Annotated in this window: 91 protein-coding genes and 1 pseudogene (2 of these 92 cut by a window edge); 51 read left to right on the top strand and 41 right to left on the bottom strand. The window is 65.3% G+C overall.

The features are described from left to right. From H7A86_RS00215 to H7A86_RS00230, 4 genes are all read right to left on the bottom strand, one after another. On the bottom strand, window positions 1–1,727 hold the 5' end (the start) of the coding sequence (locus tag H7A86_RS00215) for a glycoside hydrolase family 94 protein (RefSeq protein ID WP_119130030.1). Its footprint begins 6,931 nt before the window's first position; the window shows 1,727 of its 8,658 coding nt (coding positions 1–1,727); it begins with the start codon at window positions 1,725–1,727; its stop codon lies beyond the left edge, outside the window. A gap of 133 nt (window positions 1,728–1,860) precedes the next feature. Further along, on the bottom strand, window positions 1,861–2,691 hold the full coding sequence (locus tag H7A86_RS00220; protein ID WP_119130031.1) for a S1 family peptidase: 831 nt from the start codon (window positions 2,689–2,691) through the stop codon (window positions 1,861–1,863). Between the two features lie 481 nt (window positions 2,692–3,172). Continuing rightward, window positions 3,173–4,543 (bottom strand): ribonuclease H-like domain-containing protein, encoded by a 1,371-nt coding sequence (locus H7A86_RS00225; RefSeq protein ID WP_119130576.1) that lies wholly within the window; start codon window positions 4,541–4,543, stop codon window positions 3,173–3,175. Between the two features lie 341 nt (window positions 4,544–4,884). Then, the gene (locus H7A86_RS00230; RefSeq protein ID WP_180707976.1) at window positions 4,885–7,380 is read right to left on the bottom strand and encodes a DEAD/DEAH box helicase; all 2,496 of its coding nucleotides are present in this window, start codon (window positions 7,378–7,380) and stop codon (window positions 4,885–4,887) included. A 173-nt stretch (window positions 7,381–7,553) separates the two neighbouring features. Here H7A86_RS00230 and trhA point away from each other — a divergent pair, with 173 nt between their 5' ends. The 3 genes from trhA to H7A86_RS00245 all read left to right on the top strand — a co-directional run bounded on the left by trhA (window position 7,554) and on the right by H7A86_RS00245 (window position 8,828). After that, window positions 7,554–8,216 carry a PAQR family membrane homeostasis protein TrhA gene (gene trhA / locus H7A86_RS00235; protein WP_119130032.1) on the top strand — a complete coding sequence of 221 codons (663 nt, stop codon included), beginning with the start codon at window positions 7,554–7,556 and terminating at the stop codon, window positions 8,214–8,216. Window positions 8,217–8,283: 67 nt separating this feature from the next. After that, the gene (locus tag H7A86_RS00240) at window positions 8,284–8,541 is read left to right on the top strand and encodes a type II toxin-antitoxin system Phd/YefM family antitoxin (protein ID WP_104585948.1); all 258 of its coding nucleotides are present in this window, start codon (window positions 8,284–8,286) and stop codon (window positions 8,539–8,541) included. Further along, entirely contained in the window at window positions 8,529–8,828 is a 300-nt protein-coding gene (locus H7A86_RS00245) for a type II toxin-antitoxin system RelE/ParE family toxin (RefSeq protein WP_104585946.1), read from the top strand. The genes H7A86_RS00240 and H7A86_RS00245 overlap by 13 nt, the downstream gene beginning before the upstream one ends. A gap of 12 nt (window positions 8,829–8,840) precedes the next feature. Here the strand turns inward: H7A86_RS00245 and H7A86_RS00250 are convergent, their stop codons facing one another. Both H7A86_RS00250 and H7A86_RS00255 read right to left on the bottom strand, forming a co-directional pair. Continuing rightward, window positions 8,841–9,359: a hypothetical protein gene (locus H7A86_RS00250; protein ID WP_232099154.1), complete on the bottom strand. Its 519-nt coding sequence runs from the start codon at window positions 9,357–9,359 to the stop codon at window positions 8,841–8,843. A gap of 196 nt (window positions 9,360–9,555) precedes the next feature. Continuing rightward, window positions 9,556–10,638: an ATP-grasp fold amidoligase family protein gene (locus tag H7A86_RS00255; RefSeq protein WP_425509763.1), complete on the bottom strand. Its 1,083-nt coding sequence runs from the start codon at window positions 10,636–10,638 to the stop codon at window positions 9,556–9,558. Between the two features lie 355 nt (window positions 10,639–10,993). Between H7A86_RS00255 and H7A86_RS00260 the strand changes: the two genes are divergently transcribed. Then, window positions 10,994–11,638 (top strand): glutathione S-transferase family protein, encoded by a 645-nt coding sequence (locus tag H7A86_RS00260; protein ID WP_119130034.1) that lies wholly within the window; start codon window positions 10,994–10,996, stop codon window positions 11,636–11,638. 149 nt (window positions 11,639–11,787) lie between these two features. Continuing rightward, complete coding sequence (locus H7A86_RS00265; protein ID WP_119130035.1) at window positions 11,788–12,495, top strand: hypothetical protein; 708 nt, start codon at window positions 11,788–11,790, stop codon at window positions 12,493–12,495. 147 nt (window positions 12,496–12,642) lie between these two features. Here H7A86_RS00265 and H7A86_RS00270 read toward each other — a convergent pair whose 3' ends face one another. From H7A86_RS00270 to H7A86_RS00280, 3 genes are all read right to left on the bottom strand, one after another. Then, the gene (locus tag H7A86_RS00270) at window positions 12,643–14,724 is read right to left on the bottom strand and encodes a M13 family metallopeptidase (protein ID WP_119130036.1); all 2,082 of its coding nucleotides are present in this window, start codon (window positions 14,722–14,724) and stop codon (window positions 12,643–12,645) included. Between the two features lie 266 nt (window positions 14,725–14,990). Further along, window positions 14,991–17,072 (bottom strand): M13 family metallopeptidase, encoded by a 2,082-nt coding sequence (locus H7A86_RS00275; RefSeq protein WP_119130037.1) that lies wholly within the window; start codon window positions 17,070–17,072, stop codon window positions 14,991–14,993. Window positions 17,073–17,244: 172 nt separating this feature from the next. Further along, on the bottom strand, window positions 17,245–18,132 hold the full coding sequence (locus H7A86_RS00280; protein ID WP_119130038.1) for a LysR family transcriptional regulator: 888 nt from the start codon (window positions 18,130–18,132) through the stop codon (window positions 17,245–17,247). A 135-nt stretch (window positions 18,133–18,267) separates the two neighbouring features. On the opposite strand from H7A86_RS00280, the gene H7A86_RS00285 reads away from it, so the two are divergent. The 5 genes from H7A86_RS00285 to H7A86_RS00305 all read left to right on the top strand — a co-directional run bounded on the left by H7A86_RS00285 (window position 18,268) and on the right by H7A86_RS00305 (window position 23,159). Then, window positions 18,268–19,020, top strand: coding sequence for an SDR family oxidoreductase (locus H7A86_RS00285; RefSeq protein WP_039518017.1), 753 nt, complete (start codon window positions 18,268–18,270; stop codon window positions 19,018–19,020). A 181-nt stretch (window positions 19,021–19,201) separates the two neighbouring features. Beyond that, window positions 19,202–19,891, top strand: a complete 690-nt coding sequence (locus H7A86_RS00290) for a glutathione S-transferase family protein (RefSeq protein ID WP_119130039.1) — start codon at window positions 19,202–19,204, stop codon at window positions 19,889–19,891. 336 nt (window positions 19,892–20,227) lie between these two features. Then, the gene (locus H7A86_RS00295) at window positions 20,228–20,368 is read left to right on the top strand and encodes a hypothetical protein (RefSeq protein WP_166744737.1); all 141 of its coding nucleotides are present in this window, start codon (window positions 20,228–20,230) and stop codon (window positions 20,366–20,368) included. Between the two features lie 926 nt (window positions 20,369–21,294). Beyond that, window positions 21,295–22,425 (top strand): AAA family ATPase, encoded by a 1,131-nt coding sequence (locus H7A86_RS00300; protein WP_232099157.1) that lies wholly within the window; start codon window positions 21,295–21,297, stop codon window positions 22,423–22,425. After that, window positions 22,422–23,159, top strand: coding sequence for a DUF4435 domain-containing protein (locus tag H7A86_RS00305; protein WP_119130042.1), 738 nt, complete (start codon window positions 22,422–22,424; stop codon window positions 23,157–23,159). The genes H7A86_RS00300 and H7A86_RS00305 overlap by 4 nt, the downstream gene beginning before the upstream one ends. A gap of 241 nt (window positions 23,160–23,400) precedes the next feature. On the opposite strand, the gene H7A86_RS00310 is transcribed toward H7A86_RS00305, so the two are convergent. Beyond that, a complete protein-coding gene (locus tag H7A86_RS00310) occupies window positions 23,401–23,622 on the bottom strand; it encodes an XAC0095 family protein (protein WP_180707977.1) in 222 nt (73 codons plus the stop codon). A 611-nt stretch (window positions 23,623–24,233) separates the two neighbouring features. Between H7A86_RS00310 and H7A86_RS00315 the strand changes: the two genes are divergently transcribed. The 6 genes from H7A86_RS00315 to H7A86_RS00340 all read left to right on the top strand — a co-directional run bounded on the left by H7A86_RS00315 (window position 24,234) and on the right by H7A86_RS00340 (window position 30,431). Next, window positions 24,234–24,587: a SymE family type I addiction module toxin gene (locus H7A86_RS00315; RefSeq protein WP_119130581.1), complete on the top strand. Its 354-nt coding sequence runs from the start codon at window positions 24,234–24,236 to the stop codon at window positions 24,585–24,587. Between the two features lie 60 nt (window positions 24,588–24,647). Next, window positions 24,648–25,385, top strand: coding sequence for an RNA polymerase sigma factor (locus H7A86_RS00320; protein WP_232099158.1), 738 nt, complete (start codon window positions 24,648–24,650; stop codon window positions 25,383–25,385). Between the two features lie 148 nt (window positions 25,386–25,533). Continuing rightward, a complete protein-coding gene (locus tag H7A86_RS00325; RefSeq protein ID WP_119130045.1) occupies window positions 25,534–25,800 on the top strand; it encodes a hypothetical protein in 267 nt (88 codons plus the stop codon). An 89-nt stretch (window positions 25,801–25,889) separates the two neighbouring features. Further along, entirely contained in the window at window positions 25,890–26,360 is a 471-nt protein-coding gene (locus H7A86_RS00330; protein WP_147421283.1) for a hypothetical protein, read from the top strand. 952 nt (window positions 26,361–27,312) lie between these two features. Further along, complete coding sequence (locus H7A86_RS00335; RefSeq protein WP_119130047.1) at window positions 27,313–28,575, top strand: pectate lyase family protein; 1,263 nt, start codon at window positions 27,313–27,315, stop codon at window positions 28,573–28,575. A 578-nt stretch (window positions 28,576–29,153) separates the two neighbouring features. Beyond that, on the top strand, window positions 29,154–30,431 hold the full coding sequence (locus H7A86_RS00340; RefSeq protein ID WP_119130048.1) for a pectate lyase family protein: 1,278 nt from the start codon (window positions 29,154–29,156) through the stop codon (window positions 30,429–30,431). A 151-nt stretch (window positions 30,432–30,582) separates the two neighbouring features. Here the strand turns inward: H7A86_RS00340 and H7A86_RS00345 are convergent, their stop codons facing one another. Continuing rightward, the gene (locus H7A86_RS00345; protein WP_119130049.1) at window positions 30,583–30,990 is read right to left on the bottom strand and encodes a DoxX family protein; all 408 of its coding nucleotides are present in this window, start codon (window positions 30,988–30,990) and stop codon (window positions 30,583–30,585) included. Window positions 30,991–31,082: 92 nt separating this feature from the next. Between H7A86_RS00345 and H7A86_RS00350 the strand changes: the two genes are divergently transcribed. Continuing rightward, window positions 31,083–31,460 (top strand): winged helix-turn-helix transcriptional regulator, encoded by a 378-nt coding sequence (locus H7A86_RS00350; RefSeq protein ID WP_119130050.1) that lies wholly within the window; start codon window positions 31,083–31,085, stop codon window positions 31,458–31,460. A 309-nt stretch (window positions 31,461–31,769) separates the two neighbouring features. On the opposite strand, the gene H7A86_RS00355 is transcribed toward H7A86_RS00350, so the two are convergent. After that, window positions 31,770–31,949 carry a CsbD family protein gene (locus H7A86_RS00355; RefSeq protein ID WP_053046117.1) on the bottom strand — a complete coding sequence of 60 codons (180 nt, stop codon included), beginning with the start codon at window positions 31,947–31,949 and terminating at the stop codon, window positions 31,770–31,772. Between the two features lie 213 nt (window positions 31,950–32,162). Here H7A86_RS00355 and H7A86_RS00360 point away from each other — a divergent pair, with 213 nt between their 5' ends. Beyond that, entirely contained in the window at window positions 32,163–34,418 is a 2,256-nt protein-coding gene (locus H7A86_RS00360) for an ATP-binding protein (RefSeq protein WP_119130051.1), read from the top strand. Between the two features lie 70 nt (window positions 34,419–34,488). Here H7A86_RS00360 and H7A86_RS00365 read toward each other — a convergent pair whose 3' ends face one another. From H7A86_RS00365 to H7A86_RS00380, 4 genes and pseudogenes are all read right to left on the bottom strand, one after another. Further along, a complete protein-coding gene (locus H7A86_RS00365) occupies window positions 34,489–35,646 on the bottom strand; it encodes an HDOD domain-containing protein (protein WP_180707978.1) in 1,158 nt (385 codons plus the stop codon). A 366-nt stretch (window positions 35,647–36,012) separates the two neighbouring features. Further along, a complete protein-coding gene (locus H7A86_RS00370; RefSeq protein WP_104586106.1) occupies window positions 36,013–36,324 on the bottom strand; it encodes a protealysin inhibitor emfourin in 312 nt (103 codons plus the stop codon). Continuing rightward, window positions 36,321–37,390, bottom strand: a pseudogene (locus H7A86_RS00375) (M4 family metallopeptidase). The gene H7A86_RS00370 and the pseudogene H7A86_RS00375 overlap by 4 nt, the downstream one beginning before the upstream one ends. Before the next feature lie 110 nt (window positions 37,391–37,500). Further along, window positions 37,501–38,157 carry an SDR family oxidoreductase gene (locus tag H7A86_RS00380; RefSeq protein WP_119130052.1) on the bottom strand — a complete coding sequence of 219 codons (657 nt, stop codon included), beginning with the start codon at window positions 38,155–38,157 and terminating at the stop codon, window positions 37,501–37,503. 397 nt (window positions 38,158–38,554) lie between these two features. Between H7A86_RS00380 and H7A86_RS00385 the strand changes: the two genes are divergently transcribed. From H7A86_RS00385 to H7A86_RS00400, 4 genes are all read left to right on the top strand, one after another. Continuing rightward, a complete protein-coding gene (locus H7A86_RS00385; RefSeq protein ID WP_119130053.1) occupies window positions 38,555–39,010 on the top strand; it encodes an NUDIX hydrolase in 456 nt (151 codons plus the stop codon). A 371-nt stretch (window positions 39,011–39,381) separates the two neighbouring features. Next, a complete protein-coding gene (locus H7A86_RS00390; RefSeq protein ID WP_180707979.1) occupies window positions 39,382–40,458 on the top strand; it encodes an alpha/beta hydrolase in 1,077 nt (358 codons plus the stop codon). A gap of 102 nt (window positions 40,459–40,560) precedes the next feature. Next, window positions 40,561–40,959, top strand: coding sequence for a host attachment family protein (locus tag H7A86_RS00395; protein ID WP_104586097.1), 399 nt, complete (start codon window positions 40,561–40,563; stop codon window positions 40,957–40,959). 21 nt (window positions 40,960–40,980) lie between these two features. After that, on the top strand, window positions 40,981–41,304 hold the full coding sequence (locus tag H7A86_RS00400) for a thioredoxin family protein (RefSeq protein ID WP_119130054.1): 324 nt from the start codon (window positions 40,981–40,983) through the stop codon (window positions 41,302–41,304). An 85-nt stretch (window positions 41,305–41,389) separates the two neighbouring features. Here H7A86_RS00400 and H7A86_RS00405 read toward each other — a convergent pair whose 3' ends face one another. Then, window positions 41,390–41,590, bottom strand: coding sequence for a hypothetical protein (locus tag H7A86_RS00405; RefSeq protein WP_147421284.1), 201 nt, complete (start codon window positions 41,588–41,590; stop codon window positions 41,390–41,392). An 81-nt stretch (window positions 41,591–41,671) separates the two neighbouring features. Here H7A86_RS00405 and proP point away from each other — a divergent pair, with 81 nt between their 5' ends. After that, window positions 41,672–43,162, top strand: a complete 1,491-nt coding sequence (gene proP / locus H7A86_RS00410; RefSeq protein ID WP_119130055.1) for a glycine betaine/L-proline transporter ProP — start codon at window positions 41,672–41,674, stop codon at window positions 43,160–43,162. A 129-nt stretch (window positions 43,163–43,291) separates the two neighbouring features. On the opposite strand, the gene H7A86_RS00415 is transcribed toward proP, so the two are convergent. Continuing rightward, window positions 43,292–43,756 (bottom strand): SRPBCC family protein, encoded by a 465-nt coding sequence (locus H7A86_RS00415; RefSeq protein WP_119130586.1) that lies wholly within the window; start codon window positions 43,754–43,756, stop codon window positions 43,292–43,294. A 170-nt stretch (window positions 43,757–43,926) separates the two neighbouring features. On the opposite strand from H7A86_RS00415, the gene H7A86_RS00420 reads away from it, so the two are divergent. After that, entirely contained in the window at window positions 43,927–44,715 is a 789-nt protein-coding gene (locus H7A86_RS00420; protein ID WP_119130588.1) for an EcsC family protein, read from the top strand. A 95-nt stretch (window positions 44,716–44,810) separates the two neighbouring features. Here H7A86_RS00420 and H7A86_RS00425 read toward each other — a convergent pair whose 3' ends face one another. Next, a complete protein-coding gene (locus H7A86_RS00425; RefSeq protein ID WP_126941963.1) occupies window positions 44,811–45,167 on the bottom strand; it encodes a hypothetical protein in 357 nt (118 codons plus the stop codon). Between the two features lie 183 nt (window positions 45,168–45,350). On the opposite strand from H7A86_RS00425, the gene H7A86_RS00430 reads away from it, so the two are divergent. Next, entirely contained in the window at window positions 45,351–45,995 is a 645-nt protein-coding gene (locus H7A86_RS00430; protein WP_119130056.1) for a DUF938 domain-containing protein, read from the top strand. A 127-nt stretch (window positions 45,996–46,122) separates the two neighbouring features. On the opposite strand, the gene H7A86_RS00435 is transcribed toward H7A86_RS00430, so the two are convergent. The 11 genes from H7A86_RS00435 to H7A86_RS00485 all read right to left on the bottom strand — a co-directional run bounded on the left by H7A86_RS00435 (window position 46,123) and on the right by H7A86_RS00485 (window position 62,389). Further along, complete coding sequence (locus H7A86_RS00435) at window positions 46,123–47,883, bottom strand: carboxypeptidase regulatory-like domain-containing protein (RefSeq protein WP_119130057.1); 1,761 nt, start codon at window positions 47,881–47,883, stop codon at window positions 46,123–46,125. After that, complete coding sequence (locus tag H7A86_RS00440; protein ID WP_180707980.1) at window positions 47,880–50,156, bottom strand: hypothetical protein; 2,277 nt, start codon at window positions 50,154–50,156, stop codon at window positions 47,880–47,882. The genes H7A86_RS00435 and H7A86_RS00440 overlap by 4 nt, the downstream gene beginning before the upstream one ends. Then, window positions 50,153–51,340 carry a BatA domain-containing protein gene (locus H7A86_RS00445; protein WP_119130059.1) on the bottom strand — a complete coding sequence of 396 codons (1,188 nt, stop codon included), beginning with the start codon at window positions 51,338–51,340 and terminating at the stop codon, window positions 50,153–50,155. Before H7A86_RS00445 ends, H7A86_RS00440 begins: the two co-directional genes overlap by 4 nt. Before the next feature lie 43 nt (window positions 51,341–51,383). Continuing rightward, on the bottom strand, window positions 51,384–52,280 hold the full coding sequence (locus H7A86_RS00450) for a DUF58 domain-containing protein (protein WP_119130590.1): 897 nt from the start codon (window positions 52,278–52,280) through the stop codon (window positions 51,384–51,386). Between the two features lie 13 nt (window positions 52,281–52,293). Further along, entirely contained in the window at window positions 52,294–53,286 is a 993-nt protein-coding gene (locus H7A86_RS00455) for an AAA family ATPase (protein WP_119130060.1), read from the bottom strand. Window positions 53,287–53,537: 251 nt separating this feature from the next. After that, the gene (locus H7A86_RS00460) at window positions 53,538–54,350 is read right to left on the bottom strand and encodes a DUF4159 domain-containing protein (RefSeq protein ID WP_119130061.1); all 813 of its coding nucleotides are present in this window, start codon (window positions 54,348–54,350) and stop codon (window positions 53,538–53,540) included. Further along, a complete protein-coding gene (locus H7A86_RS00465) occupies window positions 54,347–55,681 on the bottom strand; it encodes a TldD/PmbA family protein (protein ID WP_119130062.1) in 1,335 nt (444 codons plus the stop codon). Before H7A86_RS00465 ends, H7A86_RS00460 begins: the two co-directional genes overlap by 4 nt. Window positions 55,682–55,695: 14 nt before the next feature. Continuing rightward, a complete protein-coding gene (locus H7A86_RS00470; protein ID WP_180707981.1) occupies window positions 55,696–57,330 on the bottom strand; it encodes a TldD/PmbA family protein in 1,635 nt (544 codons plus the stop codon). A gap of 1,164 nt (window positions 57,331–58,494) precedes the next feature. After that, window positions 58,495–60,123: a TldD/PmbA family protein gene (locus H7A86_RS00475; protein WP_180707982.1), complete on the bottom strand. Its 1,629-nt coding sequence runs from the start codon at window positions 60,121–60,123 to the stop codon at window positions 58,495–58,497. A gap of 195 nt (window positions 60,124–60,318) precedes the next feature. Then, the gene (locus H7A86_RS00480) at window positions 60,319–61,473 is read right to left on the bottom strand and encodes an epoxide hydrolase family protein (RefSeq protein WP_119130063.1); all 1,155 of its coding nucleotides are present in this window, start codon (window positions 61,471–61,473) and stop codon (window positions 60,319–60,321) included. A 1-nt stretch (window position 61,474) separates the two neighbouring features. Continuing rightward, the gene (locus H7A86_RS00485; protein WP_119130064.1) at window positions 61,475–62,389 is read right to left on the bottom strand and encodes an NmrA family NAD(P)-binding protein; all 915 of its coding nucleotides are present in this window, start codon (window positions 62,387–62,389) and stop codon (window positions 61,475–61,477) included. A gap of 177 nt (window positions 62,390–62,566) precedes the next feature. Here H7A86_RS00485 and H7A86_RS00490 point away from each other — a divergent pair, with 177 nt between their 5' ends. Beyond that, the gene (locus H7A86_RS00490; RefSeq protein ID WP_119130065.1) at window positions 62,567–63,208 is read left to right on the top strand and encodes a TetR/AcrR family transcriptional regulator; all 642 of its coding nucleotides are present in this window, start codon (window positions 62,567–62,569) and stop codon (window positions 63,206–63,208) included. Between the two features lie 149 nt (window positions 63,209–63,357). Here H7A86_RS00490 and H7A86_RS00495 read toward each other — a convergent pair whose 3' ends face one another. The 5 genes from H7A86_RS00495 to H7A86_RS00515 all read right to left on the bottom strand — a co-directional run bounded on the left by H7A86_RS00495 (window position 63,358) and on the right by H7A86_RS00515 (window position 67,488). Continuing rightward, the gene (locus H7A86_RS00495) at window positions 63,358–63,612 is read right to left on the bottom strand and encodes a DUF2164 domain-containing protein (protein ID WP_119127223.1); all 255 of its coding nucleotides are present in this window, start codon (window positions 63,610–63,612) and stop codon (window positions 63,358–63,360) included. A 119-nt stretch (window positions 63,613–63,731) separates the two neighbouring features. After that, the gene (locus tag H7A86_RS00500; protein ID WP_119130066.1) at window positions 63,732–64,118 is read right to left on the bottom strand and encodes a hypothetical protein; all 387 of its coding nucleotides are present in this window, start codon (window positions 64,116–64,118) and stop codon (window positions 63,732–63,734) included. A 79-nt stretch (window positions 64,119–64,197) separates the two neighbouring features. After that, window positions 64,198–64,665 (bottom strand): hypothetical protein, encoded by a 468-nt coding sequence (locus tag H7A86_RS00505; RefSeq protein WP_050570510.1) that lies wholly within the window; start codon window positions 64,663–64,665, stop codon window positions 64,198–64,200. 312 nt (window positions 64,666–64,977) lie between these two features. Beyond that, on the bottom strand, window positions 64,978–65,994 hold the full coding sequence (locus H7A86_RS00510) for a class 1 fructose-bisphosphatase (RefSeq protein WP_119130067.1): 1,017 nt from the start codon (window positions 65,992–65,994) through the stop codon (window positions 64,978–64,980). Between the two features lie 291 nt (window positions 65,995–66,285). Then, complete coding sequence (locus H7A86_RS00515) at window positions 66,286–67,488, bottom strand: amino acid aminotransferase (protein WP_119130068.1); 1,203 nt, start codon at window positions 67,486–67,488, stop codon at window positions 66,286–66,288. Between the two features lie 156 nt (window positions 67,489–67,644). Here H7A86_RS00515 and H7A86_RS00520 point away from each other — a divergent pair, with 156 nt between their 5' ends. From H7A86_RS00520 to H7A86_RS00535, 4 genes are all read left to right on the top strand, one after another. Next, window positions 67,645–69,783 carry a TonB-dependent receptor family protein gene (locus tag H7A86_RS00520; protein WP_180707983.1) on the top strand — a complete coding sequence of 713 codons (2,139 nt, stop codon included), beginning with the start codon at window positions 67,645–67,647 and terminating at the stop codon, window positions 69,781–69,783. A 300-nt stretch (window positions 69,784–70,083) separates the two neighbouring features. Further along, complete coding sequence (locus H7A86_RS00525) at window positions 70,084–70,383, top strand: hypothetical protein (protein WP_119130070.1); 300 nt, start codon at window positions 70,084–70,086, stop codon at window positions 70,381–70,383. Window positions 70,384–70,510: 127 nt separating this feature from the next. Next, entirely contained in the window at window positions 70,511–70,891 is a 381-nt protein-coding gene (locus H7A86_RS00530; RefSeq protein WP_115675556.1) for a cupin domain-containing protein, read from the top strand. A gap of 186 nt (window positions 70,892–71,077) precedes the next feature. After that, window positions 71,078–71,569, top strand: coding sequence for a hypothetical protein (locus H7A86_RS00535; protein WP_180707984.1), 492 nt, complete (start codon window positions 71,078–71,080; stop codon window positions 71,567–71,569). Window positions 71,570–71,926: 357 nt separating this feature from the next. Here H7A86_RS00535 and H7A86_RS00545 read toward each other — a convergent pair whose 3' ends face one another. Next, window positions 71,927–73,822, bottom strand: a complete 1,896-nt coding sequence (locus H7A86_RS00545) for a sigma-54-dependent Fis family transcriptional regulator (protein ID WP_119130071.1) — start codon at window positions 73,820–73,822, stop codon at window positions 71,927–71,929. 239 nt (window positions 73,823–74,061) lie between these two features. Between H7A86_RS00545 and adh the strand changes: the two genes are divergently transcribed. The 3 genes from adh (at window position 74,062) to H7A86_RS00560 (ending at window position 77,172) form a co-directional block, all read left to right on the top strand. Then, complete coding sequence (gene adh / locus H7A86_RS00550) at window positions 74,062–75,591, top strand: aldehyde dehydrogenase (RefSeq protein WP_119130072.1); 1,530 nt, start codon at window positions 74,062–74,064, stop codon at window positions 75,589–75,591. Window positions 75,592–75,726: 135 nt separating this feature from the next. Beyond that, window positions 75,727–76,755, top strand: a complete 1,029-nt coding sequence (gene adhP / locus H7A86_RS00555) for an alcohol dehydrogenase AdhP (protein WP_119130073.1) — start codon at window positions 75,727–75,729, stop codon at window positions 76,753–76,755. A gap of 21 nt (window positions 76,756–76,776) precedes the next feature. After that, window positions 76,777–77,172: a DUF779 domain-containing protein gene (locus H7A86_RS00560; protein ID WP_104584477.1), complete on the top strand. Its 396-nt coding sequence runs from the start codon at window positions 76,777–76,779 to the stop codon at window positions 77,170–77,172. A gap of 50 nt (window positions 77,173–77,222) precedes the next feature. On the opposite strand, the gene H7A86_RS00565 is transcribed toward H7A86_RS00560, so the two are convergent. Next, a complete protein-coding gene (locus H7A86_RS00565; protein WP_104584475.1) occupies window positions 77,223–77,402 on the bottom strand; it encodes a hypothetical protein in 180 nt (59 codons plus the stop codon). A gap of 154 nt (window positions 77,403–77,556) precedes the next feature. Here H7A86_RS00565 and ku point away from each other — a divergent pair, with 154 nt between their 5' ends. Next, window positions 77,557–78,516, top strand: a complete 960-nt coding sequence (gene ku / locus H7A86_RS00570) for a non-homologous end joining protein Ku (protein ID WP_104650497.1) — start codon at window positions 77,557–77,559, stop codon at window positions 78,514–78,516. A 9-nt stretch (window positions 78,517–78,525) separates the two neighbouring features. Next, window positions 78,526–81,282, top strand: a complete 2,757-nt coding sequence (ligD, locus tag H7A86_RS00575) for a DNA ligase D (RefSeq protein WP_119130074.1) — start codon at window positions 78,526–78,528, stop codon at window positions 81,280–81,282. 375 nt (window positions 81,283–81,657) lie between these two features. Here the strand turns inward: ligD and lldD are convergent, their stop codons facing one another. Continuing rightward, window positions 81,658–82,818 carry an FMN-dependent L-lactate dehydrogenase LldD gene (gene lldD / locus H7A86_RS00580; protein WP_119130075.1) on the bottom strand — a complete coding sequence of 387 codons (1,161 nt, stop codon included), beginning with the start codon at window positions 82,816–82,818 and terminating at the stop codon, window positions 81,658–81,660. Between the two features lie 244 nt (window positions 82,819–83,062). On the opposite strand from lldD, the gene H7A86_RS00585 reads away from it, so the two are divergent. From H7A86_RS00585 to H7A86_RS00595, 3 genes are all read left to right on the top strand, one after another. After that, complete coding sequence (locus H7A86_RS00585; protein WP_232099163.1) at window positions 83,063–84,166, top strand: sensor histidine kinase; 1,104 nt, start codon at window positions 83,063–83,065, stop codon at window positions 84,164–84,166. Then, entirely contained in the window at window positions 84,163–84,795 is a 633-nt protein-coding gene (locus tag H7A86_RS00590) for a response regulator transcription factor (RefSeq protein ID WP_104584465.1), read from the top strand. The genes H7A86_RS00585 and H7A86_RS00590 overlap by 4 nt, the downstream gene beginning before the upstream one ends. 301 nt (window positions 84,796–85,096) lie before the next feature. After that, window positions 85,097–85,546, top strand: a complete 450-nt coding sequence (locus H7A86_RS00595) for a hypothetical protein (RefSeq protein ID WP_232099165.1) — start codon at window positions 85,097–85,099, stop codon at window positions 85,544–85,546. Window positions 85,547–85,841: 295 nt separating this feature from the next. Here H7A86_RS00595 and H7A86_RS00600 read toward each other — a convergent pair whose 3' ends face one another. Then, entirely contained in the window at window positions 85,842–86,246 is a 405-nt protein-coding gene (locus tag H7A86_RS00600) for a hypothetical protein (RefSeq protein ID WP_104584463.1), read from the bottom strand. Then, window positions 86,243–89,593, bottom strand: a complete 3,351-nt coding sequence (locus H7A86_RS00605; protein WP_119130077.1) for an nSTAND1 domain-containing NTPase — start codon at window positions 89,591–89,593, stop codon at window positions 86,243–86,245. Before H7A86_RS00605 ends, H7A86_RS00600 begins: the two co-directional genes overlap by 4 nt. 410 nt (window positions 89,594–90,003) lie before the next feature. On the opposite strand from H7A86_RS00605, the gene fabV reads away from it, so the two are divergent. Further along, complete coding sequence (gene fabV, locus H7A86_RS00610; RefSeq protein WP_119130078.1) at window positions 90,004–91,212, top strand: enoyl-ACP reductase FabV; 1,209 nt, start codon at window positions 90,004–90,006, stop codon at window positions 91,210–91,212. A gap of 276 nt (window positions 91,213–91,488) precedes the next feature. Here fabV and H7A86_RS00615 read toward each other — a convergent pair whose 3' ends face one another. Beyond that, window positions 91,489–92,511 (bottom strand): sugar kinase, encoded by a 1,023-nt coding sequence (locus H7A86_RS00615; RefSeq protein ID WP_104584457.1) that lies wholly within the window; start codon window positions 92,509–92,511, stop codon window positions 91,489–91,491. Between the two features lie 285 nt (window positions 92,512–92,796). On the opposite strand from H7A86_RS00615, the gene H7A86_RS00620 reads away from it, so the two are divergent. The 12 genes from H7A86_RS00620 to H7A86_RS00675 form a co-directional block, all read left to right on the top strand. Continuing rightward, window positions 92,797–95,565, top strand: coding sequence for a TonB-dependent receptor (locus H7A86_RS00620; protein ID WP_115675567.1), 2,769 nt, complete (start codon window positions 92,797–92,799; stop codon window positions 95,563–95,565). 229 nt (window positions 95,566–95,794) lie between these two features. Further along, on the top strand, window positions 95,795–98,992 hold the full coding sequence (locus tag H7A86_RS00625; RefSeq protein WP_119130079.1) for a TonB-dependent receptor: 3,198 nt from the start codon (window positions 95,795–95,797) through the stop codon (window positions 98,990–98,992). A gap of 12 nt (window positions 98,993–99,004) precedes the next feature. Further along, window positions 99,005–99,982 (top strand): pectinesterase family protein, encoded by a 978-nt coding sequence (locus tag H7A86_RS00630; RefSeq protein ID WP_119130080.1) that lies wholly within the window; start codon window positions 99,005–99,007, stop codon window positions 99,980–99,982. Next, complete coding sequence (gene pelA, locus H7A86_RS00635) at window positions 99,982–101,025, top strand: pectate lyase (protein ID WP_119130081.1); 1,044 nt, start codon at window positions 99,982–99,984, stop codon at window positions 101,023–101,025. The genes H7A86_RS00630 and pelA overlap by 1 nt, the downstream gene beginning before the upstream one ends. Before the next feature lie 88 nt (window positions 101,026–101,113). Beyond that, window positions 101,114–105,055 carry a LamG-like jellyroll fold domain-containing protein gene (locus H7A86_RS00640; RefSeq protein WP_425509733.1) on the top strand — a complete coding sequence of 1,314 codons (3,942 nt, stop codon included), beginning with the start codon at window positions 101,114–101,116 and terminating at the stop codon, window positions 105,053–105,055. Between the two features lie 105 nt (window positions 105,056–105,160). Continuing rightward, window positions 105,161–105,889, top strand: a complete 729-nt coding sequence (locus tag H7A86_RS00645) for a hypothetical protein (RefSeq protein WP_147421285.1) — start codon at window positions 105,161–105,163, stop codon at window positions 105,887–105,889. 79 nt (window positions 105,890–105,968) lie between these two features. Next, window positions 105,969–106,655, top strand: coding sequence for a hypothetical protein (locus H7A86_RS00650; protein WP_147421286.1), 687 nt, complete (start codon window positions 105,969–105,971; stop codon window positions 106,653–106,655). A 72-nt stretch (window positions 106,656–106,727) separates the two neighbouring features. Then, window positions 106,728–107,594 carry a TIR domain-containing protein gene (locus H7A86_RS00655; RefSeq protein WP_119130082.1) on the top strand — a complete coding sequence of 289 codons (867 nt, stop codon included), beginning with the start codon at window positions 106,728–106,730 and terminating at the stop codon, window positions 107,592–107,594. Between the two features lie 1,009 nt (window positions 107,595–108,603). After that, entirely contained in the window at window positions 108,604–110,316 is a 1,713-nt protein-coding gene (locus tag H7A86_RS20780; protein ID WP_197944245.1) for an HNH endonuclease, read from the top strand. A gap of 375 nt (window positions 110,317–110,691) precedes the next feature. Continuing rightward, on the top strand, window positions 110,692–111,045 hold the full coding sequence (locus H7A86_RS00665) for a SymE family type I addiction module toxin (protein WP_119130083.1): 354 nt from the start codon (window positions 110,692–110,694) through the stop codon (window positions 111,043–111,045). A 54-nt stretch (window positions 111,046–111,099) separates the two neighbouring features. Next, entirely contained in the window at window positions 111,100–111,834 is a 735-nt protein-coding gene (locus tag H7A86_RS00670; RefSeq protein ID WP_232099168.1) for an RNA polymerase sigma factor, read from the top strand. A 126-nt stretch (window positions 111,835–111,960) separates the two neighbouring features. Continuing rightward, window positions 111,961–115,343, top strand: the 5' portion of a protein-coding gene (locus H7A86_RS00675) for an RHS repeat-associated core domain-containing protein (protein ID WP_232099170.1). 1,264 nt of this gene lie beyond the right edge of the window; 3,383 of the gene's 4,647 nt are visible here — the first part of the coding sequence; its start codon is at window positions 111,961–111,963; its stop codon lies beyond the right edge, outside the window.

The following is a 115,343-nucleotide window of genomic DNA, read 5'->3' on the forward strand; positions in this document are numbered from 1 at the left end:
CGATCGCCGTGCGCATCGGCATAGGCCGCGTTGAGCCGGTCGATGTGCTGCGCCGCATGCGCCACCAGCGCCATGTCTGTGGGCAGCACTGCCTGCCCCGCATCGAGGAAATCGGTGAGCAGCGCGAAGTACAGCTGCGCGTCGCGGTTGGCCAGGTAGTGCACCTCCAGCGCGCCGACCAGCTCGTCGATGGCCTCGTGGTTGGCCAGCATGCTCGGCATCACCACCAGCGTGCGGCAGTCGGGCGTAATGCCGGCGCGCAGGTCCATGCGTGGCAACGGACGCGGGCGCACCCACAGCGTTGCCACCCAGTTGACCAGCGCAATGCCCAGCTCGCTGGCGGCCAGCAGCGCGATGCCGGCGGTGATCCACCGCAGCATTGGCGGCGCTGCACTCACGCCCTGCAGCAGCACGCCGGTCCATAGCAACGCGACCGCTGCGATAGGCAACAGGTAGACCGGTAGCGCAACGCGACGCGCACGTGGGCGCAGTGGCGCCGGCGTGCCTGACGCGGCTGGGTCGCGCAGCGCGGCACGCAGCCGCGGCAATCCCGCATCCACCAGGTAATAGCCCACGTGGCTGGCCACCGGCGTGGCGGCATCGGCGTGCGCGGCCAGCTGCAGCACCGCCTCGGCCACGGCCGGCTCGTCGCGCTCCAGGCGCTGCGCCAGCTGTTCCACCACATGCCGGTAGCTATCGCGGGTATGGAAATCCATGCGTGCGTAGACGTCGGCCGGATCCTTGCGAAGGCTCTGCTCGACCACGCTCATGGCCTCGACGAAGTCGCGCCAATCCATCTCGTCCAGGAACCGCAGGCTACCGATGCTGTTGCTGATCGACACCTGCTCGGCTGCCTGGCGCTGGCTTTCGGCGTGCACCAGCGCTTCCACACTGTGGCCCTCGCTTGCCAGCCATTGCTCCACCCAGGCGCTGGCCATCGACAACACCGGCCCGCGGCCCTGGATGCCACGCGTCAGCTCGGCCACGAATGCACCGGTGGCCGGCGGCTGCGAGCGTGCCAGGTCGGCCACCACCACCACCACATCCTTGGGCTGGGTGGCGGCAGTGGTGTTGAGCAATGCCGCCCAATGCGCCGCCAGGCTGCTGTCGCGTCCATCGTGCATGATGTCGTCGGCAATGCGGCGCAGGTTGTCGATCAGCGCCAGCCGCAACATGATCGGAATCGCCCACAGCTCGCCGAGCTTGAGTGGCACCACCTGCTGGTAGGCGGCGATGAAACGGCTCAGCGTGATGACATCCACGCGCCCGTCGCCATGCGCCACCACCTGCAAGCCCAGCTCATACACGCGCGGCAGGCCCACCGAGGTGGGCGTGCGCAGACGCGGCAATTGCCGGCTGTAACCGGGCGGAAGATGCTGGCGCGCCAGGCGCATCTGTTCTTCGACCAGATAATAATTGTCCAGCAACCATTCGCCGGCCGGGTGCAATTGCACGCCATCGGCCGCCATCTCGCTCAATCGTGCAGCGGTGCTGCCAAGCGAGCGCTGGTTGGATTTTAGCTGCGCCAGCAGCAGCTCGCGCGTGGGCCCGGTATGCAGCACATGGGCTTGCGCCAGCGCCTGTCCCAGCGCTTGCATCTGTTCGTCGCCGAACAGGGCCGCGCCTTGCGGCGCTGGATCGACCGGAGACTGTTGCAATGTTGCGGCTGGCTGCGTGATCGACTGCCACCAGAGGGAGAACGCAGAAGCCTTCCGCTGTAGCGGCATCGAGACATGACCTGTGCAGCAGGTGCGCCGCTAGAGGTTGTGATCATGCGCGCTGGCCCGGTGGCGCATGTGAAGGCAGGCCGCTTCGTCGCTATGGTTTCTTCCTGGCACGCGCTAGGGGCAGCCGCGTTGGCTAGTTCCCCGCACAGAAGGCTCCATCTGCCGCGCACATCACGCCATCGATCCAGCTGACATATCGCGAGATGCGCACGTTGTAGACCATTTGCCCATAAAAGCCAGCCTCTAGCGCGTGTTCCGGAACTGCCGTGATCCACGATCCCAGCCCGATGAGCCGCCAAGTGCCCTGACCTTGCACAACGACGGGGCCGCCGCTGTCACCGCTTCCCAACACACCTTCGAGTGGCAGGCCTTGTGTGGGGGGATCGAATCGATACCAGAGATAGCGGTCGTTGGCGCCAGTAATGGCGTTGTACGCCCGCCTCAGCGCGCCACGATGTGGAGAGTTGGGAATCTGCCCTTCAATGCCATCGCCGGTTGCCCCCTTTCCTACAAACATGGCGACTTCCGTGACCTCATCGCTGTCTCGATAGAGAGCGACCGGTGCAACCTGCTCAACAGGCGCATCCAACGCGATCAACGCGATGTCATCCGAACCTGCCAGAAAGGCGTGAATCCTGGACGGATCGCCCGACTTCAACGCGTCTTGGCCCAATGCGTCGGGCATGTGTTTGTAGCCAGGATGGACGAATACCCGAGCAACTTTGTAGGCGTTCCCGTTGATGGCTACCTCCGCATCCATGCCTTCCATGGGAGCCGCGTGTGCGGCGGTGACGACCCACTTCGGCGCGATGAGCACGCCATGCCCTTCGCCTGGCATGTCCGCCAGCGCCGGAAACGCTGATTGATCGATGCGATATTCTGAGTCGTCAACATCGGCGCGGATGACAACCCCCTTCGCCGCGAACGAAAGGGTGAGCAAAGCGACAAACAGCCAGCGTTTCATGTATCCGCACTTCCCTGTAGGTCTTGATCTGAGGCCTATCTGCAACGCGTTTGCAAATCCCGCCACACGATAGCTGAGCAGGCTCGAGATAGGGCACGCGATCCGACGAAGTGGGCTGGGGGACGACGAAGTGCAGGAAACGATGCCTGAAGCCGATAGCAATAGCAGTCGTTAACTCCGCCGCACAGTCCAAGGAAGCCCGGCGCCTCATGCGCGAGGCGATCGCACAGGGGCTGGCCACGCAGATCGAGGGCTGATCACGGCAAGCCGCGGCGCGGCGCAGCATGTTTCCCGTCGCCAACGCGGCCGTCTTTTCCGATGGCATTGCCGCAGCAGTACCGGCTCCGGGCACACCGCGCGCTCGGCTGGGCGTCGCTCTCACGTGCGCACTGCAAGGCGGTCGGGAGCGCTCCATGGTGCATCCAGCATCGCAATCACCGGCCGATGCTGCGCTGATTGCGCGACCGATCGCGCATCGACCTCAGGGCGCGTCCATCAACGGAACCACCTCGCGGTCCTGTGCCTCCACCGCCACCAGGCGCTGCAGCAGCAGCGACAAGGTCACCACGTCCTGGTGGTTGTGCTCGGCCACGCGGCGCAGGTTGCGCGCGCTGCCGCCGCGCAGGTAGCTCAGCCATGCCGCCGGGGCTTCGGAGCCGGGCAGGTCGTCCTCGCGCACCACGCGCAGCAGTTGCCGTTCGATGGTGGCCAGCTTGCAGTTCTCCCAGGTGCCGCGATACCGCCGGCGTGTGGGGAACAGCAGGTCCACATGGTCCAGCGCGGAGATCGGGTCGCCGCGGCGCGCCAGCCGGTAGCGCGTCTTCAACAACGGCGCGTCGTAGCAGCGCCCGTTGTAGCTGGACAGCACCGTCTGCGGCGACAGCCAGCTGCGGAACAGGTCCAGCATCGCGCTTTCGGCCGCCATCGTGGACATCATCAGCTGGCGCACGCGCAGCCCGCTGCCCTGCGCAGCGTCGATGTGCCAATCGGCCACGCCGATCATGAAGGCGCGCGTGCCGGTGCCGCCGGCCAGGCCGGTGGTCTCGGTGTCGAAGAACAGCAGGTCCATCGGGTCCACCGCGTCCTCGCGCTTGGCGAAGGCCAGCGACAGCGCCTGGTGCGGAATCGCCTGCGGCAGGAAGGCTTCGATCAGGTGCAGGCCGGGCGCGATCTCGTTGCCGGGCAGCTGCCGGTCGGTGGAGGCCGCACGCAGCGGTGCGTGCGTCGAGACCGCGCGCTCGCGCAGGCCGATCATCCGGCGCAGGCCGGCGATATCGGTACGTCGCTGCGGTGCCGGCAGTGATGTGGGTGCAGCCGGTGTCGCGCGCACAGCCGGCACGCGCGCGGCCGCATCGGCCGCCGCGCCTGCCGGCTTGTGGCGCACCTCGTGCTCCACCCAGGCAAACGCCGAGGTATCGCGCGCAGGCGGCGCCGCAAGCGGCGCCTGCAGGGCGCGGCGTGTCATCGCCGCTGCGGCGGGCTGGGGACGGGGCGCACGGACAGCCTCTGCGCTGCCGGGCTGCGCGCTTGGCGTAATCGCATCGCGCGGCAGGGCGCGTGACGCAGCCGCAGCCGCACCCGGTGCAGGCTGACGTTGTGCACGCGTGGGCATCACCGCATCGTCCCTGCGCGGTGCAGGCGTCAGCCCGCCGACCTGACGGCGTAGCAGGCGCAAACGTTCTGCGCTCACGCCAGGGTCGCTGCCAGGCACCGGTGCTGCCGGCGCACGCGTCGGTGCCGTTGCAGACATTTCACTTGCGGCACGCGTGCGCGCATCGCCCACAACAACTGCTTTACCAGATGTTCGTCCGACCACTGCGGAATGCATCTGTTGTGCAGGCGAAAGCATCATGCATTCGGTCGCGAACGCTGAGGTTTCATCGTCCACGCCGGTCTGCGCGATCGCCGGCGCATCGCAGGGCGAAGATGCACCACGACGCACCTCACGTGCGGCAATGTCGCTAGTAGGAGCAGGATCCACGACTGCGCGTGCCATCGCTGCATGCGGCGCAACAGGCGCGCCTGCATTGGAATGCAGTTGGGGCACTCCACCAAGAATTCCGGCATCCGCATCAACCACAGGCGCTGCCTGCGCGCCATGCGCTGCATCGCCGTCTGCAACCGCCACCGGCGCACGCACATCGGCATGCCCGGCCTGGCGCCGCAACAGCCGCAGCCGGTCCGCACTCACACTCATGCAAGCACGTCCAGCGCCAGGTCCTCATCCACCTGGGTGGCATGCCGCAACGGCGCATCGGCATCGAACAACAGCGCCAGCACGGTCAACGCCAGCGACTTGGGCGACTCGCCCTTGCCTTCCTCGTGCGCGGCGAGCACCGGGCCCACGCAGGCCGGGCAGCCGGCACTGCAATCGCACCGCCGCACCAGCTCGTCGGCGCGCTGCAGCAGCTCGGCCTGGCGCAGCCACAGCGGCTCGCTCAGGCCCACCCCGCCAGGAAAGTTGTCGTACAGGTAGACGGTGGGCACGAACGCCTGCTGCAACTCCACCGCGCCTTCTTCACCCTCGTCCACGCCACGCAGCTGCCCGCGCCCGGTCTGGTCGGCCAACGCAAACCACGCGCCGTCGCCATTGCCCACGGCCTTCTGCAGGTCGCGCGCATCGGCCATCACCGCCACCGTGGCCACCACGTGCAGTGCGTAGGCCGCACCCAGGAAACCATCCAGCGCGTCCTGCTTGGACGCAAACGCCTTGCCCAGGGTGGCCTGCGGCAGCTGCCACCACACCGCGGTGGTGTGCAGTTCCTGGTCGGGCAGATTGACCGGCCCGTAGCCGATGTTCTCGTGCGTGTAGTAGCGGATCTTCTTGTAGCCGGACACGCGCCGCACCACATGCACCTCGCCGTGATGCGAATCTCCGCGCCCGGCCACGCCGCCGTCGAAGCGGTCCAGCACCTTGAGCTTGGTGTAGTCGATGCTGTCGGTGTAGTAGTCCACGTGGGTGCGCGTGACATAGGCCTTGCGGCCTTCCCAGTCCAGCCGCTCCACCTGGTACGGCGTGCTCTGCACCATGTGGATGGCGCCTTCGTACAAGGTCAGTGCCGCGGCCGAATAATCCACCTCGGCAATGATCTGCTGCTTGCCGTCGCTCTTGTCCACCACCACGAAGTTGCCGTCGGCCACCGAGCGCAGGCTCACCGCATTGGCCGGGTAACTGTCGGCGATCCATTCCCAGCGGTCGCCTTCCTGGTGGATCACCTCGCTTTCGGCCAATGCTTCCAGGAACACCAGCGGGTCGATCGGCCCGAACGGTTCGCTGGCAATGAACGGCAGCTCGAACGCCGCGCAGCGGATATGGTCGAACAGGATCAGCGGCTGGTCCGGCGCGATGCGTGCGTGCTCGGGCGAGGCATCGGCGAAGAAATCCGGATGCCGCACCACGTACTGGTCCAGCGGTTGCGAGCTGGCCACCAGCACGCCCAGCGCCGGCTGCTGGCGCCGCCCGGCGCGGCCGAAGCGCTGCCAGGTCGCCGCCACGCTGCCGGGGTAGCCGTTGAGGATCACCACGTCCAGCGCGCCGATATCCACGCCCAGCTCCAGTGCCGAGGTGGAGACGATGCCGTCGATGTTGCCCGCGCGCATCGCGCGCTCCACCTCGCGCCGTTCGGTGGGCAGGTAGCCGCCGCGGTAGGCACGGATGCGTGGCGGCTTGCGCGGGTCGTGGTCGAAGATGTCTTTGAGGTATTTGGTCAGCACTTCCACCATCAGTCGCGTCTGCGCGAACACCAGTGTTTTGAGCCCGCTCTTGATCGCGATGCGCGCAATGCGGTTGCTCTGCGAGCGTGCCGACGCGCGCAGGCCCAGGTCGGCATTGACCACCGGCGGGTTCCACAGCAGCACGTGCTTGTCGCCAGTGGGCGCGCCGGACTCGGTGATCGCGTGCACCTGTTCTTCGATCAGGGCCTGCGCGTGCGCATGCGGGTTGCCGATGGTGGCCGAGCACAGGATGAACTGCGGGTTGGCACCGTAGAACGCGCAGATGCGTTTGAGCCGGCGCAGCACGTTGGTGACGTGGCTGCCGAACACCCCGCGGTAGGTGTGGATCTCGTCGATCACCACATAGCGCAGGTTCTCGAAGAACTGTGCCCACTTGGTGTGATGCGGCAGGATCGCCTGGTGCAGCATGTCCGGGTTGCTCACCACGATGTCGCCATGCAGGCGGATCGCCTGGCGCGCATCGCCGGGCGTATCGCCATCGAAGGTGAAGGCCTTCACCCCCAGCGCGCCGGCGCGGTTCAATTCCAGCAACTCGGCCACCTGGTCCTGTGCCAGCGCCTTGGTCGGGAACAGGTACAGCGCCTTGGCGCCGGAGGTCATCGCCGCGCTCACCACCGGCAACGTGTAGCACAGCGACTTGCCCGAGGCGGTGGGCGTCACGATCGCCACATGCTCGCCGCGCTGGGTGGCCGCCCAGGCGTCGGCCTGGTGGCTGTAGAGACGGTCGATGCCGCGCGCGCGCAAGGCGTCGGCCAGCGCGGCCGGCACATCGTCCGGGATCGGCGCATAGCGGCCCTCGCGGCCGGGCAGGGTGAAGCTGCCGGTGATGCGGTCGTGGTAACGCCGTTCCAGGCGCTGCGTGAGCAGTGCGCCATCGCGGCTGGGCCGGCCATCGGTGGTGGCCAGCGCGCGTTCGGCGGTTTCGGTGCGGGGAGCGAGGGCAAACGGAGGCATACGGCGGCTCCCAAAGAGGGGCATGAGACAGGGGAGGTGTCTCAGGGTATGAGACCGGGGCCAAACCGGCGAGCCTGTGTCACTGAGCGGATTCAGCAAGCCGGGTATTCTGTTGCCCCCGCCGCGTCACCGTTGCCTGCACGGCGTGGGCTCCCCCCTCTCGAAGAACCGCCGTGCCCGTTTCCCCCAGCATCACTGCCCCGCACTACAAAACCCGCTCCGCCCGCCGTGCCGACGTGATCGTGCATGCGGCCGGCTTGTTCCTGGCCATCGTCGGCGGTGCCTGGATGGTTTGGCGCGCCCACGCCAACCAGGCCATGCTGCTGGCCACCTGCGTGTACGCGCTGGGGCTGCTGGTGATGTTCGGCTGCTCGGCGGCCTACAACTTCGCCCCGCCGCAGCGCCAGCCGATGCTGCGCAAGTTCGACCACGCCGGCATCTTCGTGATGATCGCCGGCTCCTACACGCCGTTCCTGCTGGTCGCCCTGGACGGCACCTGGCGCTGGGCGATGATCCTGGGCGTGTGGGGCGTGGCCTTGTTCGGCGTGTTTGCCAAGCTGTTCCTGCCCGGCATCGCCAAGGGCTTCTGGGTGGCGATCTACCTGCTGCTGGGCTGGGCCGGCATCGTGGTGATCAAGCCGTTCGTCGCCGGCCTGGACAGCACCGTGCTCTGGCTGATTGCCGCCGGCGGCGCGTTCTACACCGTGGGCGTCACCTTCTACGTGCGCAAGTCGCTGGTCTACAACCGCGCCATCTGGCACGCCCACGTGCTGGGCGGCGCGCTGTCGCACTGGTGCGCCATCTGGTTGTGCCTGCGGCCGTTGGGTGGGGTGTAGCCAGGTCGGCCGCCTCGCCCGGCGCAGCCGACTTGCCTCACCCGGAGTGATACTTTAGTGTCACTCCATGCGCACAGAACTTGTCACCACGCTCAAGCGTCAGGCCACCGAACTCCTCGCTGATGTCGAGCGCGACAAGGAGCCGATCCTGATTACCCAGCATGGTCTGCCCAGCGCATATCTGGTCGATGTCACCAGCTATGAGCGCCTGCAGCAGCGGATGGCGATCCTCGAAGGTATCGCCCGTGGTGAAATGGCGGTAGCGGAAGGCCGCAGCCTGAGCCACGAGCAGGCCAAACAACGCCTGGCGCGATGGCTGAAATAGTCTGGTCGGAGCCGGCGGTGGCCGACCTGGACGCGATTGCCGACTACATTGCACTTGAGGACGCAGCCGCCGCAGCGGCACTGGTGAGACGGGTGGTTGCACATGTCGAGCAATTGGCCGAGCACCCGGAGAGCGGGAGCCGCCCGCAGGAGCTCAAGCGCTCCCGCTACCGTCAAATCGTCGAACCACCGTGCCGCGTGTTCTACCGTGTGGATGGGCAGCGCGTCGTCGTGGTTCACGTGATGCGCTCGGAGCGGTTACTCCGGAGAAATCGTCTTTCGCGCTGACAGCGCCCCCCCCTACAACTTGGTCTTCAACACCGCCTCGAAGGCCGCGTCCGGCGCGATGCTGTCGGACAGCACGATCACCGAATGCAGCGTGCCCCGGGCCTGTACGTTGTACTCGAAGCCCACCGGCGTGCCGCCGTGGCTGAACACCTCGATCTCGCTGTACTCGCCGAGCCGGCCTTCGTAACTTTCGCGCTCGAAGCCGTGCTCCTTGGCAAAGTTGCCGGCGGCGGTACGTGCGCCTTCCCACACCGCGTCCTCGTAGGTCATCGGCTGCAGCAGGCTGATCAGGTGCGTCGCGCAGTCGCTGGTGCTGGTCACGCCATAGCCATCGACCTCGCCCATCAGCGGGATCTTGTGCATGGTGCGCTTGGGCGTGGCGGTGACCGTGCAGCCAAGCTGCTGCAGCTCGGCAAGGGTGAAGTGCTCGGCTTCCGGGCGCGGCGCGCCGGGGGTGCCGGCGCCGGTACAGGCGCACAACGCGCCGAGCAGGCCGAGTGGGAGGCAGCGGTGTAGGCGAAGGTTCGGCAAGGGGGCGTCCATGCAAGCAAGGGGGCAAGTGCGGCACCGCGGTCGGCGGTGCGCCGGATGCGGGCGCATCGGCGGCCGTGGAGTATCCGCCGCTGCCGGCTGGCGCGCCAGGCGCGCTGTGGCCGGCCGCGTCGCGACGGCGCGGTGCACGTTTCCCTCACCCGCAGCCGCGTGGCGTGCCGCGGCCGTACTCACCTCACCGCGTCGGCACTCGCATGCGGATGCCGTCCGTCGCAAAGGACGGGTCCAGCCGCGCCCGCCGCTGCACCCACATGTCGCCCATCATCCGGTCCAGCCCGCGGTCCAGGCCGGTGACCAGCCCCGCACCCGGAGTGAAGGTCAGCTCGCCGAAGTAGATCTGCCCGCGCTGGATGTACCAGTCCACCCGCACGTAATCGACATCGCCCGCCAGCCGCTTGCTCAGTTCCAGCGCCTGTTCCAGCAGCGCCGGCGGGCTGGGCGGCGTGCGCCCGTCGTCGCGGATGCGGTGGAAGGCCGTGTGCAGGTTGTTCACGAAGAAGGTCATCGCCAGCTTGGGCGTGTCGAAGCGCCCATAGATCACCTGCAGCACATACTGAAAACTGCCGTCGGCCTGCCGGAACATGTGGAACTTGTAGTCCACCGGCACCTGCTGCGCATCGCCGATGTACTCCTCCACCAGGATCCGCGGCGGAATATCGCGGTAATGGATCTCGCGCACCATGTCGGAGAAGTCGGTGCGCAGCCACTGGCCGCAGCGCTCGATGATGCGCCGTTTCTGCACCGCGTCCGGCTCCTCGCGCACCACCTCCACCATCGCCGCGCCATGGTTGGCCTTGATCACGGTCTGCCGCCACTGCGGCAGGCGCAACAGCTCCTGCGGGTCGGTGCTGTCCAGCAGCAGCGGGATCAGGTGCGCCTCGCCGATCCTGGCCGCCACATACGGGCGCACCGCAAACTTGTCCGCCAGCCGCTGGTACAGCGGGTAATCGCCGTGCACGCACTTGCGGTAGAGGATCTTCTCGTTGAAGCACTTGGGCGCATACAGGTCCGGCAGCCGCCCGAACGTGTGCAGGTAATACAGCCGGTCCTGGTGCCGCCAGGGCAGGGTACGCAGCAGGCCACGCGCGCCTTTGCGCAGCAGGCGCCTGAGGCCCGGCATGTCCGAGGCCGGTGCGGGCAGCTGCGGTGCCGGGGCCGCGCAGCGCTCGTCGAACGAGGCCATCAACGGCGGCGGCATGGCCAACCATCCTTGCGCTGGCGCACCGCGCCCGCCCACCAACGGCGTGGTGAGCGCCAGCATGTTGTCGGTCATGTGGAAATCCTTGATCCGCTAATAAAGTGCGACACCAGTCACATTTTATTGTGACGTAGCGCACGATATACGGAAAAGGCGAGACCAGGGGAGCAATTTGTCTCAAACCGCCTGCCGGCCTGAATCAGGTCGCTTTCGTGCCCTGGCCGGCCGCCTCCAGCCAACGACCTGGCGCCGCAAGGGGATCCGGCGCCCGGCATGGCCCGGTCCGCTGCGCCGCCGGGCCAGGGGCGTGGCACCCTTCGGCCACCGGGCCGGCTACGGCATGGCCCGGTCCGCCCTTTGCACGCACCGGCGGCAACCGGCACCGTAGCCCGCTCACCTCAACGGAGCCGTCTGCATGACCATCACCATCACCGCCTTCGAACGCTCGCCCGACGGCGGCAAGGGCCTGGTGCGCGATCTGCGCGTGCGCTGGGCGCTGGAAGAGGTGGGCCAGCCCTACCAGGTGCGGCGGGTGCCCTTCGCCGCGCTGAAGCAACCCGCGCATCTGGCCCTGCACCCGTTCGGGCAGATCCCCACCTTCGAACAGGGCGCGCTGGTGCTGTTCGAAACCGGCGCCATCGTCCTGCACATCGCCGAGCGTTATCCCGGCCTGCTGCCGGCCGACCCCAACGCCCGCGCCCGTGCCATCGCCTGGATGTTTGCCGCGCTCAACACGGTGGAGCCGCCCAGCCTGGAGCTGGCCACCGCCACGCTGCTGGAAGCCGACAAACCCTGGACCGCAGAGCGCATGCCGCTGCTGCAAAAGCGCATCCGCCGGCGCCTGCAGCACCTCACCGCGCACCTGGGCAGCAACGCCTGGCTCGATGGCGACTTCAGCGTCGGCGACCTGCTGATGGCGTCGGTGCTGCTGCGCATCGGGCACTTCGGCCTGCTGGACGCCTTCCCCGAACTGCTGGCCTATGTCGCCCGCGCCGAACGCCGGCCGGCCTACCAACGCGCCTTTGCGGCGCAGTGGGCGATCAACGGGGCAGGTGCCTGAGCGAGGGGGCCAACGGCAGGAAGCTCGCTGCCCGCCCCCCTCGGGGCGGTGTCTGCTTCCCATGCCCACAGGCCCAGGCAAAGGCCGCAGTCGCATGGCGCGCCGACATCGCGCACCATGCCGCCGTCTTCAACGGAATGGAGTGACCCATGCGCACAACCCACGTCCTGGCCCTGGCCGCCCTGTGCAGTGCGCTCGCCGCCTGCAAAGACACAGGCCGGCCAGCGCCTACCGACCAAGCGTCAGCGGCTGCGCCTGCAGCGGCCGCAGCCACGGCAGGCCCCGGCGCAGCAGCGCCGTCGCCGGATCGAACAACCGCCCTCACCCAGGGCGTGAGCCAGCAGGCACGGCGCTACCTGTGCCCGCAGGGTCCGGGCGCGTGCAAGGCCAGTGGGCCATTGGTGGCCGACTCCGAGGCAGAAGCACAATGGCTGCTCACCCACGGCTACCCCACCGAGAGCGAGCGCGCACGCCTGGATACCTTGCAGCTGGACCAGCTCAAGGCAGCGTCGCAAGCAGGCAACCAGGCCGCCACGGTGGTCTACGGCATCAAGACCGCAGTTGCCGGCCGCTTCTCCGCCGGCATCGGCATCCTGCGGCGGGCCGCACTGGCCGGCAACCTCTACGCCTACTACGGCCTGTCGGAGGTGTACGCCAGCGACACGCAGCACAAGAACCTGGTCGACAGCCTGGCCTACCTGCGCCTGGCGTACCTGCTGGGAGATGGCAAAGCCGCGCGCGCCATCGCGGCGAAAGGGCTGAGCGGCGTCGAAAATGCCGTTGCCGACGAGCGCGCCGCAGCGCTCTACAAGACGTTTTCCAACTACCAGCGCCCGGCGCCCAGACCGCTCGACTAAGCGTGCAATGCGCGGCCCGAATGCACGGCCGTGCAGGAGGCACCGCCGGCGCAGCTGCAGCAGCCCGGCGCCTCACCGGGCACGGCCCGGCAGGCCGTCAACGCAGCACGGCGGCCTGCGCGGCCGCCGCACCGACCAACGCCCGCCTCACCAGACCTGCGCACGCTCCTGATCGGAGCGCACCATCGCATCGCCGGCCTGGCACGAGAACGCCTTGGCGTACTGCGGCATGTTGGACGGCCCGGCGTTGACGCGTACCACGCTGGGCGGATGCGGGTCGGCGTTGAGTGCCTTCACCTGTGCTTCTTCCCGGCGCGCACTGCGGTGCTTCCGCGCCCAGTTGATGAAGAAGCGCTGCTCGGGCGTATACCCATCGATGGCGACGTTGCGCTCGGGGTGCTGTTGCAGATCCAGCATCAACGCATCGTAGGCGGTGCCGACCCCGGTGAAGTCGGCGATGCTCTCGCCCAGCACCAGCTGCCCGTTGACGTGCAGGTTCGGGCGGTTCCTGAGCGGCACGTAGCTGCTCATCTGCTGCTTGATCCTGTCGGTGCGGGTGTCGAACGCGGCAACATCCGCGGGCAACCACCAATTGCGTGTGGCGCCGATGGCATCAAATTGCCTGCCCTCGTCATCGAAGGCATGGCTGATCTCGTGACCGATCATGGTGCCGATCCCGCCATAGTTGAGGCCATCGTCGGCAGTGGCACTGAACAACAGCGGCTGCAGGATCACCGCAGGAAAGAAGATGCTGTTCTGGCGCGGCGCGTAGAAGGCATTTACGGTCTGCGGCGCCACATCGTCCCAGCTCATCCGATCGGCCGGCTTGCCGATCCTGGCCATGTCGGCGCGGTGGTTGAAAGCGGTCGCACGTTCGATATTGTCGAGATAGGCGCCCTCTTCCAGCCGCAAGCCCGACCAATCCCGCCACCGGTCCGGATACCCGATCTTGGGAACGATGTTGGCCAGCTTGTCCAATGCCTTGGCCTTGGTCGGAGCGCTCAGCCAGTCGGCATGCGTGATGCGCAGCTTCATGGCGGCACGCACGTTTTCCACCAGCGCCAGCGCCTGCTGCTTGGAGGCAGGAGAGAAGTGGCGGGCCACATAGAGCTGGCCCATCGCCTCGGCGATCGTCGTGTTCAACGCATCGATCACCTGCTTCCAGCGTGGCGGCTGCACCTGCCGGCCCTCCAGCGTCTTGGCGTAAAACGCGAAATGGTTCTCCACGAACGGCTTGCTCAGGGCCGGTGCCGCATCGTCGATGGCGCGGAAGCGCAGGTAGGCTTTCCACTGCGCCACCGGCGCGCGCTGCAACTGCGCATCGAATGCCTTGAAGAACGCCAGCTGCGACAGCGCCAGGCCGCTTTCCCCTTCGACACCTTGCGCGGCCATGAAGCGGTCCCAGGCAAAATGCGGCGTCAGCGCATTGGCCTGTGCCGTGGTGAGCCAGTGGTAGGTGTTGCTGGGCTCGCGCATCTGGGCCGGCGTCAGCAGCGCGGCGGCCAGGCGGCTTTCCAGTTGCAGCACCTGCGCTGCCTGCACCGATGCCTGTGCGGCCGGTGTTCCCGCCAGCACGAACGACCGCGCGATATACGCCAGGTAGGCTTTGCGAATGCCGGCATATTGCGCATCGGCATAGTAATCCTTGGAGGGGAGCGTCATGCCTTCGACGTTGGCATAGGCCACCATCGTCGAAACGTCCTTTTCATCCGGGTGCGCAACAAACTGAAACAGCACCGTGGCGCCTTGGGCATGACGTTGGGTAATGAAGCCGGCAATGGCGCGCGCATCCTTCAGCGCATCGATCTCGGCGATCCGTTGCCGGATCGGCGCCGCGCCCAGGCGCTCGATGCCCGCCTCGTCCATGCCCGAGGCGTAGAACGTCCTGACCAGCTGCTCGATCGAACCGGCTGTCGGCTGCGACTGCAGCAACGCCTCTGCAATGGCGTGCTGATCCCGATAGGCGCGGTTGTAGAAATCAAACGAGGTACCAATGCCAACCTCGTTGTCAGGGATGCCTCTGGCAAGCGCCTTGCCGTTGGCAAAGGCATTCAGATCCTGGCAGGGGTCGGCAGCGGGATCCAGTTCGTTGATATCCAACGCCGGTGCAGCGGCAGTGGCCATCGGAACCGGCGCTGCAGGTTTGGCGTTGATTGCCTGCTCGCTGGCCTGCTTGCAACCGCTCAATGCCATGAAGGCCGCAAACGCGAGAAGGTTCCTGCTCAACATGGTCGTGGCAGCCGTACATGGGGGAGTGCAGCGAGCTTAGTCGAGCGCTTGGCGCAGGCTGCGCGCAGACGAACAAAGTTGAGCATTCCCCCAACGCGATCAGCGGCCAGTGTGCGCAAAAACGAAGTGGTGCCGTCACGACGACTGCATCACGGCCCGTGTCAAGGACGCGATGCCACCATGCGCTGCAGACTGTTCGCACATGCCGCTGCAATGCCATCCATGCATCCACGGCCACCAACCCACCACGCGGCAAAACGCCCGCCTCACCAGACCTGTGCACGCTCCTGATCGGAGCGCACCATCGCATCGCCGGCCTTGCACGAGAACGCCTTGGCGTACTGCGGCATGTTGGACGGCCCGGCGTTGACGCGTACCACGCTGGGCGGGTGCGGGTCGGCGTTGAGCGCCTTCACCTGCACTTCTTCCCGGCGTGCATTGCGATACAGCCGGGCCCAGTTGATGAAGAAGCGTTGCTGGGGCGTGTAGCCGTCCACGGCGACATTGCGCTCGGGGTGTTGCTGCAGATCCAGCATCAGCGCGTCGTAGGCGATGGTGACCCCGGTGAAGTCCGCGATGCTTTCGCCCAGCACCAGCTGCCCGTTGACGTGCAGGTCCGGCCTGCTCTTGAGCGGTACATAGCGGCTCACCAGCTGCTTGATCTTGCCGGTGCGCACTTCGAAGGCCGCCCGGTCCGCCGGCAGCCACCAGTTCCGGCTGGCACCGATGGCATCGAACTGGCTGCCCTCGTCATCGAAGCCGTGGCTGATCTCGTGGCCGATGAACCCGCCGATTCCGCCATAGTTGAGGCCATCGTCGGCCGTTGCCGCAAACAGCGGCGGCTGCAGGATCACCGCCGGGAAGTAGATGCTGTTTTCGCGTGGTGCGTAGAAGGCATTCACGGTCTGCGGCGCCACATCGCCCCAGCTCTTGCGGTCCACCGGCTTGCCGACCTTGGCCATCTCGGCGCGGTGATTGAACGCCGCCGCCCGCTCGATGTTCTGCAGGTAGGTGCCGGTGTCCAGCTGCAGGCCCGACCACGTCCGCCAGGTGTCCGGATACCCGATCTTCGGCATCATGTTGGCCAGCTTGTCCAATGCCTTGGCCTTGGTCGCAGGGCTCATCCAGTCGGCGTGCGTGATGCGCAGCTTCATGGCGGCGCGCACATTCTCCACCAGCGCCAGCACCTGCTGCTTGGAGGCCGGGGGAAATTTCTGGGCGACATACAGCTGGCCCATTGCCTCGGCGATCGTCTGGTTCAATGTGGTGATCACCTGTTTCCAGCGCGGCTGCTGCACCTGCCGGCCCTCCAGCGTTGTGGAGTGGAACGCGAAGTGGTTCTGCGCGAACGGCTTGCTCAGTGCCGGTGCCGCATCGTCGATGGTGCGGAAGCGCAGGTAGGCTTTCCACTGCGCCACCGGCGCGCGCTGCAACTGCGCATCGAATGCCTTGAAGAACGCCAGCTGCGACAGCGCCAGGCCGCCTTCCCCGTTGACACCTTGCGCGGCCATGAAGCGGTCCCAGGCAAAGTGCGGCGTCAGCGCATTGGCCTGCGCGGTGGTGAGCCAGTGGTACATGTTCTTCGGCTCGCGCTGCTCGGCCGGTGTGAGCAGCGCGGCGGCCAGGCGGCTTTCCAGCTGCAGCACCTGCCCGGCCTGCCCGGCCGCTTGCTCGGCCGGCACGCCGGCCAGGACGAACGTGCGCTGGATGTACGCAAGGTAGGCCTTGCGGATGGGCGCGTACTGCGCGTCCACATAATAATTTTTTGCGGGCAGCGTCATGCCTTCGACCAGGGCATAGCCCACCATCTTCGACACGCTTTGCGCGTCGGGCTGGGCAATGAACTGGAACAGCACGTTGGCGCCCTCGGCGTGGCGCTGGGTGATGAAGCCGGCAATATCGCCCGCATCCGTCAAGGCATCGATCGCCGCCAGCCGCGGCTGGATGGGCGCCGCGCCCAGCCGCTCGATGCCCGCCTCGTCCATGCCCGAGGCGTAGAACGTCCTGACCAGCTCCTCCACCGAGCCGCTGGCCGGCTGCGTCTTCAGCAAGGCCTCTGCAATGGCGTGCTGATCCCGATAGCTGGCGTTGTAAACGTCATACGAGGTGCCGATGCCCACCTCGTCGTCGGGGATGCCCCTGGCCAGCGCCTTGCCGTTGGCAAAGGCATTCAGATCCTGGCAGGCGTCGGCACCTGGATCCAGTTCGTTGATATCCAGCGCCGGCGCCGCCGCGGTGGCTGCCGCCGCAGGCGTGGGTGCGGTGGGCGCGGTCGCTTGCTCGCCGGCCTGCTTGCAACCGCTCAATGCCATGAAGGTGGCAAGCGCGAGACTGTGTCTGCTCAACATGGGCGTGGCAGCCGTGCATGGGGAAGGTGCCGCGAGCTTAGGCGAGCCTTGCGCGCAGGCCGCGCGCGGGCGAACAAAGTTGAGCATTCCCGCGCCCGCAGCGGCACATGCGTGCAGGAAAGCGAAGCGCCGGCGGCGCCCCGGCACCGGCACCACCGCAGCGCAGGTGGCGCTAACGGTTGAGCTGCGGAATCTTTGCAAACGCCTCGGCAATGAAATCCATGAACACCAGCGCGCGCTTGGGCACCAGCCGGTTGGCGGCGTAGACAATCTGCATCGGCGCCGGCGGCGGCGCAAAGGCATCCAGCACGGTCTGCAATTCGCCCGAGGCCAGGCCTTGCTCGTACAGCCACGCCGGGCCCAGGCCGATGCCGAGCCCGGCGCTGACCGCCGCGCGCGCGGCCTCGGGCGAGTTGACCCGGAACCGGCCGGACACCGGCACGTCGGTATCGCGGAAACGCCAGCTCGCCCCGGTGCTGAGCAGCGTGTACAGCACGCAGTCGTGGTGGCGCAGGTCCTCGGGCACGGCCGGCACCCCGCGCCTGTCCAGGTAGGCGCGGCTGGCCACCGTCACCCGCGTGAACGCGCCGATGCGGCGTGCGCGCAGCGCGCTGCTGTCCAGGTGGCCGATGCGGATGGCCAGCTCCGCGCCTTCGTCGAGCAGGTTCACGTAGCGGTCGTTGATCTGCAGGTCCAGCTCCAGCGCCGGAAACCGCTGCAAGAACGCCGGCACCAGCGGCAGCACGAAGGTGTGCGACAACGCCGTGGGGCAGGCCACCCGCAGCAGCCCGGATGGCTGCACATCGTCGCGCAGCGCCATTTCAGACTCGCCCACTGCATCCAGGATGCGGCGCACCTCCGCGTAATAGCGCTCGCCCTCCGGGGTGAGCACCAGCTTGCGGGTGGAGCGGTTGAGCAGCCGGGTCTGCAGGTGCTGCTCCAGCGCCGCCACATGCCGGCTGACGTTGGGCTGGCCCAGCCCCAGGTCGCGCCCGGCGGCGGAAAAGCTGCCCGTCTCCACCGCGCGGGCAAAGCAGGTCATCAGCAGAAACAGGTCCATGCGTCCTCGATTCATGCGCACAGCGCATGAAGGTTATGTTCCCGCAGGATCTTATAGCAGCAGGCGCATGGGGCGAAGATGCCGCATCGAAGGCCGCCATACGGCGGCCGGGCACCGCACCATCAGGAGCACACCATGTCACGTCTTGCAGGCAAACGTACCCTCATCACCGGCGGCACCACCGGCATTGGCCTGGAAACCGCCAAGCAGTTCCTCGCCGAAGGCGCCCGCGTCATCGTCACCGGCGTCAACCCCGACTCCATCGCCAAGGCCCAGGCCATCCTGGGGCCCGACGTGCCGGTGCTGCGCGCCGACTCGGCCAGCGTTGCCGCCCAGCAGGAGCTGGCGCAGGCGGTGCAGGCCCATTACGGCCAGCTGGATGTCGTCTTCCTCAATGCCGGCGTCTCGGTCTGGGTGCCGATCGAAGAGTGGACCGAGCAGGCCTTCGACGCCTCCTTCGCCATCAACGTCAAGGGCCCGTACTTCCTGCTGCAGGCGCTGCTGCCGGTGCTGGCCAACCCCGCCTCGGTGGTGCTCAACACCTCCGTCAATGTGCATGCCGGCATGGCCCGCTCGTCGGTGTACGCCGCCACCAAGGCTGCCTTCCTCAGCATGACCAAGACCCTGTCCAGCGAACTGCTGGGCCGCGGCATCCGCGTCAACGCCGTCAGCCCCGGCCCGGTGGAAACCCCGCTGTACGACAAGCTCGGCGTGCCCGATGCCTACCGTGCAAAGCTCAACGAGGAGATCGCCGCCAGCATCCCGATGGGCCGCTTCGGCACCCCGGAAGAGGTGGCCAAGGCCGTGCTGTACCTGGCTTCGGACGAATCCAGCTGGACGGTGGGGTCGGAAATCGTGGTCGACGGCGGGCGCCTGCTCAACGGCTGAGCCTGGCGGCCCCCCGCCAGGCGCCGGCAGGCGGCGCGCATCGCCGCCCTGCCGGCACCCACCTGCGCCTGCGCATCGCCATGCCCCGGTTGCATGGCGATGCGCAGGCGTTTTCTGCCATGCAGGCACGGCCGGCCCACGGCTGCCCTGGCACCACCTTTTGCAACGCGAGCCACTGCCCATGCCCAACACCCTCACCCTGATCAGCCACCCGCTGTGCCCTTTCGTGCAACGCGCCGCCATCGTGCTGCTGGAACACGATGTCGCCTTCGAGCGCGTGGACATCGACCTGCACGCCAAGCCGGACTGGTTCCTGGCCCTGTCGCCCACCGGCAAGGTGCCGCTGCTGCGCATCGGCCAGCCGGACGGCAGCGTGGCCACCCTGTTCGAGAGCGTGGTGATCTGCGACTACCTCGACGAGACCAGCGGCAGCACCAGCCTGTACCCGCGCGACCCGCTGCAACGTGCACAGCAACGCGCCTGGATCGAGTTTGCCGCGCCCACCTTTGCCGACGCCTGGCAGTTCCTCAACGCCAGCGACCAGGCCAGCGCCGACACCGCCAGCGCCGCCTTCCGCGGCAAGCTGCAAAAGCTCGAGCAGGCGCTGGGCCATGGCCCGTATTTCGCCGGCCCCACGTTCGGCATGGTCGATGTGGTGTTCGCCCCGCTGCTGCGCTACTTCGGCCTGCTGCCCGCCGATGTCTGTGCACCCCTCTTTGAAGGGCTGCCGCGCATCGGCGCATGGCGCGCCGCCCTGGCCGCCCGGCCCAGCGTCATCGGCGCGGTGGCGCAGGACTACGCCAGCCGCTTCCAGCAGCATCTGCACAGGCAGCGCGCCTTGCTGGCAGACGCGGTGTGTGTGCCCGCGTAAGCAGCCAAGGCCAACGTGCAGGCCTGGCCGCATTGCATGCCTGCGCCAACACCTAGCCCTCATTGCTACGGGCTTGCACCGTAGCAGTCAGGCAGAAACAGCCGGCCTTGCGCCGGCTTTTTCATTTCAGGGAAGCGGAGATGGCAACGCCAAAGACGCGGGTCAATATAGACGGCTGATCCGGACTACGTGGGTTTGCTTAGGACACCGGCAAGCGGTTGGATCTGACGGTCTTGCAGTATCTGCCGCATCGCGCGCTGCAACCAGACTTGTGCGGCCAACTTAATCGGCCTAGCGTCGCCTGGTCACCATTCGGGTGGCGAGGAGGTCACACGCATGGCGACCAACGAGAAAACCGGCCCCAAAGCAGCAAAGGCGGCTAGCAAGGTCCTGAAAAGTGGCAGCACCGGCAAGGATTCAAAAACAGCGGCCGCGTCCGCTTTAAGTCAAGCGCCGGACAAGAAAAAGAAGAAGTAATTAAGCGAACACTGCAGTAAATAAGCGAGCACTGCAGTAAATCGGTGAAGGCGCTCGACCAAGCACGAGCGCCTCTCACTCAAGTGATCTCAGGGCGTGGAGTCACATCCGATGACACCGCTGGTACAAAATGCCGGGTACCCCGCTGACAAAACCTCTACATAACGGTAGGGTGCAGACTGGAACGGGGGTTTTAAGTATGGGAAGCAGATGGGGAAGTACCGGGTTTACGGCTATGGGGTTATTGCAATGTCCGCTTGGGTTCGTTGTAGGACTTGGCAATTTCTTTCATCCTAAACAGCATGCTGTGTCTGACGGAGCAACGCGACCTAATCGCACAATGCTTGAATCAATGCACCAACGTAGCGCTCGCCATGTGCTGCATGGTCGCGTTCGCTTGTTTGTCGCGCGCCCAGAACTGCAAACTGCTGGAGACCCGAACAAAGGTAGATAGCTGGGCCGCAACACCTAAGAAATCAATATAAAAAATCCTCGATTAAAAATCGATAATCATATAAAAACGGGAAGACTTACATGAGTTCTTACTACGTGAACAATAGGCCGCAGCTTACTGGAGAACATGAGGTCCATAAAGATGTATGTGCTTATCTTCCTACTGAGCGTACGTATCTGGGGGAATTTTTTAACTGTAAAGACGCAGTTGTCGCAGCCAGAAGCTATTACAGCAAAGTAGATGGCTGCTTTTGGTGTTCAAAAGATTGCCATACACGCTAAAAGGACTCAACAAAACACGGTGCGCGTATGAACTGGTTGGTGGCGCTCGCTCCGTTTACAACTTCCGATGGGCAACCCCTTTTTCATTCCCGAGATTCCTCCATAGTGGAGATTTCTTAGGTAGGGCCGATAGTTGTATCAATCTGAATCACGCAACGATTGATCAGGTAGATTAACAGTTAGGGATAATGGTGAAGATAATTACTTTTGATGTCACTGGGCTATTTGGCCGCGACGAATCGGTACGATTAAAATTCAATGATGACATAAATATCATTACAGGTAGAAATGGCTCTGGAAAAACCAGTGTCTTGAAGCTGTTATGGTATGTCATGAGCGGCAACATCCTGCTTGCTCTTAAAGAGGTCGATTTTAAGAGAATTAGGCTTGTAACAGATCTTTATGATTGTACCGTCCACCGGCTATCCAAGAATACCTGCAAAATTGATTGGTTGCAGGACGGGAAGTTACGAGAATTTACAGATGTTGAGGACCATGAAGGTGACGTATTCTTCAATGCGGAAGATGAAGCAAATAAGTACCTTCAATCATTAGGATCTTCAATCTTCCTGCCCACTTTCAGAAGAATTGAGGGTGGGTTCACCATGTCTGATCGCGACCAACCCCCGTTTGCTCGCAATGCTAGAGGACGATCTGAGGTTGAAGATTCACTTGTTACGCTTTCTGGGAGATTATCTAACCGCAAGCATGTGTTTGTTGCTTCGCTCAGCACAGTAGATATCGTAGATCTACTATTTAAGAAATATACTGAGTTATCAGAGCAATATAATTCTTTGCAACAAAAGACATCTCAGGAGGTCATCAAGCGGATAAGAGATTTCAAATCTGACAAAGGAGAGCAGTCTGGAGCCCTGCAGTTAGACGAAGCCTACCGCGTTCTAGACGAGGTTCGTCAGCAAATAGAAAGTGTGGAAGGTTCGCGGGAAACAATCATGCGTCCAATTGAGGCCGTCCGTGAGCTTGTAATGAGGCTTTTTAAACATAGCGGAATCCAGTTGGGCAAAATCAGTTTCGGTGAAGCGGCAGGAGCAGTCAACTCAGATATGTTGTCGGCAGGCGAGAAACAGATGCTGAGCTTTATTTCTTATAATGCTTTCTATCAAGATGCTGTTTTTATAATAGATGAGCCAGAGCTTAGTCTTCATGTCGATTGGCAACGACAACTTTTCCCAACCTTGATGTCACAAAAAACAAGCAACCAATTTGTTATCGCAACTCACTCGCCATTCATATACGGTAAATATCCAGACAAAGAATTGCAAATTGATACGGATCGTGGGGATCAAGGGGCATCTGAATGAGTACGCCTCTCGAGATGTCGATGGACGAGATAATTGCGCTGCTAAAAAAAACGTCACTCCCTACCATAGTTATAGAAGGCAGTGATGATGTCATCATTTACAGGAAGCTTGAAGAAAGGCTCTCAGACAAGGGGGTTTCAATCCTTCCGGTAGGAGGTAGAAGTAGAGTCATTGAGATTTTCAATCGGCGCAACGAACTAAATGCAGTAAAAATAACATTTATTGCGGACAAAGATTGTTTCGTATATGAAGGCGTTCCGCCGGACCTGGAGCATGAGCTGTTATTTTTTACAGATGGATACTCTATAGAGAACGATGTTTATCGTGATGGCGACCTTCCTGCTATTCTGACTGAGATGGAAGCTAAAAAGTACCATCAAGATTTGGAAAAGTTCATTCGATGGTATGCGCTTGCCATGTCAAGATTTATCGAAGGTCAGGACTCAAATTTAAGTCTTCATCCAGACAACGTTTTCGAATCTTACGACGAGTTAAGTAATTTACAAAGTGGCGAAGACTATCCTGAAAATTTGAGATTGAAGATATCTGAGGATTACGGAAGGTTGCTGCGAGGAAAGTCACTTTTAACGTTGCTTGTAAAGCACGCAAGTTACAGAGGGCGTGGTGTCCGCCACCACACAAAGTCGCTACTAGAAACCGTTGCAGCAAGGCCGGGGCCTTTGATAAGCAACCTCTTTAGCCGAGTTTCAGAAAGGTTCGTAGCGCTCGCTTAAATATTATTTTATAAAACAATATTTTTTCTTGACGTTAGCTGGCGTAAGTAAAGCCATTGAATATGCTCGTGGAGTTATTCAGATAGTTTAAAATGGTAGAATAAGAAGGTTAGATTTTCTTTCTGTCAGTGAGATGATGGAATCGAAATCTTCTAACCATTCCGACACAGCTGCTACCAGCGCGCTCCATGTCGAAGCGACGATGTGTGGGTCGTTCTTGTGCGTGCATTGATGCATTCCGCTACCACACACTATCCAAATCCTCCAACACATCGTCTACCTGCTCGGCAAGGTGCTGTAGGCAGTGCGCCCATTGCTGCAATGGAATGGCCGGCATGCCCATGGCGCCTTCTTCGCGAGCGCGCGGTGCGGCCAAGGTGGCCAGCAGGCGCAGTTGGTCGCGTACGCGTAGCAGGTGGTATTGCGTGCCTTCGGACATCCAGTAGCCGGGTTCGTCGTGCATGCCGCTCTCCTTGCCGTGAAGCGGCTCCCGCTGCACAACGCAGCGGGATGCCGGGAGGCTAGAAACCGCAGACAGCCGGCGGGCTTATTCCCCTTGCGGGTGTTGTATTCGCCGCCCTCCCGGCGCAAGAACGCCGAGCAGTGCCAGGCCAGATGGCCGAGCACAAAAAACCCACCAAATTCTCGGAGGTGGGTACCGCTGTCTGTGTGGAGTTTCTAGGCTCCGAGCGGAAGTGTGCGTGTGGCGGTGAGTTGGGTCAAGTTGAAGCGATGTCCGGTGCCCACATGTGCGGCTTTGCACGTAATTTTTTCGAATGGACGCGCGGCGGCAATGACGCACTAGTTACCAGTTGACACACCGCCAAACAGGTAGCAATCTCGGTTGCAAGGAGCCTAGAAACTCCTCAGACAGCGGTACCCACCTCCGTCAAACCGGTGGGTTTTTTGTACCTGGATTTTTTGTACGAGTGCAGCCGACGCGATGCGTATGTCGGAGTGCAGCTAATGCAAAGCTGTCTGGGAAAACAATTCTGAAGTCTGTCTGCGGTTTCTAGCCTCCCGACATCCCGTCGCGTCGTGCGACGGGGCCTGTTCGTCAAGGAGGGCTTTGCCATGCGTCGATCCTCATCCCGCCCCACGCCTGCGCGCAAGCGCGCCACGGTGGCTCCGCCTACCGAAGTCGTCTGGCGCTCGCTGGATCCCTCGATCCCGCCGCGACGCTACCTCGAGCGCACGCCCATCCCCGAACCCCGTGCCGAACCCCGCACACCACGGCGGCCCGGCCGGCCGCGTGCGCCGCAGCAGTGCACCGTTGGCTATGGGTACTATCCCGACAGTCACCAGCGCATTCCTACCCTGCGCCTGCGCGGCCGCTGGCTGGAACAATTGGGCTTTGCCATCGGCAGCAAGCTACACATCCGCCAGCGCGATGGCGAGCTGGTCATCAGCCTTGTAGACCCACATTGATCACGCCGCAGCGCATGTGCGCACCGCATGTGCCCGGCCCGTTGCTGGAGACGTCGCATGATGAGTGAGGGCATGACCGGCGCGTTGTGTGCAGACCGCCACGGTGTCATCGGGCAGGTGGTCGCGCCACGCGCGTACGCCGCAAGCGCGGCGCCGGTTGAGCGCTACGGCAGTCGCCCCTGGCGCCACCGCAGCGCCTACGCCGTGGGCGAGTTGCCGGCCCGCGCGCCCGCGGCGGGTCTCTACGCGCTTGGCCGCTTCACCACGCGCTGGCACGTGCGCGAGGAGCGCGCGCCGCCCTGGGAACGCTTCGACCAGGCCGTGGTGCAGCTGCAGGCAGAGCTGCTCACCTACATGCGGCGGCGCCTGCGCGACCCGCACACCGCCGCCGACCTTGCCCAGGAAACGCTGCTGCGCCTGCTGGCCTACCGCAACACGCCAGACATCCACAGCTACAAGCTGCTGCTGTACCGCATTGCCCACAACGTGGTGCTGGAGCACTGGCGTACGCGCCACCGCAGGCACGCCGCCCGCCACGTGCCGCTGGAGGACAGCGAACCGCTCGCCGCCGCCGGCACGGCGGTGGACCAGCTGGTGGACGCCCGCCGCACCCTGCAGCACCTGCACAGCCACACGCTGCCCGCGCTGCCGCCCAAATGCCGCCAGGCCTTCATGCTCAACCGCTTCGACGGCCTCACCTACCCGGAAGTCGCCGCCGTCATGGGCATCTCGGTCAAGATGGTGGAAAAACACATCAGCCGCGCCCTGGCCGCCTGCCGCGCGGCGGTGGGCGAGTGAGGTCAGGGCATCGCACTGCGTAGGTTGGCAGTGCATCGAGACCGGCCGGCTAGATGTGCTTGGTAGTCACGCCTGCCAACCTACGTCGTCCATGGGAAGGAGGTAGAGTCGCTCCTGTTCCTCTCAAACATCCAACTCGCCCGGCCTTATGGAATATCTCTGCAAATCTCTGATTGCTGCGTATGTCTTCCTGGAGTTTTCCGGGGACGACCTTATCGATCCGGACGCGGCGGTGAAAGCAATGGAGGCGATGACAGCCGAGCTGCAATCTTCATCCGCAGAGGAAAAAGAGGCACTCATCCAGACATGCGCGCAAGAGGCCGCTGCTCTCCGATCGGCCTCTCACGACGAGCAAATAGCGCAGTTCATTGCAGACCTTCCGCAAGCCACAGGCCTGATCGAATACGATGGCTGACACTCTAATCAAGCCGATGCCGCCTGGGGGCGCAGCTCAATTCGGGCACCCGTTGTATAGTTAGGTTGCTTACCCTTGGAGGTTTAGCGATGGTCGAAAGAGCTTCTATAAAGATTTTCTCTTCATCCGCTGTGCTCTTTGGCATTGTAGGCAATTGCCTGGCGGCGGAATCATGGCTGCGAGATACGCCAACCACATGGCCGCATGGCGCCGAGCCAGAGCAACTACCGCTGACCAGTCACGTCGAGCTTCCGATCTCCATGTTCGAGTCGGCGGCGCGCGAACTCCATAGCCATGCGGCCGTCAAGCTGCCCGATTATGGCCCCAGCAACTTTCTCAGAAGGGAGTTCGCTTGCCCTGACAAGACGCAGCCTTACCTGGTCAGGGCCGTTTTTACGAATGGCTCGACCGGTGGATACCACTTGCGCCGTGTCGGAGACGCGCTTTGGGTAGGTCATGACTCGCTGGGCCAGTCGACCGGCCCACATCGATCCGCTCTGCTGGCTTGCCTGCCCTTCGACCCGTCGGAGGTCTATGTGACAGCCAGCGGCGCGATGTAGAGAGGCATCTCTACAACGTCGGCACCTGGCCGCGCTGTTGTTGCTTTTTCGAACGCTGCTACTCCAACAACTGGAAAAAAGCAGGATCCGGAAAAACCGGGGTTGAAAACCGTGGTCAGAGCTATTTCTCGTCCCATTCATGCGGATCGAAGAAAGGTGAATCGACTGATAGTCGGTGATGATCAATGCGGCGTTTTCAGGCAACAGCCGCTGGTCAGTCTGTGGATGCCGCATCCTCTGGCTGGTCATCGATAAGGCATTCCCCAAGGTCGAAGTAGAGTGCAGCGCCGCAGTTGGCTTGCGCCATGCGGCGCCGCGTGCGCAAGCTTGCGTCGGTTACCGGCGTCTAAAGCAGCCACTGCTCCCAGAGGAATGCGATGCCGCTGCCGGCCGCGTGGTATTTCATCACCTCACTCAGTGAATCGGTAGTCTCCAGTCGCGCTCAATCGTGTTGCCACTCCGCTGTGAGCGCCAGCCAGGTCATCACGTTCTCGCCTGCGGCGATCATGTGCTGGATTGCCACCTGGTGCGCTTCGCCTGATTGATGCGTGCCGAGGTGATGAGGCATTGGCCCGGTCGCGCATCGAGTTGCCAAGGCCAATCATCGCTGTGCCTTGCTCATAGCGATGCCAGCGCCTGGTGTGTGCAAGAGCGCGTCATCGTGGTAAACCAGCGGCGAAGCTGAAACAGATCAAGAGCGATTGCTGTAGACGCAGGGTGCGCCACGTCATCCTGTTAAGACTCCGTTCTCTGCTCTTCGCTCCCGTCTCCTTGGGTTCTCTTTGAGCGCCAACGACTGTGACGCGCAACGGGGACCCAGCGCGAGAATTCCCCTAGTGTTGCATCAGGCAGCGACGGCGAACGCAAGTCACTCGGCTCGCCGCCGATTGCCAGTCAGACGCGATCGCCCCCTCCCCCCACAGCACAGCGCCCCCCAGCGCAAAGGTTCTTCATGATCGATGTCATCAAGCGGAAAATCTTCTCAAGACGTTCGGTCATGGGGCCCGTGTTTTCCACCGTCATGCTCCTGGCTGGAACGACAACCGCGGCACTGGCAAGCGAGCCGGTCGGCTTCGGCGCGGGAACTACCGGAGGCGCGGGGGGCGAGGTGGTCGATGTCTCCACACCGGAAGAGCTCAAGAATGCCTTGTGCCAGCGTTACCAGGGCTATACCTGCGTAGACGACACGCCTCGCATCATCCGCCTTAACACCGTCATCGACTTCACGGCAACGCTGGGAACCACGTCCACAACGGGCTGCGTTTACGCTGACAGACAGTGTGCAGAGCCGAGCGGGAAGCAGGAGCGGGTTCTGGACAACGGGTCATACTGCAGCGGTCGTACAACGTTCCCACTGACCTACGACAACGCAGCGAAGTCACTGCTATCCGTGGGTTCGAACAAGACGCTGATCGGTGTCGGGGCATCGGCGGGGATAAAGGGCACGGGCTTGTCGATGACCGGCGGTGTATCGAACATCATCGTGCGGAACCTGTCGATCACCGATCTCAATGAGGGGATCGTCTTTGGCGGCGATGCAATCAGCATCGATAACGCAAGCAGGATCTGGATCGACCACAACGCGTTCGCACGCATCGGCCGGCAGATGATCGTGACGGGCTGGGGGCCGGCCAAGGCAGTCACCATTTCCAACAACATGTTTGATGGCGAGACCGCGTATGGGCACTACTGCAACGGTCGAAGCTCCTGGATCATGCTGCTGATCGGCGAAGCTGAAGAAATCACCCTGCTGGCAAATCACTTCCACGCCACCGCAGGGCGTTCGCCGGAAATCGGCACGGGCGGCATGATTCATCTGGTGAACAATCTGTATACGTCCAACTTCTATTTCGGCGCCACTGCGTCAAGGGACGTCAACCTGTTGGCCGAAGGGAACTACTTCAATCCAGAGGGCCAATACTTCTTCCCTGTCGCCAGTACACCCGGCGATCTGGTGTTCGCGCCACTGGATGAGAACGTGTCCTCCACGGGGTCGCTTTGCTCGCAGACGCTGGGGCGTTCCTGTGTCACCAGTTACACGGAAACCGGACAGGAATCGTTTCTGCTGGACACCACGGTGATGTCAAATATTGCCGGCAATGCGACCTGGAAGAATGCGATAGGCAGTGTCAGGCCGATGATGTCCAACGACGTCGCCAAGTCGGTGGCCGCCAACGCAGGTCCAAGAGCCGATCCGGATAGCGTTAGCCGGTAGTTTCAAGCGGGTAAGGGATATCTGGCGGCGTAAGGTGCGCGATGTCGCAGGCACCTGCTGCGCCGACATTTGGTGTCTTACCCAAGCATGTCGCTTGGCGCTGTACTACAGCGTCCGATAGGTGCATGACCCAGCGCGAGCGGCAGGCCGGATCAAAAAAACATTGGCGGCGGCTGCGCCAACATCTGTTTCAATAGTCTCTACACCGAAGCTCGGTGCCGATAACCGGGTGAGGCCTGGCCTGTTGAAGCGGTGGCCTGCGCAAATGACGACGTGCTTTGACATTTTTCAAGCCGACACCGCGCCTCTTTCGTCGGTGGCATGACGACTCTGGTGAAGTAGACGCAGGGCGTGCCACCTCATCCTGTCAAGACTCCGTTTCTTGCTCTTCGCTCCCGTTTCCTCGGGTTCTCTTTGAGCGAGGACGACTCTGACGCGCAACGGGGACCCAACGCGAGAATTTCCCTAGTGTTCCGACAGGCAGCGACGGCAAACGTGAGTCACTCGGCTCGCCGCCGATTGCCAGTCAGACGCAATCGCCCCCCCACAACACAGCGCCCCCAGCGCAAAGGTTCTTCATGATCGATGTCATCAAGCGGCAAATCTTCTCAAGACGTTCGGTCATGGGACCCGTGTTTTCCACCGTCATGCTATTGGCTGGAACGACAACCGCGGCACTGGCAAGCGAGCCGGTCGGCTTCGGCGCGGGAACCACCGGAGGCACGGGGGGCGAGGTGGTCGATGTATCGACGCCAGCAGAGCTTAAGGACGCTCTGTGCCAGCGTTACCAGGGCGCTAACTGCATAGACGATACGCCTCGCATCATCCGGTTGAATACAGTCATCGACTTCAGGGGAACGGAGGGAACCATTTCCGGAAAGGGCTGCGTTTACTCTGACAGACAATGCGTGGGGCCGACCGGAAAACAGGAAAAGATTCTGGATGTGCTCGGATACTGTGGCACTGGTCCAACGTTCCCGATGACCTATGACAGCGCAGCAGCATCGGCGTTGCTGGTGGGTTCGAACAAGACGGTGATCGGTATTGGGGCGTCGGCGGGGATCAAGGGCAAAGGCTTGACGATGACCGGGGGCGTGTCAAACATCATTGTGCGGAACCTGTCGATCACCGATATCAATGAGGGCATCGTCTTTGCTGGCGATGCGATCACCGTCGATAACGCAAGCAGCATCTGGATCGACCATAACGCGTTCGCACGGATTGGCCGACAGATGATTGTGACGGGCTGGGGAGCCGCTAAAGCGATGACCATCTCCAACAACACGTTTGATGGCGAAACCGCGTATGGGCATTACTGCAATGGTCGAAGTTCCTGGATCCTGCTGTTGAACGGAGATGCGGAAGAAATCACCCTGGTGGCAAATCACTTCCGCGCCACCGCAGGGCGCTCTCCGGAAATGGGCACGCCAGCGGGAGGCACTGGCGGCGTCATTCATCTGGTGAACAATCTTTACACCTCAAACTTTTATATTGGCGCTTCTGCGACAACGACAGTCAGCCTGCTGATGGAGGGTAATTACTTCACTCCTGGAGGCGAGTTCTTCGTGCCTATCACGGACACACCTGGCGATCTCGTTTTCGCACCATTAGATGAGAACGTGTCCTCCACGGGGTCGCTTTGCTCACAGATGCTAGGCCGCTCCTGTGTGACCAGTTACACCGAAACTGGTCATGCAGCGTTTTTCCTGAACACTAAAGTGATGGAAAATATTTCGGGCAATGCGACCTGGAAGAATGCGATAGGCAGCGTCAGGCCGATGATGTCCAACGACGTCGCCAAGTCGGTGGCCGCCAACGCAGGGCCAAGGGTCGATCCGGACAGCGTTAGCAGGTAGCCTCAAGCGGGGGGCGAGACGCACGTGCTCGTCGCCTTGCCCGTGGCTGTGCGCCTGCTTTGCACACCTCGAGTTAGCGCGAGGGTGAGGGTGCTGGCTGGGCCGGGCGCGTTGCAGCGGCCCAGCCGACAGCGCTCAACCAGGCGTCGAATCACTGCAGCATTGCGTGGATGGCCGCTGCCGTCGGCGCATACGGCGACGGCGGCTGGCGCGCGGCGTTTTGCATGCCAAACGAGGCGAGCAGAAAGAGCAGGCCCAGCGCGGCCGGTACCGCACCCTTGGGCTTGCGCACACCCAGATGCGCCATGCCGGATAACAGCAGGTGATAGAACATGCCGGCGTAAGCGAGATCGCTCAGCGCGGTGTTGAAGTGCCACACAATCGCCACCGGGCCCAGGATCTTGATGACGATCATCCAGGGCACCAGCAACGGCGCCGAATAGCCCAGCTCGGCCTGCGCCTTGCGCACGAACTCACCCTTGGCCAGATACATGCAGGCAGAAGCGAGATACAGCAGGCACAGCAGGGCGGTACTGATCCAATAGACAGAGATGCTCATGGTGTTTGCCAGTCAATAAGTAAATGCAACCGGCAATCAGAATGTCGCCTAAGATAGCTATTGAAAAGTAGGATGAATCACTGGGACTTAGTATGAAAAAGCAGACCATTGATACAGGCGAGCCCAATATGCATGAGGAAATGCGCCGTGCATTTGCGCTGCTGTCGGGGAAATGGAAGCTGGAAATCATGTGGCTGCTGAATCAGCGGATGTATCGCTTTGGCGAGCTGCGCGCGGCAATCCCCGGCATCACTCAACACATGCTGACGGCGCAATTGCGCGAGCTGGAAGCAGATGGCCTGGTCACACGCACCGTCTTTGCAGAGGTACCGCCACGCGTGGAATACGCCATCACGCCAAAGGCGCATGGACTGCGGCCAACCATGGAAGCGCTGACCGCGTGGTGGCAACAGTACGGTGACAGCATTGCGAAGCGGCCTGCTACACGCGGGCGCAAGCCAAGCGGTTAGAGACAAGCGGCTGGTCCTTCCGGGCGGGTTCATGACGCAGACCTATTGGCCGGCATGAGCGCGCACCTGTCTCAAGAATCGTTACAGCAGTCTGCGCACAATCCTGGCGATCAGGCTTGTAGATCAACACCTGTCCAGACCCCACAAACGTCAACGCCCCGATCATGTCGGGGCGTTGGTGCGATCTCGCCGAAGTGGGCGTTGCCATTCGCACTGTCGTGCGTTACGGCTGCCGGCCAGTCCACTGCTTCGCCGCGGCGGGCGTGACACCCGCGGGCAATGCAGTCGACGTGGACAGCTTCGATCGACTTACTTGGAGGCGTCGCGCACTTTGTCGGCGACCTGGCCAGCCTTGTTCTGCACCTTGCCGACGTTCTTTTCGGTGGCGCCTTCCAGCTCGGTGCTCTTGTCGCCCGTGACACGGCCGACGGTTTCCTTGATCGAGCCCTTGACCTCTTTCGCGGTGCCTTCGATACGGTTCTTGTCCATGGGTGTGCCTCTTACGGTTGGGGATGTTGGAGGCCAGTCTGGACCCCGGAGGTGTGAGTGCGACGTGGGCATGCCGTCATCCGCGCGTCAGGACGTTTGCTGCTGCGCTGGCGCGTGCGCGGCCTGTGTGCGAGCAGGGCACTGTTCTGCACGTCTTGTTGAGACCGCTGCGTGCCACAATGCGCGCACTTTTTTGCCAGGCAATGCCGTCACGTGAGCACAGTGCGCCCCGCCATCGAGCCCATTGGCCTGGAGTTTCTTGCGGGGGGCGGCGAGATGGGGGCCTTGATGCGCGCCCACGACTGGGCGGCCACGCCGATGGGCGCGCCCGAAACCTGGCCGCAGTCGCTGCGCTCGTCGTTGTCGGTGGTGCTCAATTCCACCCTGCTCGGTGCGGTGCTGTGGGGGCCGGAGCTGCGCCTGTTCTACAACGACGTGTACGTGCAGTCGATGGGCGAGCGTCATCCGCAGGCGCTGGGCCAGCCGGTGACCGAGGTGTGGAAGGAAACCTACGCGCCCATCGCGCAGGCCTTTGCGCGGGTGATGCAGACCGGCGAAGGCTTCGGGCAGGAAGTGATCACCTTGCCGATGCTGCGCAACGGTGTCAGCGAGATGACCTACTGGAATGCCACCGCCTCGCCGATCCGCGGCGAAGACGGCAGCGTGGTGGGGTTGATGAATATCGCCATCGAAACCACCGCGCAGGTGGCAGACGCGCGCAACCGCGACCTCCAGCACGCGCTGCTGAGCGACGAAAACACGCACCTGGTGCACGAGGTGGTCAACCGCACCAGCGAGCGCGATCGTGCGCTGGAGGCCGAAACCGTGGCGCGCCGCAATGCCGAGCGGGTGCAGCTGGCGCTGGCGGCCGGGGCGATCATCGGCACCTGGATCTGGGACCTGCCCACCGACGCGTTTTCGGTGGATGAGGCCTTTGCGCAGAACTTCGGCTTCGATCCGTCCAGCAGCCGCAACGGCCTGACACTGGAACAGGTGATCCGGACGGTGCACCCGGACGACCGCGAGGGGCTGCGCGCGGCCATCGGCGAGGCCCTCGCCCGCGGCGGTGCGTACGCGCACCAGTACCGGGTCAAACGGCGCGACGGAAAGTACTACTGGCTGGAAGCCAATGGCCGGGTCGAAAAGGGCGCCGATGGCACGCCGCTGCGCTTTCCCGGTGTGCTGCTGGACATCGAGGCGCGCCATGCGCTGTCGGAAGAGCGCGACCGCGCGCTGGCAGCACTGCGCGAGCTGAGCGACACGCTGGAGCAGCGGGTCACCGAGCGCACGCGCGAGCTGATGACGGTGGAAGAAGCGCTGCGCCAGTCGCAGAAGATGGAAGCGGTGGGGCAGCTCACCGGCGGGCTGGCGCACGACTTCAACAACCTGCTGGCGGGCATCTCCGGCGCGCTGGAGCTGATGAGCCTGCGCATCGAGCAAGGCCGCTTCCGCGACCTGGAGCGCTACGTGGCCACCGCGCAGGGCGCCACCACGCGCGCGGCTGCGCTGACGCACCGCTTGCTGGCGTTTGCGCGGCGGCAGACGCTGTTGCCCAAGCCCACCAACGTCAACCGGCTGGTGGTGGACATGCTGGAGCTGATCCAGCGCACGGTGGGCCCGGGGATCTGCGTGGAAAACGTCGTCGCCGCCGAACTGTGGCTGGCGCTGGTGGACGCGCCGCAGCTGGAGAATGCGCTGCTCAACCTGTGCATCAACGCGCGCGATGCGATGCCCAACGGCGGGCGCGTGCGCGTGCAGACCAGCAACCGCCGGATCGACCGCGAGATGGGCCAGCAACTGGGCATGCCGGAAGGCCACTACCTGTCGCTGTGCGTGAGCGATACCGGCACCGGCATGCCGCCGGAGGTGGTGGCGCGCGCGTTCGATCCGTTCTTCACCACCAAGCCGATCGGCGAAGGCACCGGGTTGGGCCTGTCGATGATCTACGGGTTTGCCAAGCAATCCGGCGGGCAGGTGCGCATCCACTCGGAAGTGGGCAAGGGCTCGACGGTGTGCATCTACCTGCCGCGGCACGCCGGTGCCGATGACAGCAGCGATGGCAGCACCGCCGCGCTGGAACTGGCGCCCTCGCTGGCCGGTGAAACGGTGTTGATCGTGGACGACGAACCCTCCATCCGCCTGCTGTTCACCGAGGTGCTGGAAGAGCTGGGCTACACCGTGCTGGAGGCCGGCGACAGCGCCGCGGGGCTGGGCATCCTGCAGTCGCCGGTGCGGATCGACCTGCTGATCAGCGACGTGGGCCTGCCCGGCGGCATGAACGGCCGGCAGATGGCCGACGCCGCGCGCGTGGGCCGGCCCAACCTCAAGGTGTTGTTCGTCACCGGTTTTGCCGAACACGCGCAATTGAACGACGGCCACCTGGAACCGGGCATGGCGGTACTGGCCAAGCCCTTCAGCGTGAGCGTGCTCGCCACGCGGGTGAAGGAGATGATCGCCAGCGAGTGCTGAGTGGTGCGGTGCTGTGCAGGCGTTTGCCTGCGTGCGTGCGTGTGCCCGGCCTGCGGCGACCGCGCCGGCCTCACTCCACGCTGGCGGCGACCAGCCGCTGCCATAGCGCGGCATTGGCCGCGTGGTCCGGCTCCAGCGTGGACAGCACGCTCAGTGCATGTTCCTGCTGCTCGGCGCCGTGGCGGGCGAGCATGGCCAGCGCGGCGGCCAGCCGGCCGTACCGCAGCGCCATGCCGAGCGAGCTGGTGAGCAGGGTGGGGTCGTGCCCGGGGCGTTGCTCGTCCAGCGCGGTGCCCAGCGCGGCGGGCAGCTCCCAGGTGGTGGCGATGGTCTTGGCGACGGCGGCGGTATGGCGCTCGACCAGCACGGCGGCCACCTCCAGGCTATAGGGCACGCTGGGGCGCTCGGCGTAGGCATCGCGCAGCACGCGCAGGATCACCACCGCACCCAGGCCTTGCAGCAGGCCGGCCAGCTGCGCCGCCAAGGTATCGCCGGCGCGCTCGCGCATGTAGGCAGCCGCGGCGGCGGCGGTCCGCAGGGCGTAATCCCATACCGCGGCCGGCAGGCGCGCGTAGAGGCCGCCCTCCAGGCTCAGCACCGGCTGCATGACGGCGGCAGCGACGATCTGGCGCACGCCCTCGGTGCCGATATGCACCACGGCCCGCTCCAGGCTTTCCAGCGGACCGCCCTGCGGGCGGTACAGCGCGCTGTTGGCGATGCGCAACAGGTTGGCGGCCAGCGCCGGGTCCTGCGCGATGATCGCGGCGATGCCGCGGCCGGAGGCATCCGGGTCGTTGACCGCGCGCATCAGCTGCGGCAACAACTGCGGGCGGCGTGGCAACAGCTGCGGGCGCAGGTCGACATGGGCGAGCGCAGCGCCGACCGCATCCAGCACCGCGGCCTGGGCCGGGTCGGTGGGCAGGCGGCCCTCGGCCAGCGACGGGTTGGACATCACTGCGGCATACATGCGGCGCAGCAGCGGCTGCATCGGCGGCGGCCCGCACAGCAGCGGGTGGGGTGTAGCCGCGCGCTGCGCCTGTGCCTGCCCGTGCGTGTGCACGGCCGCGGCCGCGGGCGCCGCGGGTGCGTCCTGCAGGCCGGTGTCGGTGGCGACAGGCGCGGCCGCAGCGCTGGCGCTGCGCGCACGTTGGCGCAGCAGCAGCCATGCGATGACGCCGGCCAGTCCCAGGCCGGCAAGCAGTCCGGCAGCAAGCAGCAACACAATCACGGAGGTCCAGGGGTCGTCTGATCGGTGCAGCGACTATCCGCGAAGCCGCTGTTCACGGCAATGCAGGCGTGCGTGGCGCGCGGTGCAGGCAGACCCGCACACCGGCACTGCCATGCTGCACTGCGGGGATGAGCGGCGTGTCTTCCCGTTGACCACTGCGCTGCACGTGGCGCTAACGCAGCAGGCAGCACTATGCGTCACCAGCTGTGCAGCCCTAGAGCATCTAGGCAGCTTAAAGGGTGCAGGCATCCGCAGTTGGACCATTTTCGATACGAAGACACCGCGCATGGCGCGGTGTCTGCGTTTGTGCACGGGGACGGGCACACGCGCGCGATGTCACAGGCGGTGCATCACGGCATTACCGCGCTACAGCGTGCCCTGTTTCCACAGCCGTACGATCGCGGCCGGTGCATGTTCTTCGGGGATGCGCAGCGGCTCGCTGGCGCCGTCCCAGGCAATGCTGAAATAGCGGCGATCGCCACCACCGGCCTGCGGGCGCGGCAGCGCATGCGCCAGGCACTGGTCCAGCACGCTGCGCAGCTGCAGGCGCTGGGCATCGTCCAGCTCATCCATCACCAGCTGCCGTTCGCGCCGCATGGCGGGGAAGGCGGCCACCCCGCCTTCGCGGGCCAGCCGCAAGGTCACGCCTGCCTCCACCGGCGGACGTTGTGCACTCATGTGAGCACGCCCACGTCGCGCCAGGCCTGTTGCACCGCGGTTGCCTCGGCACTGCTGGCGCCGTGGTCCGCACCGGCGATGCGGACGGTGAGCGCGGCAAAGGTCGCGAAGTCCGCGCCGGCGGCCAGTTCGCCGCCGGTGAGCGCGCGGTACCAGATGCGGCCGGTCTTCTCCCATGCGTAACCACCGATGGCCACGGCAGCGCGATAGAACGCGTGGTTGGGAATGCCGGAGTTGTAGTGCACGCCGCCATCGTCCTCCTGGGTGTCGACAAAGCCGTCCATGCTGGCCGGTTGCGGATCCTTGCCCAGCGCCGGGTCGTCGTAGGCCGTGCCGGGCGCGCGCATCGAGCGCAGGCCCACCCCGTTGATGCCGGGCATCAGCAAGCCGGCGCCGATGATCCAGTCCGCCTCGCTGGCCTGCTGCTGCAATGTGTACTGCTTGATCAACACGCCGAACACATCCGACAGCGACTCGTTCAAGGCACCGGACTGGTCCTGGTAGATCAGGTTGGCGGTGCGCTCGGTGACGCCGTGGGTCAGCTCGTGGCCCACCACGTCGATGGCGATGGTGAAGCGGTTGAAGATTTCGCCGTCGCCATCGCCGAACACCATCTGCTCGCCGTTCCAGAAGGCGTTGTCGTAGCCACGCTCGTAATGCACGGTGCCGATCAACGGCATGCCGTCGCCGTCGATGGAATTGCGCGCGTACACGGTCTGGAAGAAGGCGTGCGTGGCGCCGAGATAGTCGTAGGCCTCGGTCACTGCCACATCGTCGGTGGCGGCGGCGCCTTCGGCACGGACCAGGGTGCCGGGCAGTGCGGTGCCTTGCTGCGCGTCGTAGATCTGCCGCTGCACTGCTTGCTCAGTGGGCGTGTCCGCCGCATCGGCGGCCGGCGGCCGGGTGCGTGCAAGCAGGCCGAGCGCGCGCTGCTGCCGCAGCTGGGCGGTGATCTGCCGGGACAGCCGCGCGCACTGCCGCGCACGCTCGGGTGCGGCCTGGCCACATGGTCCAGCAGATACGGCGGCAGAATGCCGGCACGGCGCGGCGTGACAAATGCAGACATGAGCGACCTCCACAATGGGCTGCGCCCGGGACTATGCCGAGGCCGGCTTTAGGAATTCGTTAGCCTGGCCCACTGTGCGCCCTGCGCAGGCATCGCGATAGGCCTGGCGTTCATTCCAGCTGCGACAAGGCCTGCTGGATCGGTGTCCGCCCGTCGATGAAGCCCACCGTCTTGCCGATGATGGCCGGCAGCGCCAATGCCGCTGCAATGACCTGCGCGACGTTGGCGCGCGACACGCCGCCATCGGCATCGCTGCCCGGATCGCGGGTGATGCGGCCCGAGGGCGGATCTTGCGTGAGGCGCCCCGGCCCCAGCACGGTCCAGTCCAGCGGGGTGTTGCGCAGGTGCGCATCGGCCGCGGCCTTGGCCTGCGCGTAGGCGAAGAAGGCATCGTCCGGGCCGATGCCGTGTTCCAGCCCGGCACCGAGATAGGACACCATCACGTAACGGCGTACGCGTGCCTGCTCGGCGGCCTGCATCGAGCGGATCGCCGCATCGCGGTCCACCGCGTAGGTGCGCGCGGCATCGCCGCCACCGGCGCCGGCCGACCACACCACCGCATCGTGGCCGGCCAGCTGCGCGGCGATGGCGTCGGTGTCGGCCTGTTCGATATCGAACAGCTGCGGGGTGGCGCCGTCAGCAATCACATCGTCTGCGTGCGCAGGATTGCGAAACAGCGCGGTGACCGAATGCCCGCCGCGCACCAGCAGCGGCGTCAGCAGACGCGCGACCTTGCCATGGCCGCCGATCAACACGATACGAGACATCTCAACCTCCAAGACGGCGCGCCATTGCGGCGCGGACTGCACGCATCCTCGCCAACAGGGCGCTAAGGCAGCGTTATCGGCCGCGCAGGCGTATGGCCAAACGCTGTTTCCCGGCATGCGGTGCGTGGAGGTCCGGATGCGATGGGGCGGTGACGCACGCAGTGCAGCGGCATTGCGACCACCCTGCGCATCACGCAACCATCCGCAGGCGATGCACTGCACCGATCCTGCGGCATCGCGCAGCGGCGCTGGCATCTCTCGGCTGTCGCTACCAGCGTGCAAGGCGCAGATGCAAGGTAGACCGTCGCCCACGATCCTCTCGGTCAACCCGTTGCCGATCATCGGGATGGCGCCTGCCTGCCACACATCTGGGACACTACGGCGCCACACCTTCGGGATGCCTATGTCCAGTTCAATCGATAGCGATCTTCGTCCACGCGTCGGATGCGGCGCGTTCATCCGCCGCGCCGATGGCCGCTTGTTGCTGGTGCAGCGCGGGCGTGCGCCCGAGCAAGGCCATTGGGGCCTGCCCGGCGGCAAGGTGGACTGGATGGAAACGGTGGAACATGCCGTGGTGCGCGAAGTGCTGGAAGAAACCGGCCTGCACGTGCAGCTGCAGGCCGTGCTGTGCATCGTCAGCTACTTCGAGCCGGACCTGGCGCCGCCGCAGCATTGGGTCGCGCCGGTGTATCTGGCCGCGATCCAGGGCAGCGAGCACGCCGTGCGGCGCGAGCCCGAGGCGATTGCCGACATCGGCTGGTTTGCGCTGGACGCGCTGCCGTCGCCGCTGACCACCTCCACGTTGCAGGCGTTGCAGCATCTGCCAACTGCGGCGTCGGCACCTGCCGCCTGAGTGCGATGCATCGATGCCGCTGGACCCGGTGCCGGCGGCGATGCACCGGCCTGCGCAGTGTTGGTGCTGATGCTTGCAGCAACGCGATGTTCGCGCGGATGCAGGGCGACGCGTGCGCTGCCTGCGATGCCGACCGCTTGCGTACGTTTGATGCGGTGGCCTGATTGCGCGCTGCAATGTGCGTAGTCGCCGCATTTGCGTTACATCGCGTCGTTACATGCAACGTGCGTGTCTGCACGACTTCCAGCACATCATCTGCGCTGTCTGCTGGCGCTATCCTCGCCGGTTCGACTTGCCTGGGAGGGCACCGCATGACACGTCATTGGTTGAACAAAACGCTAGCGCTCACGTTGGCCTGCACCGCGTGCAGCATGCACGCAACCGCCGCCGAGCCGGCCATACCGGCCACCGCATCCACCCCGGATGGCATCCGGCACGTGCCTGCATTCAACCTGCCGGTGTCGGAGTTTCTGAGCCCGGCTGCACGTGCGCATATGGCCAAGGGGGTGGCCCGCGCCGATCCGTTGGACAAGGCCGACAACGCCACCTTGCTCAAGCAACTGCCGGGCATCCGTGCCGACACCGAACGGTGGGCCAAGGGCGTGATTGCGCAGCTGCGCACGCGCTACGCGGTGGAGATCACGCCGGAGACCTGGAACGGCGTGCCGGTGCTGCGGGTGGAGCCGCGCACGCGCACACCCGAGCAGGCCAGGCGCATGTTGATCGAACTGCATGGCGGTAGCTTCGTGATGGGCAGCGCCGCCTCGTTCGGGTTGATGGAGGCCATTCCGCTGGCGGCAATGACCGGCATGACGGTGGTCGCGGTGGATTACCGGATGGGCCCCGAGCACCAGTTCCCGGCCGCCAGCGAGGACGTGGCGGCGGTGTATCGCGCCGCGCTCAAGACCTACGCGCCCGAGCGCATCGGCTTGTTCGGGTGTTCGGCCGGCGGCGTGCTCACCGGCGAATCGCTGGCATGGTTCGCCAAGGAAAAGTTGCCGATGCCGGCAGCGGCCGGGCTGTTCTGCGCCGCAGGCGATGCACGCTACCGCGGCGATTCGCGCATCGTGGTGGCGGCAGTGAACGATGCCTTGTTGCCGGACAAGGCTGGTGCGTTGCCGATCTGGGAAGACCTGTACTACGGCGACAACGTGGACTTCCACGACCCGCTGGTGTCGCCGGTGTTTTCCGATGCGGTGCTGCAGCAGTTCCCGCCAACGCTGTTTCTGACCGCCACGCGTGCGGCCGAGCTGAGCAATGCCGCCTACACGCATGCGCGCCTGGTGGACCTGGGCCGTGAATCGGATCTGCATGTGTGGGACGGGCTGGGCCACGCCTTCCACCTCACCAACGCGCTGCCGGAAAGCCAGCAGGCGCTGCGGGTGGCCGCGCGTTTCTTCAGCAAGCACCTGGGCCTGCCGCCACCGACGCTGGCCGCGCCACGCTAACGCCACGCTGACACCGGCTAGGCGCGGTGCTTACATCCTCTGACCTAGGTTGAGACCGACTGGCGTTGCACATGCAACGCCGCTGTTGATCAGGAGAATCGAATGAGTCTGCAAATTCCTCAGGGTGCGTTGGTGGTGGTGGCCGATGGCGGCGAAGCACGCTGGTTCACCAATACCGGCAACGAAGCCAACGTGGTGCTGCGCCAGCACGCGCGCACCGATGTGCAGAACGTCGACGACGATGGCCCGGCCGGCAAGGCGCCGCAGGATCTCAGCGAGGCGGACATGGACGAGATGACCTTTGCCAAGCAGCTCTCGCATGCCCTGAACGATGGCGCGCTGAAGCACGAGTACACGCATCTGGTCTTGGTGGCCGACCCGACCACGCTGGGCCGCGTGCGCCCGCTGCTGCACAAGGAAACCCAGCAGCGCCTGGTGGGCGACCTGGCCAAGGACCTGACCAACCTGCCGCTGGAAGACATCCAGCGCGCATTGTCGTAAGCACAGCGGAGCGGCGAGACGATGGGGTTTGTTCGCGACTACGCCACCCAGGCGCCCGAACGTAGCGAGGTGGATGCACAGGCCGGGCTGCAGGTGCTGGAGTTCGGCACCGACTGGTGCGGCCACTGCATCGCCGCGCAGCCGCTGCTGCAGAAGTTGCTGGGTGGCGTTGCGGCGCTGGACTACCGCAAGGTCGAAGATGGAAAAGGGCGGCCCCTGGGCCGCTCGTTTCGCGTCAAATTATGGCCAACCATCATCCTGCTGCGCGACGGCGTGGAAGTTGCACGCGCCGTGCGCCCGCAGACGCGCGAAGACCTGCAGCCGCTGCTGTCGCAGCTGGGCTAGGCGCCGGTCTAGCTCGCAACGCGCCTGATCGATGGCTCGCCATGGCATGCAGATGCCCTGCGCATCGATGACGCGATGCAGGCGCTCATTGCGCCAGATGCCTTGAAACAAGCGGGTTTTCGCCATCTGGCGGCATCACGCCTGCAGCGACCTGCGCGCTGTAGTACCATAGCGGGCTGATCAAGCCCTTGGGCATTGCCCATCCCTTGGTCGTCTGTCCCGCAGCGTCGCTGAGTTCACGCGGCCGTCCGGGAATGCCTCCGGCGTCATCCAGTGCCTGTGCCATTGCCATGCCTGACTGATGCGCCGTGTCCTGTGCGTTGCCAGGGCGAGTGGGCAGCGATGGCCGCACCTGGAGACACGACATATGCACGATACGCGCGCAATTGCCTCGCACTTCGGTTGGTTCAAGCGCCGCCGCCAACTGCAACTGGACGAGGTCACGGTGGTGGATCGCGGCATGCTGCGCAAGGCCGTGGGCGCCGCCGCATTGGGTAATGCGATGGAGTGGTTCGACTTCGGCGTGTACGGCTATCTGGCGGTGACGTTGGGGCAGGTGTTCTTTCCGGCCAGCAATCCCACCGCGCAGTTGATCGCCACCTTTGCCACGTTCACCGTTGCGTTTCTGGTGCGGCCGATCGGCGGGCTGGTGTTCGGCCCGCTCGGCGACCGCTACGGGCGGCAGAAGGTGCTGGCGGCGACCATGATCCTGATGGCGCTGGGCACCTTCAGCATCGGCCTGATTCCGTCCTACGCCAAGATCGGCCTGTGGGCACCGGCGCTGCTGTTGCTGGCCCGGCTGCTGCAGGGGTTTTCCACCGGTGGCGAATACGGTGGCGCGGCCACCTTCATTGCCGAATACGCCACCGACCGCAATCGCGGATTGATGGGCAGCTGGCTGGAATTCGGCACCCTGGGCGGCTACATCGCCGGTGCGGCCACGGTGACGGCGCTGCACATGACCGTGACCCCGGCGCAGATGCTCGACTGGGGCTGGCGGGTGCCGTTCCTGATTGCCGGCCCGCTGGGGCTGCTGGGCCTGTACATGCGCATGAAGCTGGAAGAAACCCCGGCGTTTCGCGCCTATGCCGAGCAATCCGAACAACGCGAACGGGAAACCGCCGCGCAGGGCCTGCTGACCATGCTGCGCCTGCATTGGCCGCAGCTGCTCAAGTGCGTGGGCCTGGTGCTGGTCTTCAACGTCACCGACTACATGCTGCTGACCTACATGCCCAGCTACCTCAGCGTCACCATGGGCTATGCCGAGAGCAAGGGCCTGTTGCTGATCATCCTGGTGATGCTGGTGATGATGCCGCTCAACATCGTCGGCGGCCTGTTCAGCGACAGGCTGGGGCGCCGGCCGATGATCATCGGTGCCTGCATCGCGCTGTTCGCGCTGGCCATCCCCTGCCTGCTGCTGATCGGCAGCGGCCACGACGGGCTGATCTTCGCCGGCCTGATGCTGCTCGGCCTGGCGCTGGTGTGCTTCACCAGTTCGATGCCGTCCACGCTGCCGGCGCTGTTCTACACGCCGGTGCGCTACAGCGCGTTGTCTATCGCGTTCAACGTGTCGGTGTCGCTGTTCGGTGGCACCACGCCGCTGGTGACGGCCTGGTTGGTGGAGCGCAGCGGCGACCCGCTGGTGCCGGCCTACTACTTGATGGGCGCGGCGGCGATCGGCCTGGTGACCATGCTGTTCGTGCGCGAAACCGCCGGCCTGCCGCTGCGTGGCTCGCCGCCGGCGGTGGCCAGCGATGCCGAGGCACGCGCCTTGCTGCGCGCCGACAGCCCGGTGACGGTGGATGCGCAGCTGCCCGGCAGCACGGCGCCGTCCATCGGCGCGGCACGCACGGCGTAGGCGGGCTCGGGGCGCGCGGCCGGGCCGTCACCGGCCCGCCTGTGCGGTTGGCACGCACGGCCGGGTGGTCCGGCGCAGCGGTGGCGACCGTGCAGCCGCCCTGCCGCCGGGTGCCTGCAGTTGCCGCCGCTAGCGCGGCGCGCGGCCGTGCGCCGCGGGGTCGCGCATATCGGCAGAGGGCATGCCTTGGCCGGTTTCCACATAGCGTTTGAGGCTGCTGCCCAGGAAGAAGCGCCAGCCGCGGACGCAGGCGTCCCTGCAGGGCGAGTCGCGATAGCCGGAGTGTGCGAACTCCACCTGCGTGCCCTGGCTGGTGGAATGCAGATCGAAGCGCATCACCGTGCCCTCCCAGGCATCGGTGTCGAGCATGTTGGAGGCGTGGCAGCGCCACAGCACCAGGCGGTAGTCGGCGCCGTCGTCGATGCTCAGCTCCACCCGCCAGCCCTGCCGGCTCCACTCCAGCCGCACCCGGTTCCCGACCAGGCTTACCTCACGCGTCCACCAGCAGGCCAGCTGCATGGGCTCGGACAACGCGACGCAGACCACTTCCGGTGCGGCCGCGATGACGATGCTGTGGCGGATCTCACGATTCATCTGACCAGCATTGGCTGCCTGATCCCGATGATCGCGCATTTTGCCGGCCGATTGCAGAATGCTTTTTCCTGACTGCCGGGTTCGCTCGTCCGGCGCTCACATGGCGCTGGGTACCATCGGCGCGAGCCCAACAACGAAGAGCAGGCATGACGACGCTTCCGATGACGGTGATGGACGTTGCCGCGCAACGCGATCTGGCCACCGCGCACGCGCTGCTGGAAAACCCCGGTGTGGCAGCCCAGCTGGCCAATGCGTTGGGCGCACCGATCGAGAACCTGATGACCCGGCGGCTGCCGAAACTGGTCACCCGCAGCATCGATGGCGTCACCCGCCGCGCGCTGCAGGTGGCGATGAAATCGGCATTACTGAGCCTGCGTGGCAGCACCGATGCGCAGCAGCCTGCGTCCACCGCACGCCACACCATGGCGGTGGCCGTCGCCGGTGGCGCGGGTGGATTCTTCGGCCTGCCCGGCCTGCTGGTGGAGCTGCCGGTGACCACCACGGTGATGTTGCGCTCCATCGCCGATATCGCCCGTTCCGAGGGCGAATCGCTGCACGATCCGGAGACCGCGCTGGCCTGCCTGGAAGTGCTGGCGCATGGCGGGCGCAGTGTCGGCGACGACGGCGCCGAATCGGGCTACTTCGCGGTGCGCGCGGCGATGGCGCAACAACTCAGCGCCGCGGCGCATTACGTTGCCGCGCACGGGTTTGCCAGCAAGGGCGCGCCGGTGCTGGTATCGCTGGTGTCGCGTGTTGCGGCCAAGTTCTCGGTCAATGTCGGCGAAAAACTCGCCGTGCAGGCCGTGCCGCTGGTCGGAGCGGTCAGCGGCGCCACGCTCAATACGGTGTTCATGCGCCACTTCCAGGCAATGGCGCGCGGGCACTTCATCGTGCGCCGCCTGGAGCGACGGTATGGCCAGGATGCGGTGCGGCGTGCGTATGAGAAATTGACCAGCTAAACGGTGATAAGGCACCGGACCCGCAAGGATGGGGACAGATCCTTGCGATCCGGTGCCACTTTCAGCTGATCAGCAGACGATGTTCCTGCCTGGGTTCAGAGCGGTTGCGGTGTACAGAGTGCGCGCGCGCTAGCCGAGCCGATGAACTGATTGTTGGCGTCGCTCACCATGACATTGGCGGTGATGAACGTACTGCTGCGTGGGCAGTAAAAGTTGCAGTCCACGCTGTTGGTGCAATTTCTGGGGAAAATGGCGCCAGCAGTATTGTTGAAACTCCATGCATATTTGAATGGCGCCGGCGATCCCGGGCTGTCTACGCCTGCCCAGCAATAATCACTGCCGGTGCAGTCGAGTATGACAGTTGAAGCTTGTGCATTTGCACTCGGTGCGGCGGAAAGACTCGCAACAACCGCCAGGAAACTCGTGGTCAAAAAAGCAACGGCCTTGTTCATGCATATTTCCTCTGGAGTATGTCCCCGCGCCATCATGCACAAGCGGTGGCGAGACATTTGGGATGGTTATCGCTAAATCGATGGACTGCACCTGCGTGTCAGCCACCAAGCAAAGGATGAGCTCGTTGGAGGTTTTGCATCCATACTGTCGGGATGTCCTGACGTTTTCTCTGGATGCTTCTCATGACCAAGCCGTTCTCACCTGCCTCCGCACGCAACCGCGACCCGATCCTGGAGGTGCTGCAACGACACGTTGCCGACCGTCGCAATGTCTTGGAAATCGGTGCGGGAACCGGGCAGCACGCGGTGCACTTTGCGGCGGCGATGCCGTGGCTGCGCTGGCAGGCCAGCGACCATGCCGATCATCTGCCGGGAATGAGCCAGTGGCTGGACGAGGCGGCACTGCCGAACACGCCGCCACCGATTGCATTGCAGGCGGTGCTGACACCGACGCCCGGCCTGGCGCCCACACCACCATTGCCGCCCGCGCGGGCCGGTGTGCCTGCCGGCTATGACGCGGTCTACAGCGCCAACACCTTGCACATCATGGGCTGGCCGCAGGTGCAAGCGTTGTTTGCGGGGTTGCCGGCGGTGATGGCGCCGGATGCGCTGCTGGTGGTGTATGGGCCGTTCAACCGCGGTGGCCAATTCACCAGCCAGAGCAATCGCGCGTTCGACGCGATGCTGCGCGAACGCGATCCCGCATCGGGCATTCGCGATGCCGAAGCGGTGGATGCACTGGCGGCGTCGCTGGGCTTGCAGTTGATCGACGACGTGGCGTTGCCGGCGAACAACTGTTGCCGGGTGTGGTCGCGTCAGTCGCGTTGATGGGTGTCGCCGATGGTCTGCCGATGTTGCAGCACCGCTGCTTCCCAACTCAATGCATTTCAAGTGCGACTGTCTGAAAGCAGCACCGCACGCGATCTTGCGCTGATGTGGCCGTGCACTGCCGCAGTCAGCGCCGGCGTCGTTCCAGCCACCACAGTGCTGCGGCCAGCGTGAGCCAGGCCAGCAGCCAGGGCCAGCGGGTACCGGGTAGCGATGTAGGCGTGCCGATGCCTGCGCGCGCGTCGATGGCGGCCATCGCAGCGGTGGCGTCGCGGGTTTGCTGGCTGTACAGCGCGGAGGCATCGCCGGGCGCGCGCACATAGAGCCAGCGCTGTTGTGTGCCGGTCTGCAGGCGATGCCAGCCTGCGCTGGTCGGCCAGTAGCCGGCGCAGGCCCGGGCGCCGCTGGCGGCATCGATCAGCAGCGCCTGGGAGCGACCGGTGGGGTCGGTGACATGCGCGTCTGCGGCGACACCGCACAGCGCCATGCGTTGGTGCGACCAGCCTGTCTGCACCGCAGCGGGCGCCGTGCCGCCGGCGCGGGCGACCGCACCGAACAGCTGCGCCCATAGCGCGGCATGCAGGTCGCTGCGGCCGGCCAGCACCAGGGCGAAGCTGTCTTCGACCAGGCCGATGCCGATGCGGCCGCGGCCTTGCTGGCGCCACCAGCCCAACGCGCTGCCGTCGTCTGCGCGTGCGGCAATCACCGCGTCGGCGTCCTGCGCTTGCAGCTCGCGGCGCTGCAGCGGCGGCAGGGGCGTGGCGTTGGCCGCCGCTGCGGCCGGATCAATGGCGCCGGGCGCTGCCAGCGCCAGCGGCGCGGCGACTGCGGCGCTGCTGCTGCCGCCTGTCACCGCCAGGCCCAGCGCGCCGAGCGCGGCGCGGGCGGCCGCATCCACGGGGCCGTCGGTGCGGACCAGCACGCCCAGGCCGCGGCCGATCGCAGCGCGCAGGCCCTGGCGCTGCGCGTTGCCCAGGGCCTGCAGGCGGCGCTGGTCGATGACCAGCAGGTCCAGCGTGTCCAGGCTGGCTGCGTCCAGGGCGGCCACCTCGCCCAGCTGCATGCCGGGTCCGACGGTGATCTGGCTGCGCACCTGCATGCCGGCATCGCTGGCCCAGCGGCGCAGGTATTTCAGGTCCGGCTGCGGGGCGCCGGCCAGCACCAGCACGCGTGCGGACGGCACCGCGGCGATCAGCACCGGCACCGGCACGCGGCCGCGTTCTGCGCCTGCGGCATCGCGCAGGCGCAGTGCGAACAGCACCTGCCCGGGTGCGCGCGCCAGGCCACGCAGCTGCACCTGGCCGCGCGCATCGGCGGCAGCGGTGTCGACTACCTGCCCGGCGGGATCCAGCAGCTCCACCCGCGCGCCCGGCAGGCCCTGCACGCGCGCGCTGACCGCGATGCGTTCGCCGGGTGCGACCGGGGGCGGCGTGGAGACGGCGACCAGGCCTGCCGGCGCCGGGGTCAGCGCCAGCCGCACCGGGATGCGCAGGGTGTCGCGGTCGCGTGCGGGCAGGCCGCTGCCATGCACGACCAGCGCGGTGGTGCCGGGCGCACGGCGCAACGCGGTGGCCAGATCCGGCATGCGAGTCACGCCTGGCAAGGCGAGCGCCTCGGGCAGCGCGACCCACGGCGCGGCAGTGGGGCGAACCTGATCCGCCTGGGTGCCGGCGGTGGCGACATGCAGCTCGCTCGCACTGCCGGCGCGCGGCGGTGGCAGTAGCATCGGGTAGAGCAGGCCGGCGAGCAGCGGCTGGGCGGCGAGCAACAGCCACAGCCGCAAGCGCGCATGGGGCTGCCGCGCGTGCGCGCGCAGCAGCCGCCACCAGCTCAGCAGCACCAGCAGCAGCAAGGCACTGCCGACCAGCCAGGGCAGCGAAAGCGTCATGGTGGCGACTCCTGGCGCAGGGCATCCAGATAACGCTGGCCGCGCGCGTCCGGCGCGGGGCGCCGGCGAACCGGGGCCGGCGGGGCAACGAGCGTGCGCCAGACCTGGGCGCGCAGCTGGGCGCGGCAGCTGGCGCAGTCCGGTTCGGCGCGCAGGGTTTCCACCGCGGCGGCCAGGCCCAGCGGATCGGGCAGGCGGTCCTGCCGGGTCTGCAGCCACTGCGCGTAGCGGGCCAGGGTGGCGTCCGGGACCGGCGCCTGTTCGCCCAGCGCGTCCCATAGCTGCAGCGCGGACGGATCCGGATCCGGGCGGGTGTCCAGGCCGGCGGCGCGGTCGCCCAGGCCGGCGCGGTCGCCGCTCAGGCGGCGGCCGGGGTCGATCGGCGGCAACTGCGTGCCGACCCGCGCCAGGTAGATGCGTTCGGCCTGCTGCACCTGCTTGATGAAGCCCAGCGCCTTGTTGGCAAACGGCAGGGCGCGTTCGGGGTGGCCCTGGCGCAGCTCGCCCTCGGACTGCCACATCTGGTCCAGCGCGGCGCGCAGCAACGCGCGGGTCTGCGGGTCGAGCAGGGTGGCAGCTTCGGCATGGTCGTGGGTGTGCCCGAACTCGGACAGCACATCCTGCGCCTGGCCGAAGCCGTGGCGTTCGGGCCCGCCGTCGCCGTGCGCATGGTCGTGGTCGTCCAGCGCGGCGGCGCCGGCCTCGGATGCGGCTGCGTGGTCATGGTCGTGCGCGTCATGCCCGTGTTCGTCCCGGGCGGGCGCGGGCGCCGCCGCCGCAGGGGCGGCCGGTGCATCCGCGGTGGGCATGTCGGCGGTGGGCAGATCGTCGGCCGGGGCGTCGCTGGTTGGCGGGGCGTCGGCGGTCGGCGGGCCCTTGGGCGCACCTTCGCTCTCTTCGCCCAGGAACTGGCCGTAGCGCAGCCGCAGCAGCCGCTGGTCCACGCCGATGGCGTCGGCGCGCTTGAGGTAGCTGGCCGCGTCCAGGCGCGGTTTTTCCTTCAGCAGTGCCTCGGCGTCGATGATGATCTGGCGCTGGCTGCGGAAGTAGGCCGGCAAGGTCTGCTTGATGCTGGCCTCCAGGCCGGCGGCCATGGTCTGCTCCGGCGGTGGCCAGCGCAGGATCACGCTGGCGCTGCGGCCTTCCTGCGGGCCGGGCTGGCGGGTGTCGTGGACGATGAGCTGGGCGATCAGGTCGTCGCCGGCCGCCATGCCCAGCGCCTGCGGCTGCAGCGTGGTGGAAAAGCCGCGCTGCCTGGCCGGGCCGCTGCCGCCGAGCGTGCGGCGCTGGGTGGTGAAGGTGATGTTCTCGCCGCTGCCCTGGGCCAGGGTCAGGCGCAGCTCGGCGCTGGCGGCCACCGCGTAGTCGTCGCTGGCCTCGAAGCGCAGCGTCCAGCCGCCATTGGAGGGCGTCCACAGCACCAGGCTCTGTTCGGGCGCCAGCACGCGCACCTGCGGCGGGCGGTCCGGCAGCACGTCGAGGCGGTGCAGCCGGCGGTCGGCCGGCGCGCCATCGATGAGGATGCGGTACAGGCTGGCGCGCTCGGCGATCCACTGGCCCTGCCAGTGATCGGTAGTGCCCTGCCGGGCCAGCGCGACGCTGCGTCCGTCGGTCAGCCGCAGCGCCACGCTGCGCGGCGCCGGGTTGACCTGTAGCTGCCAGTGCAGCCGGGTGCCGGCCGGCACGCGCGCATCCAGGCCGGGCAGGCGGGTGGGCGGCAGGCCGGTGTAGGCGGGCGGGGTGCTGTGCAGCCGGGCCTGACCCAGCGTGGGGGCGCCGGTGTTGGCACCGGCGGCGGCGATCCGGTCCTTGCCTGCCGTGGGCCGGTGGACGGAGTGCGGCCACAGCAGCACGGCGGCGCAGGCGAGCAGGCCGGGCAGGCTCCACGGCCAGCCGCGCCGCCAGGGCCAGGCCGGGCGCAGGTCGCGCGGCGTGCTGCGCAGGCGTTGTTCCAGGCGCTGGCGTTGCAGGGCCTGCAACGGACCGAGCTGCCCGGGCGGGGCGAACAGCAGGTCGCTGCTGTCTTCCAGATCCGCATCGCGATCCAGCCGGCGGACCAGCCAGGTCTGGTCCAGCCGGCGTGCTGCCAGCAGCGCCACGCCGATCAGCACCAGCAGGCCCAGAAGCAGCAACGGCAGGATCGCCGGCTGCGCACCGGCGCGCCAGGCCAGCAGCGCCGGCAGCACGGCCAGCGGCAGCCCGCACAGCAATACGCCTGCGGCCTGCCGCCGTCGCGCGGCCTGCCATGCGCGGTGCAGGGCAGGCGTGCTCATGCCGCGGTGCCCCGGCGCGGCGCGGTGGCCAGCCAGCGTTCGACCGCAAACAGCAGCAGCACCAGGCCGATCAGCCACGGCGCCAGCGGTCGGGGGGCATTGGCCAGGCGGATGGCGGGGCCGCGTTGCGGCTGCTGGGTCTGCGCCAGCGCGCGCTGCGGTGCGGGTACCGACTGCAGCGCGTTGTGCAGGCGGGTGGGAAAATCGGCCTCCAGCAGCGCCGGCAGCTGCTGCGGCTGCAGCGGCGCGGCCCAGCGCAGCAGGCGACCGCGGCCCACAGCGCTGGCATCGATCAGCGGGGTGCCGTGTGCATCCTGCAGCAGCGGTTGCAGCGGGCCGGCGAGTGCGTGCGGGGCCGGCGTCTGCGCCGCGAGCAGCAGTTGCCCGCCGGCGGCGACCCAGGCGATGACCGGCGCCGGCGGTGGCCGCTGCGACAGCCAGGCCACCACCGTGCCGGCCGGCCAGCGTGCCGGCGCGGCGTCCGCGGGCGTGCCCACCGGCAGTGCGCCGGGCAGTGCCCAGGCGGCATGGACGGCGCGCAGATAACGCAGGGCCGGATCGGCGGGAGCGTCGGCGATGGCCTGCAGCCGCAACGGCGCGACGGCCGCCACAGCGACAGCTGGCGACTGGCCGGGCAGCACCTGCCAGCGCACCTCGCGCGACAGCTGCAGGCGTTGCGCATCCAGCGGCCCCCACTGGCTGGGCACGATCACGCTGAGCGCGGTGTCAGGTGACAGGCTGGCATCGAGTTCGCGCAGCAGGCTGCCGACCGGCGGCGCGGTGCCGGCGGGCGTGGCGGGTGGGCGTGCCGCATCGGCAGCGATCGGCGGGAAGCCCGGCGCCAGCCAGACCCACTGCGCGTTGGCCGCGTGGGTGAGTGCCCGGGCGGCGGCCAGATCCACGCCGGGGCTGACCGCGATGCGCGGGCGCGCCTGCCGGTGCTCGCGCAACGCCGGCTCGGCCAGCAGCAGCGCCACGGCGGCCAGCAACAGCAGGCGCACCAGCAGCAGCGGCCATTCGTCGAAACGCACGCGGTGCCGGGGGCGCGGCAGCGCGCGCAGCCAGCGCAGTGCGGCAAAGTCGGTGGGGCGGTGTTCGCTGCGTCGGGCCAGATGGATCAGCAACGGCAGCAGCAACGCGGCCAACGCGGCCAGGCCGGCGGGGAACAGCAGGAGCAGGTTCACCGCTGCGCCCCCTCAGCCGCGGCGGTCGCGTCGGTGCGCCGGCTCATCGCCGCGCACCGTGCGCAAACAACGCGCGCAATGCCGCATCCGGTGGCGCATCCAGATAATGCACCGCGTGCGCAATGCCGGCGGCCTGCCAGCGCGCCTGCAGCGCGCGCTGGGCCGCGCCGAAGCGTTGCAGATACGCCGCGCGCATCGCGGCGCCATCGCCAAGCAGTTCTTCGCCGGTTTCCGGGTCGCGGAAGCGATGCCCGCCGTTGAAAGGGAAGTCGCGTTCGTCGCAGGTCAGCACCTGCAGCTGCATCACCTCGCGGCGTGCGGCGGCGAGTTTTTCCAGGGCGCCGAGCAGTTCTTCGTCGAAGCCGTCGCCAATCGACAGCACCAGGGTGTGTGCGGCAATGCGTTCCCATAGCGGACGCACTGCGTCCATGCCCGGCCAGCGCCCACCGGCGCGCAGCCCGTGCAGGGCCAGCCAGAGCCGGTCGCGCTGGCGCGGCCCGCCAGCGGCTGGCACGGCGACCAGGCCACCGCCATGCACGGCGAACAGGCCGACCTGGTCGCCCTGGCGCAGCGCGACGTCGGCAGCGCACGCGGCCAGGGTCGCCATCGCCTGCAGGCGCGTGTAGTGCGGGCGCGCCTGATCGGCCTGGCCGGCGGAGGCGGTGGCATCGAGCAACACCCACAGCGTCAGCGGACTTTCGCGCTCTGCTTCGCGCACGAAGAAGCGGTCCGAGCGGGCGTAGAGCTTCCAGTCGATCTGGCGCAGTGCATCGCCGGGTTCGTACGCGCGGTATTGCGAGAATTCCAGCCCGGCGCCGCGGCTGCGGCTGGCGTGCTGGCCGATGCCCTGCGCGCCCTGCGCCTGCCGCGCGCGCAGCTGCAGGCCGCGCAGGCGGCTGCGCAGCTCGGCAGGAAGCAGTGCCGGCACGTCCTCGCTCACGTTGCCGCGCGCCTCACGCCGGGAACGGCACGGCGCGCAGCAGCGCGGCGACCACATCGTCGGCGCTGCGTTGTTCGGCCTCGGCGGCGAACGACAGCAACAGGCGATGGCGCATCACCGGCGCGGCCAGCGCGACGACGTCCTCGCGGGTGGCGGCAAGGCGGCCGTGCAACAACGCACGCGCCTTGGCCGCCAGCACCAGCGATTGCCCGGCGCGCGGGCCGGCGCCCCATTTGATCCATTGGCGCACCTCCTCGCTGGCCTGCGGGCCGGGGCGGCTGGCCCGCACCAGGCGATTGATCCAGGTCAGCAGGTCCGCGCCCACATGCACGTGCCGCACCTGTTGCTGCAGCGCCAGCACGCTGTCGGCATCCATCACCCTGGGCACCTGCGCACTGGTGGTGCCGGTGGTCTGGGTGAGGATGTCGCGCTCTTCCTGCTCGCTGGGGTAATCCACCCGCACATGCAGCAGGAAGCGGTCCAGCTGCGCTTCCGGCAACGGATAGGTGCCGGCCTGTTCGATCGGGTTCTGCGTGGCCAGCACGAAGAACGGCGCCGGCAACGCATAGGTGGTGCCGGCATAACTCACCGTGCGCTCGCTCATCGCCTCCAGCAGCGCGGCCTGGGTCTTGGGCGGGGTGCGATTGAGCTCGTCGGCCAGCAGCAGGTTGGTGAAGATCGGGCCCTGCTGGAACCGGAACTGCCGATGCCCGGTGCCATGCTCCTCTTCCAGCAGCTCGGTGCCGAGGATGTCGCTGGGCATCAGGTCGGGGGTGAACTGCACGCGGCGGAACTGCAGCTCCAGCGCCTGCCCCAGCGAGCGCACCAGCAGCGTCTTGCCCAGGCCGGGCGCGCCTTCCAGCAGGCAGTGGCCGCCGGCCAGCAGGCCGATCAGCAGTTGCTCCACCACCGCGTCCTGGCCCACCACCGCCTGGGCCAGGGCCGCACGCAGCGCGCCGAGTTGGGAGAGCTGTGCGGTGAGGATGTCGTCGCTGGGGGAAGTCATTGGGGGATGTCTCGTTGTCTGGCTGCTGGCGTAGGAGCGCGCCTGCGCGCGATGCGTTACCGGTCAATCTTCATCGCGCGCAAGCGCGCTCCTACAAAGGCGTGCGCGGCTTGCGTATGCAACGGCGGGCGGTTGGCGGTGGTGTCGTGCCTGGAAAAATCTCGCGTGATTCCTGTAGGAGCGCGCTGGCGCGCGATGTGGCGTTACCGATAAAGCCTCGTTGCGCGCAAGCGCAATCCTGCGGATCGATTTCAGTTGGTCAATGCATACATCACGATGTTCACTGCGAACTTGGTGTTGTCTTCGGCCAGAAACCGCTTGTTGCGCCAGTCGTAATCCCATTCGCAGCCGTAGTCCTTGTTGCTGTACAACACGCCGAGCCGGCCATCGATGCTGATGCCCCTGAGATAATCGTGCACCAGATCGTCGCCCCAGCCATTGAGCTCGAAGCTGGTGGCCGGCGGGCCGTCGGGGAACTTGAAGAATGCGCTATACAGACGGTGGCTTTTGGGCAGCTTCTGCAATGCGCTCTTGCCGAAGATCGTTGCCATCTGCGCCTCGAACGAGGTGGCGAACAGGCCGTCGATATCGTGATTGCAATCGTCCACGAACACGAACCCGCCATTGCGCACATAGCGTTCGAAGTTGCGCCGCTCGGCCGGATTGAACTCCACCAGCTTGTGCCCGGACAGGTAGCAGAACGGTGCCTGCAGCATGCGCGGATCGGCCAGGTCCAGCACGTGCTCCTGCGGGTCCACGCGCAGCTGGGTGTAGTCGATCAGCGAGGTGATCAGGTTGGACGGCATGCGCGCATCCACATCCCAATCGCCCGAATCGTAGCGCAGCCGGGTAAACCAGAAATCGTAGTTGCCCGCCGCCCGCGCCTGCCACGGCAGTGCCAGCGTTGCAGCACTACCGAGCAGCAGACCAAGGAAATGGCGTCGCGATGTCGTGGCCGGGAGGGAACCGGGAACCGGAAGCGCTTGTAAACAATCAGGTTGGGAGGAGCGGCGCTTGCTCTCCCATTCCCGAATCCCGAATCCCGATTCCCGGCTCCGACTCACACCGCATCCGACAACGAGGTAAACGTAAAGTCGCGCAGCCGCATCGGCGGAATCATCATCACGTAGCTGGATTCATCGCCGGCCACGCGCACCGGCCTGCCCAGCTCGTCGATGTTGTTGAGCATGATGATCGGCGATTCGTTGAAGCGGAAATTCTTCACCGGGTACTTGATCTGCCCGTTCTCGATGTAGAAGGTGCCGTCGCGGGTCAGCCCGGTCAGCAGCACGGTCTGCGGGTCGACCATGCGGATGTACCAGGTGCGCGTGACCAGGATGCCCTTCTCGGTGCCGCGCACCAGCTCGGCGATGTTCTTCTCGCCACCGGCCATCAGTAGGTTGCCCGGCTCGCCGACCGCGCGCTTGCCGTTCTTCTGCGCCCAGAACCGCGAATACTGCAGGTTGGCGATCTTGCCGTTCTCCACGATGGCCATCTTCTCGCGCGGCAGGCCTTCCTCGTCCCACGGCAGCACCGCGGCACGCGCATCCCACGGGTCGGCGGTGATGTTCACGCGCGGGTCGTAGACCTGCTCGCCCAGCTTGTTGCCGCCGCCCTTCTTGGACAGGAAGCTGCGGCCCTCGTCGGCCATGCGCGCATCGAAGTAGCGCATCATGAACGAGATCAATCCTGCCGCCGCCGCCGGCTCCAGGATCACCGTGTACTTGCCCGGCTCCAGCGCCTTGGCTTCGGACGAATCGCTGGCCTTGCGCATGGCGATGCGGATGTCCTGCTCGGCCTTGAAGTCGGCGGCATCCTTGAGGTTGCGGCCGACCCAACCCGAGCCGCGGCCATCCTCGGTGCGCACGGTGCAGGTGTAGTCGAAACGCGCGCCACGCTGGTAGCCAAAGTTGCCCTTGCTGTTGGCGAACGCGGTAAAGCTCTGGCCATCTTCCAGGAAGCCGGCCGCTATCAATCCCTTGCCCTTGCACGAGGCGATCGAATCGGCGGCCACCTGCGCGCGGAATGCCGGGTCGATGGCGGCGGTGGAGTCGCTGAAGGTGAGGCTGGGCCGGTAGGTCTGCTTGTCCACCGCCGGCATGAATTCCGGGTTTTCCGGCGCCAGCCGTGCCAGGTCTTCGGCGCGCCGCACCACGCGCTCCAGCGCGGCATCGTCGAACTCGTTGATGGTGGCGACGCCCACGCGCTTGCCGAACGCCACCTGCACCTGCAGGTCAGTGTTATCGACGATGCCGCTGGTGGACACGTTATTCAGTGCGAAACGGATGTTGCCGTCGATCGAGCCGCTGAGCGTGGCGGTGCACTCGTCGGCCTTGGACAGCTTGATGACCTTGTCCAGGATGGTCTTGGCCTGCGCTTCGGTAAGGATGCTCATGTGGGTTTCTCCTGTCAGCCGAGCGAGCGGGCGGTGTTGATGACGTTGATGCCGTCGAAACGGGCGGTGGACGAGCCATGCGAGACTGCCGAGGACTGGCTCGGCTGGCCCTTGCCGTCGAAGAACGAGCCGCCCAGGCGGTAGTCGCGTTGATCGGCCACGGCGCTGCAGGCATTCCAGAATTCCGGCGTGCGGATCTGGTAGGCCACGTCCTCGAGCATGCGGGTGATGGCGCCGTTCTTGATCTCGTAGAACAGCTGGCCGCCGAACTGCGCGTTGTAGCGCTGCTGGTCGATGGAGAACGAGCCGTCGCCGATGATGTAGATGCCGTTTTCCACGTCCTTGATCAACTCGCTCACGCTCAGCGGTACCTTGCCGGCGGCCAGCGACACATTGGCCATGCGCTGGAACTGCACGCTGGACCACGAGTCGGCATAGCAGCAGCCGTCGGAGGCGGTCTTGCCGAGGATATGCGCCTGGTCGCGGATGGCCTGGTAGTCCACCAGCTTGCCGTCGCGGATCAGGTCCCACTGCTTGGTCTTGACGCCCTCATCGTCGTAACCCACCGCGCCCAGGCTGCCGGGCTGGAGCTTGTCGGCCAGGATATGCACCTTGTCGCTGCCGTACTGGAAGCCGGCCTTGAGCTTGTCCAGCGTGGCGAAGCTGGTGCCGGCGTAGTTGGCCTCGTAGCCGAGCACGCGGTCCAGCTCCAGCGGATGGCCGACCGACTCGTGGATGGTCAGCCAGGTGTGCGAGGGGTCCAGCACCAGGTCGTACTTGCCCGGCTTCACCGACGGCGCCTTGAGCTTTTCCTGCGCCTGTTTGGCCGCGGCAATCGCGTCTTCCTTCATGTCGTAGGACAGGCCGTAATTGACCACGCCGTTGGGCGAGACGAACTTGCCCGAGGCGGCGCCATCCAGATACTCGTAGCCCAGCCCCATCGGCGCGGACAAGCCGTCGCGGGTGCGGAACTTGCCGCTGGCCTTGTCGATGGCGGTCACGCTCAGCGGCGCCCAGATGCGGTGCACGTCCTGGTCGATGTACGAGCCATCGGTGCTGGCAAAGTACTTCTGCTCGTTGACCACGAACAGCATCGAATTGACGAAGCTGGCGCCGGCCGCGGTGGCGGCAGCGTTGACGCCCAGCAGCAGGTCCACCTTGTCCTTGATCGGCACTTCCATCGCGTTCTTGCTGATCGGCGTCTTCCAGCTGACCTCGCCCACGCCCGGCGTGGGCGCCAGTTGCACCGGCGTGCCCTGCACCTTGGCATTGGCCTTGGCGATTGCGGCAGCCTGCGCCGCGGCCTTGGCCACGCCCTGTTCGGTGAGCACGTTGGTGGCGGCAAAGCCCCAGGCGCCGGCCACCAGGACACGCACGCCCGCACCGATGGATTCGGTGTTGACCACGTTCTGCACCTTGTCCTCGCGGGTGATGACGAACTGGCGCAGATAGCGGCCGATGCGCACATCGCAATAGCTCGCACCGGCCTGGCGCGCGGCGTTGAGGCCGGCATCGGCCAGGCGCTTCTTGCGGCCCACATCCAGTTGCGTCACCAACTGCTCGGCGGCGATCGCCTTGCCGAAGTAGGCCGGCACCACCAGCCCGCCCATGGTCAGCCCGGTCAGGGCCAGGAAATCACGTCGCTGCACGGCAACTCCCCAATGATCCCGCGCGGCGCGCAGGTAGTGTGGTGACGCACAGATCGCTATCTGCACGGTATCGCCGATTCTTGCCGGGCGATGAACGCTGCGTCAAATGACTTTCGGCAGGGGTAGGTCTGCAAACGCAAGACGTGCATGAACCCGGTGGCGCAGCAGGCCTGCACATGTGGCGAGCGCGGCTGGCTGCGTGTGGTGCTGCCTCATCGCGATGCCCTCGGTGCGATCGATGCCACGCGTGCCTTTCTCGCTGGCGATCGTGGCATGCACGCGCGTGTGCCATCGCGCGCAGTCGCTGTTTCACATGGCCCACGGCGGCTGAAAACGAAACGATGGTCTGCGGGGTTGCTGCGGGGCCCTTGCCCGCCCACCATCGCAGGACACGCCGCAAGTACGTCCATGTAGGCTCTTACGCGGCATCCATGCCGCGTAAGGTCCCGCGACGGTGGGCGGGCAAGGACCTGTCGGGATGGTCGGTGTGTGTTTGCAAGCAGTGCATGACGAGCGCTGGTTGGATCACGGGGCGTTCGCTCAACCTCTCACCATTTTCCATCGCAAGCCGAGCGACAGACCGGACTCCAACACCCAATCTACAAACGTCTCGCCTGCGCACCGCAAGCCGAGTGACACGCTTTCGAAAGAACAGCCGATCAACTGTCTGGTGCGGTGTCCTCGCCGATTGCGGGACCGTGTGGCGGCATGGATGCCGCCACCGAGCCTCCACGGACGGATTCACGGCGTGTCCCGCGAGCGGTGAGGGCACCGCGCCCTCGACCCGCCGGCCTTTTGACTTGGGCATCTGATCGCGTCTAAACGCCGCCGCGGTCTAAGTCCCGATCGCTTTAGGTGGTTCGTCTCGATAGACAGGGACAGTGCGGCTGGATCGCTTGCAGAGCGGATGATCTGCGCCCTGGCTGCAGGCCCCTTGCCCGCCCACCATCGCAGGACACGCCGCAAGTACGTCCATGTAGGCTCTTACGCGGCATCCATGCCGCGTAAGGTCCCGCGACGGTGGGCGGGCAAGGACCAGTCACGATGGTCGGTGTGCACAGTTAAGAGCGGTAAGAGCAGTGCGCGATGCGCGATGCGCGCTGTTCGATGCTGGTGCGCAAGCTCAATCTCTGGGGCACCGCGCCCTCGACCGACCAGCTTCTCTCAACCCAATGCGCGCGCGGTGTTGATCACGTTGATGCCATCGAAGCGCGCCGTGGACGACCCGTGCGAGACCGCTGATACCTGGCTGGGTTGGCCCTTGCCATCGAAGAACGAGCCGCCCAGGCGGAAGTCGCGTTGGTCGCAGACCGCGCTGCAGGCGTTCCAGAATTCCGGCGTGCGGATCTGGTAGGCGCCGTCCTCCACCAGGCGCGTGACCTGGCCATTCTCGATTTCGTAGAACAACTGCCCGCCGAACTGCGCGTTGTAGCGCTGCTGATCGATCGAATACGAGCCACGCCCGTGGATGTACAACCCGCGCTCGACGTTCTTGATCATGTCGGCAACCGCCAGCGGCGTCTTGCCTGCCGCCAGCGAGACGTTGGGCATACGCTGGAACTGCACGCTGGACCACGAGTCGGCATAGCTGCAGCCATCGGACGCGGTCTTGCCGAGCAGATGCGCCTGATCGCGCGTGCACTGGTAGTCGACCAGGATGCCGTCCTTCACCAGCTCCCATTGCTTGCTCTTGACGCCCTCGTCGTCGTACCCCACCGCGCCCAGGCTGCCGGGCTGGGTGCGGTCGGCGACGAAGGTCACCGCATCGCTGCCCCAGCGATAGCCGGCATCGCGCTTGTCCAGCGTGGCGAAGCTGGTACCGGCGTAGTTGGCCTCGTAGCCGAGCACGCGATCGAGCTCGAGCGGGTGGCCCACCGACTCGTGGATGGTGAGGAACAGGTTGCTCGGGTCGATCACCAGATCGTACTTGCCGGCCTTCACCGATGGTGCGGTGAGTTTGGCGCGCGCCTGCTTGGCGGCGGCGATCGCATCCTCGCGCGCATCGTAGCTGTGGCCGTAACCGATGAGCCCGCCTGGCAGCTGGTGCTTCTGGCTGGCATCGCCGTCGAGATATTCGTAGCCCATGCCCATCGGCGCCGACAGCCCGTCGCGGGTGCGGAACTTGCCGCTGGCCTTGTCCACCGCGGTAACGGTGAACGGCAGCCACAGCCGGTGCACGTCCTGGTCGATGTAGGAGCCGTCACTGCTGGCGAAGTACTTCTGCTCGTTGATCGCGAACATGCGCGAGGCCACGAAGGTCGCACCGGCATTCAACGCCGCCGCGTTGACGTCCATCAGCAGCGCCACCTTGTCGCCCAGCGGCACTTCCATCGCGTTCTTCTTGATCGGCGTGCGCCATTGCACCTGCCCGGCCGGCGTCACCGGCGCCAGCTGCACCGGCGCACCGCCCAGCCGCGCGTTGGCCCTGGCGATCGCCACCGCCTGGCGCGTGGCGGTGGCCACGCCATCGCTGGTCAGCGTATTGGTGGCCGCAAACCCCCAGGCGCCATCGGCCAGCACGCGCACCCCCACGCCACTGGATTCGGCGTTGACCACGTTCTCCACCTGCGCCTCGCGGGTGATCACGAACTGGCGCAGATAACGGCCCACGCGCACATCGCAATAACTGGCACCGGCCGCCTTGGCCGTGCTCAGCGCGGTATCGGACAAGCGACGGCTGCGCGCGGCATCGTTGGGCGCGAGCAACTGCTCGGCCGCGATCAGGCGCGTGTGCGGCAGCAACAGCCCGGCAGCACCGATGCCGGACAAGGTGAGGAAGGTACGACGGTCCACGGCGGTTCTCCGTTGAAGGCCAGCGGCACGACTCCCCGCCGTGCCAGCCCCCGAGACTGGCCGGTGTGGGCGCTGGCGGTCAAGGGGGCAATGCCGGCATGGCCCCCGGCAGCTCCACCTGCAATGCGGAGACGTTGGCGCCGTCAGCATGGCCGTGGCCCGAAGGCAGTGCCGGCACGCAAGGCGCGGTCGCCCTTACCGAAGGGACTGGAAGGTCGTTCGCAGATGATCGACAAAGACCGGCGGATTCTCCATCGCCGCAAAATGTCCACCCCGCTGCGCTTGCCCAAAAAAGCGGAGATCCGCAAAGCGGCGCTCTGCCCAGCGCCGGGAAAGGCGCACCTGCTCGCCGGGAAACATGCTGATGCCAGTTGGCGTGGGCATTGGATGCGAAGGCATCTGTGCCCTGGCTTCCTGCGCGGCTTCCCAATACAGACGCACCGAGCTGGGCCCTGCGTTCGGGAGCCAGTACAGCATGATGTCATCGATGAGGTGGTCCAACGCGATCACCTTCTCCGGTTCAAAGCCGCTCTGGGAGACGTCCTGGAAGAGTGCATAGATCCATGCAGCCAGGCCCACCGGAGAGTCCGCCAAGCTGAAGCCCACCGATTGCGGCCGGCTGCTTTGCAGCTTCATGTAGCCGGAAAATTCCGTGTAGTAGCGTTGGGCGTCCTCCAGCATCTTCTGCTCGGCCGGTGTGGCTTCGGCGATTTCCTGCGTGCTGGGTTCGAACATCGCCATGTTCAGATGGATGCCCACCAGGCCCGGTGGCTGCATGAATCCAAGCGCGGTGGTGATCGCACTGCCCCAATCGCCGCCTTGTGCGGCCCAGCGCTCGCCATACCCCAAGCGGCGCATCAGTTCGACCCATGCCGCAGCCGTGCGCCCGATTCCCCAGCCACGGGCGGTCGGCTTTGCAGAGAACCCAAAGCCAGGCAAGGATGGGATGATGAGATGGAAGGCGTCCGACGCCTGCCCGCCATGGGCCACCGGGTCGCTCAAGGGGCCGATCACCTCGCGGAATTCGAGCACCGAACCGGGCCACCCGTGCGTCAGCAGTAAGGCAAGCGCATCGGGCTCGGGCGAGCGTACATGCAGGAACTGGATCTCCAGTCCATCGATCGTCGTACGACTGCTGTTCCAGCCGTTCAACAACCGCTCTGTCGCACGCCAGTCGTAACCGGACTGCCAGCGGTCCACCAGGCGCCGGATGCGCTCGCTCTGCGGGCCCTGGCTGTGGTCCGCCACGGTTTCCCTACTTGGCCAACGCGTTTGCCTCAGCCGGTGTGCAAGGTCATCCAGCTCCGCTTGTGCAACCTGGATGTGGAACGGTGCAATGCCATCGCGCATCTCAAGACTCCCGTACATAGGTGTTGGCCAGTGTCTGGCGGGCTGTCTGCCAGGAGCGCGCACCGTAGCGATCGTTATCCAGCGGGACCAACTTGCCGCGCCCGCTCATCATGTCGCGCAGATATTGCATGCCCTGCCAGGGAGGGAAGGGATCATCGCTGGCGGGTGTGAGTGCACGCACTGCACGGATGATTGCCGACATCGTGCCGAGCCCGCCGGGCCTGAGCGTGCGATAGCGCTGCCCGGTGAGTTCGGTGAGCAGTTGCGCGATGTCGTTCGGTGAAACGCTGTTGCCGGCAATGCGCAGGTCCCGCGGGGCAGTGGCATCCCGTGCGGCCGCGGCCGTGTAGCTGGCGACGTCATCTTTGGCGGTGAAATCGAGCTGCTGGTGTGCGTCGCCAAAATGCATGACACGACGGCCCGGGACCACCAGGCGCGCGCTGCCCTCAAGCAGCTCCAGAAAGCCGCCGCACAACACCGAGGTGGCCGCGATCGGCGCGGCATCCAGCCGGTCTCTGAACCGGCGCCGCAGATCCAGGTTTCGATTGTCGCCCGGCCGTGTCTTCGTATAGTCCAGCGAGAAATCGGACGGGATGAAGCGAGGCACGCCGGCGCTGACCGCTGCATGCAACAGCTTTCCCTGCTGATCCAGCATGACGTCTTCCAAACCGTTGAGCGCGGACACGACACAGGCCGCATTCCCGACCGCTTCACGCAACGATTTGGCGTCTTCCATCTCGACGGAGCGGACCTCGATGTTCCTGCGTTGCAGGGCCGCAACACGGTCCTTCCCGGCACCTTGGCGAACAAGGGCAACGACAGCGGCTCCCTGGTCCTTCAGCGCAAAGGCGATCCGGCCACCCAGGTCGCCGGTGGCGCCTGCAACAACGATTCGGGATGTCGCATCTGTCTCCACAATTGCCTCGTGCCTGGGTCTTTTTGCGCCAACAATGGCAATGAGAACTGCGACAGCGCAGCAAGCTCTGCGTCACTCAGCAGCTCCGCCATTCGCCGGGCTGGAAGACCACGCAGCGAACAACTGAACGATATCGTTCAGTTGATGGGAATGCAAGCGACGTGTAACTTTTCGTCGATGAAAGCAGTCAAGCAAAAGTCAAAAGGCGGAAGGCCGCCACTCGAGAAAGCGGGCGATGTGGAACGGCGCTTACTCGATGCGGCACTGCACCTCTTCCTGGAGCGCGGAGTCGAGGACACCTCGTGTGAGGACATCGCGCGGCTGGCCGGTGCGGGCAAGGCAAGCTTTTACGCGCGCTATGCCAATAAGGACGCCATTTTTGAAGCGGTGGTCCGTCGCGATGTCGACACCCAGCCCCTGCCTGCCGCAGCCAGCGTCCCGATGGATCTGGAGGGGCGCCTGAGACACGCAGGACAAGGGATGCTTGCGCATGCGTTGCAGCCCCAGACGGTGGCGATGATGCGCCTGGTCGTCGGCACTTCCATTCGCGCGCCGGCGCTTGCCGCTGAAGTCAACCGCATCGGCTGGGAAGGCGGGCTGCGGCGCGTGCAGGCGGCGATCCAGGACGGCCCGGATCAACCGGCCAATCCGGCTGCGCTGGCAAGCCACTTCGTCGACCTGGTCTTCGCGCCGCATCAACTGCGCGCCCTGCTGGGCGAGGATCCAGGCAGCCTGGTCGCCACCGCATCGGACCGTGTGGAGTGGGCGCTTGCACTTCTCAAGGATGCTGGCCAGCTGAAGACCGGAATGGCGCAGTGACGCCCTTGCGTTGCAGGAATCACTGAACAACGTGACGGAACGACGCGACTTGATGGCGTATTCGGCGGTGTCCTCGGGCACGCGCATGTTGCCCTGCTCGCAGCAGCGAAGTGGGACTTCTCAGTGCTGCGACATCGTGAGGTGGCGGATCACTTTTTGAAGTCGGTAGGGCGTTCCAGCTGGTAGATCGCCTCACCCAGGTCGTCCAGCTTGCTGGCAACGATGGCCTGCGCATCGTAGACGCCCCGATTGTAGAAATAGGCTCCCACCTCGTCGGCGAAGAAATCCAGCAGAAACTCCGCATCGAAGCGGCCGATCTGCTGCTTCAGCTCCTCGCTGAAATACAGCTGGATCTTGCGGGTGATCGCCGCCCGCTCGCCTTCGGTGAATTTGATCGCGGTCATGGATGCTCTGGTCGGCTCAACTACGGTATCGGGGCGATGTGCGTTGCGACACAGGCAACTTGGGGCGAGTGCTGGCGGTTGAACCCAAGCGCTTGCCCGGTCGGCATCGAGATGAAGGGTCAGATGGCAACCGGCCAACCGGAAGGCCTGTCTGCCCGAAGGTAGTCAAGGTATTCGGACTCGGCAATCCCGAGGTTGGTCCAGCGCGTAGGGTCAGCCGCCAAGAATGTGCTGGCATACGTCACGGCAGCGGCAGCGTCCGCAAAGATGGCGGCAGGGGCACGGGGTCCGTCTGGCTCGAAATATGCGAAGTCATACAGATCCGAATAGTCTTCGCTGCCAACGTCCTCGACGTCATACACCCATACCTCGATGCAATTGTTTGCCGGCCGTAACTCGACATGGCGAATGTATGCTGCATCGACTGGACTTTTTCCGAGAAACTGCTCGACCGACCTGCTGCGCCGTAATGTGGCTGCAAGATCGATCGGTGAAAGATATCGCATACAGGCTCCCTGCCTTCAAACTGTCGCAGCTCCTCAAATAAACGAGCCGCGCCGCGATGCGGCGTCGGCTCGCCCGTGTTCACTTGGACTGACTTGCCGCGCGTTTGAAATACGCCGTGCGCATCACCGGGTTGCCGTCCTTGAAGTACGCTTCAATCTCGGTCATGACCTTGCCGTCGGCACTGACCGTATAGGTGCGCGTGGATGCCGGGACACCTTGATACATCAACTGCATCACCAGCACGCCGGGCTCGGGCATTTTGACCGCGGCGCGATCCACCAGGTAGGTGCCCGAGGCCTTGCCCGGCGTGCCGTCCAGCAACAGCGTGGATTGCGCCTGCAGCGTCTTGTTGTCGTGTTCGATGATCTCGGCGTTGGTGGCCCACTTGTTGCCTGGAACCTGTTTGAACTCCAGGACGACACGTTTGGGTCGTACCGCTGCCGGCATCGGCAGGCTGCTGGTATCCAGCAGCCAGGTTCCGACCAGTGGCGATGGCGCGGTTGATGCGGAGAAGGCGGGTGTGGCCTGCAACATGACGGCAGCCACCAGTGCAACACATGCGGTCTTCATGTGAACTCCCTGATCGATATGTGATCCCTGTGGGCAGTCAGGCGACTGCTTGCAAGGCATTGCGCGTAGAGATCGACTTCCCGTAGACCGCCCCACTCCGGCCCGAGGGCGATACTCACCGCTGCCCGGTGGTGAGTCAACTGACGGCAGGATGTGGCTGCTGGCGCAGTTCTCGTCGCTCTGCAGACCATCATTGATTGCGTGATCAGCCGTGGTCACAAACAAAGACACCCGCACGGGGCGGGTGTCTGGCATGCGTCAGCGCGGCGTGTGGCTTGCGCCGAAAGTTCAGCCCTGCGCCTTGTCGAACTCCACGTGATAGCGCGTGGCCTCATTCACTTCGTTCTTCGAACCCAGGAACACCGGCACGCGCTGATGCAGCTGCGTCGGCTGCAGGTCCAGGATGCGCTCGCGCCCGGTGGTGGCCGCGCCGCCGGCCTGTTCCACCAGCATGCTCATCGGGTTGGCTTCGTACATCAGGCGCAGCTTGCCGGGCTTGGAGGCGTCCTTCTTGTCCCAGGGGTAGATGAAGATGCCGCCGCGGGTGAGGATGCGGTGCACGTCGGCGACCATGCTGGCGATCCAGCGCATGTTGAAGTCCTTGCCGCGGCTGCCGTCCTTGCCGGCCAGCAGGTCGCTGACATAGGACTGCATGGCCGGCTCCCAGTGGCGCTGGTTGGACATGTTGATGGCGTATTCGGCGGTATCCTCGGGCACGCGCATGTTGGCCTGGGTCAGCAGGAAGCTGCCTTCCTCGCGCTCCAGGGTGAAGGCGTGGGTGCCGTGGCCGAGCGTGAGCACCAGCATCGTGCTGGGGCCGTAGATGCAGTAGCCGGCGGCGACCTGCTGGGTGCCCGGCTGCAGGAAGTGCTCATCGCCGGGCTTTTCGGTGCCCTTGGGCGCGCGCAGCACCGAGAAGATGGTGCCGACCGAGACGTTGACGTCGATGTTGGAGCTGCCGTCCAGCGGATCGAACAGCAGCAGGAAATCGCCGCTGGGGTACTGGTCGGGCACCGGCTGGCTGTGGTCCATTTCTTCCGACGCGCACGCGGCCAGGTGGCCGCCCCAGGCGTTGGCTTCGAGCAGGATGTCGTTGCTGAGCACGTCGAGCTTCTTCTGCGCCTCGCCCTGCACGTTGCCGGTGCCGGCATCGCCGAGCACGCCGCCCAGGGCGCCCTTGCTCACGGCGATGGAAATGCGCTTGCAGGCGCGCGAGACGATGGTGATCAGCTGGCGCAATTCCGGGTCGATACGGCCGGCGTGTTGCTCTTCGATCAGGAAGCGGGTCAGCGAGGGACGCGACATGGGGGCGGGCAGCCTGTGTAGGAAGTGGTCCGCCATTGTCGCCATTGCGCCGTTAGATTTCGATCACTGCATGCGCGTTTTGCCGCGTTGTTGATCGAACATGCGCGAATGGGGGAGCGATGGTCGCGCTGCGCTTGCCCCCGTCCGCCCTTCGGGCACCTTCGCCCGCCGGCGGGGGAGGGACGCGGCGAGGGCTGGGAAGGGGGGCGTTTGCGGGCACAAAAAAACCGGGAGGCTGGCGCGCTCCCGGTGTGCAGGCGTTGGCCGCTGTGGCCGACCACGCTGCGTCGCTTACATGCGGCTGACCGTGGCCACGGCCTGTGCCACGTAGTCCAGGTTGCGCTGGCTCAGCGCGGCCACGCAGATGCGGCCGGTGCCCACGGCATAGATCGCGAACTCCTCGCGCAGGCGGTCGACCTGGGTCCGGGTCAGGCCCGAGTACGAGAACATGCCGGCCTGGCGCTGGATGAAGTCGAACTCCGGCGCGCCCAGCGTGGCCAGCTTGGCCACCAGGCCCGCGCGCAGGGCGTGGATGCGCTCGCGCATTTCGGTGAGTTCCTGCTCCCACAGATCGCGCAGCTCCGGGCTGGTCAGCACGCCGGCCACCAGGGCGGCGCCGTGCGTGGACGGGCTGGAGTAGATGGTGCGGATGATGCGCTTGACCTGCGACTGCACGGCCTTGGCTTCGGCCGCGCTGGCCGAGACCACCGACAACGCGCCCACGCGCTCGCCGTACAGCGAGAACGACTTGGAGTACGAGCTGGCGACCACGTAGCTGTCGATGCCTTCGGCGGCGAGCAGGCGCACCGCGTACGCATCGGCCTCGATGCCCTTGTCGAAGCCCTGGTAGGCGATGTCGACGAACGGGAACAGCTTGCGTTCCTTCAACAGCCCGGCGACCTGCTTCCACTGCTCCTTGGTCAGGTCGGCGCCGGTGGGGTTGTGGCAGCAGGCGTGCAGCAGCACCACGGTGCCCGGCTCCAGCTTTGCCAGGTCGGCGAGCATGCCGTCGAAGTTCAGCCCATGGCTGGCGGCATCGAAATAGGTGTAATCCACGACCTCGAAGCCGGCCGCGCCGAACACGGCGCGATGGTTTTCCCAGCTCGGGTTGCTGATGGCGATGGTGGCCGTGGGCAGCAGCTTCTTGAGCAGGTCCGCGCCCACGCGCAGGGCGCCGCTGCCGCCGACGGTCTGCGAGGTCGCCACGCGGCCGGAGGCCAGCAGCGCCGACTCGGTGCCGAACAGCAGCTCCTGTGTGGCCTTGTCGTAGGCGGCCAGGCCGTCGATGGGCAGGTAGCCGCGCGGTTTGGCATCCAGCGCAAGCTGCTGCTCGATCTTGTGCACGGCGCGCAACAGCGGGATGCGCCCGTTCTCGTCGTAATAGATGCCCACGCCCAGGTTGACCTTGTTGGGGCGGCTGTCGGCGTTGTAGGCCTCGGTCAGGCCCAGGATGGGGTCGCCTGGAACCTGTTCCACGTTTGCAAAGAAGGACACGGCATGACTCGCTGAAGGACGAAAGAGTGAGGGACTTCCGGATGCTCGGCCGCGGCTGGGCCAAACCACTTCATCGTAGCAGCCCATGGCCGGCGTAGCATGCTTCGTTCCGTACGCAACGATGCGCACACAGTACGGATGAGGGACACTACGCCCATGCCCAGACTGACCTTGTTGGCCGCCGCCTGCGGCCTGTTCGCCACGGGCGCCGCGTCGCCCGTCCTGGCCGCCGATCCGGCGCCGCCCGCCTCCCCACCGATCCAGCGCTTGCCCACCGTGCAGGTGGACGCCGCGCGCGTGCACGGCGTGGACGACTTCGACCTGCCGGCCTCGTTCACCGTGGTGGCGGTCGATGCCGACAACCGCCGCGGCGCGCAGGTGTCCGAGCTGCTGGACGGCATCCCCGGGCTGGTGGCGCGCGATCGCCAGAACTACGCGCAGGACACCCAGCTGTCGATCCGCGGCTTCGGTGCGCGCTCCACCTTCGGCGTGCGCGGCGTGCGGCTGCTGGTCGACGGCATCCCGGCCAGCATGCCCGATGGCCAGGGCCAGCTGTCGCACTTCAACGTGCTGGGCGCGCAGCGGGTGGAAGTGCTGCGCGGGCCGTTCTCGGCGCTGTACGGCAACTCCTCCGGCGGCGTGCTGCAGCTGTGGAGCGCCGACGGCGCCCCAAACGACCCCTGGCGGCTGCGCGCCACCTACGGCAGCAACGCCACCGTCAACGTGGGCGCGCAATTGCTCGGCCAGCAGGGCGCGGTGCACTACAACCTGGCCGCCAATCATTTCGAAACCGACGGCTTCCGCGCCCATAGCCGCGCCAGGCGCGAGTCGGTCAACGCCAAGCTCGGCTTCGATCTGGCCGAGGGCCGCCGGCTGGACCTGGTGCTCAACTACCTGGACGCACCCGACGCGCAGGACCCGCTCGGCCTGACCCGCGCGCAGTTCAACGCCGACCCGGCGCAGGCCACGTCGGTGGCCACCCAGTTCAACACCCGCAAATCGGTGCGGCAGTCGCAGGCCGGGGCCATCTTCACCGAGCAGCTGGACAGCCAGACACTGCGGCTGATGGCCTACGGCGGGCAGCGCAGCGTGGAGCAGTTCCTGGCGATCCCGGTGGCGGTGCAGCGCAACCCGCTGCACTCGGGCGGGGTGATCGATCTGGACAGCAATTACGAAGGCGCCGACGCGCGTTGGGCCTGGCAGGGGCAGGCCCTGGGCCGGCCCTTGCAGCTGACCGTGGGCGCGAACGTGGATCGTCAACGCCAGCACCGCACCGGTTACGAGAATTTCGTCGGCGACACGCTGGGCGTGCAGGGCGCGCTGCGCCGCAACCAGCGCGACCAGGTCGAGAATGTGGACCAGTTTGCGCAGGCGTGGTGGCAGTGGAGCGACCGCTGGTCGGCCTTGCTGGGCGTGCGGCATAGCCAGGTGCGCTTCGATTCGGACGACCACTACATCCTCGGGCGCAATCCCGACGACAGCGGCCAGCGCGATTATTCGGCAACCACGCCGGTGGCCGGCATCGTGTTCCGTGCCGCCGAGGATCTGCGTTTCTACGCCTCGGTCGGGCGCGGGTTCGAAACGCCCACCTTCAACGAGCTGGGGTATCGCAGCGATGGCGGCGCCGGCCTGGCGCTGGATCTGGGCGCGGCGACCAGCCGCAATTATGAAATCGGCAGCAAGTGGCGCGCGCAAAGCGGCGCAGCGGTGGAAGTGGCGCTGTTCCGCGCCGACACCGACGACGAACTGGCCGTGGCCAGCAATACCAATGGCCGCAGCACCTACCGCAACATCGGTGCCACCCGCCGCCAGGGCGCGGAGCTGAGCTGGAATCAGCCGGTGGGCGACACCCAGCAACTGCAGCTGGCCTACACCTTTGTCGATGCTACCGTGCGCGATGGCTACCTCACCTGCGCCAGCAGCGGCTGCGCCACGCCCACTGCGCCGGTGGCCAGCGGCGCGCGCCTGCCGGGCGTGCCGCGCCAGCAACTGTTCGCGCGCTGGCAGTGGCAGCCGTTGCAATGGCAGTTCGCCGCCGAAACGGTGGCCTCCGACGCCACCGTGGTCAACGACCTGGCGACCGAGCGCGCGCCCGGCTACGCGCTGGTCAACCTGGAAGCCTCCCGGCGCTGGACCACCACGCTGGGCGGGCTGCGCACCTTCGCCCGCATCGACAATGCGCTGGACCGGCACTACGTCGGCTCGGTCATCGTCAACGACGGCAACGGGCGCTATTACGAACCAGGCCCGGACCGCACCTACACGGTCGGCCTGCAGTGGGATTTCGGCGGCTGAGCTACCGCAGGCGGCGCGCGCTCAACAACGCGCCCGCCACCCGTAGGAGCGCACCCGGGCGCGACAAAGCCATCCCGCCAATGCACGCGCCGCCACGCAACGGCACAACAGCATGCGGATGTCTCTCCAACAACCGCTTGGCCTGCAATGAGCGTTGGGCAGCCGATCCGGCCGCAGGCGGCGCGCGCTCAACAACACGCCCGTCACCGTAGGAGCGCACCCGGGCGCGACGAAGCCGTCCCGCTGACCCACGGTGTGCCATCGACACTCCACACCGGTGCCCACCGCCCAAGGCCCGCCATGATCGTCATCGATCACGCCCCCGCAGACTGGGTTCTCCTGCGCGAGGACAACCGCGACTGGCTGGACATCAACTGTGCGATCTCGGCCACCGGCTTTTCGGTGCTGCTGGCGTTGGACGCAACCGAGCAGGCCGACGTGCTGGCAGACGGGCATGCCGCCTGCGCACGGCTGGCTGCGCAGGTGCAATGGCGGCCGCACGCCTTTGCCGCGCGCGATGTCAGCGCCAGCCACGGGGCGCAGGTGAGCGCAGCCGTGCAAGCGTGGCGTGCGGCAGACACCCGCACCGCTGGTACCTAAGCGCGCACTGCGTTCGGCAAGCCGCTCGCATTGCTTGCCGGGCGTCACGGCAAGGCGCCGCGTTTCTGCAGCAGTGACTGTGCGCAATGCGATGCACTAAGCTTGCAGGCGCATTCCCGCCACAAGGATGTTTCCGTTGAACACGCGCTACGCCCCGATCGATTTCAGCGACAAGCTCGCCCTGCTGTCGCAGCACTGGTCCCCGCGTGTCGTTGCGGAAATGAACGACTACCAGTTCAAACTGGTCAAGCTGCAGGGTGCGTTCGTGTGGCACCGGCATGCGGACACGGACGAGGTGTTCATCGTGCTGGACGGCAGCATGACCATCGAATTTCGCGATGGCGTGGTGGCGCTGTCGGCCGGGCAGATGCACGTGGTGCCCAAGGGTGTCGAACACCGGCCGGCGGCGGAGCACGAATGCAGCGTGCTGCTGGTCGAGCCGCGCGGCGTGGTCAATACCGGCGATGCGGGCGGCGCCTACACCGCAGACAACGACGTCTGGATCTGATCGCTGCGCTCGGTGCGCGGGTGCCGGCGGCATCGGTTTGCATCCACGCAGCCACCCCTGCGTGGCAGGTTATTTCAGTCGCTGAAATGGCGCACCTGGTCCTGCACAGCATCGCTGCAGCCCCTGCAGCCAGCCGGTCGTGGGGTGCTAGGCTCGGTGTTCCGCACACAACGCATGGAGCATGGGATGACATTCCTGCAAGTGGTGTCGGTTGCGGCGCTCGGCGCGACCAGTCTGTTGAGCGGCACCATCGCCAGCGCCGCTGCACCCTCGGAACCAGGCACGCTGCAGGTAACGCGGACCTTTCCGGCCGATAGCCCAGCCGTGGCGCAGGTGCATCGCTGGTTGCTGGCGCAGCCGTCCAGGCAACAGCGGCCGGCACGCGCCGCCGAGCTAGGCCAGCTACGCACCAGTTACCGCACGCACGCGCCAGCTGCCGGCGGGCGTGCAGACCTGACCAGTCCCGAGGTGGCCTTCCCGAAGCATGGTCAGCCTGGGGATGCGGTCGCCATCGACGCATGTGGCGCGGGGATGCGCTACCACTGGACGTATCGGTGGACTGCGGCATCGGCCACAGCGGGTTGGCAGTTGCAGTCCTACCACCTGAAAAACGTGCAGGATTGCGCTGCTGCCATGGCCGATCCCGACGTCTTCAAGCCGACTGCACCGCGCGGCTGAGGTGCGTGCGCACGGCGTGCAAGTCACCCGCCGCGATCCACGGCGGCACTGCAGTCGCGGCCGCAGCGATCGCGATGGCGGGCGGAAGTCCAGGCACGTTGAGAGGCATGGCGGGTAAGGTTTCGTACCCGCAGACTCCCCACTTGATGCGCAACGCGAGACGGCGTCAGCGGCGGTAATGCGCCGAGCTGGCTCGCGTCGGCGTTTCCCGTTGCCCACACGCCGCCGTTTGCGTCGAGGAATACAGCATGACGCACGCCGGCAGTGATGGCGGCCGCGAAGGGGTCTTGCCGGTGTGCATGCGCATCCGTGCGCTCCCGGGCCGCATCGGTGGGCGATGCGCTTGCGCGCCCGGTGTCAGGCCCGTTGCGGGCCGAGCCGGCGATACAGCGTGCTGCGGCTGATGCCGAGCCTGCGTGCCGCCTTCGCGACATTGCCGCCGCAGGCGTCCAGCGCCTGCCGCATCGCCGCCTGTGCCAGCTGCTCCAGGCTATCGGCCGGTGCCGGTGCCGGTGCCGGTGTCGGTGCGGCAGCGGCGACCGCCGACACTGCGGTCCGGGTGGCGAGGTAGCCCGGCAGCGCGTCGCGGTCGATGCGCTCGCCGGGTTCGCTCAGCGCCACCAGCGTGCGCAGGCAGGCCGAGAGCTGGCGCAGGTTGCCCGGCCAGTCGTAGTCGGCCAGGACCTGCAGCGCGTCGGCGCTGAGCCGGCGGCCCTGGCCCAGGCGCTGCCACAGCTCTTGCACCAGCAGCGGGCGGTCGGCGTGCGCGCGCAGCGCCGGCAGCGCCACGACATGATGGGCGATGCGGTAGTACAGGTCGGCGCGGAAGCGGCCGTCGGCGATTGCCGCTTGCAGGTCCTGGTGGGTGGCGCAGACCAGCGCGAAATCCAGCCGCACCGGCTTGCCGCCACCCAGCGGCGACAGTTCGCGCTCCTGCAGCACGCGCAGCAGCCGCGGTTGCAGCGCCAGCGGCATGTCGCCGATTTCGTCGAGAAACAGCACCCCGCCCTCGGCCTGGCGCAGCAGCCCCGGGCTGCCGTGCTTGCGCGCTCCGGTGAAGGCGCCGTCCTCGTAGCCGAACAGCTCGGCCTCGATCAGACCCTCGGGCAGCGCGGCGCAGTTCACCGCGACGAACGGGCGGGCAGCGCGCGTGCAGCGGCGGTGCAGCTCGCGCGCGAACACCTCCTTGCCGGTGCCGGTCTCGCCCTGCACCAGCACCGGGAGCTCGGCATCCAGCACCCGGCAGGCGCGCCCGAGCAGGCGCTCGATCTCGGCCTCGAATAGCGGTGCGTCGCGGTCACCGTCCTGGCGGGCGGCCGAGACCGTGATCGGTGGTTGCGTGGCGCGCCGGCGCGGCCGCGCGTCGCCGCGCTCGTCCACGCGCCCGTACAGGGCGCGGCCCTGGCGATCGAACAGGGCGCCGTCGTGGCGCAGCCGGGTCAGCGGCTCCTCGAACAGCGCGTCGTAGCGCGCGCGCCCCAGTTCGTGGCGCTCCAGCCCGAACAGCTGCAGGCCGGCGCGGTTGGCTGCCACCAGGCGCCCGCCGCGGAATGCCAGCAGGCCCTCGTGCGCGGTGCCGAGCAGGGCCGGGTCGTGGTGCACGCGCAGCAGTTCGCAATCGGCGATGCCGTCGTCGAAGTAGCGGTGCTCGATGCTGGCGACCGCGCGCCGCGCCAGTCCCAGCGCGTGGATGTGCTGCAGACGCGCGTCGCCGGAGATGTCGAGCACGCCCACCAACTGCCCGTAAGGGTCGAAGATCGGCGCCGCGGCACAGCTGAGGATGCCGTGCGGGGCGAGATAGTGCTCGCCGCCGCGGACCTCGATCGAGCGGCTCTCCACGATCGCGGTGCCGATGGCATTGGTGCCGAGCACGCTCTCGCTCCAACAGGCGCCGGGCATCAGCGCCACCCGCCCGGCGCGCTCGAGGAAGCCGGTGCTGCCCTCGGCATCGAGTATCCAGCCAGCCTCGTCGGTGAGCAGCACGACGCTGCCGGTGGCCGCTGCGTCGGCCGACAGCCCTTCCAGCTCGGCGCGCGCGCGCCGCCACAGGGTCTCGTGGCGTTCGCGCATCTCGCGCAGGCGTGCGGCGCTGACCGGTTCGATCGCCGGTGTCGCCTCGGCGGCCAGGCCCTGGCGCTGGCAGCGTCGCCACGACTGCAGGATCGCGTCCGGTACCTGCCCGGCCGGCATTGCGCCGTGCTCGAAGAACGAGCGCCGCGCACGGCCCAGCTGCTGCTCCGTCGACATCGCCATCCGCCACCTCGTGTCGCAATTTGCGACAGTCCAGAAGATCACTGTCGCGATAAACACCATGTTTGCGGACACAGCGCAAGCGCCGCGCGTGATGCGCCGCAGCGAAGACCTCCACTATCGGCCGCACCCGCGGCGCGATCGGGCGTGACGCAATGCAGCAGGGAAAACCTGGCATCACCCTTGCGTGAAAGCGGAGACGCCCGTCACGGGCTTCTTCCCATGTACCGCAGGAGACACCGATGAACGCCGTCACATCCGCCAAGCCGCTGAACACCGACCCGCAGTCCATTTTCAAGCCGCGCTACGACAACTTCATCGGCGGCAAGTGGGTGGCGCCGCACAGTGGCCAGTATTTCGACAACACCACGCCGATCAACGGCAAGGTGTTCACCGCGATCGCGCGCTCCAACGCGCAGGACATCGAAGCGGCGCTGGATGCGGCGCATGCGGCCAGGGACGCCTGGGGCAAGACCTCCACCACCGACCGCGCCAACGTGCTGCTCAGGATCGCCGACCGCATCGAGCAGAATCTGGAACTGCTCGCCTATGCCGAGACCTGGGACAACGGCAAGCCGGTGCGCGAGACGCTCAATGCCGACGTGCCGCTGTGCGTGGATCATTTTCGCTATTTCGCCGGTGCCATCCGCGCGCAGGAAGGCGGCATCTCCGAGATCGACAGCGACACCATCGCCTATCACTTCCACGAACCGCTCGGCGTGGTCGGGCAGATCATCCCGTGGAATTTTCCGCTGCTGATGGCGTGCTGGAAGCTCGCACCGGCGCTGGCCGCCGGCAACTGCGTGGTGATGAAGCCGGCCGAGCAGACCCCGGCCTCGATCCTGGTGCTGATGGACGTCATCGGCGACCTGTTGCCGCCCGGCGTGCTCAACGTGGTCAACGGCTTTGGCCTGGAGGCGGGCAAGCCGCTGGCCAGCAACCCGCGCATCGCCAAGATCGCCTTCACCGGCGAAACCACCACCGGCCGGCTGATCATGCAGTACGCCAGCCAGAACCTGATCCCGGTGACGCTGGAGCTGGGCGGCAAATCGCCGAACATCTTCTTTGCCGATGTCATGGCCGAAGACGACGACTTTCTCGACAAGGCGGTGGAAGGCTTCGTGCTGTTCGCCTTCAACCAGGGCGAGGTGTGCACCTGCCCCTCGCGTGCGCTGATCCAGGAATCGATCTACGACAAATTCATGGAAAAGGCGCTGGCGCGTGTGGCCGCGATCAAGCAGGGCAACCCGCTGGATCCCAACACCATGGTCGGCGCGCAGGCCTCCAGCGAGCAGCTGGAAAAGATCCTGTCCTACATCGATATCGGCAAGCAGGAGGGCGCGCAGGTGCTGATCGGTGGCGAGCGCAACACGCTCGACGGCGAGCTGTCCGGGGGCTTCTACGTCAAGCCGACGGTGTTCAAGGGCCATAACAAGATGCGCGTGTTCCAGGAAGAGATCTTCGGCCCGGTGGTGTCGGTGACCACCTTCAAGGACGAGGCCGAGGCCCTGGCGATCGCCAACGACACGCTGTACGGCCTGGGTGCCGGCGTGTGGAGCCGCGATGCCTCCCGGCTGTACCGCATGGGCCGCGCAATCCAGGCCGGGCGCGTGTGGACCAACTGCTACCACGCCTATCCGGCGCATGCTGCGTTCGGCGGTTACAAGCAGTCCGGCATCGGCCGCGAGAATCACAAGATGATGCTCGACCATTACCAGCAGACCAAGAACCTGCTGGTGAGCTATTCGCCCAAGGCGCTGGGCTTCTTCTGACACCCATGCCGGTCGCGCGCGTGCGCGGCGACGATCGGCTGGCGCCGCGCGTCCGCACCGCGGCGTTGACCTCGATCAAGGCCCCGGTTGCGGCCCGGGGCTAAGGTTCCTCAACGACAGCAACAGGAGTGCAATGTGGATAAGACGATGAAAGCTGCAGTGGTACGCGAGTTCGGCAAGCCTCTGGTGATCGAGGAGGTGCAGGTGCCGCGTCCGGCCGCCGGCGATATCCTGGTCAAGATCGAAGCCTGTGGCGTCTGCCACACCGACCTGCACGCCGCCGAAGGCGACTGGCCGGTCAAGCCGAACCCGCCCTTCATTCCCGGCCACGAAGGTGTTGGCAACGTGGTGGCGGTCGGCGAAGGCGTCAAGCACATCAAGGAAGGCGACCGCGTCGGCATCCCGTGGCTGTACTCGGCTTGCGGGCATTGCGAGCACTGCCTGGGTGGCTGGGAAACCCTGTGCGAGGCGCAGCAGAACAGCGGCTACTCGGTCAACGGCGGCTTCGCGCAGTACGCGCTGGCCAATGCCGACTACGTCGGCCTCCTGCCCAAGGGCATCGGCTTCGTCGAGGTCGCGCCGATCCTTTGCGCGGGCGTCACCGTCTACAAGGGCCTGAAGGTCACCGAGACCAAGCCGGGTCAGTGGGTCGTGATTTCCGGCATCGGCGGGCTCGGCCACATGGCAGTGCAATATGCCAAGGCGATGGGAATGAACGTGGCCGCAGTGGATGTGGACAACACCAAGCTGGCACTGGCCAGGCGCCTGGGCGCAACGGTGACGGTCAATGCGCGCACCACCGATCCGGTGGCGTACCTCAAGAAGGAAATCGGCGGCGCACACGGCGCGTTGGTCACCGCGGTATCGCCCAAGGCGTTCGAGCAGGCGATCGGCATGGTGCGGCGTGGCGGCACGGTGTCGCTCAACGGCCTGCCACCGGGCCAGTTCCCGCTGGACATCTTCGGCATGGTGCTCAATGGCGTGACCGTGCGCGGCTCGATCGTCGGAACCCGGCTGGACCTGCAGGAGTCGCTTGCCTTCGCCGAGCAGGGCAAGGTCGCGGCGACCGTGGCCACCGACACCCTGGACAACATCAACGACGTGTTCGCGCGCATGCACGCCGGAACGATCGAGGGGCGTATCGTGCTCGACATGGCGGCCTGACCGCGCCGCAGGAGGCAGACGATGCAGGGCACCACCACGCAGACAGACCCGCCGTTGCAGGTGATGGCCACGCTGGCGGCGTTGCAGCTGATCGACACGCTGCGCGCGCGCCACGGCGATGTGCTGTTCCATCAATCCGGCGGCTGCTGCGACGGCTCCTCGCCGATGTGTTTTCCGGTGGGCGATTTCATCGTCGGCGACCGCGACGTGCTGCTGGGCGAGATCGGCGGCGCGCCGTTCTACATCAGCCCCTCGCAGTTCGACTACTGGAAGCACACCCAGCTGATCATCGACGTGGTGCCGGGCCGCGGCGGCATGTTCTCGCTGGAAAACGGCGAGGGCGTGCGCTTTCTGGTGCGCTCGCGCCTGTTTGCCGATGAGGAATTTGCCCGGCTGCAGCAGGCAGGGCGGGCGTAACCCGCACCCGCCCGGCTGCTGCGGCCGGGCGGGTGTTCAGCCGGCGGTCGTCAGCGGTCTGCCACGGTCGACGGCGCGGTGCCCGGCTTCTTGGCCGGGGTGTCGCCATTGGCCGGAATCAGCGTGTCGGGCGCATCGCCGGCACCGCGGTCTTCGTAGTGCTCGGCATCGCGCTTGCCGTGCTGTTCGCCCGGCTGGGCCGGTTGCTCGCGTAGCGGGTCACGGGACATGCGGTTCTCCTGGAAGTCGAGAGGGATGCGCAGTTCACCGCGTACCGGGTGAAGGGGGCGCAGTGGCAGCTGCAGACACATGGCTCACGCATGGATCACGGTGGCCGCGCTACAGCTATGGGCTACCCCAAACAGCACCCGGAGTCACACGCCGATGGCACGACCGATCTGGACCGGAACCCTGTCGTTCGGCTTGCTCAATGTGCCGGTGTCGTTGATGTCGGGCGAGCGCAAGGTGGACCTGCATTTCCGCATGCTCGACTCGCGCGACAAGAAGCCGATCCGCTTCGAGCGCGTCAACGCCGACACCGGCGACGAGGTGCCGTGGAAAGAGATCGTCAAGGCCTTCGAGTACGACAAGGGCAGCTATGTCATCGTCGAGGAGCAGGACATCCGCTCGGCCTCGCCGGAGAGCCACGAGACGGTGGAGGTGGAAACCTTCGTCGATGCCGCCGACATCGACCCGCGCTATTTCGAAAAGCCCTACATCCTGGTGCCCGGCAAGAAGGCCGAAAAGGGCTACGTGCTGCTGCGCGAGACGCTGCGCGACACCGGCAAGGTGGGCATCGCCAAGGTGGTGATCCGCACGCGCGAATACCTGGCCGCGGTGATGCCGCAGGGCGATGCCTTGATCCTGCTGCTGCTGCGCTACCAGCAGGAAGTGGTGGACCCGCAGGACTTCAAGTTGCCGGCCGGCGCGGTGGGTGAGTACCGCATCACGCCCAAGGAACAGGAGATGGCCAAACAGCTGATCGAGTCGATGTCCGGCACCTGGCAGCCGGAGGACTACCACGACGAATTCCGCGGCAAGCTCGAGCAGATCCTGCGCAAGCGCATCCAGGCCAAGGGTGGCACCACCACCGTAGATGTCGAGCCGCCGCAGCACGAGGACGCCACCACCAACGTGGTCGACTTCATGTCGCTGCTGCAGAAGAGCCTGCAGGCCAACACGCGCACGCCGGCCAAGAAGAGCAGCGCCCCGGCAACCGCGCCAGCCAAGAAGACCGCCAAGACCGCCGCCAAGAAAGTGGCCAAGAAGGCCACCAAGAAGACTGCGGGCAAGGCCACCAAGGCCACGGCCAGCAAGGCAGCGCCGCGCCGCAAGGCCGGATAGGCCCAGTCCATGTCACTGCGCGACTACAACGCCAAACGCCGCTTCGACCAGACCCCGGAGCCGGCCGGCGACACGCCCGCACGCGCCAGCAAGCAGCCGATCTTCGTGGTGCAACTGCATCACGCCAGCTCGCGTCATTACGACTTCCGTCTGGAACTCGACGGCGTGCTCAAGAGCTGGGCCGTGCCCAAGGGACCCTCGTTGCGCGTGGGCGAAAAACGCCTGGCGGTAGAGGTGGAAGACCACCCGCTGTCGTACGCCAGCTTCGCGGGCGATATCCCGCAAGGCCATTACGGCGCCGGGCATGTGGAGGTGTTCGACCACGGGCATTGGCAGTGCGAAGGCGATGCGTTGGCGGCGCTGGACGCCGGCAAGCTGGAATTCGAACTGCGGGGCTCATTGCTGCGCGGTGGCTTCGCCTTGGTGCGCACGCAGATGCGTGGCGGCAAACCGCAGTGGCTGTTGTTCAAGCGCAGTGATGCGTATGCGGCCGATCTGGATGCCGATGCGCTGGTGGCGCAGCAGGCGGCCGGCGCATCGGCAGCGGCCGCCCCGGCGACGCGTGCCAAGGCCAGCCGGGCTCGGCGTGCACCAGCGGCAAAAACGAGCGCCGCAACGTCGCCTGCGGCCAGCAAACGTGCACGCCCAGCGCGTGCACGTTCCGCGCAATGGCATACCCGCGCCCTGGCGCTGGACGGCGCCCGCGACGCGCCATGCCCCACCGAGCTGCGCGCGCAACTGACCTTGCTGCGCGAGCAGGCGCCCGATGGCGAGCGCTGGTTGCACGAGATCAAGTGGGACGGCTACCGCCTGCTGGCCGATCTGGTCGATGGCGAGGTGCAGCTGCGCTCGCGCAACGACCAGGCCTGGACGCAGCGCTTCCCGGAGGTGGTGCGCGCAGTGCAGGCCTTGCCGGTGCGCGATGCGCGCCTGGATGGCGAGCTGGTGGTGCTGGATGCCAAGGGGCGCACCGATTTCTCGGCGCTGCAGCGTGCGCTCGATGGCAGCGCCGTGCAGCCGCTGCGCTACATCGTGTTCGACCTGCTGGGCGTGGCCGGGGTGGACCTGCGCGATACCCCGTTGCTGCAACGCAAGCAGTTGCTGCGCGAGTTGCTGGGCGATGCGCCGGGCACACTGGCGTTCAGCGACCATGTGATCGGCCATGGCCCGGAGGTCTTCGCGGCCAGCGCCGGCACCGGCTGGGAAGGCATCGTCAGCAAGCTCGCCGATGCGCCCTACCGTGCAGGACGCAGCGCCGATTGGGTCAAGACCAAGCACGAGGACAGCGACGAGTTCGTGGTGGTGGGGTACACCGATCCCAAGGGCGCACGCAGCGGCTTTGGCGCCTTGCTGATGGCGCAGCGCGACGGCAAGACGCTGCGTTATGTCGGGCGTGTGGGCACCGGGTTCGACGATGCCTTGCTCGGCAAGATCACCGCGCTGCTGCAGGCGCTGCACAGCGACACCGCCACGCTGGAATTGCCCACGCACATCCCGGGGCGGCCACGCGATGTGCATTGGGTCCGGCCGGTGCTGATCGCCGAGGTCGCCTTCCGCGGCTGGGCGAAGGAAGGCCTGCTGCGGCAGGCTGCGTTCAAGCGTCTACGTGAGGACAAACCCATGAGCGAGTTGGGCGGCGACCGCGCCACGCCGGGCAAGGCGCGTGCTGCGGGCAAACGTGGTGCGGCAACGGCCGCTGCGCCGGCGCGCACGACGGCGACCAGGAAAACATCCAGAACGACAGTCGACGCATCCACCAGCACCACCAGCAAACGCACGCGTTCGACGGCATCGAAGACGACCGCGACCACGACATCCAAAAAGGCGGCGGCCACGTCCACGGCGTCCAAGTCCACAACATCCAAATCCAAATCTACGTCCACGTCCATGTCGACAGACGGCATCACCATCACCCATCCAGAGCGGGTGGTGTTCCCCGCAGCGGGCATCAGCAAGGGCGAGGTGGCCGACTACTACCGGGCAGTGGCGCCGCTGGTGCTGGCGGAGATCGCACGCCGGCCCCTGTCGCTGCTGCGCTGCCCCGATGGCGCCGGTGGCGATTGCTTCTTCCAGAAGCACGAAGGCCGCCACCTGGGTACGCACATCAAGGCGATTCCGCTGCAGCAAAAAAGCGGCGCCGAGGATTACATCTATGTCGAAGATGCCGCCGGCTTGCTCGAGCTGGTGCAGATGAACACGCTGGAGCTGCATCCCTGGGGCGCGCAGGTCGACGATCCGGAGCATCCGGATCGGCTGGTGTTCGACCTGGACCCCGGCGAGGCGGTGTCCTGGGCCGACGTGGTGGCTGCCGCGCGCGATATCCGCGCCAAGCTGCGCAGCGCGGGGCTGGAAAGCGCGGTGCGCCTGTCCGGCGGCAAGGGCCTGCATGTGGTGGTGCCGATCGTGCCGGAAGCGGACTGGGAGCAGGCGCGCGATTTCTGCGAGGCATTCGCCCAGGCGCTGGCAACGCATGCTCCTGACCGCTATGTGGCCACCATGAGCAAGGCCAAGCGCCACGGCGTGATCTTCGTCGACTGGCTGCGCAACGGGCGCGGCAACACCAGCGTCTGTTCGTGGTCGCTGCGCGCGCGCGAAAAAGCCACCGTCGCCGTCCCGCTACGCTGGGAAGAACTCGGCAAGATCAGCGGCCCGGACGCCTTCCCGATGGACAAGGCGCTGGAACGCGCCAGGCGCCAACGCGCAGATCCCTGGGCCTCGGTGCTGGCGTTGCAGCAATCCTTGCCTACCGGCGGCGATAAGAACTAAGCGTGTCTAACAAACCTACTGCCTAGCGGCGAGGCGGGCGCGGCGTGTGCTGGGAGTCGGCATGGAGTACTCGCAGCTTCAGATTCTGAGTGCGGCGTCCACGCGTGCATGACGATCGCTTCAACGCGTCGTTATTCGAATTATCCAATAGGTGCGCATCACACCCAGCGCTTGACCATGCGCACCGACCATCTTGACTGGCCCTTGCCCGCCCACCGTCGCGGGACCTTACGCGGCATGGATGCCGCGTAAGAGCCTACAGGGACGTACTTGCGGCGTGTCCCGCGATGGTGGGCGGGCAAGGGCCCTGCAGCCAAGCCGCAGATCATCCGCTCTTCTACCGACGTATCTCGATTCCCCGATTCCCGATTCCCGTCAAGGCGAAACCGCACGCTCCCGCGTCACCCGGCTCAACGCATCGCTGCTGATCTCGGCAATTGAATGGGTGCCGGTCAAGGTCATCGCCACGCGCATCTCGCGTTCGATCAGGGTCAGCAGATTCTCCACTCCAGCTTGTCCGTCGGCCGCCAGCGCATAGACGAACGCGCGCCCCAGCAGCACCGCATCGGCGCCCAGCGCCAGCATGCGCACCACATCCAGCCCGCTGCGGATGCCCGAGTCGGCCAGGATCTTCAGCTGCCCCTTCACCGCATCGGCAATGGCCGGCAATGCGCGCGCGCTGGACAGCACGCCGTCGAGCTGGCGGCCGCCATGGTTGGACACCACGATGCCGTCGGCGCCGAAGCGCACCGCATCGCGCGCATCGTCCGGGTCCAGGATGCCCTTGATCACCATCGGCCCGGTCCAGAACTCGCGGATCCATTCGAGGTCTTTCCAGGCGATGGAGGGGTCGAAGTTGGCGCCCAGCCAGCCGATGTAGTCCTGCAGGCCGGTCGGGCTGCCGCGGTAGGTCGAGATATTACCCAGGTCGTGCGGGCGACCCAGCAATCCCACGTCCCAGGCCCAGCGCGGATGCGTCACCGCCTGCAGCATGCGCCGCAGCGACGCGTTGGGCCCGCTCATGCCCGAGTGCGCATCGCGGTAGCGCGCGCCCGGCGTGGGCATGTCCACGGTGAACACCAGCGTGGTCACCCCGGCCGCCTTGGCGCGCTCCAGCGCGTTGCGCATGAAGCCGCGGTCCTTGAGCACGTACAGCTGGAACCACATCGGCCGCGTGATCGCCGGCGCCACTTCCTCGATCGGGCACACCGACACCGTGGACAACGTAAACGGGATCCCGCGTGCGGCCGCCGCGCGCGCGGCCTGCACTTCGCCACGGCGCGCGTACATGCCGGTCAGCCCGACCGGCGCCAGTGCCACCGGCATCGCCAGCGTCTCGCCGAACAGCTCGGTGCCCAGGCTCAGGTCCGACATGTTGCGCAGCACCCGCTGGCGCAGCGCGATATCGGCCAGATCCGCGACATTGCGCCGCAAGGTGTGCTCGGCGTACGCCCCGCCATCGATGTAGTGGAACAGGAAGGGCGGCAGGCGCGCCTGCGCGGCGGCACGGTAGTCGGAAGCGGCGGAAATGATCATCGAAGACGCACGGCAGCTGCGGGTAGCCGCTGAGTGTAAGACCATCGGTGGGGCGGGTGGACGGCTGCGCGCCCGGCCGGCTGCAAGCGGGCAGGGCGTGCTTCCGTGACGATGGGGCGGCGTGGCAAGGTGCGGCCGCGCCGCAGCGACGACAGCGACGACAGGGCCGCGCGCCCACCTGCCGGAAGTCACTTTCTGCCTCCGTGCCATTGCCGCGCGGCCGCGCGGCCGTCAGCATCGCCGCATGACCTCGTCCCTGTTTCATTGCTTGCAACCGCTGCGTCTGGCCGGCGCGTTCACCATTGCCGCGGTGGCATTGTCGTTCGTGCCCGACGCCTCACCGCAGGGCGCCTGGCGCTGGGGCGTGCTGGCCGGCTTCACCGCCTTGTTTCTGCTGCATACCGTGTTGCCGCCGCTGCATGCGCTGCGCACTGTCGCCACGCTGCTGCAGGCGGCCATGGCCCTGCTGCTGGTCTGGATGGAGCCGCGTGCCGGCACCGCCCCGGTGTTGCTGGTCATGCTGGTGGCGCAGGCGGGCATGACCTGGCCGCCGGCGCGCGTGCTGCTGCTGGCGCTGGCGTTGAACGCGGGCATGTATGCGCTGCTGGTGCAGGCCGGGTTCGAGCGCCCGTGGTTGATCGTCGGCATCTACGCCGGTTTCCAGGCCTTCGCCGCGCTGACCGCGCATTACGCACGCACTGCCGAGCGCACCCGCGACGCGCTGGCCTACGTCAATGCCGACCTGCTGGCCACCCGCGCGCTGCTGGCCGACAGCGCGCGCGACGCCGAACGCCTGCGCCTGGCGCGCGAGCTGCACGATGTGGCCGGGCACAAGCTCACCGCCATGCGCATCAATCTGCGCCTGCTCGGCGCCGACCCGGCATTGGCACGGCGCGAGGAGATCGCGGTGGTGGAGCGGTTGTCGGCCGACCTGCTGGCGGACATCCGCAACGTGGTGCAGTCGCTGCGCGACGACCAGGGCCTGGATCTGCAGACCGCCTTGCGCGCGCTGGCCGCACCGTTCCCGCGCCCGGCGCTGCGCCTGCAGATCGACCCGGCGGTGCGCATCACCGATGCCCGCGTGGCCGAGCTGCTGTTGCGGCTGGTGCAGGAGGCGCTGACCAACGCCGTGCGGCATGCCGACGCCAACGAGGTGGCCGTGCACCTGCACTGCGAGGGCGCGCAGCTGCACGTGGACATCCGCGACGATGGCCGCCGCGCCGAGCGCATCCGCGAAGGCAACGGCATCACCGGCATGCGCGAACGCCTGGCCGCCCTGCACGGGCGGCTTGAGCTCGGCCGCACCGCCCAGGGCGGCATGCACCTGATGGCGAGGCTGCCGGCATGAGTCCACGTCGCATCGCGCTGGCCGATGACCAGGTCCTGGTCCGCGCCGGCCTGCGCGCGCTGTTGCAGCAGCAGGGCGTGGAGGTGGCCTGCGAGGCCGACGACGGCCAGGGCCTGCTGGACGCGCTCGCCAGCACCACCGTGGACGTGGTGCTCAGCGACATCCGCATGCCCGGCCTGGACGGCATCCAGGCGCTGCAGCAACTGCGCGCCCGTGGCGACCGCACCCCGGTACTGCTGCTGACCACCTTCGACGACAGCGACCTGCTGCTGCGTGCCACCGAGGCCGGCGCGCAGGGCTTCCTGCTCAAGGACGCCGCCCCGGAAGACCTGCGCGAGGCGATCGAGCGGGTCGCCAATGGCGAGACCCTGCTGCAGCCGGTCAGCACCGACCCGGTGCGCGCGCGTTACCAGTTCCGCGACCAGCAGCCCCCGCGCGAGACCTTCAGCGAGCGCGAGGTGGCGATCCTGCGCCTGCTCGCCGGCGGCTATTCCAACAAGGAGATCGCCCGCACCCTGTTCCTGGCCGAGGGCACGGTGAAGAACTACGTCTCCACCATCCTGGAAAAGCTCGGCACCCGCGACCGCACGCGCGCGGTGTTGAAGGCGATCACGTTGCGGGTGATTTGAGGGCGGGGATTGGGGAATCGGGAATCGGGATTGGGGAATCGTAAGAGCGGGGCTCTGCAGCGCTGCCGCCGCCGCGCGCGGGAACTGGCTCGACGCGCGGGCACATCGCCACCCGCCGCACGACGCTGTCTCGCCAGGTTGCATGGCATTGTTTTATAAGGAATTTCCGGGTTCCGGCAGGATGGGGCAGCAACCGTAAGGTTGCCGTCAGGTCGCGCGCGGGGCCGGGCAGGAAGGTTGTCCGGCGGCCACCGAGGTCGCCCGGGGACGCGCCGCGCTCCGGTCCGCTGCGGAGTCCGTCATGCGCCTGGTCCGGTACCTGTGGGTGTTGAGCGTCGTGCTGTCCACCAGCGCCTGGGCGGCGCCCACCCAGGCCGACTTGCCGATCGCCTGGGCCCAGGCCGCGCTGCATGTCCAGCCGCCAACCGAGCGCGACCTGCGGGTCAGCGTGGCGGCCTGCGCCGGGGCGGTGCGGGGCGCAGTGGCCCGCACCTGCGACGGCTGGTCCGCCCGCATCGATGCGCACGGGTGCGGCCCGGGACTGGGCTGTCGGCCATGGGCAGGGCGTGGTGCTGGCGACCTCCCCGCGGGCATGCCCGGCGCGTGGTCCACCCGCGGCCAGCTCAAGGTGGCCTTCAGCAACGGAGCCGAGCGGGATGACCGGCAGCAGGCGGTGACGAGCCACTGCGCCGCGCGCCTGACGGATGTCCCGGCCGGCACCCAACCGCACCCGCGGGACTGCGTGGGATGAGAGGGCCTCGCCAGGCGCTGTTGGCTTCAGCGCGGCAGGCTGGCTGTCGCCATCCACGGCTGGCCGGAGCACCCGGCAATACGCCCGCCAGCCAGGCGCAGCGAGCTCCATCGGGACCGCACGCAGGGTCCTCCCGTGGCAACGGGTGCGTGCGCAAGTCGACATCAGGAGCCAGCGGCCGTGGTGTATCCACCACCGGCCAAGGCCCTTGGGCGTGCGCACGCTGTGCCCTGCCCACGCATTGCGGCAACACACCGCCTGGTGGCGAAGCGCCAGGCGGGTGGCCAGGCAGGGCTTACTGCAGGGGCGGGGTTTCCTGCGGGTTGATCTGCGGATCGTTGCCAACCTGGGGATCGCAGCTGAACCAGGTCTTCTTGTCCTTGCGGCTTTCGTCTTCGACGATGATGGTCAGGAAGATCAGTGTCGGCACGCTATTGGCATTGCTGACCTGCACGCTGCGGCCGTCGGGGCTGATCGTGGGTTCTCCGATCTGTTTCAAGGCATCGGAACTCAACAGGCTCTTGATCTTGAAATGCCTGGGGACGACGTCTTCATCGAAGTAATACAGCAGGGTCGATGCCTTGTCGTGCTTATCCACGATCAGCAGGTCCGGGGCGAAGCTGTAGAAATATTCGCCGGCACCGGTGTTGCCGCCGAATCCCACCCGTGCCACGGTGAGTTTGATCTTGAAATCCGTCATGAGCTGTCCTGTTCCTTGAAAAGCGGGGCATAGAGGGAGACGAACCCCGGGTGGCGGTAGCCCGCCTGATACAGCCATCCGAGCTGTTGCGTAACGGCACTGCGCTGGCCCAGATGCACCTGCGCGCGAATCCAGGGGTCCAGCAGGGTCTTGTCGCGGCTGTTGCCGATGTCCTTGCCCAGCACCGCCACCGCGCGCTGCCATGCCGTGCGTGCACCGTCGTCGTCGCCGACGGCGGCGCGTTGTTCGCCATGCCACACCAGCGCTTGCGACAAGGCGGAGATGCCAAGCAGATCGTCGGGTCTGGCGCGATGCAGGGCATCCAGCCGCGCAACGATCTGATCAAGGTCGCCTGCGTGTGCGCCTGCGCGTCCGGTCTGTACGCGGTGCAGGCGCAGCGCAATGATGGCATCCAGCCATTGCCATTCGGGCAGCGGCTGGGCCTGTTGCAGCAGGCCAGCCATGGTCTGACGGGCCTGGCCAAGTTGCTGTTCGGCTTGACCGGGACGCCCATCCAACGCGGCCACCCAGCCAGCCTGCGCGTAGGCATGCGCCAGATCGCGTTGCCATGTGTTGTTGTCCGGCTGCAGCGCCACCAGCGGTTGCAACATCCGCACGCTGTCCTGCGCATCGGTCTGCGCCTGTGCCAGGTGACCCCGCGCCACCGCCAGGTTGGAGGTGCGGATCAACGAACCCGCCAGACGCCGTCGCCAGGCATTGGCATCGGGGTCGTTCTCGACCAGCACGCGCAACATCGCGATTTGATCGCGGTAGCCGTGCTCGGCAGGCGCCAGCAGGCCCTGGTTCTCCTGTGCCAAGCTGAGCCATGACAAACTGTCGATCAACTCGTAGCGCAACGACGAGTTGTCCGGAGCACGCGCGATCAGCATGCGCTTGAGCGAGATGTCGCGCGCGAAAAAACCGATCGCCGTCGTGGTATCGCCGCGTGTGGTGGCCAGCGTGCCGAGATTGTTGAGCGCGTACGACAGCTCCAGCTGCCAGCGTTGGTCATCCGGCGCCGTGCGCACCAGCCATTCACTGGCCGCCAGATACTGCGACCAGTAAGTCTGCGCCAACGGGAACTGCTTGCTGCGGTAGGCCATGTTTCCCAGCCAATACGCCGCCTGGCCCATTTCCGCGCGCGCCTCCAAGGTATCTGGCGCTCGCATGCGTGCCTGCTCGGCAGTGGCGGCCGCACGCGTGAATGCCGCCTGCGCCTGGTCCAGCTTGCCCTGGTTCATCAGCACTTCGCCGGTGGTGCGCAGCGCGCGGGCGTGGTTGACCAGATCGCCTGGCTGCATGCTCGCGCTGGGCAGGTCTTCCAGGTAGCGCAGCGCGCGGCTGCCCACGCTGTCGAGCAGTTTCAGATTGCCCACCGTGCGCAATTGCTCGGCCAGGTCGCCCAGCATGTAGCTCACCAGTTGCTGGGCCTGGTCGCGCCGTTCTTCAGCCACCTGCTGCGCCTGCCGCGCCTGCCAGCCCAGCAGCAGCGAGGCGCTTGCCAGCACCACCAGCATGCTTGCCGCCGCCGCATACAGGCCACGGCGGCGGCGCTGCGAGCGCTCGCAGGCATGCAGGAACGCGTGATCCAGCGCGTCCAGGTCCTGCGGCATGCGCCGCGCCGCCTCGCGCGCCTCGCTCAACGGGCGCCCGCTGTTGAGCAGGTGATCGCTGCGCCGGCCTTCGGCGGCCCAGCGTTGCGCAGCCAGTTGCAGCCGCTTGCGTGCCTGCAGCAGGCGGCGGTTTTCGTGGATCCAGTCGGCCGCGCGCGGCCATTGCCGCAGCAAGGCCTCGTGCGCGACCGCAAAGCCGGGCTCGCCCGCCACCAGCTCGCTGACGAACAGGCGCGCATGCACGAAGGCCTCCACCAGCACGCGCGCTGCGCCGTGCGCCGGCAGGGCCGACCACAGCGCCCGCCGCGCGGTCGCCGCATCGCTGTCGGGATGGATCACGCTCAGCACGCTCAGCACCTGGCCCAATGCCGCCTGCGCGGCAGCCGGCAAGGCACGGAAGGTGTGCTCGGCATGGTGCGCCAAGGCGCCTTCCAGCCCGCCCAATGCGCGGTAGGCGGCGAAGGTCAGCAGCCCGTCGTCGCTGCGTTGCGCATGCAAGGCATGCAACAGGTGCTGCAGCAGCGGCAAGGCATCGGGCTGGCGCGCGGTGGCATCGCGCAGCACATCGTCCAGCCGGCTGGCGCTGTCGCGCTCTTCTTCGAAGCGCAGCCCGGCCATCGCCGCCGGCACGCGGATGATCTGGCCGATCTCGCCGTCGCGTGGCGCCAGCAGATCCACGTGTCCGTCGCCGCGCTTGAGCTCCACGATCTGCGGCAAGGCGTCGATCAGGCGCGGGTAGAAATCGCTGCGGGTGAGCATCAGCACCGCCACCTGCGCGCTGTCGCACAGCGCCTGCAAGGCGGCGGCCAGTGCGGCGCGGTCGGCATCGGTGATCCCCGGCGTGGCCACCAGCGCTTCTGCGTGATCGATCACCAGCAGCAGATGGCGCTGGGTCTGTGCGCTGTCGCGCGCTGGCGTGCCTTGACGCATCGCTTCGGCAATGGCCGCATGCAGCGGTGCAGGGCGTTGCAGCCACTCGGGCAATGCCGCCATCTGCGCCGGCGAAAACACCGCGCGCCCGCCCGGTGCCCACTCGCCGAGCGCGCGCGCCAGCGTGTCGAGCACATCGCCGCCACGGCATTGGGCCAGGTTGCAGTACGCCACCGCGAGGGCTTGCAGGCCATCCAGCCCGCCGGGCTGCGCCAGCAACGGCACCACGCCGGCGCGCAGCAACGAGGTCTTGCCGCAACCGCTGGCACCGCTCACCAGCACCAGCCCGCGCTGGCTGTGCAATTGGGCGCGCAGCGCGCCCAGCACCTGCGCAATGGCATGGCTACGCCCGAAGAAGACCTCCGCATGCGCGGGATCGAAGGCCTGCAGCCCCACATACGGGTTGCCGTGTCCCCACACCTGCGCGCCCAGTACCGCACCGCGATAATCGTCGGGGAACACCACCTTGGGCAGCAGCCGGTAACCGCGCTTGCGGATGGTTTCGATGTAGCGCGGTTGGCGGCTGTCGTCGCCCAGCTTGCGGCGCAGTTGGGCGATGGTCTTGTGCACCGGGTTGTCGCCGTAAAAGCTGCCGTGCCACACCTCGATCAGCAGCTGCTCGGCGCTGACCACTTCGCCGGCCCGCTCGGCCAGCGCGATCAGCACTTCCATCATGCGCGGTTCCAGTGCGATGACCTGGCCGTCGTCGATCAGCACCAGCCGTTCCGGCGCGACCAGCAATGGCCCAAGCCGAAATCGCGGGACAGAGCCCAGCTGCGTGACGCGCTCGCTTCGAAGAGACATTCGCTCGGATACCGGTCGCACGGTGGGAGGAGCCTCGACGATCGCCATCATGCGCGGCCAGGCACGGCACGGCAAGCGCAAACGTAGCACAGCGCTCGGGCAGGAAATCGAGGGTGATCGTGGTTCGTTCGCGCCCGTGTATGGACGATGCCGGCCCGGCAACGCGGCGCGCCGGGCGATGACGGGCGTCTTCACGCATGGCGATGCAGCCGCGTGTGGCGCGCCGCGGGCTGTCTCGCCGGCAGGCCGACGATGTGCGCGTGTTCGGTGCCTTGGCGTTACCAGGCCGGCGCTCCGCAACGGTTGCTACGCCGCCGCCGCTCCGCACCGCCGGTGGCCAACGCCGCTCGCCCCAAAGTCCGTCACACGCACTAAAATGCCGCCAGCATCTTGCTGACCAGGAGTCCACGTTGATCATCCATCCCAAAGTGCGCGGCTTCATCTGCACCACCACGCATCCGCTTGGCTGCGAGCGCAATGTGCTCGAGCAGATCGCCGCCACGCGTGCGCGCGGCGTGCGCAATGACGGCCCGAAGAAGGTGCTGGTGATCGGCGCATCCAGCGGTTACGGCCTGGCCTCGCGCATCACATCTGCCTTCGGCTTCGGCGCCGACACGCTGGGCGTGTTCTTCGAAAAACCCGGCAGCGCCAGCAAGGCCGGCACCGCCGGCTGGTACAACTCCGCTGCGTTCGACAAGCACGCCAAGGCCGCGGGCCTGTACAGCAAGTCGATCAATGGCGATGCGTTTTCCGATGCCGCGCGCGAAAAGGTCATCGAACTGATCAAGACCGAGATGGGCGGCCAGGTCGACCTGGTGGTGTATTCGCTGGCCTCGCCGGTGCGCAAGCTGCCCGGCAGCGGCGAAGTGAAGCGCTCGGCGCTCAAGCCGATCGGCCAGACCTATACCGCCACCGCCATCGACACCAACAAGGACACCATCATCCAGGCCTCGATCGAGCCGGCCAGCGCGCAGGAGATCGACGACACCGTCACCGTGATGGGCGGGCAGGACTGGGAGCTGTGGATCGATGCGCTGGACGGCGCCGGCGTGCTTGCCGATGGCGCACGCAGCGTGGCCTTCAGCTATATCGGCACCGAGATCACCTGGCCGATCTACTGGCACGGCGCGCTGGGCAAGGCCAAGGTCGACCTGGACCACACCGCGCAGCGCTTGAACGCGCGCCTGGCCAAGCGCGGCGGCAGCGCCAACGTGGCGGTGCTCAAGTCGGTGGTGACCCAGGCCAGCGCCGCGATCCCGGTGATGCCGCTGTACATCTCCATGGTCTACAAGATCATGAAGGAAAAGGGCCTGCACGAAGGCACCATCGAGCAACTCGACCGCCTGTTCCGCGAGCGCCTGTACCGCGAGGACGGCCAGCCCGCCGAGGTGGACGACGAAAACCGCCTGCGCCTGGACGACTGGGAACTGCGCGACGACGTGCAGGACGCCTGCAAGGCGCTGTGGCCGCAGGTCACCACCGAGAACCTGTTCCAGCTCACCGACTACGCCGGCTACAAGCACGAGTTCCTCAAACTGTTCGGCTTCGAGCGTGACGATGTGGATTACGATGCCGATGTGGAGACGGACGTGACCTTCGACTGCATCGAGTTGGGGTGAGGCGCGGGAATCGGGAATCGGGATTGGGGAATCGGAAAAGCCGCAGGTTGCTGCATCGCTGAGATCCTAGGCGCACCCGAATCGATTACGGCAAGGGCAACGGGCACGCGATGCCGGCTGCCCTTGCTGTGACGAATCCCCACTGCAAGCACCAGCCCGCCGGCCCGTGAGCGCGTCAGACCCGACGCGCCGCGCTCGGTGGGCAACCAATACGGAAAGTAACGCGGAAAGTCAGCGCTCTTGAGCTCCTACGATTCCCGATTCCCCACTCCCGATTCACCGCCTCACATCAAACCGTGCATCCCCCACGCAGGCCTGCACCTCGGCCACCGAGAGCGGATTGAAATCGCCGGGGATCGAGTGCTTCAGGCAGCCTGCTGCCAGGCCGAAGCGCACCGTATCGTCCAGTGACCAGCCTGCGATCAGGCCGTGCAGCACGCCGGCCGCGAAGGCGTCGCCGCCGCCGATGCGGTCGATGATCGGCGTGAGTTCCTCACTCGGCGCGCGCGCCACCGCACCACTGCGCGGCACCAGCAGCGCGCCCAGGCTGTGGTGGTCCACGTTGTGCGTCACGCGCTGGGTGCAGGCCATCAACTGCAGCTGCGGGAATGCGGCAAACGCCTGCTGCGCCGCCGCTTCCACCCGCGCTTCCAGCGTGTCCTGAGGAAACTCGCCGCCCAGCACCACGCCGATGTCGCGGTAGTCGGCAAACACCACATCCGCACAGGCGAACAGCTGGTGCAGGATGCCGCGCGCATCGCCCTGCCAGCGTTGCCATAGCTTGGGCCGGTAGTTGCCGTCGAACGAGACCTTGACCCCGGCCGCCCGCGCCGCGCGTGCCGCCGCCAGCGTGGCCTGCGCCACGTCCGCGCCCAGCGCCGGGCTGACCCCGGACAGGTGCAGCCACTGCACGCCCTCCAGCAGGGCCGGCCAGTCGTAGGCATCGGCCGGGGCCAGCGCAAACGCCGAATCGGCGCGGTCGTAGACCACCTCACTGGGGCGGTGGATCGCGCCGGTGGTCAGGAAGTACAGCCCCATGCGGCCGTCCACCCGCCGTACGTGGCGCGTGTCCACGTCGTGGCGGCGCAATTCGCCCAGCACCGCCGCGCCCAGCGGGTTGTCGGCCACGGTGCTGACCATGGCCACGTCATGGCCGAAATGCGCCAGCGATACGCCGACATTGGCCTCGGCCCCGCCGCAATGCACGTCCAGCCGCGGCTGCTGCAGCAGCAGCTCGTGACCAGGCGCCCCCAGGCGCAGCAACAACTCTCCAAAGCACAGGATACGGGCACGACTCATGCGGCAATTACCTCGGCTGTGTGGTGCGTCACGGTGTGGGGGAACCGCTGCGCGTCAGGATGACCATCGGTGTCATTCTAGCCGGCGCCAAACGCGCCGGGCGAGGCCCATGATGCGACGCGCAGTGACCGCTTGCACCCCTTTTGGGCAAATTCGGTGACGTTTTCTGCTGCGCTGCAAGATGTTACGGGAGGATTCAGCTGGTAACGTCGTTTTGACCAGCGGTGTCATTACCGCTCACAACCAGACTTTCATGTTGTTCATGGACCCTTGGGAGGGGAGGACATGCAATTTCGGACCACCAGCCGGAAGACACCGGTTACCTTGCTGGCGTTGTCGATCGGCCTTGCGCTGAGCGGCCACCTGGCAGCACAAGACACCACCCAAGCGCCTGCAGAACCGGCCGTCGACCTGGACACCGTCACGGTGACCGGCTATCGCGCCTCGGTGGAAAAGGCCCTGGACATCAAGCGCGGCGAAGCCGGCGTGGTCGATGCGATTGTCGCCGAGGACATCGGCAAGTTCCCCGACCTCAACCTGGCCGAATCGCTGCAGCGCATCCCCGGCGTGGTGATCACCCGTGAGGCCGGCGAAGGCCGCGCCATCTCGGTGCGTGGCCTGGGCCCGGAGTTCACCCGCGTGCGCATCAACGGCATGGAAGCGCTCACCACCGTCGGTGCCGGCGACCAGAGTGGCGGCACCAATCGCGGCCGCGGCTTCGACTTCAACGTGTTCGCCTCGGACCTGTTCTCGCAGCTGATCGCGCGCAAGACGGCCTCGGCCGATGTGGAAGAAGGCTCGCTCGGCGCCACCGTCGACCTGCGCACCGCACGTCCGTTCGACTACAACGGCTTCACCTTCGCCGCCAGCGGCCAGGCCGCCTACAACGCGATGGCCGAGAAGGCCAACCCGCGCGTGGCCGCGCTGATCGCCAACACCTGGGCCGACAACACCTTCGGCGCCCTGCTGTCGGTGGCCTACACCGAGCGCGAGGTGCTGGAAGAGGGCTCCAACACCGGCCGCTGGGCCAATGGTCCGAGCAACGGCGGCTTCAGTGCCACCTCGCCGTTCGCCGCGGCGCGCTCGGCCGATGTCTACCACCCGCGCTTCCCGCGCTATACCCAGCAGATCCACGACCAGCAGCGCCTGGGCGTCACCGGCGCGTTGCAGTGGAAGCCGACCGACCGCACCACGCTGTCGCTGGACATGCTGTATTCCAAGATCGACGCCAAGCGCGACGAGCGTTACATCGAAGCGATTTCCTTCAGCCGCGGCGGCAATGCACGCCCGGTGCTGGTCGGCAAGCCGGCCACGGTCGTGCGTAACGGCGAGGTCCGCAACAACGCCCTGGTGTACGGCGAATTCGACAATGTCGATATCCGTACCGAAAACCGCCACGACGAGTGGAACACCGAGTTCAGGCAGGTCAGCCTGGACCTGGAGCATCGTTTCAACGACGACTTCAGCATCAATGCCCGGGTCGGTACCTCGCGCTCGGCGCACGAGAACCCGGTGCAGACCACCATCATCATGGACAAGTACGACGTCGACGGCTACAGCTACGACTACCGTGGCAACAGCCGCGCGCCGGTGCTGAACTACGGCATCAACCCGACCGATCCCACCGGCTGGGAACTAGCCGAAATCCGCCTGCGTCCGCAGACGGTGGACAACGACTTCGACACCGGCCAGATCGACTTCAACTGGAACATCAGCCCCGGCTTCCGCCTCAAGGGCGGCGTGCTGGCCAAGAACTACACCTTCAGCACCGTGGAGCTGCGCCGCGCCAACGAACTGGCCGTGCCCACCTTCGCCAATGGCACGCGCATCGTGCCGGCCGATCTCACCGAACAGGCCGGGCTCAAGGGCATCAACGGCAGCCCCTCCAACTGGGTGGTGCCCAACCTGGATGCGGTGGCCGACCTGTTCGGCATCTACAGCAACAGCGGCAGCTTCGCCGTGGCCCCGCGCGTCAACAACAGCCGCAGCGTCGAGGAAAAGGACCGCGGCGTGTGGTTGATGGGCGAGTTCTCCACCGACCTGGGGTCGATTCCGTTCTCCGGTAACTTCGGCGTGCGCTATGTGGAGACCGAGCAGGAATCCACCGGCTATGCCTTGATCAACAACGCACCGGCGCTGACCACCGTGGGCCGCAAGTACAGCAACACGCTGCCATCGTTCAACCTGGTCGCCGAGCTGGCACCGGACCTGCTGCTGCGTCTTGGCGCGGCCAAGGTCATGAGCCGTCCCGGCCTGGGCAGCCTCACCCCCGGCGTGACCGTGGCGGTGGCCGGCGGTGCGCGCACCGTGGCCGGCGGCAACCCGGACCTGGACCCGATCGAGGCCACCAACGTCGACCTCGGCCTGGAGTGGTACTTCAACGAAGGCGCCATGCTCGGTGTCGGCCTGTTCTACAAGGACATCGAGAGCTTCATCCAGACCGCGCGCGAAGTGCGCCCGTATTCCAGCAGCGGCCTGCCGGCTTCCCTGCTGGAAGGCACTGGTGCCACCGTCAACGACGACTTCGCCTTCAGCATCCCGCTCAACACCCCGGGCGGCGAATTGAAGGGCGTGGAAGCCAACTACACCCAGCCCTTCACCTTCCTGCCGGGCAAGTGGGCCAACCTGGGCGTGCAGCTCAACTACACCTGGGTCGATTCGAAGATCCAGTACCTGGCCAGCAGCGGCGCGCCGGTGATGAAGAACGACCTGCTCGGGCTGTCGCGCTCGTCGTGGAACGCCACGCTGTTCTACGAAGGTGAGTCCTTCGCCGGGCGCGTGTCGGCCACCAACCGCGACGACTACCTCACCCAGGCACCGGGTGCGGAAACCGGCTTCAACGTCGACGGCGTGCACGGCATGACCGGCACCACCATCCTCGACGCCTCGCTGCGCTACAAGATCAGCAAGCAGCTGGAGCTGAGCCTGGAAGGCATCAACCTCACCAACGAGGCCTCCGACGAGTGGGTGTCCTCGCCACGCACCGGCCAGCTGCCGCTGCAGTACGCCGAAACCGGTCGCCAGTACCTGCTGGGCCTGCGCTACAAGTTCTGACCCGCTGTCCGCCCGCTGCGCACACGCGCGGCGGGCCTTATTCCAACGCTTGATCGTCTTGGATGCGGTGCACTGGTGCACGCATGCAACGCGGTGGGCGTGATGTTTAAAGCCTCCAGCAACAACGCAGCGCGCTTGCGCAGCGGTGTTGCTGGTCGCCCATTGCGACGCCATGGCCTTGGGGGGCTGAGCGCGTCATTGCAGCCAGTGCCATGGAGAGAGCCGCATCATGCATGTCCGTTCGCGTCGTTCCGCCTCCGTGGCGGCCGCTCGCTTGCCCACCGCGCGTCTGTCGGTGGCCATCGTCCTGGCACTGCATGCGGCCGCTGCCGTCGCGCAGACCGCGCCGGCCACACCGCCCACCGATGCGGTGGACCTGGACCGCGTGCAGGTCAAGGCCACCTACCGCGAAAGCCTGCAGCAATCGCTCGATGCCAAGCGCTACAGCGTGGAGCAGGTGGATGCCATCTATGCCGAAGACATCGGCAAGTTTCCCGATCTGAACCTGGCCGAATCGATGCAGCGCATCGCTGGCGTGTCCATCGACCGCGAAGGCGGCGAGGGCAAGCAGATCTCCGTGCGCGGCCTGGGTTCGGACTTCACCCGCGTGCGCATCAACGGGCTGGAAGCGCTGGCCACCGCCGGCAGCGGCAGCGATGGCGTCAACCGCAGCCGCGGTTTCGACTTCAATACCTTTGCCTCCGAACTCTTCAGCCGCGTCACCATCAGCAAGACCCAGTCGGCGCAGATGGACGAAGGCTCATTGGGTGCCACGGTCGATCTGCGCGGCTCGCGCCCGTTCGACTTCGACGGCTTTGAAGCGGCCGCGTCCACGCAATACGGCTACAACGATCTGTCGCGCGAAAAGGATCCGCGTTTTTCCGGTCTGATCAGCAACATCTGGGCCGATGGCCGCGTCGGCGCGCTGATGTCGGTGTCCTACAGCGAGCGCCACCTGCGCGAGGAGGGCTACAACCCGGTGCGCTGGGAGCACGGCAACTACCGCAACTCCAACCAGAGCACCGCCACCAACAACGGCACCTACGGCTTCTGCTCGCCGGTGGGCTACAACCCGCAGACCCCGCGCAACCCGCTGGCCAACGAAACCCCTGCCGGGGTCGGCTCGCAGGCCAACCAGGACCGCAACAACGGCTGGGGCAGCTACGGCATCAGTGCCACCAATTGCGGCACCGGCATCGCGCGCCCGGCCAACACGCCGGAGAACATCCAGGCCTACGAAACCGCCACCAACGCCTGGATTCCGCGCTACCCGCGCTACATCCGCACCGATCACGAGATCAAGCGCCTGGGCGTCACCGGCGCGCTGCAATTCAAGGTCAGCGACGACACCCTGCTGAACTTCGACATGCTGTATTCCAAGCTGGACAAGGACCAGCGCGAAGACTCGGTCGGCGCCAACCTGCACCGCACCGCCAACTTCGGCGGCAAGACCCAGATCGCCGTGCGCGAAGCGCAGGTGGACGACCAGAACCGCCTCACCTACGGCGTGTTCGACAACGTCGACTTCCGCACCGAATCCAGCAACATCGAAGAATCCACCGAGTTCAAGCAGTTCAGCCTGGACCTGCAGCACCGCTTCAACGACCAGGTGCGCGTCAATGCATTGGTCGGCCACTCGACCTCGGACTACGAACGCCCCGAGTTTTCGATGGTGAGCTTCGACAACACCAATCTCGATGGCTTTGTGCTCGACCGCCGCAATGGTGGCGATTACCCAAGCATGAGCTTCCCCTTCGATGCGGGTAACCCGAATAACTGGCAGTGGCTGGGCTATGGCGCAGTGCCGGTCAACAGCAACGGCACCGCGCGCGGCACCAACATCAGCGAGGTGCGGCTCAACCCGCAGTCGGTGGGCAACACCTTCGATACCGCCAAGGTGGATCTGGAATTCAACATCAGCCCCACCTTCACCTTCCGCACCGGGCTGGCCTACAAGAACTACGACATGGACACGTCGGAGTCGCGCAACATCTCCTATGGGCGCCTGGCGCAGGCCTTGCCGGCCGGTGTGGGCGTGGGCGATTTGAGCACCAACCTGGACGGCTTCGGCCGCAGCTTGAACGGCAGCTTCCCCACCACCTGGGTGATTCCGGATTTCCAGAAGGTCGCCGACCTGCTCAACATCAATTGCGACTGCGACACCGGCGTGCCCGGCGGCGACTACCGCCTGGCCGATGTCGGCCACTTCGGCTCGTCCAACAACAACTTCGCCGTCAACGAAAAGAGCCTGGGCACCTACCTGCAGCTGGACTTCAACACCGACCTGTGGGGGCGCGCGCTGCGCGGCAACCTGGGCGTGCGTTATGTGCAGACGCAGATCGCCGCCAGCGGCTATGCGCCGTGCACGGCCACCGCGGCCGGCGCCATCTCGCCCAACTGCCAGTCGTTCTTCGGTGTGGCCAGCGCCACCGCCGCGGCCGGCGAGCGCCTGCTGGTGCCCACCACGGTCAACCACAACTACCGCGACATCCTGCCCTCGTTGAATCTCTCGTGGGATGTCAGCGACGAGGTGGTGCTGCGCTTCGGCGCGGCCAAGACCATGGCGCGCCCCACGCTGGCGTATCTGTCGCCCAGCGTCAGCGGCGGGCCCACCCAGTATTTCGACGACGGGCGCTTCTTCTCGATCAACCTGGGCAACCCCAAGCTCGACCCGTTCCGTTCCACCAACTACGACCTCAGCGCCGAGTGGTATTTCCGCGAGGGCTCGCTGTTGTCGGCGGCGGTGTTCTACAAGGACATCGACAGCTACGTGCAGCGCACCCGCGTGCTCAGTACCTGGGAAGCGATGGGCTACTCGCTGGACCTGCTCCCCGCAGGCTTCACGCCGGACACCATCTTCAACGTGCAGAGCTACTTCAACACGCCCGGCGGCCCGCTCAAGGGCTTCGAGCTGACCTACCAGCAGGCCTTCGACTTCCTGCCCGGCTTCTGGCGCAACTTCGGCATCCAGCTCAACTACACCCAGGTCGATTCCAAGATCAATTACCTGTTCAGTACCGCCGGCAGCAGCAATACCAGCATCACCACCACCGCCACCGAGCGCGACCTGCTCAACCTCTCGCCGCAGTCCTACAACGCCACCGTCTACTACGACGACGGCCGCTTCAGTGCGCGCGTGTCCACCAGCTACCGCGATGGCTACATCAACAACATCCTGGCCCAGGAAGACGTCTACGACCTGGATGGCAAGCGCCTGGTCACGGCCGACGTGACCGGCAAATACAGCGTGGAAAACGTGGATTTCAACATGTCCTACAAGGTCAACGACCAGCTGTCGCTGACGTTTGAGGCCATCAACCTGCTCGACACCCCCGACCGCCGCTACGTCGATTCCACGCTGGAACTGCCCGACAAGTACACCGTCACCGGGCGCCAGTACTACATCGGCGCGCGCTACAAGTTCTGACAGGAGCAACGCATGCAACTGCATCGCAGGATCGTGTTACGCACGCTCGCCGCCACCGCCTTGCTGGCCGGGCTGTCGCTCGGCAGCACCGCTGCCATCGCCGCCGACCCGGTCTACACCGTGGCCAAGCAGGGCAGCGCCGGCTACCGCACCGTGCAGGCCGCCATCGATGCGGCCGTGCAGGGCGGCAAACGCGCGCAGATCAACATCGGCGCCGGCACCTATCAGGAACTGATCGTGGTGCCGGCCAACGCACCGGCGCTCAAGCTCACCGGAGCCGGCGCCACCCAGACCATCATCACCTACGACAACTACGCCTCGCGCATCAATCCGGCCACCGGCACCGAATACGGCACCTCCGGCTCGTCCAGCGTCATCATCGCCGGCAACGACTTCACCGCGGAAAAACTCGCCTTCGGCAATCACGCCGGCCCGGTGGGGCAGGCGGTGGCGGTGCGCGTGGATGGCGACCGCGCCGCGTTCCGCAACGTGCGCTTTCTCGGTTACCAGGACACGCTGTACCTGCGCGGCGCCAAGCTCTCGTATTTCCTCGACTGCTACGTCGAAGGCACCGTCGACTTCGTGTTCGGCGCCGGCACCGCGCTGTTCGAAAACGTGCAGCTGCACTCGCTGGGCGATGGCTATCTCACTGCCGCCTCCACCCCGCAGGAAAGCGCACACGGCTTCGTATTCCGCAATGCACGCGTCACCGCTGCCAGCGGCGTGTCGCGCGTGTTCCTGGGCCGGCCGTGGCGCCCGTACGCCAGCGTGAGCTTCATCAGCAGCCAGCTCGGCGCGCACATCGTGCCCGAGGGCTGGAACAACTGGGGCAACACCGCCAACGAGGCCACCGCCCGCTACAGCGAATACCAGAGCAGCGGCGCCGGCGCCAACCCGTCGCGCCGCGTGAAATGGTCGCGTCAGCTCAGTGCCGCGCAGGCCGCCGCGCTGGATCGCAACACCATCCTCGGCACCTGGAGGCCGTTCTGATGATCCGTTCGCACCTGCTCCGTTTCCACACGCTCGCCTTCGCCGGCGCCTTGCTGCTGGCACCGCTGTCCGCACTGGCCGACAAGATCGCCGACAACATGCTGCTGCTGCAGACCGCCTCCGGCGGCTGGTCCAAGCAATACAAGGGCGTGGCCGTGGACTACACCCGCACCTTCACCGCTGCGGAAATCGCCGAGCTGCAGCAACCCGGGCGCAAGGACGACGCCACCATCGACAACAAGGCCACCACCTACGAGGTCGGCTACCTCTCCACCATTTACAAGACCGAGAAGAACGCCAAGTACGTGGCCGCCGCCAAGCGCGGCGTGGACTACCTGCTCACCGCGCAATACGCCAACGGCGGCTGGCCGCAGTTCTACCCGGACCTGTCGTCCTACCATCACCAGATCACCTACAACGACGACGCCATGGTGCGCGTGCTCAACCTGCTGCAGGACATCAGCGAGGGCAAGGGCGACACCGGCGCGCTGCTACGTGCCAGCCACGGCGCACGCGCACGCCAGGCGGTGACCAAGGGGCTGGAATGCGTGCTCGTCACCCAGGTCAAGATCGGCGGCACGCTCACCATCTGGGGCGCGCAGTACGACGAGGTCACGCTCAAGCCGGCCAAGGCGCGCGCGTATGAGCTCGCGTCGCTGGCCTCCAGCGAGTCGGTGAGCATCGTGCGTTTCCTCATGCGCCAGCCCAACCCGTCCGCACAGATCAAGACATCGGTCGAGGCCGCTGCACGCTGGTTCGACACCCACCGCATGCGCGACCTGGCCACCAAGAAGATCGACGACCCCACCCAGGAAACCGGCCAGGACGTGATCCTCATCGCGCAACCGGGTGCGTCACTATGGGCGCGCTTCTACGACCTGCAGAATCAACGCCCGCTGTATGCCAACCGCGAGGGCAAGGCCTTGACCGAGTACATGCAGGTGCCCAATGAGCGCCGCGTCGGGTATGCCTGGCACGGCACCTGGCCGGACAAGCTGTTGAAGGACGACATTCCCAAGTGGCGTACCGCCAACGGTTTGTAAGTGCGTCGCCGCCACCGCGTGCAACCGCGCGGTGGCTGTTTTACGTTTTGGAATTGACGAGGTGAGCGTGTCGAAGGTCTTGTTGGGAATGTTGTGCCTTATCGCGCTGCCGGTGAGCGCGGCCACCACCACCGCGCCGGAGCTGTTGTTCCGGGTCTCGGCCGACCGCGACCTGCAGGCCGATATGGCCCGCGGCGACGGCGTGCCCAACTTCCGCGACAAGATCACGCTGGTGCCCACCGGCAAGCGCGGCAACGCCATCGAATGGGCTGACGACGGCGTGCTGTCGTGGAATGCGCCCGGCAACCTCTACACCCAGCGCGGCACGCTGGGCTTCTTCTGGCGCGCACGCTATGCGGTGGGTGAAGCGCCGTTCGTGATCTTCCGCGTCGGCTACGCTGACCACACCAGCTGGGACATGGCCTGGCTGCGCATCGACTGGAACGGCCACGGCTTCGATGCCTTCGTCACCGACGCCAACCTGGCGCGCACCCGCGTCTCCTTCAAGCTCGACAAGAACCCGGCCGCCAGCGACTGGACCCACATTGCGTTTGCCTGGGACGAAACCCGCGGCGTGCGCCTGTATGTGGACGGCAAGGAAGCCGCCCGCGTGGACTGCGGTGCGCCCTGCGCCAACGGTGGCGCGCTCGACTTCGATGCCGCGCTCGACCAGTTCGGCCTGGCCGGCCGCGTGATGTCGCCGCACCAGGTGCAGAGCCGCTACAACTTTTTGCGCGGCAGCGACTTCGACGAACTCCGCATCTACGACCGCATGCTCGACGCCAGCGGCGCCGCCGCGCTCGCACGCCTGCAGGAGCCCGCCACCGCTGAAGCACCCACCGGCAACGCGCAACACGCCGCCTTCCTGCACCGCTTCGGTTGGGACAACGGCCACGCACCGCCGCTGCTGGACGCACCGGTCACCCGCATCCGCAAGGTGGAGTTCGCCGACGCGCGCGACCTCAAGCAATGGATGTGGAAGGCCACCGACGGCATCGCCGAAACCACCTGGCCCGGCGTCTACAACCGCTCGCGCCTGCCCGGGCGCGACGACTACTTCCAGCTGCCGGACTGGAACACCTATGTCGAAGGCGGCAAGGCGCTGGACCTCACCCTGCCGGACGAGGCCTTCAACCGCATCGAGCTGCGCGGTGCTGCGTACGGCCAGGCCACTTACGCCGCGCCCAATGCACAGGCGCAGCCGCTGTTCGCGCGCAGCCAGGGCGTGGTACGCAGCGTGGACCAGTTCCCCGAGCGCCGCGGCGGCACCCTGCGCTTTGCCAACACCGCGCAGGAAACCCCCATCCAGGAAATCTGGGCCTACAACGTGCAGCCGGGCGAGGTGCCCAAAGGCAGCGCGCAACTCAGCTACACCGTGCGCAGCGACATCCAGCCGGACTACGACAACCTCGCCCCCTTGCGCGATGTGATCGCCGGCCGCTACCCGCCAGGCGAGCGCCAGACCGTGGTCGCGCTGCCGACCAAGGCACCGGCGCGCAAGCGCCCCAGCGACAAGGCCGCAGCAAGCGCGCAGCAACCCATCGTGCACATCCTGGTGCCCTCCAGCCTGGGCAACCCGCCGCCGGACCAGGCGCTGATGCGCAGCTGGTCTTACGGCTGGGAGAACATGCACGACGGCCTGGACGGCATCGCCATCACCCTGCCGGCACTCAACCTGCCGGCCACCCACAACGGCAGCATCCCGCTCAACATCCGCATCAAGGACCCCATCTGGCCCGCGCGCGACATGATCGATGTCTCGGTCGCCGTCGCCCCCGGCCAGGCTCGCACGCTGTGGCTGGACCTGCGCGACAGAATCCTCAGCAACGACAGCCTGATGCTCAGCATCGCCGCCGCCGCACCCGGCTTCGATGCCAATGCACTCGACGGCACCCAGCTGCAACTGGTGTTCAAGCCGCGCAATGAGGCCATCACCGAGCACGTGGCCGACCGCTTCAATCAGGTCAAGGACAACTGGGGCTTTCTGGTGGAAGAACACACCACCTCCAAGCGCCAGCTGCTCTACAAGCGCCTGGACGCCGACATCACCGATCTGCTGCGCGTGGACCCGGACCACGCGCTCGGCCGCCAGTACTGGAACGACATCAGCTACGCCAACCAGGGCGTGTTGCCTGTCGAGATGCCCAGCGTGCCCAAGGGCGTGCCCGCCTGGGCGTTCTGGCAGCTGCAAGACCTCAGCGCCACCCGCCGCTACATCCGCTGGTGGATCGAGCAGCGCCAGGTGGCCTACGGCGATTTCGGCGGCGGCATCTCCGACGATTCGGACCTGGTGCAGCAATGGCCCGGCGTCGCCCTGATGGGCGTGGACCCGGACATGCTCAACGCCTCCATGCTGGCGCTGTCCGATGCCAACTACCGCAACGGCATGTTCACCAACGGCCTGTCCACCATCGAAACCGACGAGCTGCATTCCTACGAGGAGGGCATCAACCTCAACAGCGCCCTGCTGTACCTCAACTGGGGCGACCCGCGCACCGTCGAGCGCCTGATGGAAACCGTCAAGGCGTTCGACACCATCATCCAGGTCAACCCGCAAGGCCACCTGCTGTTTGCCAGCAACTGGTTCGGCGGCCGCACCGTCTACCGCGAGCCCAACTGGCAATGGCAAAAACCGTACTCCTTCCCCATCGTGCACCCGGCCATCCTGCTGGGCGGCTATAACGCCGACCCCAACAGCCGCCGCATCGTCACCGGGCTAGCGGATGGCTACCTCGCCCACGCCTACACCAACGCCAAGGGCAACTGGGCGCTGCCCAACGAGATCAACTGGCAAACCGGCAAAACCCGCGGCGGCGAACTGTTCGAAGGCAGTGGCGGCGCCGACACCTTGCACACCTTCTGGGCCGCCTACCGCTTCACTGGCGAGCAGCGCTATCTCAAGCCCATCGACTACCGCGTTGCCAACAGCGGCCCCAACGGCCTGTCGCTGCTCAACGAAAACTTCCTGGATGTCATGGGCAAGCGCAGCGACTGGAGCGGCAAGCTCATCGATGCCGCCAACAAGGACGACGGCAGCGCCCCGGACTTCCCGCACCATGTGGCTTGGGAGCAGACCGGCAACCTCGAGTATCTCGCCGCCATTTACCGCAGCGAGGCAAGAGAGAAACTGCAGAACTTCTACATGAACACCGAAGGCCACTGGTGGAGCGACCGTGTGGAATCCCCCACGGTCAACCTGCAGCGCGCCCGCCTGGGCGGCGTGGCCCTCAAGCGCAACCAGACCTATCCCGGCCACACCGTGAGCTGGCGCTTCGCCGATCCAGAGGCCGCAACCCAAGTGGCCATCGCCATCCCCGCACCCCGGCAAGACCGCTTCCTCGTCATCGCCTACAACACATCGAATAAAAACCAGCGCGCCAGCATGACCGGCTGGAACGTCGCCCCAGGCCAATGGCGCATCACTCAAGGCGTGAGCAAGGCCAATGACGGCAAGCTCGACAGCAACGCCAAGACACAAGAGGTCGCTTTCGAAAAAAGCGCGGCCATCGACATCGACTTCCCCGCAGGCCGCACCACCGTCCTGCAGCTCGAACGCATTGCAGCCACTACCCCGGTCGAACTGCGCCCGGATCTGGGCATCGGCAATGGCGATGTGCGCGTGACTGCCGATGCCATTGAGGTCACCGTGCACAGCCTTGGCCATGCCGATGCACCGGCGGGGTTTGTTGTGCTGGAGGATGCGCGTGGGAAGGAGCTGGCAAGAGCTGTATTTCCGGCGTTGGAGGCTCCGCGGGATTTGGTGCCTAGGACGGCGGTTGTGCGGTTGGCTGTGCCGGGTGGTAGTACTGGTAAGGGCGCGCGGTTGCGTCTGGTGACGGAAGGTGAGGTTGCTGAGCTGACTCAACGCAACAACATGCTGGCTGTGCCGCAAAATAGGCAACGAGCTCGAGTGTCGGATCTTCTAGGGTTTAGCGTCGGGCCACAATTAAATCGGCGTAACTGGATGAGCCCGCAAGGGCGCGGTCTAACACCTGTCGTCAGAGTCATAAACATAGCTGAAGGCGATTAGCTTTAAACGCATGTAGCAATTGACCGCCGTCAAGGAGTCAGCGAGGATCTGACTATGCCGCGCTTAGGCGGTCCGATAGTAGTTAGCCGTCACGTGGAGGTATCGATGCTTACCGAACTGAGATCAATCCTCCAGTCTGCGCTGTCCAACTGGCTGAACCGACCAGTTGTTTCAATCGCCGGCCTCTCGATGGTCTCCTCTGGCCTTCCTCTGATGGTGGTCTCAAAGCTCTTTAGCGTCGGTGCTAAAGTCTCCGTGACCACCCGATATGTCACTGGCGACTTTCAGGTGGATAACTCTAACGAAACATTAATTTTCGTTTCTGGCCTAGCCCTTGTTGCTGTAGGTGCTCTGCTAATCTCGTGGGCAACGCTGGCAAATCGCCCAGCCCAATCAGATGCTAAGTCGAAGCTTACATCGCTGTTGCAAAGCTCTACTTTGAATTCGAACACTGAGATCCAACACCATTTTAAAACAGCCTATGGCTATTCAACGGACGTAGCTGCCATACGAGCCATATTGAATAGCTCTGATCCAGACATGTTTGCGATGGACTTCCATAATTCACGTGGCAAGGTTGCTGTAGTTGGCTCAAGCTTCCAGAGCGTCCAAGGATATTGCCCCAGAGCGGCCAGAAAACTGAGCAACCGCCTGTATTTTATAGTTGCTTTCCTTGCAATTTGCTGTTTCGCGGGTGCTCTTCAACCCTGGTGGCCTACTGACCTGATGACTGCTTCCGCTCTCATCTTTGCATCATTTGTTCTTGCTGCGCTGTGTATTCCTATCTTATCGAAGATAAAACGATCGAGCGCTGCTCTAAGGTTGACTACATGAAGGCTCACAATTAATTCAAGCCGAACCCGCTTTGCAGGTCGGCTTAAGTCAGGCGTTAACCTAATCACATTGCGATACCATGAAGAAAAAGACCCTTGAACAACTGTCTCTCGAAGAACTTGCTTCGATCCACCTTGACATCTACGACACCCCAAAATCATTGGCTGTCGGGTACGTGCGATCTTGCATCGGCGGCCTCATAACTGAGATTAAACAGTCGCGCGGACGCGAATGCACTCGCATTTTTAGTCCACTCTATGGGAGTTTCGCGCTGCTGGATCAAATCGGCACTTGCTACACCAATAAATCGATTCAACCCTGCCCGAATGCGAATGCCTGCGGCATCAAAAAAGCCCTTTACTATTTTTGCAACATGCAGTATGACTCAGATGAGATGAAAGCACTCTACGGGCTGCGAAACTCTCTGATGCATGATGGAAGCATTCTTTATCGTGGCAGGTATGAATCCGGAAGATGGAAAGGACCCTACCATCATTTCATTCTTGGGTCGGATAACCAGAACATAGTCGAGCTGCCGCCCACACCGTGGGATGGAGATCTAGAAAAGTTGACCTCGGCCCACCGCACTAAGATTAACCAACGGGCGTTCACTGATTTGGCCATCAATGCTGTTAGCGTTGCGCGTCAACTTCTGGAGAATGGAAATCTAGGGTTCTCGCTAGTTGAAGGCAAGATTGAGTTGTATTACAGGTACCTTTTCCACATAGTGCCGAACGAAAACGCAAACTCGGCCGCAGCAGTCTAACAATTCATTCTGGCTGATGCATCTTCGCGGCACTGTTTCATTCAAACGTCATCCCTCAATGCAGAAAATCCGATGGCCCGAGCGAAAGCATCCGAACGAAAGACCGCAAATCTCACCATCGAGCAAATGCGGTCTGGCGTCAAGAATATTGAGCGGCGCATCGCGGATTTAGAAAGATTTGACGTTAACTCAATTCCAGAGCGATGGGACCCTGTCGTTGAAGCTCTTGAGAAAAAGGTGAACAGCACTCTTCAGCAAATCCTCGGGCATGACACAGTTGAGTATCAGGAATACTCGATTCGCTCGCTTGACACCCTGCCTTTATTCATGGGCGGTGACCCCGATCCGATTCAAGAAGTTCACACCGGTTATCGCGAAGGCATTGGACGAGAGCGGCTCAAGTTAGTGACGCTACGCGATATACTTCTTGAGCGCATAGATGACTCGGAAGATCCACCGGCAGCACTAACCGCTCCCTCTATGGCCCGCCAGAGTACGCGCCACGTTTTTGTGGTCCACGGTCATGAAAACGGTTTGAAAGAAACAATAGCTAGATATTTGTCAAGGCTGGAGCTCACACCAGTAGTTCTCCACGAGCAGCCAAATCAGGGGAGAACAATAATTGAAAAGTTCGAGCATCACGCGAATGTGGATTTTGCGGTTGTTCTTTTCACGCCAGACGATGTGGGGCACCCAATCAACAAAGCAGAGCAATCTCGGCCAAGAGCTCGCCAGAACGTCGTGCTCGAGCTCGGATTTTTTATGGGCGCACTTGGCCGCCATCGCGTCTGTGTGCTGCACACTGGAGATATCGAGTTGCCTTCTGACTATGCAGGCGTGCTTTATCTTCCGCTGGACGTCGGCGGCGCATGGCGATTTCTACTTGCCAAAGAAATGAAAGCTTGCGGCATACAAATAGACCTTAACCTGGCTAGCTAGTTGAGGGCTAACAATTCATTGAAGCCGAAGCCGCTTTGTGGCGCGGCTTAATTCAGGCGTTAGGCTTTGGTGGAGCAAGTCTATTGGTGGGTGCAGCTTCGGTGAGTTGGCTTGCATGCATACGGTCGGCTCCGGGCAACATACAACACGGTTGCTCGTGTCGATAGGGTTGGTGCTTCGCCCTCGCACGTTGTTGCCGCGCTGCGCTCATTGCGTTTGGCTTCGGTGGCGCCGCTGCATCGCTGGGCAAGCTCCATCCCGCAAGCTGTGGCACACTCAGTCCAGGCGGCATTGCTGGGGAGCATGGTTGCAACATCCAGTCTCCGAAGAACGGGGTCGGGCTCACTTAAAATATGGGCAACGCGGTGAATTTCGAGCTTCGCCTGTAGCACCTGCTCACTGCGGGCCTGCCGCGACCTGGCGAGCCGATGTGGGTAAAAGCCTAACAAATCGTTCGAGGCGGACGCCCTCCGGCATCGGTTACCTACACATTAGAGCGCGATGGATTCCACACTAGCTAACCGCCAATTCAATCGTGCCTACATCTCGATGCACGATATGCAACGATGCATCAAGTACTTGGAGAGCGCTCAAGCCGCTGTTGGCCGGGAAGACTGGGTGGTGGCAGCTGGCATGTTGAGTGCGGCTATCGTTAACTATGCACGCCCATTCTCTGGGAATCGCGAACACCCCAATACAACCCCGAATCCATCTTTCCGACTCTCGTCCCTGACACCCGAAGAGAGGATTCTGCACAAGCATGTACTTGTGGTTCGCAACGAGGCTATTGCCCACTCGCAAGCCGAAAGAAATCCAGTCAAAATGGATAGCGCTTCGGAAACGGGCTGGATTGCATCTAGCAGACTTTACAACCCCCTAGCGGAGATTGAGCATCTTGGAGATCTTCTGAATCTTGCCAAAAAGGCCAGAGGCATTTTCGCAATTGCAACGCACCAGTGTGCACGGCAGGCATAAGGTGTTGCGCCCTAACAATTCATTAGGGGAGAGGATGGACGAGAGAACGGCGAGAACGATCCATGGTCTGAAGGACTGGAAGCAAATTGCAAGAATGTTGGCCAATTCGAAATCATCAGGACGACTGACTATAGAAATCGAGCAGGCGCTACACGAGCGAGCGCTTGCCTTGGCCCATGATGAGGTTGCGAAAGTGACCGAGCTGAAGTTGGAGGGCTTGACGCCGGCTGAAGAGAAAGTGCTGCGAGCCGTTAAGGAGTACTTGGTAATCAAGCGACGGATCGGCAGTAACGCGAATCGCACTTTAGATCAAATCCGGCGCCAAGGATTTCTTGGGGCCGCTGAAATTTCCGTAGAAAGGGCCAGGCCGACGCAGGGGTTCCGTGAGCTGGTGGACGTCAATCGCCAAGATATCTCCTACGAGAATATTGTGGTTCAGCACCAGGAGGAATTCTCCGAGAGAACCCTATGGTTTGCACAAAGAGCGTTGGGCTTGTCAAAGTCCTCAGATGCGGTGCCGGCAGCAGCATCGAGCCTCACGCAGATGCGCACGGAAGCTGTCTTGCATTGGCTCCAGGCTTTAGCAGAAAAGAATCATGGAATCCTGCCAAACTTCTCTAATGCTGACGTCGCATCCGCAATAGGTCTGGATATACACCGATATGGGCGGCCACAGGGCAACATCCAATCGCGCATAGATTTTGCATGTTTTCAATGTGGGCTCCCGCCACTCGGTCTGGCTGCGACTGAGCCCTTCTCAGAAGCCTGGAGAAACAACAACAGCGCTTGGGATTTCCCGATTTCTAGTATGCGGGTTGCGGCCAAGTCGCGGAATTGGAGCGTTGCTGAATTCCAGCGCGTGCTTGCTGCTACGAGGACTTTGCAAATCTCCGCTCATCCCATGTGGAAAGAGAAAATGGTCACTGCCGAGGGTGACGTGCGGGCTTGGGCCTTCAGTTTCGGCCAACAGATAACCGAACAAGCTGAGCGTTTGAGCGTGAGTCGCCCTCCGAGCTGGTCGAGGGATGAACTGATCCTTGCGCTAGAGCTCTACCTTCGAAATCCCGACTCACCATTAGGCAAAAAGAGCCCTGAGGTGCTCGAGCTCTCTGAACTGCTGAATCGACTCGGTCTAGCTCTGGGCATGGCCCGCGGCATCGCCTTCCGAAACGCCAATGGCGTTTACATGAAGATGATGAATTACCGGCGTCTGGACCCGAGGTATACGAACCACGGGCGTACAGGCTTGACTCGGGGAAACAAAGACGAGGACGTTATCTGGCGCGAGTTTTCCGGCGACCCGCAAAAACTGAAAGCAGTAGCTGGAGCGATTCGGGCTGTGCTGGAAAAAGGGGCAAAAGACGGCCTCGGATTCGTGGAGGATGAGGAGGGCATCACGGAAGCTGCAGAGGGTAGACTTCTCACGCGGCTTCACCGTATTCGTGAACGAAGTCACGAGTTAGTAAAGCAAAGGAAGAGGCGAGCATTTGAGGCTCACGGGCATCTGTTCTGTGAAGCATGTGGATTCGATTTCGGTCGGAGCTATGGTGAGGGGGCAGGCACCATCATCGACTGCCACCACACGAAGCCCGTGCATACGCTGGCCGAAGGAGAGAAGACGCGGCTTGAGGATCTAGCATTACTGTGTGCCAATTGTCATCGCGTAGTACATGCATTTCGACCTTGGCTTTCAATCGAAGAGTTGCGTCATCGATTAGCGGCAGCTCATGGACCGTCACCTAGGTAGGCGGTCTGCCGCAAGTTGCGGGGATAAGTGGTCAGATTCCTTATCCAGATGTCACGCTCTTAATAAACAATGGCTTTGTTGGAGGTGATCAACACGCTACCCAGGTAGGCAGTTGACATCCCAACAAACCCGCAGCAATCTCTACCACAAGGAGCGTAGAAACTCCTCACACAGCGGTACCCACCTCCGTCAAACCGGTGGGTTTTTTGTGCCTGCAGCGTCTTGCGGGCACAACCGACGCGATGCCTGCGTCGGGAGGGCGGCTAATACAACACCCCTCGGGGAAATACGCCCGCCGACTGTGTGCGGTTTCTAACCTCCCGACATCCCGTCGCCACCCGGTGGCGGGGCCTGTTCGTCAAGGAGGGCTTTGCCATGCGTCGATCCACGTCCCGTCCCAAGCCAGCGCGCAAGCGCGCCACGGTGACACCACCCACCGAGGTCGTCTGGCGCTCGCTCGACCCAACGATCACGCCGCGGCCCTACCTTGACCGCCCCGCCATCCCCGAGCCCCGCCCCGATCCCAACAAGCCGCGCTGCCCAGGCCACCCGCGTGCCCCGCAACACTGCACCGTTGGCTACGGCTACTACCCCGACAGCCACCAACGCATCCCCACGCTACGCCTACGCGGCCGCTGGCTGGAACAACTCGGCTTCACCATCGGCAGCAAACTCCACATCCGCATGCGCAACGGCGAGCTGGTCGTCACCGTGGCACCTGCAGAGTGACCAACCCGCCGCATCCCGCGCACGGCGCGTGCCCCCCGCAGTTGGAGAACTCGCATGGTGAATGACACCCTGGCCAGCACCTTCGGCACATCCTCGCGCTTCGGCAACACATGGATGCCGCTGCCAGCCGAACGCGCAACCAATACCTGCACCACCTGGCATCGACGTAGCGGCTCAGGCACAACCGCCACTCCACGCACGCCGTACGTTACGCACCCGCGCGCCGCAGTTATGCGCGGCTACACCCGCGTACGCCGCACCACGCGTTGGCGCGTACGCGAAGAGCCGGCAGCGGGCAGAGCGCGTTTCGACCAGGCCATTGGCCTATTGCATGCCGACCTGCTCGCCTACATGCACCGGCGCCTGCGTGACCCCGACACCGCCGATGACCTCACCCAGGAAACGCTGCTCCGCCTGCTGGCCTACCGCGACGCGCCCGACATCGGCGACTACGCACTGCTGATGTACCGCATCGCCCACAACGTGGTGCTGGAGCATTGGCGCACGCGCAACCGCCGCCACGCCAACGCCCACGTCGCACTGGACCTGATCGCACCATTGGCCGCAGACGGCGCCCACGTCGACCAGATTGCCGATGCCCGCCGCATCCTGCAGCACCTGCGCACCCACACGCTACCCGCGCTGCCGCCCAGATGCCGCCAGGCCTTCATCCTCAACCGCATCGACGGCCTCACCTACCCGCAAGTGGCCGCAGCCATGGGCATCTCGATCAAGATGGTGGAAAAGCACATCAGCCGCGCACTGGCTGCGTGCAGGAATGCTTTGTAGTTGAAGCCAATCAGTAAGGCTTGACGAAGACAATTTCTGCGGGAGATGATAACGACGATTTTTTAGCTGCGGCATCTTGATGTCGTCTGCAGCATCGCCAGCTGCCAAAATTTGAAGGAATAGGACATGGAAGTTCTGAAGCCCCTGCGGCTGCGTCGTTACGCTTGCGCATTGTTGCTAAGCACTGTCTGCGGAGTCTGCGCGCAGGAGGTCAAGCAAGAATGGACGGTTGTTGCCAAGCACCCAGAAATTCCGACCACAACCGTTGGCGTTTTTGACAATCAACATCGTGCAATTGAGGCCATGGCGCAAATCGCTGGTCCCAGCGATGCACAGTATGCGTATGGTTTAGCTACGCATGTGAAAGAAACAAAAACAAACGAAGACCAGACAGTTACGCTCACGTACTGGCTTGGTAACGATCAACCTTCCGATCCCGAATGGAGTTACTCTGCACTAGGTAGCTCTTACGCAACTGAGGTCGAGATGGTTGCAGGTATTGAGTCCTTCTACACTCAATTTAACGAATGTGGCAAGGTTTCGCTGAAGCCAGCAACCGAATGGACGCCATATTCGGCGGAATTCGAGGGTCGTTTTGATTCAAAAAGTTTTGATGTTGTATCGAACGTAATTTATGACGATGGAACGTGCTTGCCCGTAAAGCACACCGGGTTCGGTACTCGCCAGCGCAGGCTATTTTGTCCTTTATATACGACCTGGAACGATGACTATCAAGCCTGTGTAAATCTGGAAATATTTGCTTACTTGACCGGGCCTTCTTTAGAGGATACGTGTTCGGTTGGTAATCCGTGCGATGTAAAGACTGGGGAAAAATCACAACCCGAACAGGATTTTGATCTTGGATGGATACGTCTCGTTCGAACGTTTCGGTCCTCGCAGGTTGGACGGCGATCGAACCTTGGGGCGGGCTGGTTCAACTCACATGAAGTCAGCGTTTCTGCAAGTGGCTCTTACGCAATACTTGCTGAAGGAAACGGGCTTCAACGCAATTTCAAATCGGTTGGAAATTCTTTTATTGCTTCTGATGGTTCTGGGGATCGGCTTGAGAAAATAGCCAATGGGTGGAGGCTTTTTAGGTCGGATACGGTTTCGGAATTTGATGCTACAGGCGCGTTGAGCTTGGTGTCGAAGGACGACGGTACTTATCTTCGATACACGTACGATCGATCCTCGAGGTTAGAATCGATCACGCACTCGACCGGCCGCAAGTTGGTTTTTAACTACGCTGATGGCTCCCGTTATGCCCAGCTTATTCGAGTTGCGCTGGACGGAGTTGCGTTGGCTACCTACGCTTACTCTGAAACTTTCCCGGACAGCGCGGTGCTGGAGAGCGTGACCTATGCGGACGGCCGGGTCAGGTCGTATCTGTATGAAGACGAGGATTTTTACCGTTTCCTGACCGGCGTGGTCGCGGAGGATGGAATGCGCTACAGCACATTCGTCTACAACGCTACGGGGCGTGTTGTGTCAAGCCAGCATCACGACGGCGCAGACGGTGTGACGCTTGATTACACCGATGGCGCCACCGTTGTAACCGACGCGTTGGGGAAACAGACAACATATACGCTGAGCCAGCGTTCCGCAGGTCCTAGAAAAATAGATGACATCACCGACAGCGCAGGCACGCTCAGCAGCGACTATTTGGACGCAAGTGTCGATTTTCGGCGGCGCTTGAGAGCTTCTACCGATCGTGCCGGGGTTGTCACGCAACACGCCTATGCCGAAGTTGCGGATGCTGGCGTGCCAATCAATGTGCATACTGTCACCGAGGCGGCTGGTTTACCCAGCCAGCGAATCACAAGTACGCGCACCACTGTCGACAGCAATCGATTGATTTCAGTTCAATCAAGTGACAAGAAAATAGGCTATGTCCGCAATGCGCGGTTGCAGCCGCAGCAAGTCATCACGACCGACGTCGCAAGTGGTCAGACTAGAGTTCTCAGTATGAACTACTGCGAGGCAGCCGATGTGGCTGCCGGTAGCGACTGTCCCGTGCTTGGCCTCCTGAAGTCCATCGATGGCCCGCGCACGGATATCGACGACCGTACGACCTACAACTATTACCCCATCGATGCCGCCGGGTGCGAGACCGGCACTGGACCGTGCCCATATCGCAAGGGCGACCTCAAGCAGACCATCAACGCCCGCGGCCAGATCCGCGAGAATCTGAGCTATGACGCAGCAGGCCGCGTTCTTTCTGCCATTGACGAAAACGGGGTGCTGACCGATTACAGCTACCACCCGCGTGGTTGGTTGGCATCGACCACGGTGCATGGCGCGACTTCCGCGCAAAATCGCGTCACCACGTTGGAATATTGGCCCACCGGCTTGGTCAAGCGCATCACACAGCCCGACGGCAGTTACGCCAGGTTTGTCTACGACCAAGCCCAACGCCTCACCGATGTCACCGATACGCTGGGCAACACGCTCCATTACGTGCTTGATAACGCCGGCAATCGTCTGGAGGAGCAGGCCAAGGACGCGCAAGGCGCACTCAAGCGCAGCCTGAGCCGTATTTACAACCAGTTGGGCCAATTGAAAACGCAGGCGGACGCAGCCGCAAATCCAACCGACTACGCCTACGATGCAAACGGCAACCTGCGTTTGATCACCGACGCATTTGGCCGTAGCACCCTGCAAGAGCACGATCCGCTCGGTCGGCTTGCGCGCACCTTGCAGGATGTCGATGGCATCAAGGCCGAAACCAATGTGGGTTACGACACGCAGGATCGCCCGTTGCAGGTCAAGGATGCCAAACGTCTGGACACGCGCTACACGTACAACGGCTTCGGCGATACCCTGAAGCTGACCAGCCCGGACACCGGCGTCACTAGCTATACCTACGACAGCGCCGGCAACCGCGCCACGCAGACCGATGCACGCGGCATCACGTCCACCTATGGCTACGACGCGCTCAACCGTGTCCTGAGCATCAGCTACCCAACCACCGCCTTCAATGTCAGCTACACCTATGACGTCACGCAGAGCGTGTGCGCCAGCGGTGAGACCTTCACCGTCGGGCGGCTGGCTAAGCTCCAGGATGGCAGCGGTACCACCCAATACTGCTACAACCGCTTCGGCGAGGTGGTGCGCAAGGTGCAGACGGTCAACGGCAAAGTGTTGGTGGTGCGCTACGACTACACACCGAGCGGACGCCTGCGGTCGATGGTCTACCCGGACGGCACCACGGTCGATTATGTCCGCAACGCGCAAGGCCAGACGACCGAGGTTGGGGTGACGGCACAAGGCGGCAGCCGCCAACGTCTGCTGAGCGAAGCGACCTACTATCCGTTCGGTCCATCCGCCGGCTGGACCTACGGCAACGGCCGCAAGTTGGCACGCATGTACGATCAGGATTACCGCCCCCAGAGCATTCAGGACAGCCACACAGGCGGCCTGGAGATTGGCTTCGGCTTCGACCCTGTTGGCGACCTCACTGACCTGACCCCGGCCGGTAACCCGACGCCAGAGCTTCAACTGACCTACGA

Source organism: Xanthomonas euroxanthea (assembly GCF_903989455.1).
In the GTDB taxonomy this organism is placed as follows: domain Bacteria; phylum Pseudomonadota; class Gammaproteobacteria; order Xanthomonadales; family Xanthomonadaceae; genus Xanthomonas; species Xanthomonas euroxanthea.

Coding starts and splice junctions, on each gene's coding strand:
- H7A86_RS00440 (WP_180707980.1), bottom strand. CDS start 50,156: ATGAGCACGCCTGCCCTGCACCGCGCATGGCAGGCCGCGCGACGGCGG.
- H7A86_RS00320 (WP_232099158.1), top strand. CDS start 24,648: ATGAGTGAGGGCATGACCGGCGCGTTGTGTGCAGACCGCCACGGTGTC.
- H7A86_RS00390 (WP_180707979.1), top strand. CDS start 39,382: ATGCACGCAACCGCCGCCGAGCCGGCCATACCGGCCACCGCATCCACC.
- proP (WP_119130055.1), top strand. CDS start 41,672: ATGCACGATACGCGCGCAATTGCCTCGCACTTCGGTTGGTTCAAGCGC.
- H7A86_RS00605 (WP_119130077.1), bottom strand. CDS start 89,593: ATGTCTCTTCGAAGCGAGCGCGTCACGCAGCTGGGCTCTGTCCCGCGA.
- H7A86_RS00345 (WP_119130049.1), bottom strand. CDS start 30,990: ATGAGCATCTCTGTCTATTGGATCAGTACCGCCCTGCTGTGCCTGCTG.
- H7A86_RS00350 (WP_119130050.1), top strand. CDS start 31,083: ATGAAAAAGCAGACCATTGATACAGGCGAGCCCAATATGCATGAGGAA.
- H7A86_RS00640 (WP_425509733.1), top strand. CDS start 101,114: ATGTTGTGCCTTATCGCGCTGCCGGTGAGCGCGGCCACCACCACCGCG.
- H7A86_RS00245 (WP_104585946.1), top strand. CDS start 8,529: ATGGCTGAAATAGTCTGGTCGGAGCCGGCGGTGGCCGACCTGGACGCG.
- H7A86_RS00535 (WP_180707984.1), top strand. CDS start 71,078: ATGACATTCCTGCAAGTGGTGTCGGTTGCGGCGCTCGGCGCGACCAGT.
- H7A86_RS00290 (WP_119130039.1), top strand. CDS start 19,202: ATGCCCAACACCCTCACCCTGATCAGCCACCCGCTGTGCCCTTTCGTG.
- H7A86_RS00620 (WP_115675567.1), top strand. CDS start 92,797: ATGCAATTTCGGACCACCAGCCGGAAGACACCGGTTACCTTGCTGGCG.
- H7A86_RS00240 (WP_104585948.1), top strand. CDS start 8,284: ATGCGCACAGAACTTGTCACCACGCTCAAGCGTCAGGCCACCGAACTC.
- H7A86_RS00530 (WP_115675556.1), top strand. CDS start 70,511: ATGTTTCCGTTGAACACGCGCTACGCCCCGATCGATTTCAGCGACAAG.
- H7A86_RS00650 (WP_147421286.1), top strand. CDS start 105,969: ATGAAGAAAAAGACCCTTGAACAACTGTCTCTCGAAGAACTTGCTTCG.
- lldD (WP_119130075.1), bottom strand. CDS start 82,818: ATGATCATTTCCGCCGCTTCCGACTACCGTGCCGCCGCGCAGGCGCGC.
- H7A86_RS00370 (WP_104586106.1), bottom strand. CDS start 36,324: ATGAGTGCACAACGTCCGCCGGTGGAGGCAGGCGTGACCTTGCGGCTG.
- pelA (WP_119130081.1), top strand. CDS start 99,982: ATGATCCGTTCGCACCTGCTCCGTTTCCACACGCTCGCCTTCGCCGGC.
- H7A86_RS00585 (WP_232099163.1), top strand. CDS start 83,063: ATGACCTCGTCCCTGTTTCATTGCTTGCAACCGCTGCGTCTGGCCGGC.
- H7A86_RS00310 (WP_180707977.1), bottom strand. CDS start 23,622: ATGCACGACGAACCCGGCTACTGGATGTCCGAAGGCACGCAATACCAC.
- H7A86_RS00630 (WP_119130080.1), top strand. CDS start 99,005: ATGCAACTGCATCGCAGGATCGTGTTACGCACGCTCGCCGCCACCGCC.
- H7A86_RS00655 (WP_119130082.1), top strand. CDS start 106,728: ATGGCCCGAGCGAAAGCATCCGAACGAAAGACCGCAAATCTCACCATC.
- H7A86_RS00430 (WP_119130056.1), top strand. CDS start 45,351: ATGACCAAGCCGTTCTCACCTGCCTCCGCACGCAACCGCGACCCGATC.
- adh (WP_119130072.1), top strand. CDS start 74,062: ATGAACGCCGTCACATCCGCCAAGCCGCTGAACACCGACCCGCAGTCC.
- ligD (WP_119130074.1), top strand. CDS start 78,526: ATGTCACTGCGCGACTACAACGCCAAACGCCGCTTCGACCAGACCCCG.
- H7A86_RS00280 (WP_119130038.1), bottom strand. CDS start 18,132: ATGGACCTGTTTCTGCTGATGACCTGCTTTGCCCGCGCGGTGGAGACG.
- H7A86_RS00595 (WP_232099165.1), top strand. CDS start 85,097: ATGCGCCTGGTCCGGTACCTGTGGGTGTTGAGCGTCGTGCTGTCCACC.
- H7A86_RS00480 (WP_119130063.1), bottom strand. CDS start 61,473: ATGCGCGATGGCATTGCACCGTTCCACATCCAGGTTGCACAAGCGGAG.
- H7A86_RS00385 (WP_119130053.1), top strand. CDS start 38,555: ATGCCTATGTCCAGTTCAATCGATAGCGATCTTCGTCCACGCGTCGGA.
- H7A86_RS20780 (WP_197944245.1), top strand. CDS start 108,604: ATGGACGAGAGAACGGCGAGAACGATCCATGGTCTGAAGGACTGGAAG.
- H7A86_RS00335 (WP_119130047.1), top strand. CDS start 27,313: ATGATCGATGTCATCAAGCGGAAAATCTTCTCAAGACGTTCGGTCATG.
- H7A86_RS00455 (WP_119130060.1), bottom strand. CDS start 53,286: ATGACTTCCCCCAGCGACGACATCCTCACCGCACAGCTCTCCCAACTC.
- H7A86_RS00510 (WP_119130067.1), bottom strand. CDS start 65,994: ATGTCGCGTCCCTCGCTGACCCGCTTCCTGATCGAAGAGCAACACGCC.
- H7A86_RS00465 (WP_119130062.1), bottom strand. CDS start 55,681: ATGAGCATCCTTACCGAAGCGCAGGCCAAGACCATCCTGGACAAGGTC.
- H7A86_RS00590 (WP_104584465.1), top strand. CDS start 84,163: ATGAGTCCACGTCGCATCGCGCTGGCCGATGACCAGGTCCTGGTCCGC.
- H7A86_RS00265 (WP_119130035.1), top strand. CDS start 11,788: ATGCGCACAACCCACGTCCTGGCCCTGGCCGCCCTGTGCAGTGCGCTC.
- H7A86_RS00670 (WP_232099168.1), top strand. CDS start 111,100: ATGGTGAATGACACCCTGGCCAGCACCTTCGGCACATCCTCGCGCTTC.
- H7A86_RS00520 (WP_180707983.1), top strand. CDS start 67,645: ATGCCCAGACTGACCTTGTTGGCCGCCGCCTGCGGCCTGTTCGCCACG.
- H7A86_RS00230 (WP_180707976.1), bottom strand. CDS start 7,380: ATGCCTCCGTTTGCCCTCGCTCCCCGCACCGAAACCGCCGAACGCGCG.
- H7A86_RS00380 (WP_119130052.1), bottom strand. CDS start 38,157: ATGTCTCGTATCGTGTTGATCGGCGGCCATGGCAAGGTCGCGCGTCTG.
- H7A86_RS00435 (WP_119130057.1), bottom strand. CDS start 47,883: ATGACGCTTTCGCTGCCCTGGCTGGTCGGCAGTGCCTTGCTGCTGCTG.
- H7A86_RS00405 (WP_147421284.1), bottom strand. CDS start 41,590: ATGGCACAGGCACTGGATGACGCCGGAGGCATTCCCGGACGGCCGCGT.
- H7A86_RS00525 (WP_119130070.1), top strand. CDS start 70,084: ATGATCGTCATCGATCACGCCCCCGCAGACTGGGTTCTCCTGCGCGAG.
- H7A86_RS00220 (WP_119130031.1), bottom strand. CDS start 2,691: ATGAAACGCTGGCTGTTTGTCGCTTTGCTCACCCTTTCGTTCGCGGCG.
- H7A86_RS00395 (WP_104586097.1), top strand. CDS start 40,561: ATGAGTCTGCAAATTCCTCAGGGTGCGTTGGTGGTGGTGGCCGATGGC.
- H7A86_RS00340 (WP_119130048.1), top strand. CDS start 29,154: ATGATCGATGTCATCAAGCGGCAAATCTTCTCAAGACGTTCGGTCATG.
- H7A86_RS00625 (WP_119130079.1), top strand. CDS start 95,795: ATGCATGTCCGTTCGCGTCGTTCCGCCTCCGTGGCGGCCGCTCGCTTG.
- H7A86_RS00425 (WP_126941963.1), bottom strand. CDS start 45,167: ATGAACAAGGCCGTTGCTTTTTTGACCACGAGTTTCCTGGCGGTTGTT.
- H7A86_RS00495 (WP_119127223.1), bottom strand. CDS start 63,612: ATGACCGCGATCAAATTCACCGAAGGCGAGCGGGCGGCGATCACCCGC.
- H7A86_RS00295 (WP_166744737.1), top strand. CDS start 20,228: ATGGCGACCAACGAGAAAACCGGCCCCAAAGCAGCAAAGGCGGCTAGC.
- H7A86_RS00285 (WP_039518017.1), top strand. CDS start 18,268: ATGTCACGTCTTGCAGGCAAACGTACCCTCATCACCGGCGGCACCACC.
- H7A86_RS00270 (WP_119130036.1), bottom strand. CDS start 14,724: ATGTTGAGCAGGAACCTTCTCGCGTTTGCGGCCTTCATGGCATTGAGC.
- H7A86_RS00415 (WP_119130586.1), bottom strand. CDS start 43,756: ATGAATCGTGAGATCCGCCACAGCATCGTCATCGCGGCCGCACCGGAA.
- H7A86_RS00545 (WP_119130071.1), bottom strand. CDS start 73,822: ATGGCGATGTCGACGGAGCAGCAGCTGGGCCGTGCGCGGCGCTCGTTC.
- H7A86_RS00615 (WP_104584457.1), bottom strand. CDS start 92,511: ATGAGTCGTGCCCGTATCCTGTGCTTTGGAGAGTTGTTGCTGCGCCTG.
- H7A86_RS00330 (WP_147421283.1), top strand. CDS start 25,890: ATGGTCGAAAGAGCTTCTATAAAGATTTTCTCTTCATCCGCTGTGCTC.
- H7A86_RS00305 (WP_119130042.1), top strand. CDS start 22,422: ATGAGTACGCCTCTCGAGATGTCGATGGACGAGATAATTGCGCTGCTA.
- H7A86_RS00325 (WP_119130045.1), top strand. CDS start 25,534: ATGGAATATCTCTGCAAATCTCTGATTGCTGCGTATGTCTTCCTGGAG.
- H7A86_RS00400 (WP_119130054.1), top strand. CDS start 40,981: ATGGGGTTTGTTCGCGACTACGCCACCCAGGCGCCCGAACGTAGCGAG.
- H7A86_RS00275 (WP_119130037.1), bottom strand. CDS start 17,072: ATGTTGAGCAGACACAGTCTCGCGCTTGCCACCTTCATGGCATTGAGC.
- H7A86_RS00500 (WP_119130066.1), bottom strand. CDS start 64,118: ATGCGATATCTTTCACCGATCGATCTTGCAGCCACATTACGGCGCAGC.
- ku (WP_104650497.1), top strand. CDS start 77,557: ATGGCACGACCGATCTGGACCGGAACCCTGTCGTTCGGCTTGCTCAAT.
- H7A86_RS00260 (WP_119130034.1), top strand. CDS start 10,994: ATGACCATCACCATCACCGCCTTCGAACGCTCGCCCGACGGCGGCAAG.
- H7A86_RS00490 (WP_119130065.1), top strand. CDS start 62,567: ATGAAAGCAGTCAAGCAAAAGTCAAAAGGCGGAAGGCCGCCACTCGAG.
- H7A86_RS00225 (WP_119130576.1), bottom strand. CDS start 4,543: ATGATGCTTTCGCCTGCACAACAGATGCATTCCGCAGTGGTCGGACGA.
- H7A86_RS00420 (WP_119130588.1), top strand. CDS start 43,927: ATGGACGTTGCCGCGCAACGCGATCTGGCCACCGCGCACGCGCTGCTG.
- H7A86_RS00355 (WP_053046117.1), bottom strand. CDS start 31,949: ATGGACAAGAACCGTATCGAAGGCACCGCGAAAGAGGTCAAGGGCTCG.
- H7A86_RS00645 (WP_147421285.1), top strand. CDS start 105,161: ATGCTTACCGAACTGAGATCAATCCTCCAGTCTGCGCTGTCCAACTGG.
- H7A86_RS00560 (WP_104584477.1), top strand. CDS start 76,777: ATGCAGGGCACCACCACGCAGACAGACCCGCCGTTGCAGGTGATGGCC.
- H7A86_RS00665 (WP_119130083.1), top strand. CDS start 110,692: ATGCGTCGATCCACGTCCCGTCCCAAGCCAGCGCGCAAGCGCGCCACG.
- H7A86_RS00315 (WP_119130581.1), top strand. CDS start 24,234: ATGCGTCGATCCTCATCCCGCCCCACGCCTGCGCGCAAGCGCGCCACG.
- H7A86_RS00565 (WP_104584475.1), bottom strand. CDS start 77,402: ATGTCCCGTGACCCGCTACGCGAGCAACCGGCCCAGCCGGGCGAACAG.
- H7A86_RS00600 (WP_104584463.1), bottom strand. CDS start 86,246: ATGACGGATTTCAAGATCAAACTCACCGTGGCACGGGTGGGATTCGGC.